This is a genomic window from Pseudomonas sp. PGPR N4, assembly GCF_059693665.1.
This window is the reverse complement of sequence record NZ_JCAUKV010000007.1, coordinates 1-107,927: the sequence shown is the minus strand read 5'-3', so window position 1 is coordinate 107,927 and position 107,927 is coordinate 1. Positions and strand designations below refer to the sequence as shown.

General features: G+C 62.1%; 126 protein-coding genes and 1 riboswitch (1 of these 127 running past the window's edge). Of the genes, 46 read left to right on the top strand and 80 right to left on the bottom strand.

Annotated features, from left to right (window positions below; all coding sequences use genetic code 11):
- The 4 genes in view from AC58X1_RS22485 to lnt are tightly spaced (at most 8 nt apart) and all read left to right on the top strand, a layout consistent with a single transcriptional unit that may run on beyond the window.
- Positions 1–761: the 3' portion of a PhoH family protein gene (locus AC58X1_RS22485; RefSeq protein WP_101322248.1), read on the top strand. Its footprint begins 232 nt before the window's first position; the window shows 761 of its 993 coding nt (coding positions 233–993); its start codon lies beyond the left edge, outside the window; the stop codon is at positions 759–761.
- Positions 754–1,242 carry an rRNA maturation RNase YbeY gene (gene ybeY, locus AC58X1_RS22480; RefSeq protein ID WP_101322249.1) on the top strand — a complete coding sequence of 163 codons (489 nt, stop codon included), beginning with the start codon at positions 754–756 and terminating at the stop codon, positions 1,240–1,242. The genes AC58X1_RS22485 and ybeY overlap by 8 nt, the downstream gene beginning before the upstream one ends.
- 5 nt (positions 1,243–1,247) lie before the next feature.
- A complete protein-coding gene (locus tag AC58X1_RS22475; RefSeq protein ID WP_101322250.1) occupies positions 1,248–2,087 on the top strand; it encodes a CorC family transporter in 840 nt (279 codons plus the stop codon).
- A gap of 8 nt (positions 2,088–2,095) precedes the next feature.
- The gene (gene lnt, locus AC58X1_RS22470) at positions 2,096–3,613 is read left to right on the top strand and encodes an apolipoprotein N-acyltransferase (RefSeq protein ID WP_312391693.1); all 1,518 of its coding nucleotides are present in this window, start codon (positions 2,096–2,098) and stop codon (positions 3,611–3,613) included.
- A gap of 182 nt (positions 3,614–3,795) precedes the next feature.
- On the opposite strand, the gene AC58X1_RS22465 is transcribed toward lnt, so the two are convergent.
- Together AC58X1_RS22465 and AC58X1_RS22460 are read right to left on the bottom strand one after the other, a co-directional pair.
- Positions 3,796–4,557 carry a YdcF family protein gene (locus tag AC58X1_RS22465; protein WP_101322252.1) on the bottom strand — a complete coding sequence of 254 codons (762 nt, stop codon included), beginning with the start codon at positions 4,555–4,557 and terminating at the stop codon, positions 3,796–3,798.
- 133 nt (positions 4,558–4,690) lie between these two features.
- Complete coding sequence (locus AC58X1_RS22460; RefSeq protein ID WP_101322253.1) at positions 4,691–5,005, bottom strand: hypothetical protein; 315 nt, start codon at positions 5,003–5,005, stop codon at positions 4,691–4,693.
- Positions 5,006–5,244: 239 nt separating this feature from the next.
- Between AC58X1_RS22460 and leuS the strand changes: the two genes are divergently transcribed.
- The 5 genes from leuS to AC58X1_RS22435 all read left to right on the top strand — a co-directional run bounded on the left by leuS (position 5,245) and on the right by AC58X1_RS22435 (position 11,338).
- A complete protein-coding gene (gene leuS / locus AC58X1_RS22455) occupies positions 5,245–7,851 on the top strand; it encodes a leucine--tRNA ligase (protein WP_150570970.1) in 2,607 nt (868 codons plus the stop codon).
- A 61-nt stretch (positions 7,852–7,912) separates the two neighbouring features.
- Entirely contained in the window at positions 7,913–8,518 is a 606-nt protein-coding gene (locus AC58X1_RS22450; protein WP_101322255.1) for an LPS-assembly lipoprotein LptE, read from the top strand.
- A 39-nt stretch (positions 8,519–8,557) separates the two neighbouring features.
- On the top strand, positions 8,558–9,595 hold the full coding sequence (gene holA / locus AC58X1_RS22445; RefSeq protein ID WP_101322256.1) for a DNA polymerase III subunit delta: 1,038 nt from the start codon (positions 8,558–8,560) through the stop codon (positions 9,593–9,595).
- 203 nt (positions 9,596–9,798) lie between these two features.
- Positions 9,799–9,963 (top strand): alternative ribosome rescue factor ArfA, encoded by a 165-nt coding sequence (arfA, locus tag AC58X1_RS22440; RefSeq protein WP_101322257.1) that lies wholly within the window; start codon positions 9,799–9,801, stop codon positions 9,961–9,963.
- A gap of 61 nt (positions 9,964–10,024) precedes the next feature.
- Positions 10,025–11,338 carry a lytic murein transglycosylase gene (locus tag AC58X1_RS22435; RefSeq protein WP_101322258.1) on the top strand — a complete coding sequence of 438 codons (1,314 nt, stop codon included), beginning with the start codon at positions 10,025–10,027 and terminating at the stop codon, positions 11,336–11,338.
- Between the two features lie 138 nt (positions 11,339–11,476).
- Here AC58X1_RS22435 and AC58X1_RS22430 read toward each other — a convergent pair whose 3' ends face one another.
- From AC58X1_RS22430 to AC58X1_RS22370, 13 genes are all read right to left on the bottom strand, one after another.
- Entirely contained in the window at positions 11,477–12,415 is a 939-nt protein-coding gene (locus AC58X1_RS22430) for a S66 peptidase family protein (RefSeq protein ID WP_497429477.1), read from the bottom strand.
- A gap of 144 nt (positions 12,416–12,559) precedes the next feature.
- Positions 12,560–13,576 carry a lipoyl synthase gene (gene lipA / locus AC58X1_RS22425; protein ID WP_101322260.1) on the bottom strand — a complete coding sequence of 339 codons (1,017 nt, stop codon included), beginning with the start codon at positions 13,574–13,576 and terminating at the stop codon, positions 12,560–12,562.
- Positions 13,577–13,578: 2 nt separating this feature from the next.
- Entirely contained in the window at positions 13,579–14,226 is a 648-nt protein-coding gene (lipB, locus tag AC58X1_RS22420) for a lipoyl(octanoyl) transferase LipB (RefSeq protein ID WP_497429476.1), read from the bottom strand.
- Positions 14,226–14,501, bottom strand: coding sequence for a DUF493 domain-containing protein (locus AC58X1_RS22415; protein ID WP_101322262.1), 276 nt, complete (start codon positions 14,499–14,501; stop codon positions 14,226–14,228). The genes lipB and AC58X1_RS22415 overlap by 1 nt, the downstream gene beginning before the upstream one ends.
- Before the next feature lie 74 nt (positions 14,502–14,575).
- The gene (locus AC58X1_RS22410; protein ID WP_101322263.1) at positions 14,576–15,736 is read right to left on the bottom strand and encodes a D-alanyl-D-alanine carboxypeptidase family protein; all 1,161 of its coding nucleotides are present in this window, start codon (positions 15,734–15,736) and stop codon (positions 14,576–14,578) included.
- 217 nt (positions 15,737–15,953) lie between these two features.
- Positions 15,954–16,961, bottom strand: coding sequence for a septal ring lytic transglycosylase RlpA family protein (locus tag AC58X1_RS22405; RefSeq protein ID WP_150573289.1), 1,008 nt, complete (start codon positions 16,959–16,961; stop codon positions 15,954–15,956).
- Positions 16,961–17,971, bottom strand: a complete 1,011-nt coding sequence (gene mltB / locus AC58X1_RS22400; protein ID WP_101323117.1) for a lytic murein transglycosylase B — start codon at positions 17,969–17,971, stop codon at positions 16,961–16,963. The genes AC58X1_RS22405 and mltB overlap by 1 nt, the downstream gene beginning before the upstream one ends.
- A gap of 17 nt (positions 17,972–17,988) precedes the next feature.
- Entirely contained in the window at positions 17,989–19,092 is a 1,104-nt protein-coding gene (rodA, locus tag AC58X1_RS22395) for a rod shape-determining protein RodA (RefSeq protein WP_178080848.1), read from the bottom strand.
- Between the two features lie 38 nt (positions 19,093–19,130).
- Positions 19,131–21,020: a penicillin-binding protein 2 gene (mrdA, locus tag AC58X1_RS22390; protein WP_150570975.1), complete on the bottom strand. Its 1,890-nt coding sequence runs from the start codon at positions 21,018–21,020 to the stop codon at positions 19,131–19,133.
- Positions 21,021–21,037: 17 nt separating this feature from the next.
- A complete protein-coding gene (gene rlmH / locus AC58X1_RS22385; protein ID WP_101322267.1) occupies positions 21,038–21,505 on the bottom strand; it encodes a 23S rRNA (pseudouridine(1915)-N(3))-methyltransferase RlmH in 468 nt (155 codons plus the stop codon).
- A gap of 9 nt (positions 21,506–21,514) precedes the next feature.
- Positions 21,515–21,937, bottom strand: coding sequence for a ribosome silencing factor (gene rsfS, locus AC58X1_RS22380; protein WP_101322268.1), 423 nt, complete (start codon positions 21,935–21,937; stop codon positions 21,515–21,517).
- 46 nt (positions 21,938–21,983) lie between these two features.
- Positions 21,984–22,676 (bottom strand): nicotinate-nucleotide adenylyltransferase, encoded by a 693-nt coding sequence (gene nadD / locus AC58X1_RS22375; protein ID WP_101322269.1) that lies wholly within the window; start codon positions 22,674–22,676, stop codon positions 21,984–21,986.
- Positions 22,645–23,916 carry a glutamate-5-semialdehyde dehydrogenase gene (locus tag AC58X1_RS22370; protein ID WP_497429475.1) on the bottom strand — a complete coding sequence of 424 codons (1,272 nt, stop codon included), beginning with the start codon at positions 23,914–23,916 and terminating at the stop codon, positions 22,645–22,647. The genes nadD and AC58X1_RS22370 overlap by 32 nt, the downstream gene beginning before the upstream one ends.
- A gap of 274 nt (positions 23,917–24,190) precedes the next feature.
- Here AC58X1_RS22370 and AC58X1_RS22365 point away from each other — a divergent pair, with 274 nt between their 5' ends.
- Together AC58X1_RS22365 and AC58X1_RS22360 are read left to right on the top strand one after the other, a co-directional pair.
- A complete protein-coding gene (locus AC58X1_RS22365) occupies positions 24,191–24,883 on the top strand; it encodes a DNA-3-methyladenine glycosylase (protein WP_259078805.1) in 693 nt (230 codons plus the stop codon).
- Between the two features lie 2 nt (positions 24,884–24,885).
- Positions 24,886–26,202, top strand: a complete 1,317-nt coding sequence (locus AC58X1_RS22360; protein WP_150570977.1) for a bifunctional DedA family/phosphatase PAP2 family protein — start codon at positions 24,886–24,888, stop codon at positions 26,200–26,202.
- A gap of 32 nt (positions 26,203–26,234) precedes the next feature.
- On the opposite strand, the gene AC58X1_RS22355 is transcribed toward AC58X1_RS22360, so the two are convergent.
- From AC58X1_RS22355 to AC58X1_RS22345, 3 genes are read right to left on the bottom strand one after another with little or no spacing between them, the layout of a single operon-like run.
- The gene (locus tag AC58X1_RS22355) at positions 26,235–26,822 is read right to left on the bottom strand and encodes an LON peptidase substrate-binding domain-containing protein (RefSeq protein WP_101322273.1); all 588 of its coding nucleotides are present in this window, start codon (positions 26,820–26,822) and stop codon (positions 26,235–26,237) included.
- 9 nt (positions 26,823–26,831) lie between these two features.
- Positions 26,832–27,548 (bottom strand): LrgB family protein, encoded by a 717-nt coding sequence (locus tag AC58X1_RS22350; protein WP_101322274.1) that lies wholly within the window; start codon positions 27,546–27,548, stop codon positions 26,832–26,834.
- Positions 27,545–27,907, bottom strand: a complete 363-nt coding sequence (locus tag AC58X1_RS22345) for a CidA/LrgA family protein (RefSeq protein WP_101322275.1) — start codon at positions 27,905–27,907, stop codon at positions 27,545–27,547. The genes AC58X1_RS22350 and AC58X1_RS22345 overlap by 4 nt, the downstream gene beginning before the upstream one ends.
- Positions 27,908–28,053: 146 nt before the next feature.
- Here AC58X1_RS22345 and AC58X1_RS22340 point away from each other — a divergent pair, with 146 nt between their 5' ends.
- The 3 genes from AC58X1_RS22340 (at position 28,054) to AC58X1_RS22330 (ending at position 31,017) form a co-directional block, all read left to right on the top strand.
- Positions 28,054–28,509 carry a MaoC family dehydratase gene (locus AC58X1_RS22340; RefSeq protein WP_101322276.1) on the top strand — a complete coding sequence of 152 codons (456 nt, stop codon included), beginning with the start codon at positions 28,054–28,056 and terminating at the stop codon, positions 28,507–28,509.
- Between the two features lie 103 nt (positions 28,510–28,612).
- Positions 28,613–30,346, top strand: a complete 1,734-nt coding sequence (locus tag AC58X1_RS22335) for a C13 family peptidase (RefSeq protein WP_497429474.1) — start codon at positions 28,613–28,615, stop codon at positions 30,344–30,346.
- Between the two features lie 26 nt (positions 30,347–30,372).
- The gene (locus tag AC58X1_RS22330; protein WP_101322278.1) at positions 30,373–31,017 is read left to right on the top strand and encodes an oxidoreductase; all 645 of its coding nucleotides are present in this window, start codon (positions 30,373–30,375) and stop codon (positions 31,015–31,017) included.
- Between the two features lie 28 nt (positions 31,018–31,045).
- Here the strand turns inward: AC58X1_RS22330 and AC58X1_RS22325 are convergent, their stop codons facing one another.
- From AC58X1_RS22325 to AC58X1_RS22310, 4 genes are all read right to left on the bottom strand, one after another.
- Positions 31,046–31,333 carry a YceK/YidQ family lipoprotein gene (locus AC58X1_RS22325; RefSeq protein WP_101322279.1) on the bottom strand — a complete coding sequence of 96 codons (288 nt, stop codon included), beginning with the start codon at positions 31,331–31,333 and terminating at the stop codon, positions 31,046–31,048.
- Positions 31,330–31,959 carry a flavin prenyltransferase UbiX gene (ubiX, locus tag AC58X1_RS22320; protein ID WP_101322280.1) on the bottom strand — a complete coding sequence of 210 codons (630 nt, stop codon included), beginning with the start codon at positions 31,957–31,959 and terminating at the stop codon, positions 31,330–31,332. Before ubiX ends, AC58X1_RS22325 begins: the two co-directional genes overlap by 4 nt.
- Positions 31,956–33,305 carry a UDP-N-acetylmuramate:L-alanyl-gamma-D-glutamyl-meso-diaminopimelate ligase gene (gene mpl, locus AC58X1_RS22315; RefSeq protein WP_101322281.1) on the bottom strand — a complete coding sequence of 450 codons (1,350 nt, stop codon included), beginning with the start codon at positions 33,303–33,305 and terminating at the stop codon, positions 31,956–31,958. The genes ubiX and mpl overlap by 4 nt, the downstream gene beginning before the upstream one ends.
- Before the next feature lie 68 nt (positions 33,306–33,373).
- Positions 33,374–35,278: a sigma-54-dependent Fis family transcriptional regulator gene (locus AC58X1_RS22310; protein WP_259078802.1), complete on the bottom strand. Its 1,905-nt coding sequence runs from the start codon at positions 35,276–35,278 to the stop codon at positions 33,374–33,376.
- Positions 35,279–35,546: 268 nt separating this feature from the next.
- On the opposite strand from AC58X1_RS22310, the gene exaC reads away from it, so the two are divergent.
- From exaC to AC58X1_RS22260, 10 genes are all read left to right on the top strand, one after another.
- The gene (gene exaC, locus AC58X1_RS22305; protein ID WP_101322283.1) at positions 35,547–37,067 is read left to right on the top strand and encodes an acetaldehyde dehydrogenase ExaC; all 1,521 of its coding nucleotides are present in this window, start codon (positions 35,547–35,549) and stop codon (positions 37,065–37,067) included.
- A gap of 210 nt (positions 37,068–37,277) precedes the next feature.
- Entirely contained in the window at positions 37,278–38,726 is a 1,449-nt protein-coding gene (gene eat / locus AC58X1_RS22300; protein WP_101322284.1) for an ethanolamine permease, read from the top strand.
- Positions 38,727–38,775: 49 nt separating this feature from the next.
- On the top strand, positions 38,776–40,170 hold the full coding sequence (locus AC58X1_RS22295) for an ethanolamine ammonia-lyase subunit EutB (protein WP_497429473.1): 1,395 nt from the start codon (positions 38,776–38,778) through the stop codon (positions 40,168–40,170).
- A gap of 8 nt (positions 40,171–40,178) precedes the next feature.
- Positions 40,179–40,997, top strand: coding sequence for an ethanolamine ammonia-lyase subunit EutC (gene eutC / locus AC58X1_RS22290; protein WP_150570983.1), 819 nt, complete (start codon positions 40,179–40,181; stop codon positions 40,995–40,997).
- Positions 40,998–41,105: 108 nt separating this feature from the next.
- Positions 41,106–41,570 (top strand): GNAT family N-acetyltransferase, encoded by a 465-nt coding sequence (locus tag AC58X1_RS22285; RefSeq protein WP_101322286.1) that lies wholly within the window; start codon positions 41,106–41,108, stop codon positions 41,568–41,570.
- A gap of 221 nt (positions 41,571–41,791) precedes the next feature.
- Positions 41,792–42,439 carry a DedA family protein gene (locus AC58X1_RS22280; RefSeq protein ID WP_101322287.1) on the top strand — a complete coding sequence of 216 codons (648 nt, stop codon included), beginning with the start codon at positions 41,792–41,794 and terminating at the stop codon, positions 42,437–42,439.
- 7 nt (positions 42,440–42,446) lie between these two features.
- Complete coding sequence (locus tag AC58X1_RS22275) at positions 42,447–43,262, top strand: M90 family metallopeptidase (RefSeq protein WP_497429472.1); 816 nt, start codon at positions 42,447–42,449, stop codon at positions 43,260–43,262.
- A gap of 93 nt (positions 43,263–43,355) precedes the next feature.
- Positions 43,356–43,883, top strand: coding sequence for an inorganic diphosphatase (gene ppa / locus AC58X1_RS22270; RefSeq protein ID WP_101322289.1), 528 nt, complete (start codon positions 43,356–43,358; stop codon positions 43,881–43,883).
- 204 nt (positions 43,884–44,087) lie between these two features.
- Positions 44,088–44,789 (top strand): LexA family transcriptional regulator, encoded by a 702-nt coding sequence (locus tag AC58X1_RS22265; RefSeq protein WP_101322290.1) that lies wholly within the window; start codon positions 44,088–44,090, stop codon positions 44,787–44,789.
- 268 nt (positions 44,790–45,057) lie between these two features.
- Complete coding sequence (locus tag AC58X1_RS22260) at positions 45,058–45,954, top strand: alpha/beta hydrolase (protein ID WP_497429530.1); 897 nt, start codon at positions 45,058–45,060, stop codon at positions 45,952–45,954.
- Between the two features lie 20 nt (positions 45,955–45,974).
- On the opposite strand, the gene AC58X1_RS22255 is transcribed toward AC58X1_RS22260, so the two are convergent.
- A complete protein-coding gene (locus AC58X1_RS22255; protein ID WP_497429529.1) occupies positions 45,975–46,964 on the bottom strand; it encodes a zeta toxin family protein in 990 nt (329 codons plus the stop codon).
- A gap of 156 nt (positions 46,965–47,120) precedes the next feature.
- A riboswitch (FMN riboswitch) is annotated at positions 47,121–47,262 on the top strand.
- A gap of 79 nt (positions 47,263–47,341) precedes the next feature.
- On the opposite strand from AC58X1_RS22255, the gene ribB reads away from it, so the two are divergent.
- Positions 47,342–47,992, top strand: coding sequence for a 3,4-dihydroxy-2-butanone-4-phosphate synthase (ribB, locus tag AC58X1_RS22250; protein WP_101322292.1), 651 nt, complete (start codon positions 47,342–47,344; stop codon positions 47,990–47,992).
- 60 nt (positions 47,993–48,052) lie between these two features.
- On the opposite strand, the gene AC58X1_RS22245 is transcribed toward ribB, so the two are convergent.
- From AC58X1_RS22245 to AC58X1_RS22235, 3 genes are read right to left on the bottom strand one after another with little or no spacing between them, the layout of a single operon-like run.
- On the bottom strand, positions 48,053–49,246 hold the full coding sequence (locus AC58X1_RS22245) for an SGNH/GDSL hydrolase family protein (protein WP_497429471.1): 1,194 nt from the start codon (positions 49,244–49,246) through the stop codon (positions 48,053–48,055).
- 1 nt (position 49,247) lies between these two features.
- Positions 49,248–50,348: an SGNH/GDSL hydrolase family protein gene (locus AC58X1_RS22240; RefSeq protein ID WP_497429470.1), complete on the bottom strand. Its 1,101-nt coding sequence runs from the start codon at positions 50,346–50,348 to the stop codon at positions 49,248–49,250.
- Positions 50,335–51,738 carry an MBOAT family O-acyltransferase gene (locus AC58X1_RS22235; protein ID WP_497429469.1) on the bottom strand — a complete coding sequence of 468 codons (1,404 nt, stop codon included), beginning with the start codon at positions 51,736–51,738 and terminating at the stop codon, positions 50,335–50,337. Before AC58X1_RS22235 ends, AC58X1_RS22240 begins: the two co-directional genes overlap by 14 nt.
- A 255-nt stretch (positions 51,739–51,993) precedes the next feature.
- Here AC58X1_RS22235 and AC58X1_RS22230 point away from each other — a divergent pair, with 255 nt between their 5' ends.
- From AC58X1_RS22230 to AC58X1_RS22215, 4 genes are all read left to right on the top strand, one after another.
- Complete coding sequence (locus tag AC58X1_RS22230) at positions 51,994–52,236, top strand: exodeoxyribonuclease VII small subunit (protein WP_101322296.1); 243 nt, start codon at positions 51,994–51,996, stop codon at positions 52,234–52,236.
- Positions 52,233–53,120, top strand: coding sequence for a (2E,6E)-farnesyl diphosphate synthase (gene ispA, locus AC58X1_RS22225; RefSeq protein WP_497429468.1), 888 nt, complete (start codon positions 52,233–52,235; stop codon positions 53,118–53,120). Before AC58X1_RS22230 ends, ispA begins: the two co-directional genes overlap by 4 nt.
- A gap of 121 nt (positions 53,121–53,241) precedes the next feature.
- Positions 53,242–55,137: a 1-deoxy-D-xylulose-5-phosphate synthase gene (dxs, locus tag AC58X1_RS22220; RefSeq protein ID WP_150570991.1), complete on the top strand. Its 1,896-nt coding sequence runs from the start codon at positions 53,242–53,244 to the stop codon at positions 55,135–55,137.
- Between the two features lie 45 nt (positions 55,138–55,182).
- On the top strand, positions 55,183–57,060 hold the full coding sequence (locus tag AC58X1_RS22215) for a TonB-dependent receptor domain-containing protein (protein ID WP_497429467.1): 1,878 nt from the start codon (positions 55,183–55,185) through the stop codon (positions 57,058–57,060).
- On the opposite strand, the gene AC58X1_RS22210 is transcribed toward AC58X1_RS22215, so the two are convergent.
- The 12 genes from AC58X1_RS22210 to nrdR all read right to left on the bottom strand — a co-directional run bounded on the left by AC58X1_RS22210 (position 57,032) and on the right by nrdR (position 65,733).
- Positions 57,032–57,847: a cobalamin-binding protein gene (locus AC58X1_RS22210; protein ID WP_497429466.1), complete on the bottom strand. Its 816-nt coding sequence runs from the start codon at positions 57,845–57,847 to the stop codon at positions 57,032–57,034. The genes AC58X1_RS22215 and AC58X1_RS22210 overlap by 29 nt on opposite strands.
- The gene (locus AC58X1_RS22205; protein ID WP_101322301.1) at positions 57,847–58,266 is read right to left on the bottom strand and encodes an MFS transporter; all 420 of its coding nucleotides are present in this window, start codon (positions 58,264–58,266) and stop codon (positions 57,847–57,849) included. The genes AC58X1_RS22210 and AC58X1_RS22205 overlap by 1 nt, the downstream gene beginning before the upstream one ends.
- Entirely contained in the window at positions 58,263–58,880 is a 618-nt protein-coding gene (ribA, locus tag AC58X1_RS22200) for a GTP cyclohydrolase II (RefSeq protein WP_101322302.1), read from the bottom strand. Before ribA ends, AC58X1_RS22205 begins: the two co-directional genes overlap by 4 nt.
- 124 nt (positions 58,881–59,004) lie before the next feature.
- Positions 59,005–59,754, bottom strand: coding sequence for a substrate-binding periplasmic protein (locus AC58X1_RS22195; protein ID WP_150570994.1), 750 nt, complete (start codon positions 59,752–59,754; stop codon positions 59,005–59,007).
- Positions 59,755–59,768: 14 nt separating this feature from the next.
- Positions 59,769–60,272 (bottom strand): phosphatidylglycerophosphatase A family protein, encoded by a 504-nt coding sequence (locus tag AC58X1_RS22190; protein ID WP_101322304.1) that lies wholly within the window; start codon positions 60,270–60,272, stop codon positions 59,769–59,771.
- Complete coding sequence (gene thiL, locus AC58X1_RS22185) at positions 60,269–61,234, bottom strand: thiamine-phosphate kinase (protein ID WP_150573818.1); 966 nt, start codon at positions 61,232–61,234, stop codon at positions 60,269–60,271. Before thiL ends, AC58X1_RS22190 begins: the two co-directional genes overlap by 4 nt.
- An 18-nt stretch (positions 61,235–61,252) precedes the next feature.
- Positions 61,253–61,753 carry a transcription antitermination factor NusB gene (gene nusB, locus AC58X1_RS22180; protein WP_101322306.1) on the bottom strand — a complete coding sequence of 167 codons (501 nt, stop codon included), beginning with the start codon at positions 61,751–61,753 and terminating at the stop codon, positions 61,253–61,255.
- Positions 61,750–62,226, bottom strand: coding sequence for a 6,7-dimethyl-8-ribityllumazine synthase (gene ribH, locus AC58X1_RS22175; RefSeq protein WP_237144493.1), 477 nt, complete (start codon positions 62,224–62,226; stop codon positions 61,750–61,752). Before ribH ends, nusB begins: the two co-directional genes overlap by 4 nt.
- Positions 62,227–62,316: 90 nt before the next feature.
- Complete coding sequence (gene ribBA, locus AC58X1_RS22170; RefSeq protein ID WP_101322307.1) at positions 62,317–63,408, bottom strand: bifunctional 3,4-dihydroxy-2-butanone-4-phosphate synthase/GTP cyclohydrolase II; 1,092 nt, start codon at positions 63,406–63,408, stop codon at positions 62,317–62,319.
- Positions 63,409–63,426: 18 nt separating this feature from the next.
- Positions 63,427–64,092 (bottom strand): riboflavin synthase, encoded by a 666-nt coding sequence (locus AC58X1_RS22165; protein WP_497429465.1) that lies wholly within the window; start codon positions 64,090–64,092, stop codon positions 63,427–63,429.
- A gap of 43 nt (positions 64,093–64,135) precedes the next feature.
- The gene (gene ribD, locus AC58X1_RS22160) at positions 64,136–65,266 is read right to left on the bottom strand and encodes a bifunctional diaminohydroxyphosphoribosylaminopyrimidine deaminase/5-amino-6-(5-phosphoribosylamino)uracil reductase RibD (protein ID WP_497429464.1); all 1,131 of its coding nucleotides are present in this window, start codon (positions 65,264–65,266) and stop codon (positions 64,136–64,138) included.
- A gap of 2 nt (positions 65,267–65,268) precedes the next feature.
- Positions 65,269–65,733 carry a transcriptional regulator NrdR gene (gene nrdR, locus AC58X1_RS22155; protein WP_101323120.1) on the bottom strand — a complete coding sequence of 155 codons (465 nt, stop codon included), beginning with the start codon at positions 65,731–65,733 and terminating at the stop codon, positions 65,269–65,271.
- A 105-nt stretch (positions 65,734–65,838) separates the two neighbouring features.
- Between nrdR and AC58X1_RS22150 the strand changes: the two genes are divergently transcribed.
- From AC58X1_RS22150 to trxA, 3 genes are read left to right on the top strand one after another with little or no spacing between them, the layout of a single operon-like run.
- Complete coding sequence (locus AC58X1_RS22150) at positions 65,839–66,291, top strand: YbaY family lipoprotein (RefSeq protein WP_103435141.1); 453 nt, start codon at positions 65,839–65,841, stop codon at positions 66,289–66,291.
- Positions 66,292–66,951: a class I SAM-dependent methyltransferase gene (locus AC58X1_RS22145; RefSeq protein ID WP_497429463.1), complete on the top strand. Its 660-nt coding sequence runs from the start codon at positions 66,292–66,294 to the stop codon at positions 66,949–66,951.
- 31 nt (positions 66,952–66,982) lie between these two features.
- A complete protein-coding gene (gene trxA / locus AC58X1_RS22140) occupies positions 66,983–67,870 on the top strand; it encodes a thioredoxin (protein ID WP_101322312.1) in 888 nt (295 codons plus the stop codon).
- 154 nt (positions 67,871–68,024) lie between these two features.
- On the opposite strand, the gene AC58X1_RS22135 is transcribed toward trxA, so the two are convergent.
- Positions 68,025–68,363, bottom strand: a complete 339-nt coding sequence (locus AC58X1_RS22135; protein ID WP_497429528.1) for a hypothetical protein — start codon at positions 68,361–68,363, stop codon at positions 68,025–68,027.
- Between the two features lie 132 nt (positions 68,364–68,495).
- Here AC58X1_RS22135 and AC58X1_RS22130 point away from each other — a divergent pair, with 132 nt between their 5' ends.
- From AC58X1_RS22130 to AC58X1_RS22110, 5 genes are all read left to right on the top strand, one after another.
- Positions 68,496–69,053 carry a DUF2796 domain-containing protein gene (locus tag AC58X1_RS22130; RefSeq protein ID WP_497429462.1) on the top strand — a complete coding sequence of 186 codons (558 nt, stop codon included), beginning with the start codon at positions 68,496–68,498 and terminating at the stop codon, positions 69,051–69,053.
- Positions 69,054–69,764 carry an ATP-binding cassette domain-containing protein gene (locus AC58X1_RS22125; RefSeq protein ID WP_101322314.1) on the top strand — a complete coding sequence of 237 codons (711 nt, stop codon included), beginning with the start codon at positions 69,054–69,056 and terminating at the stop codon, positions 69,762–69,764.
- Positions 69,764–71,029, top strand: coding sequence for an ABC transporter permease (locus AC58X1_RS22120; RefSeq protein ID WP_497429461.1), 1,266 nt, complete (start codon positions 69,764–69,766; stop codon positions 71,027–71,029). The genes AC58X1_RS22125 and AC58X1_RS22120 overlap by 1 nt, the downstream gene beginning before the upstream one ends.
- 9 nt (positions 71,030–71,038) lie before the next feature.
- Positions 71,039–71,581, top strand: coding sequence for a DUF3299 domain-containing protein (locus AC58X1_RS22115; RefSeq protein ID WP_150573706.1), 543 nt, complete (start codon positions 71,039–71,041; stop codon positions 71,579–71,581).
- A gap of 106 nt (positions 71,582–71,687) precedes the next feature.
- Positions 71,688–72,371, top strand: coding sequence for an OmpW family outer membrane protein (locus AC58X1_RS22110; protein WP_101322316.1), 684 nt, complete (start codon positions 71,688–71,690; stop codon positions 72,369–72,371).
- A 49-nt stretch (positions 72,372–72,420) separates the two neighbouring features.
- Here AC58X1_RS22110 and AC58X1_RS22105 read toward each other — a convergent pair whose 3' ends face one another.
- Positions 72,421–73,614 (bottom strand): MFS transporter, encoded by a 1,194-nt coding sequence (locus AC58X1_RS22105; protein WP_497429460.1) that lies wholly within the window; start codon positions 73,612–73,614, stop codon positions 72,421–72,423.
- 100 nt (positions 73,615–73,714) lie between these two features.
- Between AC58X1_RS22105 and AC58X1_RS22100 the strand changes: the two genes are divergently transcribed.
- Positions 73,715–74,176 carry a winged helix-turn-helix transcriptional regulator gene (locus tag AC58X1_RS22100; protein ID WP_188036756.1) on the top strand — a complete coding sequence of 154 codons (462 nt, stop codon included), beginning with the start codon at positions 73,715–73,717 and terminating at the stop codon, positions 74,174–74,176.
- Between the two features lie 134 nt (positions 74,177–74,310).
- Here AC58X1_RS22100 and AC58X1_RS22095 read toward each other — a convergent pair whose 3' ends face one another.
- From AC58X1_RS22095 to AC58X1_RS22080, 4 genes are all read right to left on the bottom strand, one after another.
- Positions 74,311–74,571 carry a DUF3077 domain-containing protein gene (locus AC58X1_RS22095; protein WP_150571006.1) on the bottom strand — a complete coding sequence of 87 codons (261 nt, stop codon included), beginning with the start codon at positions 74,569–74,571 and terminating at the stop codon, positions 74,311–74,313.
- Positions 74,568–74,807: a hypothetical protein gene (locus AC58X1_RS22090; RefSeq protein ID WP_497429459.1), complete on the bottom strand. Its 240-nt coding sequence runs from the start codon at positions 74,805–74,807 to the stop codon at positions 74,568–74,570. The genes AC58X1_RS22095 and AC58X1_RS22090 overlap by 4 nt, the downstream gene beginning before the upstream one ends.
- A 364-nt stretch (positions 74,808–75,171) precedes the next feature.
- Complete coding sequence (gene pgnE / locus AC58X1_RS22085; protein ID WP_497429458.1) at positions 75,172–76,104, bottom strand: UDP-N-acetylglucosamine epimerase PgnE; 933 nt, start codon at positions 76,102–76,104, stop codon at positions 75,172–75,174.
- Positions 76,097–76,981, bottom strand: a complete 885-nt coding sequence (locus AC58X1_RS22080; RefSeq protein WP_101322320.1) for a sugar nucleotide-binding protein — start codon at positions 76,979–76,981, stop codon at positions 76,097–76,099. The genes pgnE and AC58X1_RS22080 overlap by 8 nt, the downstream gene beginning before the upstream one ends.
- Positions 76,982–77,155: 174 nt before the next feature.
- Here AC58X1_RS22080 and AC58X1_RS22075 point away from each other — a divergent pair, with 174 nt between their 5' ends.
- Positions 77,156–77,995, top strand: coding sequence for an alpha/beta hydrolase (locus AC58X1_RS22075; protein WP_101322321.1), 840 nt, complete (start codon positions 77,156–77,158; stop codon positions 77,993–77,995).
- 6 nt (positions 77,996–78,001) lie between these two features.
- Here AC58X1_RS22075 and AC58X1_RS22070 read toward each other — a convergent pair whose 3' ends face one another.
- Positions 78,002–78,814, bottom strand: coding sequence for a helix-turn-helix domain-containing protein (locus tag AC58X1_RS22070; RefSeq protein ID WP_101322322.1), 813 nt, complete (start codon positions 78,812–78,814; stop codon positions 78,002–78,004).
- Between the two features lie 177 nt (positions 78,815–78,991).
- Between AC58X1_RS22070 and AC58X1_RS22065 the strand changes: the two genes are divergently transcribed.
- Both AC58X1_RS22065 and AC58X1_RS22060 read left to right on the top strand, forming a co-directional pair.
- Complete coding sequence (locus AC58X1_RS22065; protein ID WP_101322323.1) at positions 78,992–80,434, top strand: alanine/glycine:cation symporter family protein; 1,443 nt, start codon at positions 78,992–78,994, stop codon at positions 80,432–80,434.
- Between the two features lie 71 nt (positions 80,435–80,505).
- Positions 80,506–81,495 carry an asparaginase gene (locus tag AC58X1_RS22060; protein WP_150571011.1) on the top strand — a complete coding sequence of 330 codons (990 nt, stop codon included), beginning with the start codon at positions 80,506–80,508 and terminating at the stop codon, positions 81,493–81,495.
- Positions 81,496–81,552: 57 nt separating this feature from the next.
- On the opposite strand, the gene AC58X1_RS22055 is transcribed toward AC58X1_RS22060, so the two are convergent.
- Entirely contained in the window at positions 81,553–82,473 is a 921-nt protein-coding gene (locus AC58X1_RS22055; protein ID WP_101322325.1) for a LysR substrate-binding domain-containing protein, read from the bottom strand.
- 119 nt (positions 82,474–82,592) lie between these two features.
- Between AC58X1_RS22055 and AC58X1_RS22050 the strand changes: the two genes are divergently transcribed.
- Genes AC58X1_RS22050 through AC58X1_RS22035 form a run of 4 tightly spaced genes read left to right on the top strand, consistent with a single transcriptional unit; the run spans position 82,593 to position 85,933 of the window.
- Positions 82,593–83,486 carry a sugar phosphate isomerase/epimerase family protein gene (locus AC58X1_RS22050; protein WP_497429457.1) on the top strand — a complete coding sequence of 298 codons (894 nt, stop codon included), beginning with the start codon at positions 82,593–82,595 and terminating at the stop codon, positions 83,484–83,486.
- Positions 83,483–84,262, top strand: coding sequence for an SDR family NAD(P)-dependent oxidoreductase (locus AC58X1_RS22045; RefSeq protein ID WP_150571012.1), 780 nt, complete (start codon positions 83,483–83,485; stop codon positions 84,260–84,262). The genes AC58X1_RS22050 and AC58X1_RS22045 overlap by 4 nt, the downstream gene beginning before the upstream one ends.
- A gap of 45 nt (positions 84,263–84,307) precedes the next feature.
- On the top strand, positions 84,308–85,645 hold the full coding sequence (locus tag AC58X1_RS22040) for an MFS transporter (protein ID WP_497429456.1): 1,338 nt from the start codon (positions 84,308–84,310) through the stop codon (positions 85,643–85,645).
- Between the two features lie 3 nt (positions 85,646–85,648).
- Positions 85,649–85,933: a YciI family protein gene (locus AC58X1_RS22035; protein ID WP_101322328.1), complete on the top strand. Its 285-nt coding sequence runs from the start codon at positions 85,649–85,651 to the stop codon at positions 85,931–85,933.
- 124 nt (positions 85,934–86,057) lie between these two features.
- Here AC58X1_RS22035 and AC58X1_RS22030 read toward each other — a convergent pair whose 3' ends face one another.
- From AC58X1_RS22030 to AC58X1_RS22020, 3 genes are all read right to left on the bottom strand, one after another.
- Complete coding sequence (locus AC58X1_RS22030; RefSeq protein WP_497429455.1) at positions 86,058–86,507, bottom strand: hypothetical protein; 450 nt, start codon at positions 86,505–86,507, stop codon at positions 86,058–86,060.
- A gap of 209 nt (positions 86,508–86,716) precedes the next feature.
- Complete coding sequence (locus AC58X1_RS22025) at positions 86,717–87,283, bottom strand: single-stranded DNA-binding protein (RefSeq protein ID WP_101322330.1); 567 nt, start codon at positions 87,281–87,283, stop codon at positions 86,717–86,719.
- 9 nt (positions 87,284–87,292) lie between these two features.
- Positions 87,293–88,687, bottom strand: a complete 1,395-nt coding sequence (locus tag AC58X1_RS22020; RefSeq protein WP_430326686.1) for an MFS transporter — start codon at positions 88,685–88,687, stop codon at positions 87,293–87,295.
- Positions 88,688–88,816: 129 nt separating this feature from the next.
- Between AC58X1_RS22020 and uvrA the strand changes: the two genes are divergently transcribed.
- Positions 88,817–91,651, top strand: coding sequence for an excinuclease ABC subunit UvrA (gene uvrA / locus AC58X1_RS22015; protein ID WP_178080799.1), 2,835 nt, complete (start codon positions 88,817–88,819; stop codon positions 91,649–91,651).
- Positions 91,652–91,726: 75 nt separating this feature from the next.
- Here the strand turns inward: uvrA and bfr are convergent, their stop codons facing one another.
- The 31 genes from bfr to AC58X1_RS21860 all read right to left on the bottom strand — a co-directional run.
- Positions 91,727–92,191, bottom strand: a complete 465-nt coding sequence (gene bfr / locus AC58X1_RS22010; protein ID WP_101322333.1) for a bacterioferritin — start codon at positions 92,189–92,191, stop codon at positions 91,727–91,729.
- Positions 92,192–92,352: 161 nt separating this feature from the next.
- Positions 92,353–93,792: a catalase gene (locus AC58X1_RS22005; protein WP_150573346.1), complete on the bottom strand. Its 1,440-nt coding sequence runs from the start codon at positions 93,790–93,792 to the stop codon at positions 92,353–92,355.
- A 170-nt stretch (positions 93,793–93,962) separates the two neighbouring features.
- Complete coding sequence (gene rplQ, locus AC58X1_RS22000; RefSeq protein ID WP_003255451.1) at positions 93,963–94,349, bottom strand: 50S ribosomal protein L17; 387 nt, start codon at positions 94,347–94,349, stop codon at positions 93,963–93,965.
- 42 nt (positions 94,350–94,391) lie between these two features.
- Positions 94,392–95,393, bottom strand: a complete 1,002-nt coding sequence (locus AC58X1_RS21995; protein ID WP_003255452.1) for a DNA-directed RNA polymerase subunit alpha — start codon at positions 95,391–95,393, stop codon at positions 94,392–94,394.
- Between the two features lie 22 nt (positions 95,394–95,415).
- The gene (gene rpsD / locus AC58X1_RS21990) at positions 95,416–96,036 is read right to left on the bottom strand and encodes a 30S ribosomal protein S4 (protein ID WP_101322335.1); all 621 of its coding nucleotides are present in this window, start codon (positions 96,034–96,036) and stop codon (positions 95,416–95,418) included.
- Positions 96,037–96,051: 15 nt separating this feature from the next.
- Positions 96,052–96,441: a 30S ribosomal protein S11 gene (gene rpsK / locus AC58X1_RS21985; protein ID WP_012270237.1), complete on the bottom strand. Its 390-nt coding sequence runs from the start codon at positions 96,439–96,441 to the stop codon at positions 96,052–96,054.
- A gap of 30 nt (positions 96,442–96,471) precedes the next feature.
- Positions 96,472–96,828: a 30S ribosomal protein S13 gene (gene rpsM / locus AC58X1_RS21980; RefSeq protein WP_101322336.1), complete on the bottom strand. Its 357-nt coding sequence runs from the start codon at positions 96,826–96,828 to the stop codon at positions 96,472–96,474.
- Between the two features lie 131 nt (positions 96,829–96,959).
- The gene (gene rpmJ, locus AC58X1_RS21975) at positions 96,960–97,076 is read right to left on the bottom strand and encodes a 50S ribosomal protein L36 (protein ID WP_011531897.1); all 117 of its coding nucleotides are present in this window, start codon (positions 97,074–97,076) and stop codon (positions 96,960–96,962) included.
- A gap of 28 nt (positions 97,077–97,104) precedes the next feature.
- The gene (gene secY, locus AC58X1_RS21970) at positions 97,105–98,436 is read right to left on the bottom strand and encodes a preprotein translocase subunit SecY (RefSeq protein ID WP_101322337.1); all 1,332 of its coding nucleotides are present in this window, start codon (positions 98,434–98,436) and stop codon (positions 97,105–97,107) included.
- Positions 98,437–98,871: a 50S ribosomal protein L15 gene (gene rplO, locus AC58X1_RS21965; protein WP_010220318.1), complete on the bottom strand. Its 435-nt coding sequence runs from the start codon at positions 98,869–98,871 to the stop codon at positions 98,437–98,439.
- A gap of 3 nt (positions 98,872–98,874) precedes the next feature.
- A complete protein-coding gene (gene rpmD, locus AC58X1_RS21960) occupies positions 98,875–99,054 on the bottom strand; it encodes a 50S ribosomal protein L30 (RefSeq protein WP_101322338.1) in 180 nt (59 codons plus the stop codon).
- Complete coding sequence (gene rpsE, locus AC58X1_RS21955) at positions 99,054–99,554, bottom strand: 30S ribosomal protein S5 (RefSeq protein ID WP_003255465.1); 501 nt, start codon at positions 99,552–99,554, stop codon at positions 99,054–99,056. The genes rpmD and rpsE overlap by 1 nt, the downstream gene beginning before the upstream one ends.
- A 3-nt stretch (positions 99,555–99,557) precedes the next feature.
- The gene (gene rplR, locus AC58X1_RS21950) at positions 99,558–99,908 is read right to left on the bottom strand and encodes a 50S ribosomal protein L18 (RefSeq protein ID WP_029614571.1); all 351 of its coding nucleotides are present in this window, start codon (positions 99,906–99,908) and stop codon (positions 99,558–99,560) included.
- Between the two features lie 10 nt (positions 99,909–99,918).
- On the bottom strand, positions 99,919–100,452 hold the full coding sequence (gene rplF / locus AC58X1_RS21945) for a 50S ribosomal protein L6 (protein ID WP_003255469.1): 534 nt from the start codon (positions 100,450–100,452) through the stop codon (positions 99,919–99,921).
- 12 nt (positions 100,453–100,464) lie between these two features.
- The gene (rpsH, locus tag AC58X1_RS21940; protein WP_101322339.1) at positions 100,465–100,857 is read right to left on the bottom strand and encodes a 30S ribosomal protein S8; all 393 of its coding nucleotides are present in this window, start codon (positions 100,855–100,857) and stop codon (positions 100,465–100,467) included.
- A gap of 203 nt (positions 100,858–101,060) precedes the next feature.
- Positions 101,061–101,366 carry a 30S ribosomal protein S14 gene (rpsN, locus tag AC58X1_RS21935; RefSeq protein WP_101322340.1) on the bottom strand — a complete coding sequence of 102 codons (306 nt, stop codon included), beginning with the start codon at positions 101,364–101,366 and terminating at the stop codon, positions 101,061–101,063.
- 13 nt (positions 101,367–101,379) lie between these two features.
- Positions 101,380–101,919: a 50S ribosomal protein L5 gene (gene rplE, locus AC58X1_RS21930; RefSeq protein WP_101322341.1), complete on the bottom strand. Its 540-nt coding sequence runs from the start codon at positions 101,917–101,919 to the stop codon at positions 101,380–101,382.
- 20 nt (positions 101,920–101,939) lie between these two features.
- Positions 101,940–102,254, bottom strand: coding sequence for a 50S ribosomal protein L24 (gene rplX / locus AC58X1_RS21925; RefSeq protein ID WP_003255476.1), 315 nt, complete (start codon positions 102,252–102,254; stop codon positions 101,940–101,942).
- Positions 102,255–102,265: 11 nt separating this feature from the next.
- Positions 102,266–102,634 carry a 50S ribosomal protein L14 gene (rplN, locus tag AC58X1_RS21920; protein ID WP_011063774.1) on the bottom strand — a complete coding sequence of 123 codons (369 nt, stop codon included), beginning with the start codon at positions 102,632–102,634 and terminating at the stop codon, positions 102,266–102,268.
- Positions 102,635–102,657: 23 nt separating this feature from the next.
- Positions 102,658–102,924 (bottom strand): 30S ribosomal protein S17, encoded by a 267-nt coding sequence (gene rpsQ, locus AC58X1_RS21915; protein WP_101322342.1) that lies wholly within the window; start codon positions 102,922–102,924, stop codon positions 102,658–102,660.
- A gap of 2 nt (positions 102,925–102,926) precedes the next feature.
- Positions 102,927–103,118: a 50S ribosomal protein L29 gene (gene rpmC, locus AC58X1_RS21910; RefSeq protein ID WP_002555481.1), complete on the bottom strand. Its 192-nt coding sequence runs from the start codon at positions 103,116–103,118 to the stop codon at positions 102,927–102,929.
- The gene (gene rplP, locus AC58X1_RS21905) at positions 103,118–103,531 is read right to left on the bottom strand and encodes a 50S ribosomal protein L16 (protein ID WP_009397508.1); all 414 of its coding nucleotides are present in this window, start codon (positions 103,529–103,531) and stop codon (positions 103,118–103,120) included. The genes rpmC and rplP overlap by 1 nt, the downstream gene beginning before the upstream one ends.
- Positions 103,532–103,543: 12 nt before the next feature.
- Positions 103,544–104,230: a 30S ribosomal protein S3 gene (rpsC, locus tag AC58X1_RS21900; RefSeq protein WP_003255481.1), complete on the bottom strand. Its 687-nt coding sequence runs from the start codon at positions 104,228–104,230 to the stop codon at positions 103,544–103,546.
- Positions 104,231–104,243: 13 nt separating this feature from the next.
- Positions 104,244–104,576 (bottom strand): 50S ribosomal protein L22, encoded by a 333-nt coding sequence (gene rplV, locus AC58X1_RS21895; protein ID WP_003103908.1) that lies wholly within the window; start codon positions 104,574–104,576, stop codon positions 104,244–104,246.
- A gap of 11 nt (positions 104,577–104,587) precedes the next feature.
- Positions 104,588–104,863: a 30S ribosomal protein S19 gene (gene rpsS, locus AC58X1_RS21890; RefSeq protein ID WP_002555486.1), complete on the bottom strand. Its 276-nt coding sequence runs from the start codon at positions 104,861–104,863 to the stop codon at positions 104,588–104,590.
- A gap of 16 nt (positions 104,864–104,879) precedes the next feature.
- Positions 104,880–105,704 (bottom strand): 50S ribosomal protein L2, encoded by an 825-nt coding sequence (gene rplB, locus AC58X1_RS21885; protein WP_101322343.1) that lies wholly within the window; start codon positions 105,702–105,704, stop codon positions 104,880–104,882.
- A 14-nt stretch (positions 105,705–105,718) separates the two neighbouring features.
- The gene (gene rplW / locus AC58X1_RS21880; protein ID WP_010220306.1) at positions 105,719–106,018 is read right to left on the bottom strand and encodes a 50S ribosomal protein L23; all 300 of its coding nucleotides are present in this window, start codon (positions 106,016–106,018) and stop codon (positions 105,719–105,721) included.
- Complete coding sequence (rplD, locus tag AC58X1_RS21875) at positions 106,015–106,617, bottom strand: 50S ribosomal protein L4 (protein ID WP_101322344.1); 603 nt, start codon at positions 106,615–106,617, stop codon at positions 106,015–106,017. The genes rplW and rplD overlap by 4 nt, the downstream gene beginning before the upstream one ends.
- Positions 106,618–106,629: 12 nt before the next feature.
- Complete coding sequence (gene rplC, locus AC58X1_RS21870; protein WP_101322345.1) at positions 106,630–107,265, bottom strand: 50S ribosomal protein L3; 636 nt, start codon at positions 107,263–107,265, stop codon at positions 106,630–106,632.
- 81 nt (positions 107,266–107,346) lie between these two features.
- Positions 107,347–107,658, bottom strand: a complete 312-nt coding sequence (rpsJ, locus tag AC58X1_RS21865; RefSeq protein WP_003186070.1) for a 30S ribosomal protein S10 — start codon at positions 107,656–107,658, stop codon at positions 107,347–107,349.
- Positions 107,659–107,800: 142 nt separating this feature from the next.
- The coding region (locus AC58X1_RS21860) for an EF-Tu C-terminal domain-related protein (RefSeq protein WP_497429527.1) at positions 107,801–107,927 on the bottom strand (127 nt) is incomplete at its 5' end.

Below are 107,927 nucleotides of genomic sequence, written 5' to 3'. Positions count from 1 at the left end.
CGCCGGAAACGGTCCACCTGTATCTGCAGGAGTCGGCGGTCGAACACATCGCCAACCCGGCGGTCAACGAGGTCAGCGTTTCGCTGCGCACGCGCAAGGGCAAGATCACCCCGCGCGGTGCCAACCAGCAACGCTATGTCAAAGAGATCCTCGCCAACGACATCAACTTCGGTGTTGGCCCGGCCGGTACCGGCAAGACCTACCTGGCCGTAGCCTGCGCAGTCGATGCGCTGGAGCGCGAACAGGTGCGGCGCATCCTGCTGGTGCGTCCGGCGGTCGAAGCGGGCGAAAAGCTCGGTTTCCTGCCCGGCGACCTGTCGCAGAAGATCGACCCGTACCTGCGTCCGCTGTACGACGCTCTCTACGAAATGCTCGGTTTCGAGCATGTGGCCAAGCTGATCGAGCGTCAGGTCATCGAGATCGCGCCGCTGGCGTACATGCGCGGTCGCACCTTGAACAACAGCTTCATCATCCTCGACGAAAGCCAGAACACCACGCTCGAGCAGATGAAGATGTTCCTCACCCGGATCGGCTTCGGCTCGACCGCGGTGATCACCGGTGACATCACCCAGGTCGACCTGCCACGCGGCACCAAGTCGGGCCTGACCCATGTCATCGATGTGCTCAAGGACGTGCAGGGCATCAGCTTTACCCACTTCCAGTCCAAGGACGTCGTGCGTCATCCATTGGTGCAGCGCATCGTCGAGGCCTACGACCGTTTCGAGAGCCGCCAGGCCGAGGCACCCGCACGCGATGCTTGAACTCGACCTGCAACGGGCTACCGATGCGGCCAGCCCTGATGACGCCGACTTCCGCCGCTGGTGTGAGCTGGCCTTGCGCCAGCGCACTGCCGATTCGGAAATGACCATTCGCCTGGTCGATGAAAGCGAAGGCCGTGAGCTCAATCACACCTACCGTCATAAAGATTACGCAACCAATGTGTTGTCATTTCCTGCCGACGTCCCCGACGAACTGCTCGATATTCCCCTGCTGGGCGATCTGGTGATCTGCGTGGCCGTGGTCGAGCGCGAAGCGGCCGAACAGGGCAAGGCACTTGAAGCACATTGGGCACACCTGGTTATCCATGGTTGCCTGCATCTGCTTGGCTACGATCACATCGATGATGACGAAGCCGAAGAGATGGAAGCACTGGAACGAACATTGCTGGCAGAACTGGGTCACCCTGACCCGTATGCCGACGACCACCTCCCTACTACCGACATCAGCAAGGAACACGAGTAACCGCCATGAGCGAAGACCGATCGAGCAACGGGCAAAAGTCCTGGCTGGGCAAACTGACCCAGGCTTTTGCCCATGAGCCGAAAAACCGCCAGGAGCTCCTCGAGCTGCTGCGCGAAGCCCATCAGAACAAGCTGCTCGACAGCGAAGCGCTGACCATCGTCGAAGGTGCAATTCAGGTCGCCGACCTGCAGGTACGCGACATCATGGTGCCGCGCTCGCAGATGATCAGCATCAAGGCCAGCCAGACCCCGCGCGAGTTTCTGCCGTCGGTGATCGATGCCGCGCACTCGCGTTATCCGGTGGTCGGCGAAAGCCATGACGATGTGCTCGGGATCCTCCTGGCCAAGGATCTGCTGCCGCTGATCCTTCAGGAGAACGGCGACAGCTTCAACATCAAGGACCTGCTGCGCCCGGCCACCTTCGTGCCGGAGTCCAAGCGCCTGAATGTGCTGCTGCGCGAGTTTCGCGCCAACCACAACCACATGGCCGTGGTGATCGACGAATACGGCGGCGTCGCCGGCCTGGTCACCATCGAAGACGTGCTTGAGCAGATCGTCGGCGACATCGAAGACGAACACGATGTCGAAGAAGACAGCTACATCAAGCCGCTGCCAAGTGGCGACTTCCTGGTCAAGGCGCTGACGCCGATCGAGAACTTCAACGAGTTCTTCGACAGCGAGTTCTCCGATGACGAGTTCGACACCGTCGGCGGCCTGGTGATGAGTGCCTTCGGTCACCTGCCCAAGCGCAACGAAACCACCGAGATCGGCGCGTATCGCTTCCGCGTGCTCAACGCCGACAGCCGCCGCGTGCACTTGCTGCGCCTGACCCCGATTAGCCGTTAAGGAACACCATGCGTTGGATCACCCGCCCCGGCTGGCCCGGTAACCTGCTGGCCATGGCGGCCGGCGCGTCTACCCTGCTGGCCCTGTCGCCGTTCGACCTGTGGCCGCTGGCCCTGCTTGCCGTCGGCCTGTTCTACGCTGGCCTGCGCGAGCTGAGCCCACGCCAGGCCATGGGTCGCGGCTGGTGCTTCGGCTTCGGTCTGTACGGCGCCGGCACCAGCTGGATCTACATCAGCATGACCACCTACGGCGGTGCTTCGCCGCTGTTGGCGGTGCTGCTGCTGGTGGCATTCTTTGCCGCCATTGCCTGGTTCTTTGCCCTGCCCGCCTGGCTCTGGGCGCGCTGGTTGCGCCGGAACGAAGCGCCGCTAGCCGACGCCTTGTGCTTTGCCGCGCTGTGGCTGCTGCAAGAGGCCTTCCGCGGCTGGTTCCTGACCGGCTTCCCGTGGCTTTATTCGGGTTATAGCCAGCTGCATGGCCCGCTGGCCGGCCTCGCGCCGCTCGGCGGGGTGTGGCTGATCTCGTTTGCCCTGGCCCTCAGCGCTGCATTGCTGTGCAACCTGCACCGACTGCGCGCACGCCCGGCATTCATGGCAGTTGGCGCACTGTTGCTGGTGGCGCCATGGGGACTCGGCATGGCCCTCAAGGACCACGCCTGGACGCGCCCTGCCGGCGAGCCGCTGAGCGTCGCCGCCGTGCAAGGCAATGTCGAGCAGGATCTGAAGTGGGACCCGGCGCACATCGACGCGCAACTGGCGCTGTACCGCGACATGAGCTTTACCTCCAAGCGAGTGGATCTGCTGGTCTGGCCCGAGACGGCCGTGCCGGTCCTCAAGGATCAGGCCCAGGGCTACATCGACGTGATGGGACGCTTTGCCGCCGAGCGCAACTCGGCCTTGATTACCGGGGTACCGGTGCGCGAAGTGGTGCATCAGCAACGGCGCTACTTCAACGGCATCACCGTGACCGGTGAAGGCGATGGCACCTACCTCAAGCAGAAGCTGGTGCCGTTTGGCGAGTACGTGCCGCTGCAGGACATGCTGCGCGGGGTGATCGAATTCTTCAACCTGCCGATGTCGGACTTCGCCCGCGGCCCGGATGACCAGCCGCTGCTGCAGGCCAAGGGTTATCAGATCGCCCCGTACATCTGCTACGAAGTGGTCTACCCCGAGTTTGCCGCCAGCCTTGCGGCGCGCAGCGATCTGCTCCTGACCATCAGCAACGACACCTGGTTCGGCACCTCGATCGGCCCGCTGCAGCACCTGCAGATGGCGCAGATGCGTGCGCTTGAAGCGGGGCGCTGGATGATCCGTGCGACCAACAATGGCGTTACCGCGCTGATCGACCCGTTTGGCCGCATCACCACGCAGATCCCGCAGTTCCAGCAGGCGATCCTGTATGGCGAAGTGGTGCCGATGCAGCAACTGACGCCCTACCTGCAATGGCGCTCGTGGCCGCTGGCGATTGTTTGCCTGCTGCTGATGGGCTGGGCGTTGGCCGCCAGGCGCATAGCCAAAACCGTGTGAGCCAACCGCGCAACACCTGCCGGCGCGGTCCCCTGTAGGAGCGGCCTTGTGTCGCGAAAGGCCCGCAAAGCGGGCCCGGGGATCTCGGCGGCGAAGCTGAAATCTGGGGCCGCTACGCAGCCCCTTCGCGACACAAGGCCGCTCCTACAAGGGGCGGTGTAATGAGCGGAAGGCGCATTGCCTCAGTAGAACAGCCGATAACCGATCATACCCGCCACCTCATTGAGCAATTGCCCGCTCTGCCAGACTGCTCTGCTTTCAGGCAGCAGCCCGGCAAACGGCCGCGCATGATCCTGGCCGAGGAAGCCCACCGGCGCCGGCACTACCTCGAAGCCCGCCTGCTCGAAGCTCCAGCGCGAGCGCTGCATGTGCCAGGCCTGGGTCACTACCACCACCCGGCGAATGCCCAACGGCTGCAACAGTTGCGCACTCATCTGGGCGTTTTCCCAGGTGGTTCGGCTGGCCTGCTCCTGCCACTTCACCGTAACGCCAAAGTCATCGCGCAGCCGATCGGCCATCAACTGCGCCTCGCTGGGCGGGGTACCGTAGTGCAAGCCACCGCTGGTCAATACCGGCAAACCAGAGGCCTTGGCCAATTGCGCGGCATAGCGCATGCGCTCCAGCGCGTGCCCGGTAGGTTGATCCTGACCACCCCAGGCAGGATCGCCGCGCTCGCGGCCGGCGCCGAGTACCACGATCGCATCTGCCCGCTGGGCCAGCCCCGACCACTGCGCCAGGCTCAGCGGCGTCTCGGTTTCCAGCTGGCGCGCGACCTGCTCCACCACCAGCGGCAGACTCATCAGCCATAAACCGCCCAGCCCCAACGTAAAGCAGGCAAATGCCAGCCGCGGCCGGCGCTTGCGCAACCACCACGCGGCCAGCAGCAAGATGAACAGCAAGCCAGGCGGCATCAGCCACTGCTTGATAAAGAATCGAATAGGCATTGCCTGCACCTCCTGTGAAGGCGTGCAGACTAAGAGGATCGACACCGAGCGACAAGTAGCGCCCGGCGCCGATCATGCTATGTAGATGATTGAACCGGCGCGCGGCGTTTTGCGCGCCAGCAGGCCAGCACGGCTACCGATGCGGCAGCGTCCTGGATCTGACCGGGGCGACGGAGCGCTTCCTGTCCTTGAGCCAGATGATCTTGGCTGAGCTCGGCTCCGCTGGTTTGACCGCAGCGGCGCTGGCAATGCGGCTCTCTGGAAAGATCTCCAGATAGGCCTTGATCACTTCGAACTCTGCGGGGCTCAGGCCACGCAACTCAAGTTCCGCTGGCATCTCGTCGCGCAATCGCACCGCCGTGCGGGCAGCTTCCAAGGCCAGCCCAAGGCGGTCGATCAAGCGTTCATACAGCTCCGGTTTGCTTGCGGGTAACTGCGACTCTCCCATCCGTTCACCTCATTGAAGATAACGATATCTCCCCCCACACCTGAGCTTAGCGGCGTTGTGCAAAGCAGCAGAGCGCTGCGACCAACGGCCCCCGGCGCCGCTGCGGGCCAATTGGGTTTCCCACGATACACAGCGCTCATGTATGCTACGGCGTTCACTCTCACCGACACCGGAGTGCCGGATGCAGCGAGGTTCCGCTGCCGGGAACAAGGTCTTCTCTCTCTCAGCCAAAAGTAGCCATGCACGAACAATACACGCCCCGTGACATAGAAGCCGCCGCCCAGAAATCCTGGGACGAGCAACAATCGTTCGCTGTTACCGAACAGCCAGGCAAAGACACTTTCTATTGCCTATCGATGTTCCCGTACCCGAGCGGCAAGCTACACATGGGCCACGTGCGCAACTACACCATTGGTGACGTGATCGCGCGCTACCAGCGCATGCTCGGCAAGAACGTGCTGCAGCCGATGGGCTGGGACGCCTTCGGCATGCCGGCGGAAAACGCCGCGATGAAGAACAACGTCGCCCCGGCCAAGTGGACCTTTGAGAACATCGACTACATGAAGACCCAGCTCAAGAGCCTGGGTCTGGCCATCGACTGGTCGCGTGAAGTCACCACCTGCAAGCCGGACTACTACCGCTGGGAACAGTGGCTGTTCACTCGTCTGTTCGAAAAAGGCGTCATCTACCGCAAGAACGGTACGGTCAACTGGGACCCTGTCGATCAGACGGTACTGGCCAACGAACAGGTTATCGACGGCCGTGGCTGGCGTTCGGGCGCGCTGATCGAAAAGCGCGAAATCCCGATGTACTACTTCCGCATCACCGCATACGCAGACGAGCTGCTGGAAAGCCTCGACGAGTTGCCGGGCTGGCCTGAACAGGTCAAGACCATGCAGCGCAACTGGATCGGCAAGTCGCGCGGGATGGAAGTGCAGTTCCCCTATGACCAGGCAAGCATTGGTCATGCCGGCGCACTTAAAGTCTTCACCACCCGCCCCGACACGCTGATGGGCGCGACCTACGTCGCCGTCGCCGCCGAGCACCCGCTGGCTACCCAGGCTGCCCAAGGCAACCCGGCGCTGCAGGCGTTCATCGACGAATGCAAAGGCGGCAGCGTTGCCGAGGCCGACATGGCCACCCAGGAAAAGAAAGGCCTCGCCACGTCGCTGTTCGTCGAGCACCCACTGACCGGTGAGAAACTGCCGGTCTGGGTCGCCAACTATGTGCTGATGCACTACGGCGACGGCGCTGTCATGGCGGTGCCGGCCCACGACGAGCGTGACTTCGAGTTCGCCCAGAAGTACTCGCTGCCGATCAAGGCCGTGGTGCGCACCAGCGCTGGCGACGAAGTCGGCAGCACCTGGGAAGCCGCCTACGGCGAGCACGGCACCCTGATCAACTCCGGCGCCTTTGACGGCCTCGACTTCGCTGGCGCGTTCGACGCCATCGAAGCCGCGCTGATCAGCAAGGAGCTGGGCAAATCGCGCACGCAGTTCCGTCTGCGCGACTGGGGCATCAGCCGCCAGCGCTACTGGGGCTGCCCGATCCCGATCATCCACTGCCCATCGTGCGGCGACGTGCCGGTGCCGGAAGACCAACTGCCAGTCACCCTGCCAGAGAACGTCGTACCCGATGGCGCCGGCTCGCCACTGGCACGCCTGCCTGAGTTCTATGAATGCAGCTGCCCCAAGTGCGGCGCTGCGGCCAAGCGCGAAACCGACACCATGGACACCTTTGTCGAGTCGTCCTGGTACTTCGCCCGTTACGCCTCGCCGAACTACGAAGGTGGCATGGTCGACCCGAAAGCGGCCAACCACTGGCTGCCAGTCGATCAGTACATCGGTGGCATCGAGCACGCCATCCTGCACCTGCTGTATGCGCGCTTCTTCCACAAGCTGATGCGCGATGAAGGCCTGGTCACATCGAACGAGCCGTTCAAGAACCTGCTGACCCAGGGCATGGTTGTTGCCGAAACCTACTACCGCGTAGCCAGCAATGGCGGCAAGGACTGGTTCAACCCGGCTGATGTCGAGCTGGAGCGCGACAGCAAGGCCAAGGTCATCAGTGCTCGCCTCAAGACCGACGGCCTGCCGGTGGAAATCGGCGGCACCGAGAAGATGTCCAAGTCGAAGAACAACGGCGTCGACCCACAGTCGATGATCGACGTCTACGGCGCCGACACCTGCCGCCTGTTCATGATGTTCGCCTCGCCGCCGGACATGAGCCTGGAATGGTCCGATTCCGGCGTTGAAGGCGCAAGCCGCTTCCTGCGTCGCGTCTGGCGCCTGGCCCAGGCCCATGTGAGCCTCGGCTTGCCGGGCAAGCTGGACACTGCGGCACTGGATGACGGGCAAAAGGCGATCCGCCGCGCGATTCACGTGGCGATCAAGCAAGCCAGCAGCGATGTTGGCCTGCACCATAAATTCAACACTGCCATCGCCCAGGTGATGACCGTGATGAACGTACTGGAAAAAGCCCCGACCGCTACCGCCCAGGACCGTGCCCTGCTGCAGGAAGGCCTGGAAGCAGTCACCCTGCTGCTGGCACCGATCACCCCGCACATCAGCCATTCGCTGTGGCAGCACCTGGGCCACAGCGAGGCGGTGATCGACGCCACCTGGCCGAGCGTGGATGAAAGCGCCCTGGTGCAAGACAGCGTGACACTGGTGGTACAGGTCAACGGCAAGCTGCGTGGTCAGGTCGAAATGCCCGCCACTGCCAGCCGCGAAGAAGTCGAAGCTGCGGCGCGCGCCAACGAAAACGTGGTGCGCTTCACCGACGGCCTGACCATTCGCAAGGTCATCGTGGTTCCAGGCAAACTGGTCAACATCGTCGCCAACTGATGGCAACGCTCGCCCGCAGGCACTGCGGGCGAGCGGAATCGGCCCACAAGGGAGCTTCAACATGATCAAACGCAATCTGCTGGTAATGGGCCTGGCCGTCATGCTCAGCGCCTGCGGTTTCCAGCTGCGCGGCACCGGCACTACCGAGCTGACCATCAAGGAACTTGATGTCAGCGCGCGTGACGCCTACGGCCAGACCGTTACCCAACTGCGCCAGGTACTTGAGCGCAGCGGCGTCAGCCTGCGCAGCGGTGCGCCGTATCGCCTGTCGCTCGACAACGAGCAGCAGACCCAGCGCGCAGTCACCTACAGCAGCGGCAGTCGCTCGGCCGAGTACGAACTCACCACCGTGCTCAACTACAGCATCAACGGCCTGAACAACGTGCCGCTGCTAAGCGACAAGCTCGAAGTGCGCAAGATCTACGTGCGTGACGGCGACAACATCACCGGTTCCGACCAGGAAGGCACCCAGACCCGCGACGAGATGCGCCGTGATCTGGTCCAGGCCATGGTCGTACGCCTGCAGATGCTGACCCCAGCTCACCTCGACGAACTGCAGCAGCAAGCGGATCAACGTGCCAAGGCTGAAGCCGAAGCCGCCGCAGCCGCGCAGCGCTATCGTGACGAAACCCCGCAGCAGTCGCCACTGGAAATCCCGGGCACCTAAGCCCGTGCGGGGCACCGCCAGGTGCCCCGACCTCTGCTCATGAAGCTCGCCCCCGCCCAACTCAACAAGCATCTGCAAGGTACTCTTGCGCCTGTCTATATCGTCAGCGGCGATGACCCGCTGCTGTGCCAGGAGGCCGCCGACGCGATTCGCGCCGCCGCCCGCCAGCAGGGTTTTGACGAGCGCCAGGTGTTCAGTGCCGATGCCAACTTCGACTGGGGTACGCTGCTGCAAGCCGGTGCCAGCCTGTCGCTGTTCGCCCAGCGGCGCCTGCTCGAGTTGCGCCTGCCCTCGGGCAAGCCTGGTGACAAGGGCGCGGCGGCGCTGATCGAGTACTGCTCGCGGCCCGCTGAAGACACTTTGCTGTTGATCAGCCTGCCCAAGCTCGACGGCAGTGCGCAGAAAACCAAATGGGGCAAGGCGCTGGTCGAGGGCAGTCAGTGCCAGTTCATCCAGATCTGGCCGATCGATGCGCAGCAGTTGCCACAGTGGATCAATCAGCGCTTGGCCCAGGCCGGGCTGTCCGCCCAGCGGGATGCGGTCGATCTGATTGCGGCGCGGGTCGAGGGCAACCTGCTCGCAGCCGCCCAAGAGATCGAAAAGCTCAAGCTGCTCGCCGAAGGCAACCAGATCACCGTCGAAACCGTGCAGAGCGCGGTGGCAGACAGTGCTCGCTTCGATGTGTTTGGCCTGGTCGATGCCATTCTCAAAGGCGATGCGACCCATGCCCTGCGCATGCTTGAAGGCCTGCGCGGCGAGGGCGTCGAGCCCCCGGTGATTCTCTGGGCGCTGGCCCGCGAGCTGCGCCTGCTGGCGGGTATCGCCTTGCAGTTCAGCCAGGGCATCCCGCTCGACAAAGCCTTCAGCCAGGCGCGTCCGCCGGTATGGGACAAGCGCCGGCCACTGGTCAGCAAGGCCCTGCAACGGCTGTCGGCGCAGCGCTGGGCGCAGTTGCTGCAGGATGCTCAGCGTATCGATGCGCAGATCAAGGGCCAGGCGCCTGGTTCGCCTTGGACGGGGTTGACGCGGTTGGCGCTGTTGATGGCTGGGCAGCGATTGGTATTGCCTTCGGAATAGCCGGGGCCGCTTTGCGCCCCTTCGCGGGTGAACCCGCTCCCACAGGGTTTTGCAGCGCCGCCGTACCTGTGGGAGCGGGTTCACCCGCGAAGGGGCGCAAAGCGGCCCCAACAATCTCGACCATATACACAATCAATTGGCCCCACCCCGCGCCAAGCCCTAAAGTCCGCCCCGCACACCCACCCAAGCCGGGGAACCCCGCCATGAGCAAAAAGCCGCAAAAGCACCGCCCCAACAAAGCCAAGTCGATCATTGCCCAGCCGCTGTTTCGCAGCCGCCAGGAGCAACCAGACAAAGGCAAAGGCAGCTACCGCCGCGAAGCCTTCCAATCGAGAGATTGGGAGGTTTCTTACTTTTTGGCCGCATGAAAGCATCCAGCGCGCAGGCATGATATGGTCGCTACCTGACCTGTAATTCCTGGATCTGTGCATGTCCCTCAGTCTGTTCCCACGCTGGCAACCACGCCAGCTGATCGCGGCCTCCAGCCTTATCCTGCTGGTCGCCTGTGCGGAAAAACCTACCGCCGCCGACGCCGTGCCACTGGCTCCTGCCCAGCCCGCACCGGTGGTTACCCTGCCCACCAGCAACGCCGACATCAACGCTGAAATCCAGCCAGTGCAGAGCTTTGCCCAGTGGCAGGCCGGTTTCCGTCAACAAGCGTTGCAGGCCGGCATTGATGCCGGGCTGTTCGACCGCGTGTTTGCCGGTGTCACGCCGGACATGGACGTGATCAAGGCCGATCGCAGCCAGCCCGAGTTCAGCCGCCCGGTGTGGGAATACCTCGACGGCGCGCTGTCGCCGCTGCGGGTGCGCAACGGCAAGAAGCTGCTGGAACAGAACGCCGAGCTGCTCACGCGCCTGGAACAACGCTATGGCGTGGACCGCCAGGTGCTGGTGTCGGTGTGGGGCATGGAGAGCAACTTCGGCCAGTTCCAGGGCAGCAAATCGGTAATCCGCTCGCTGGCGACCTTGGCCTATGAGGGCCGCCGCCCACAGTTTGCCCAGGACCAGCTGATCGCGGCGTTGCAGATCCTGCAGAACGGCGACATTCAGCCTGAGGCCATGCGTGGCTCGTGGGCCGGGGCGATGGGCCAGACCCAGTTCATCCCGACCACCTACAACACCCATGCCGTCGACTTCGACGGCGACGGCCGCCGCGACATCTGGAACAGCACAGCCGATGCCCTCGCATCGACCGCGCATTACCTGCAGAGCTCGGGCTGGAAGCGTGGCCAACCGTGGGGCTTCGAAGTCCAGGTGCCGGCCGATTTCGACTTCTGGATCGCCGATGGCGCCCAGCGCAAGACCGTCAGTGAATGGCTGCAACTGGGCGTCAAGCTGCCCAATGGCACCCAGCTGCCAGCGGGCAGCAATCAACTCTCGGCGGCGCTGCTGCTGCCGGCCGGCGCACGTGGCCCGGCGTTCCTGGTGCTAGACAACTTCCGCGCCATTCTCAAGTACAACAACTCGTCGTCCTACGCGCTGGCGGTAAGTCTGCTGGGCGATCGTTTCTCCGGTTGGGGCTTCATTGCCGGCAGCTGGCCCAAGGATGACTTGCCATTGAGCCGCAGCGAGCGCATCGAGCTGCAGAACCTGCTCAATGCGCGCGGCTATGACGCGGGCAATGCCGACGGCATCATCGGCGCCAATACCCGCAAGGCCATCCGTACCGCTCAGCAGGCGCAGAACATGCCCGCTGACGGCTACCCGACGCACAAGCTGCTCGAGAGTTTGCGTCAGTAGTGAGATTGCCGGGGGCTGCTTCGCAGCCCTTTCGCGACACAAGGCCGCTCCTACAGGGACCGCGTAAAATTGACGTGCGCGGCCAACTGTAGGAGCGGCCTTGTGTCGCGATAGGGGCGCAAAGCGCCCCCGGCAATCTCAAGCCCTGAACAAATCCTGCTGCAGCACCAGTGTCTGCATGTCGCTGTCGAGCCGTACCTGAGCGCCCAGCGGCAGGCACAGGTTCGGATCGCAATGGCCACTGCGCCAACCGGCCAGTACCGGCACCCCCAGCGGCGCAAAAATGTCCTGCACCAGCGGCGTCATGGCGGCCACGGTAATCCCGGCAAAGTCACCCACCAATACCCCGCGCACGCCCTGCAGCTTGCCTGCCAGGTGCAGTTGCGTGAGCAGCCGGTCAACCCGGTACAACGGCTCGTTGACGTCTTCGATAAACAGGATGGCGCCGTCGGTGTCGATCTCCCCAAGCGTACTCAGCGTCGCGCCGAGCATCGACAGATTGCCGCCCAGCAGGCGCCCGCTGGCAACGCCTGGCAGCACTGAGGTCAAGGGATAAGCATGGGGATGGACGAGTGCATCGCCCTGCCCCACTTCACCGCGCAATTGCCGCAGCAGCGAGCTGACTGTCGGTTCAAGCTTGCCGCCCAGCAGGTCGGCGTTGAGCATGCCACCGTGAAAACTGACCAACCCGCAGTAGCGGTTGATCGCGGTGTGTAGCGCGGTGATGTCGCTGTAGCCAATCAAGGCTTTGGGGTTGCGGGCAATCAGCTCGAAATCGATCTGGTCGAGCAGGCGCATGCTGCCGTAGCCGCCGCGCATGCACAGAATGGCGTCCACCTGCGGATCGGCGAATGCAGCATGCAGGTCATCCAGCCTTTGCTGGTCAGTACCGGCCAGATAACCCTGGCTGCTGCTCACGCTGGGATATAGCCGGCACCGATAGCCACGCTCGTTGAACCACTGCTGGGCCTTGTCGGCATCCAGCCGCGCCGGCCCTGCCGGGGCAATCACCGCAAAACAGGCATTCGCTGCCAGCTTTCGCGGCAATAGTGAACCTAGGTGTTCAGCACAGTCCATCCAGCAACTCCTTGAAAGCATTTGCAGATCAATGGGCAGCAACAATGGGCCAGCCCGAGATCGTTGCCCACAGGGTACAGATCCCCCAACAAAAATGCCGATGGCACCTCCCGGCGCGCATCGGCATTGGCCCAGCGGATCAGCTTACAGCTTGATCTTGGCTTCGTGCGCCTGCTGGTCAGCGTGGTACGAGGAACGCACCAGCGGCCCGGAGGCGACGTTCTTGAAGCCCATCTTGTGGCCTTCTTCAGCGAACCAGGCAAAGGTGTCCGGGTGCACGAAACGCTGCACCGGCAAGTGGCTGCGCGATGGCTGCAGATACTGGCCGAGGGTCAGCATGTCGATGTCATGCTCGCGCATGCGCTGCATCACTTCGATCACTTCTTCGTCGGTTTCGCCCAGGCCGAGCATCAGGCCAGACTTGGTCGGTACGTGCGGCACCAGTTGCTTGAACTTCTGCAGCAGGTCCAGCGACCAGTCGTAGTCCGAACCCGGACGCGCGGCCTTGTACAGGCGCGGTACCGTTTCCAGGTTGTGGTTGAACACATCTGGCGGCTCTTGAGCGGTGATCGCCAGGGCCACGTCCATGCGCCCGCGGTAGTCCGGCACCAGGGTCTCGAGCTGCACGCCCGGGGACAGCTTGCGGATCTCGCGAATGCAGTCGGCGAAGTGCTGGGCACCGCCGTCACGCAGGTCGTCGCGGTCTACCGAGGTGATCACCACGTACTTCAGACGCAGGTCGGCGATGGCCACGGCAAGGTTCATCGGCTCGTCGGCATCCAGTGCTTTCGGCCGGCCATGGCCGACGTCGCAGAACGGGCAACGACGGGTGCAGATGTCACCCATGATCATGAAGGTGGCGGTACCACCCGAGAAGCACTCACCCAGGTTCGGGCACGAGGCTTCTTCGCAGACGCTGTGCAGCTTGTGCTTGCGCAGCAGTTGCTTGATACGGTCGACTTCCGGCGAAACCGGGATGCGCACGCGGATCCAGTCAGGCTTCTTCGGCAGCTCGTCGGTAGGGATGATCTTTACCGGGATGCGCGCGACCTTGTCGGCGCCACGCAGCTTGACCCCAGCTTCGACCTTCTTCGGCGCCGGGCGCGGGGTCACGTCATGGGTGGTGATCAGGTTCGGCACGGCTTCTTGCACAGTTGTCATATTCAGTCGATTCCGCCCGTAAGGGTCGTCTGCTCAGCATAGTCGAGGTGCTTGACCAGCTGTCCACGCAGCCTTGTCCTGACCTCGGTGAGTTCGATCGGACCTGCCAGATCACGCAGCTGGGTCATCGCCAGCCCCGCATAGCCGCAGGGATTGATTCGGCGGAATGGCGCAAGGTCCATGTCCACGTTCAGAGCAAGGCCGTGAAAGGTACGGCCGTTGCGGATTCGCAAGCCGAGCGAGGCGATCTTGGCCCCGTCAACATAGACTCCGGGCGCATCGGCCTTGGCCGCCGCCACAACGTCATAACTGGCCAGCAGATCGATCAGGCTGTTTTCGATCCGGGTAACCAGTTCACGCACGCCAAAACCAAGCCGGCGCACATCAAGCAACAGGTAAGCCACCAACTGCCCGGGGCCATGGTAGGTCACCTGGCCACCGCGGTCGCTCTGCACCACCGGGATATCACCCGGCACCAGCAGGTGCTCGGCCTTGCCAGCCTGGCCCTGGGTGAACACCGGCGGGTGCTCGACCAGCCAGACTTCGTCCAGGCTGTCGGCACAACGCTGCTCGGTAAAACGCCGCATGGCCTCCAGCACCGGTTCATAGGGCTGCAGGCCAAGCTCGCGGATACCGAGGCTGGCCGGCATCAGAGCACCATTTTCACAATGCCGGTAGCACGCAGGGCGCTGTTGATGTCGTGCAACTGGTCTTCGCTGGTCGCCACGATGTGCAATTGCACGGTGGTGTACTTGCCTTCCTTGCTCTGGCGCTCGGCCAGGGTCGACATGTCGACCTCAGCGTGTTTCTTCAAAATCTCGATGACCGTGTTCTTGAAATTGACCACGGTATCGCCGATCACCTTGATTGGGTAATCAGCGCAGGGGAATTCGATCTTGTGCGACTTGACGTCAGCTTCGCTCATGCGGAAACGGCCTCGTAAGCCGTGGCAACAACAACGCTCCCGCCGGATTGGCGGGAGCGTGGCAGGTCACGTTATCAGTTGAACAACCCGTAGAAGAATAGACGAATGCTATCCCACATACGGCGCAAGATACCACCTTCCTCAACGCCGTCGAGGGCGATCAGGTCGGCGCTGTGAACCACTTTCTCGTCAAGTTTGACTTCGACTTTACCGATCACGTCACCTTTGGCGATGGGCGCGGTCAGCTGTGGGTTCATGGTCATCGAGGCGGCCAGGCGCTTCAATTGGCCTTTGGGCATGGTCATGGTCAGGTCGTTGGCCAGACCGGCCTTGACCTGGTTGGTCGCGCCTTTCCATACCGGCGCCTGAGTCAGCTCGGTGCCCTTCTGGTAGAAGGTCTGGGTCTCGAAGAAGCGGAAGCCGTAGGTCAGCAGCTTTTGCGTTTCGGCGGCACGCGATTGCTCGCTGTTGGTACCGAACACCACGGCGATCAGGCGCTGGCCATCACGTACGGCGGAGGCGACCATGCAGTAGCCGGCTTCGTCGGTGTGGCCGGTTTTCAGGCCATCGACGGTCTTGTCACGCCACAGCAGCAGGTTGCGGTTGGGCTGCTTGATGTTGTTCCAGAAGAACTCTTTCTGCGAGTAGATCGCGTAGTGAGCCGGGTCTTCGTTGATGATCGCGCGAGCCAGCAGGGCCATGTCGTGGGCCGACGAGTAATGCTCGGGGTGCGGCAGACCGGTCGGGTTCATGAAGTGGCTGTTGCTCATGCCCAGATCGGCAGCAGTCTTGTTCATCATGTCGGCGAAGGCATCTTCGCTGCCGGCGATGTGTTCGGACAGAGCGACCGAGGCATCGTTGCCCGACTGGATGATGATGCCGTGCAGCAGGTCGCTAACGGTAACCTGGCTGCCTACCTTGATGAACATCCGCGAACCGCCGGTACGCCAGGCGTTTTCACTGACGGTAACCGGGTCGTTCTCGCCGATCTGGCCACGACGAATGTCGAGGGTGGCGATGTAGGCGGTCATCAGCTTGGTCAGGCTGGCTGGCGGCAGGCGCTCGTCACCGTTGTTTTCGACCAGCACGTTGCCGCTGGACGCGTCCATGAGTACGTAGGACTTGGCTGCCAGCTGTGGTGGGGCTGGCATCATCTGCTCTGCTGCAAAGGCAGCAGGGGTGATCATCAGCAGGACAGGCAGGCAAAGTCGTTTGGCAAGGTTGGTGATGTTCATCCGTCTCTCGAAAATCGCTAATGGTCTGATGTTCCGTGGGCTCGAAGCCCAACGCCCAGTCAGTCTAGTTATGTGAGCTGCGTGGCAGCCCAGGAGCCTGGCGCGGGGCCTGGCGGGGCAAAAACGGCCATTGTACATGGCCGCGCCGGGCAATTCATGACAAAACGGACAGCCCGACGCCCACTTCAGGCCGCAGCGGGCGCCGTGAGTTCCGCGTTCAGTCGGTGACCAGCTTGGCCTGGCCGAGATTGGCCAGGCGCACGCTGTCTTGAGTCTGCTGCACTTCACCCTGGCTGCTCATCGGCCCCAGGCGCACGCGGTGCAGGGTCTGCTGGTTACGCACGATCGAGCTGATGAACACCGGCGCGCTGACCATGGTGCTCAGTTTCGAGCGCAGCAGCTCGGCGGCATCCGGGTTGGCGAAGGCGCCGACCTGGAGGAACATGCCGCCGGTGTTGCTCGGCACGCTGTTGCTGGCGATCTGCACCGGCACCACGGCAGCGGCATGCTGCTGCGCTGGCGGTGTCCACTGCTCGACCTTGCCGGTGCTGGCGGGCAGCGGCTGCGTCTGCGCGACCTGCGGCTCTTTCAGCACCAACGGCGCCTGCTGGCCGCGCTGGGCCCACCACTGCTGCGGGTCGATGCCTTCAACGCGCACCCGCGCGGTGCCGGTTTCGGCGTAACCGAGCTTCTTGGCGGCGGCGTACGACAGGTCGATGATCCGGTCAGAATAGAACGGGCCGCGGTCGTTGACCCGCAGGATCACGCTGCGCTGGTTGTCGAGGTTGGTCACCTTGACGTAGGCCGGCAACGGCAGGGTCTTGTGCGCCGCGCTCATGCCGTACAGGTCATAGACCTCGCCGTTGGCGGTGTTCTGACCGTGGAACTTGGTGCCGTACCACGATGCAGTACCCTCGGCGCGGTAGTTGCGCGATTCCTGGATCGGGTAATAAGTCTTGCCCAGCACCGTGTACGGGTTGGCCTTGTAGTTGCCGGTGTGCACGGTCGGGGTGGCGTCGGGGATCTTGTTGACGTCGACATCCCACCATGGCGCGCCGTCTTTATGCGCGCGGTTGATATCCAGGCCCGGCTGCGAGCGGATGACGTTGCCACCCGCACCGCTGCTCTTGGGTGCAGGCCGGCTCGATGAGCAACTGACCAGGACCGCACTGATGGCGATGCAGGTCAGCAGTTTGAAGGAATGAGTAGTAAACAATCCGCGCATTACTTGACGCCCCGTGCAATGACCAGCTGTTGCGAAAGCTGATGCACGGCCATGGCGTACATCACACTGCGGTTGTAACGCGTGATCGCATAAAAGTTCTTCTGGCCCATCCAGTATTCAGGGCCGTTGTCGCCTTCCAGTTTGAAGGCGGTGACCGGCAGATCATCGCGCAGCGCATCATTGCTCGACCAGCCCAATGCGCGCAATTCGGCGACGGTCTTGACCGGCTCGATGCCGCTGGTCAGGCCTTCGTCGGCACGCTCGCCGCGCACCTGGGCGCGGCTGACCACGCCTTCCCCGGCAACCCAGCCGTGGCGCTTGAAGTAGCTGGCGACACTGCCGATGGCGTCATCCGGGTTGTTCCAGATATTGATATGGCCGTCACCGTCGAAGTCCACTGCGTAGGCGCGAAAGCTGCTCGGCATGAATTGCGGCAGGCCCATGGCGCCGGCGTACGAGCCTTTCAGGGTCAGCGGGTCGAGCTGCTCTTCACGGGCCAGCAGCAGGTACTCGCGCAGCTCCTTGCGGAAGAATTCAGCCCGCGGCGGGTAGTCGAAACCCAGCGTCGACAGGGCATCGATCACCCGGTAGTTGCCGGTGTTGCGACCAAAGAAGGTTTCCACGCCAATGATCGCCACGATCACCTGGGCCGGCACGCCGTATTCCTGCTCGGCACGCGCCAGGGTTGCCTCGTGCTGGCGCCAGAAGTCGACACCACGAGCGATGCGCGCATCGGTGAGGAACATCGGCCGGTATTCTTTCCACGGCTTGACCCGCTCCGCCGGACGCGAAATCGCGTCAAGAATCGACTGCTTGCGCTGCACCTCGCGGAACACGCCCATCAGCTGTTCGCCGGCAAAGCCGTGGTCGCGGGTCATTTCGCCGACAAACTCGGCCACCTGCGGCGAGCCGTCGTAGTCGCCGGCACTGGCCTGCTGGACTGCGCCGAGCAGGCCCATTGCGCCGATCCACGGCGCCCAACGGGCCGCCCAGCTACGCACTGCTTGCATGAAATTGTTCACCTTATTCAAACTTGCGCGATCCATTTGCGGTGGGTGTGGATCGACATCAGAACGCCAAACGCTGACAGCAGCGTCACCAACGAAGTTCCGCCATAGCTAATGAAGGGCAGCGGCACCCCCACCACCGGGAGCAAGCCACTGACCATACCAATATTGACGAACACATAAACAAAGAAGGTCATCGTCAGGCTGCCCGCGAGCAGCTTGCCGAACAGGGTCTGCGCCTGTGCGGTGATGACCAGGCCGCGGCCGATCAGCAGCAGATAAACGATCAGCAGCATGCAGATGCCGACCAGGCCGAATTCCTCGCCGAGCACGGCGATGATGAAGTCGGTGTGGCTCTCCGGCAAAAAGTCCAGGTGCGACTGCGTACCGAGCAACCAGCCCTTGCCGAATACCCCGCCGGAGCCGATCGCGGCCTTGGACTGGATGATGTTCCAGCCGGTGCCGAGCGGGTCGCTCTCAGGATCGAGGAAGGTCAGCACGCGCTGCTTCTGGTAGTCGTGCATTACAAAGAACCACATCGCCACCGCCACCGGCACTGCCGCGGCGATCACACTGATGATCCAGCGCCAGCGCAGGCCACCCATGAACAGCACGAACGCGCCGGAAGCCAGAATCAGCAGCGCAGTACCCAGGTCCGGCTGGCGCACGATAAGAATGAACGGCACGCCGATCAGCACCAGGCTGATCGCCACATGCTTGAGATCAGGCGGCAAGGTGCGCTTGGACAGGTACCAGGCCAGGGTTGCCGGCATGATGATCTTCATGAATTCCGAAGGCTGGAAGCGGATCACTCCGGGGATGTTGATCCAGCGCGTGGCGCCCATGGCGTTGTGACCCATGACGTCGACCACCACCAGCAGCAACACCCCGGTCAGGTACGCCAGCGGCACCCAGCGGGCCATGAAGCGTGGCTCGAGCTGGGCAATGATGAACATCGAGACCAGGCCGATGCCGAACGAGGTCGCCTGCTTGCTCAGCAGGTCCCAGTTCTTGCCGCTGGCCGAATACAGCACGAACAGGCTGCCGGCGGCGAGGGTCAGCAGAATGATCAGCAGCGGGCCGTCGATGTGGATGCGCTGAAGAAAGCTCGCGCGCCGACGCATGACGTCTTCGCTGGAGAGCATGCGATCAAAATTGTTAATCACTGGGCCTTTTCCTGAGCGACGGTGGCGGGAGCGAACTCGGTTTTCAACTGGCCGTTGGCGTCGAGCAGCCAGGCGTCCATGATCTGGCGCATCACCGGCGCCGCCACGCGGCCACCAGCCTCGCCGTTCTCGATCATCACCGAGACGACGATCTTCGGATCGTCAGCCGGGGCGAAACCGACGAACAGGGCGTGGTCACGGTGACGCTCCTGGACTTTGTTGCGGTCATACTTCTCGCCCTGCTTGATCGCCACCACCTGAGCAGTACCGCTCTTGCCGGCGATGCGGTACTGCGCGCCGGTGGCAGCCGCGCGGGCGGTGCCGCGGGCGTTGTGCATCACCTGCTCCATGCCGTGGGTGACCTTGGCCCAATCGGACGGGTCACGCAGGACGATGTCCTCGATCGGGTTTTCGTCGACCGGCGGCTGGCCCTCGATGGTCTTGGCCAGGTGCGGGCGGAACCACTTGCCCTTGCTGGCGATCAGCGCGGTAGCCTGGGCCATCTGCAACGGCGTGGTCTGCATGTAGCCCTGGCCGATGCCGAGGATCAGCGTTTCGCCCGGGAACCACGCCTGGCGGCGGGTGGCGCGCTTCCACTCACGGGTCGGCATCAACCCGGAGGATTCCTCGAACATGTCCAGCGACACGCGCTGGCCGAGGCCGAACTTGTTCATGTAGGTCGACAGGCGATCGATGCCCATCTTGTGCGCAAGATCGTAGAAGTAGGTGTCATTGGAACGCATGATCGCCAGGTCAAGATCAACCCAGCCGTCACCGCTGCGGTTCCAGTTACGGTATTTGTGGTCGTAGTTGGGCAACTGGTAATAGCCCGGGTCGAACACCCGGCTGCCGGCTGTCACTACACCGCTGTCGAGGCCGGCGATGGCCACTGCGGGCTTGATCGTCGAACCGGGTGGATACAGCCCGCGCAGGACACGGTTGAACAGCGGCCGGTCGATCGAATCGCGCAGGTCAGCATAGGCCTGAAAGCCAATGCCGGTGACGAACAGGTTGGGGTCGAAGCTTGGCTGGCTGACCATCGCCAGTACTTCACCCGAGCGTGGATCAAGCGCCACGATAGCGCCACGCCGACCACCCAGAGCCAGCTCGGCGGCTTCCTGCAGTTTGATGTCCAGGCCCAGCACGATGTCCTTGCCGGGGATCGGGTCGGTGCGCTTGAGCACGCGCAGCACGCGGCCGCGGGCGTTGGTCTCTACCTCCTCGTAACCGACCTGACCGTGCAGGGCATCTTCATAGAAGCGCTCGACGCCGGTCTTGCCGATATGGTGGGTGCCGCTGTAGTTGACCGGATCAAGGGTCTTCAGCTCTTTCTCGTTGATCCGCCCGACATAGCCGACCGAGTGGGCAAAGTGCGCACCTTGCGGGTAATGCCTGACCAACTGCGCAGCCACTTCCACGCCCGGCAACCGGAACTGGTTGACGGCGATCCGGGCGATCTGGTCTTCGCTGAGCTCGAACAGGATCGGCACGGGCTCGAACGGCCGCCGACCCTGCTTCATGCGCTTCTCGAAGAGGGCACGGTCGTCCGCTGTGAGCCCCAGCACCTCGACGATGGCGTCCAGCACCTCTGGCCATTTGCCGGCGCGTTCGCGGGTCATGGTCAGACTGAAGCTGGGCCGGTTGTCGGCGATGATCACCCCGTTGCGGTCGAAGATCAGCCCGCGGGTCGGCGGGATCGGCTGCACATGCACCCGGTTGTTCTCCGACAGCGTCGAGTGATAGTCGTACTGGATGATCTGCAGGTAGTACAGCCGAGCAATCAGCACGCACACCAACAACATGATCGCCACAGCGCCGACCACGACGCGGTTGCGCACCAGACGGGCGTCTTTCTCGTGGTCTTTGAGGCGGATCGGCTGCGACATCGGGCGGGCTTACAGGCTCATTTGTGGTAGGGATGCCCGGACAACACGGTCCAGGCGCGGTAGATCTGTTCGCCGATCAGTATCCTTACCAACGGGTGCGGCAAGGTCAGCGGCGACAGCGACCAGCGCTGTTCGCTGCGCGCGCACACCTCAGGCGCCAGGCCTTCCGGCCCACCCACCATCAAATTCACCGTCCGCGCATCCAGGCGCCAGCGATCCAGCTCGACCGCCAACTGCTCGGTGCTCCACGGCTTGCCGTGGACTTCGAGGGTGACGATGCGTTCGCCGGGCTGAACCTTGGCCAGCATGGCCTCCCCCTCCTGACGGATCAGGCGAGCCACGTCGGCGTTCTTGCCCCGGGTGTTCAGCGGGATTTCCACCAGCTCGAGCGGCAACTCAGCAGGGAGGCGCTTGGCATATTCATGCCAGCCTTCCTCGACCCACTTGGGCATGCGCGAGCCGACCGCGATCAATCGCAGACGCACGGCGCTTCCTTATTGCTTGTTGAGCTTGTCGAAGTACTCGTTGGCGCCGTTCTCGGAGCTGTGGTGCTTGCCATCGGCAGCACGGCTCTGCTCGGCACCCATCCACAGGCGCTCGAGGTCGTAGAACTGACGCGCAGCGGCGGTCATCATGTGCACGATGACGTCGTTCAGGTCGAGCAGCACCCAATCGCTTTCGCCTTTGCCTTCTTCGCCCAGCGGCATGACGCCCTTGGCTTTGACCAGCTCGCGAACCTTGTCCAGCATCGCGTTGATCTGGCGATTGGAGGTACCGGTGGCGATGATCATGTAGTCGGTCAGGCTGTGCTTGTCGCGCACGTCGATCACCTGGATATCCAGGGCCTTGACCTCTCCCAGCGCTTCCTTGGCCACTTCGACCAGTTCTTCGGCAGTGATGTCGTTTTGCTTCTTCATAGTTACTCGTTCAACTCGTTTTGAATGAGGCGCCCCAACGGCGCCCTCAGTTGGACCCACGATATAGATCGTGCGCCTCTATGTAGGCCAGTACTGCATCCGGCACCAGAAACCGTACCGACTTGCCGCTGGCCAGCAGCTGTCGGATTTGCGTGGCCGACACCGCAAGCGGGGTCTGCCAGACGAACGAAATGTGACCCGCCGGGCCGGACATGGCAGTGGGATCGCTTTGCGAGCGCGCAGCCAGCAGGTTGCGCAGCTCGTCTGGTGGTTCGACATCCGCATCCGGGCGTTGCAGCACCAGGATGTGGCAATGTTGGAGCAATTCTTCCCAGCGGTGCCAGCCCGGCAGGCCGCAGAACGCGTCCCAGCCCAGGACCAGAAACAACTGGTCATCGCCGCCCAGCTCGGCCCGGATCGATTCCAGGCTGTCGATGGTATACGACGGTTTGTCACGGCCCAGCTCGCGCGCATCGACGCTCAGGCAGTCGACCCCGCTGACCGCGCTCTGCACCATCGCCAGGCGCGCCTGAGCGTCTACCTGTGGCGTGTCGCGGTGCGGCGGGCGGGCGTTGGGGAGCAGGCGCAGCTCGTCCAGGCCCATCAGCTCGGTCACTTCCAGCGCACTGCGCAGGTGGCCAATATGAACCGGGTCGAAGGTACCGCCGAAAATGCCGACGCGCCGCACTGCAGGGGCCTGATTCAACTCAGCTCGGCTCCTGGCCGCGCAGCTGGCCATCGCCAAGCACTACGTATTTTTCGCAGGTCAGGCCTTCGAGGCCGACCGGACCACGCGCATGCAGCTTGTCGGTGGAAATACCGATCTCGGCACCCAGGCCATACTCGAAGCCGTCGGCAAAGCAGGTCGGGGTGTTGAGCATGACCGACGCCGAGTCGACCTCGGCGATGAAGCGCCGGGCCTGACCCTGGTGTTCGGTAATGATCGAGTCGGTGTGGTGCGAGCCGTAGTGATTGATGTGCTCGATGGCCTGCTCGAGGCCGTCGACCACGCGAATCGACAGGATCGCGTCGAGGTATTCGGTGTGCCAGTCGTCTTCGCTGGCAGGTGCTGCCTGGATGATCGCCCGGGCGCGCTCGCAGCCGCGCAGCTCGACGCCGTGTTCCTGGAAGCGCCGGGCCATTTCCGGCAGGAAGTCTGCAGCAATGGCCTGGTCGACCAGCAAGGTCTCCATGGCGCCGCAGATACCGTAGCGGTAAGTCTTGGCGTTGAAAGCAACGCGCCAGCCCTTGTCGAGGTCGGCGTGCGCGTCGATGTACACATGGCAGATGCCATCGAGGTGCTTGATCACCGGTACGCGGGCATCGCGGCTGATCCGCTCGATCAGGCCACGGCCGCCACGCGGGACGATTACGTCGACGTACTCGGGCATGCTGATCAGTGCACCGACCGCTTCACGGTCGGTAGTTTCCACAACCTGCACCACTGCCGCTGGCAAACCTGCGGCAGCCAGGCCGCGCTGGATGCAGGTGGCAATCGCGCGATTGGAATGAATCGCCTCGGAGCCGCCACGCAGAATGGTCGCGTTACCCGACTTCAGGCACAGGCTGGCAGCATCGATGGTCACGTTCGGCCGCGACTCGTAGATGATCCCGATCACGCCCAGCGGCACGCGCATCTTGCCGACCTGAATGCCCGACGGGCGGTAGCTCATGTCACGCACGGCGCCGACTGGATCGGGCAGGCTGGCCACCTGGCGCAGGCCGGTGATCATGCCGTCGATACGAGCAGGAGTCAGCGCCAAACGATCGAGCAGCGCCGCTTCCAGACCATTGCTGCGGCCATTGGCGAGGTCCTGCTCATTGGCGGCAGTGAGCTCGGCGCGGGCGGCGTCCAGCGCATCGGCAGCAGCCTGCAAGGCACGGTTCTTCTGTGCGGTGCTGGCGCGGGCGATCACGCGCGAGGCCTGGCGGGCAGCGCGACCCAGGCGGGTCATGTAGTCAAGAACGGACTCAGTCATGGGCTCGGTGTCTTGGCGAAAGGGGAAATCGGCTGATTATAACTGGCGGGCACCAGTACGCCCAGCGGCGGGAGGCGGATGGTAGAAGATGACGCGGTTAATGGACAGGAAAGATGTAACCTGGCTTAACCAAAATGCTACGTGCGAGGTCTGAAGGCCCCGTGGTTGCTGGGCGCCAGTGGTTTACGCCGGCAGGCAGCCATCTACAGCAGCGTTCAGCCTCGATTAAGCGATTAATTGCTATGATCGCGCCATTCAATCACGAACAGCCAGCATGCCAGACCCAGCACCCTGCCCGGCCCGCGCCCTGCCAGACAGCTTTTTCGACCGTGATGCCCAGACCCTGGCCAAGGCGCTGCTGGGCAAAGTCATTCGCCACCGTCAGGGCGACCTGTGGCTGGCTGCGCGGATCATCGAAACCGAAGCCTATTACCTGACCGACAAGGGCAGCCACGCCTCGCTGGGCTATACCGAAAAGCGCAAGGCGCTGTTTCTCGACGGCGGGCACATCTATATGTACTACGCCCGCGGCGGCGATTCGCTGAACTTCAGTGCCCACGGCCCGGGCAATGCGGTGCTGATCAAGTCAGCCTACCCGTTCATCGACGCGCTCTCGGACGCCAACAGCCTGGCCCGGATGCAACTGAACAACCCCGATGCCAGCGGCCAGTTGCGCCCACCCGAGCGCCTTTGCGCCGGGCAGACCCTGCTCTGCCGCGCGCTGGGCCTGAAGGTGCCGCACTGGGACGGCCAGCGCTTCGATCCGCAGGCGCTGTATGTCGAGGATTGTGCGCTGGCAGTGCCGCAGATCATCCAGTGCGCTCGCCTGGGCATTCCCCATGGCCGCGACGAGCACCTGCCGTACCGCTTCGTCGATGCTCAATTCGCCCGTTTCTGCACACGGAACCCGCTGCGTCGGGGCCAAGTCGAAGGCCGGGACTACTCAACTCTCGTACAAGGAAGCTGACCATGGGCCAATGGCTCGACAGCCTGACCGGCTGGCTCAGCGCCAATCCACAATGGCTTGGCGTGGCAATCTTCGTGGTGGCCTGTGTCGAATGCCTGGCGATTGCCGGGATCATCGTGCCGGGCACGGTATTGCTGTTTGCCGTTGCGGTGCTGGCCGGCAGTGGCGCATTCACCCTGGGCGAAACACTGCTGCTGGGCTTTGCCGGCGGCTTGCTCGGGGATGCGATGTCCTATGCCATCGGCAAGTATTTCCACCAGAACATCCGGCGCTTGCCGCTGATCCGCCATCACCCGGAGTGGATCGGCCGCGCCGAGACCTACTTCCAGCGCTATGGCATCGCCAGCCTGCTGGTGGGGCGCTTTATCGGGCCGTTGCGGCCGATGCTGCCAATGGTCGCCGGCATGTTCGACATGCCGTTGCCGCGCTTCATTGCGGTGAGCCTGGTGGCCGGCGCCGGCTGGTCGGTGGCTTATCTGCTGCCTGGCTGGGCGACCGGCGCGGCGATGCGCCTGCCGCTGCCGGAAGGCTTCTGGCTGGATGCAGGGATCATCGCCGGCACCTTGGCCGTGTTGATCGGCCTGAGCCTGAGCAGCAGCATTCGCGACCAGCGCCACGGCACCCGGCTGATCGCCGGGATGAGTTTTCTGGCGCTGGCCGGGGTGTTTCTCGGCTGGCCATTCCTGCATGAGTTCGATCAGGGCGTGATGACTCTGGTGCAGGAGCACCGCAGCCAGGCGTTCGACGGCATCGTGGTGATCGTCACCCGCTTGGGCGACTTCCGCACTCAACTGTTCCTCGGCGGCTTGCTGACCGGCCTGCTGTTGCTGGCCCGGCAATGGCGCCATGCGGTCTTCGCCGGCAGCGCCCTGATGGGCACCGCGATTGCCAATGGCACGCTGAAATGGCTGTTTGCCCGAGCCCGACCAGAAGTGCTCAGCGACCCGCTAACCACTTACAGCATGCCCAGCGGGCACAGTTCGGCCTCGTTTGCGTTCTTCCTGGTGATGGCGGTACTGGCCGGCCGCGGGCAACCGCCGCGGATGCGCCTGACCTGGATCATGCTCGGCTGCATCCCGGCGCTGTCCATCGCCCTGTCGCGGGTCTACCTGGGCGCGCACTGGCCGACCGATATCCTTGCCGGGGCCCTGCTGGCCTGCTGTATCTGCGCCCTCAGCCTGACCCTGGTGCAGTGGCGCCAGCCTTTGACGGCGCTACCGCTGCGGGTGTGGTGGCTGATCCTCCCGGCGTGCGTGGCATTGCTGGCGTTTTTTGCCCTGTACGCCCTGCCCCACGCACTACTGCGCTATCAGTACTGAGTGTGAAGGAGCGCCTGGCCAGGCGCTCCTGATCAGGCAAACAGCTCGCCTTGCATGCGCTCGAGCAGCGATTGAATCGCGGCCAGGCGCTGCTGCGGCGAGTCCATCGCCAGCAGCTCGAGCTTGTCTTCTTCGATAAACGGCAGCAGGTAGGCCAACTGGTTGGCCAACGCCTGGCGCCCCTCGGCGCGCGGCATATCCAGCGCCGCGACCATTGGATGCTCACCCAGGGCCAGCAGCAGCGCCACCAGGTCATCATCTTCCTCGCTCAAGGCGCTGTCGGCGCTGTCGGCCAGCCAGTTCACCTCGGCCAGCAGCAGTTGGTCTTTCTGCACGTTGGTCTGGCCGACCTCGAAGCGGCGCACGCCCTCGACGCGAATGCCCAGCAGGCCGTTGTCCTGCTGTTCGAAGTCGCGGATCAGCGCTTCGCAGCCAATCGGCGCAACGCCCATTGGCGCCTTGCCGACCTGCTCGCCCTCGAGGATGCACACCACGCCAAAGCCAGCGCCCTGCTTCATGCAGCGGCCGATCATGTCCAGGTAACGCGCCTCGAAGATCTGCAGATCGAGCATGCACCCGGGAAACAGCACGGTGTTGAGCGGAAACAGCGGTAGCGTCATGTTCAATCCTCAAGCCACCAGGCTAACCGCCAACGGCAGGAATACCGCCGTGGCCACACCCATCAAACTCATCGCCAGCGCCGCAAAGGCGCCGCATTCGTCACTTTCCTGCAGGGCCACCGAGGTGCCTACCGCATGTGCGGTAATCCCCAGCGACATCCCCCGCGCCTCGGCGCTGTGCACACCACAACGGCTGAGCAGCGCCGGGCCGAAAATCGCCCCGATCACCCCGGTGATCAACACGAACACCGCCGCCAGCGCGGCCACGCCGCCGATCTGCTCGGCCACCAGCATGGCAATCGGCGAGGTCACCGACTTGGGCGCCATGGTCATCAGGATCATGTGCTCGGCACCGAACCACCAACCCAGCAGCACACAGGCACCGGTGGCGAACACCCCTCCGATTACCAGCGTAGTAAAGGTCGGCCAGAACAACTGGCGAATCCGCCGCAGGTTCAGATACAGCGGCACCGCCAGCGCGACCGTGGCCGGGCCAAGCAGGATATTCATGATCTCGGTGCTCTTGCGGTACTCGCTGTAATCGATGCCGCACAGCAGCAGGATAGTAATCACCACCACCATCGAGACCAGCACCGGCTGCAAAAAGATCCAACGGGTCTTCTCGAAGGCCGCCAGCACCAACTGGTAAGCACCCAGGGTGATGCCGATGCCAAACAGCGGATGGTGCACTACGGCATCCAGTGCGCCTTGCCAATCGAGGATCATGGGTGCTCCTCCGGCTTGCTCTGGCGCTGGATCAGCTTCTGCATCAAGACGCCGACGAATACCAGGGTCAGCAGGCAAGACAGCACCAACGCGCCGACGATGGCCCAGAAGTCAGCAGCAATGTCTTTGGCATAGACCATCACCCCAACGGCAGGCGGCACCAGCAGCAACGGCAGGTAACGCAACAGGCTGGAGGCCGCTTCGTTCAACGGTTTGCCGACTTCGCCGCGGGCGATGAGAAATACCAGCAGCAGCAACAGGCCGATGATCGGCCCAGGCAGAATCGGCACCAGCAGGTGATTGAGTGCCGTACCCAGCAACTGAAACAACACCAGCCAGGTCAATCCACGCAACAGCATAAGCTTCTCCTTGGGGCATGGCGGCCATTATAAACACGCGTGGCCGGGCGCGTGGCCAGCACATGGTTGCTTGACCGCGCGCTGCCAACATGATGATCTTGCACGCGCGTACCACTTGAGCAGACACGACAACCTGGAGAGTCACGATGCCCTATGTACCTGTTGCAGCGCTTTCGCAGTATGTTGGTAAGGAACTGGGACGTTCCGCCTGGCTGACCATCGATCAGCAACGCATCAACCTGTTCGCCGAAGCCACTGGCGATTTCCAGTTCATCCACGTCGACCCGGAACAAGCCAGCAAGACTCCGTTCGGCAGCACCATCGCCCATGGCTTTCTGACCCTGTCGCTGATCCCCAAGCTGATGGAAGACATCCTCGTGCTGCCCGAGGGCATGAAGATGATCGTCAACTATGGTCTGGACAGCGTGCGCTTCATCCAGCCAGTCAAGGTCGACAGCAATGTGCGTCTCAAGGTCGAGCTGAAGGAAGCGACCGAGAAAAAGCCTGGCCAGTGGCTGCTGAAGATCCTCGCTACCCTGGAAATCGAAGGCGAAGACAAGCCGGCTTATATCGCCGAGCCGTTGACCCTGTGTTTCGTCTGAGCCACTGACGGGGCTGCCACGCGGCCCTGCGATTGCTGGCTGGGCACTGTCTCAGCCCACGCATTGTGCGGCATACTCGGCACATCTATCGCCGAGATCCGCCATGCGTGTACTGCTGCCCCTCGCCCTCACCGTTCTGCTTGCTGCCTGTGGCGACGGCGAACCACTGTCGCCGCCAGACGCCCGCCTGCCTGACGGTGGCCGCTACCGCGGCCAGGTGGTCAATGGCCTGCTGCAGGGCGAGGGCCGCATCGACTACCCCAATGGCAGTTGGTACGCCGGCACCTTCGCCAACGGCCAGTGGCATGGCCAGGGCGAATGGCATGGCAGCAACGGCGAGGTCTACCGCGGCCAGTTCGCCAGCGGCCTGTTCGAGGGCCTGGGCGAGCTGACCACGCCCGGCAGCCACTACTCAGGCACCTTCAAGCATGGCCGGCGCGACGGTGAAGGCACCCTCAAGCAGAACGATCAGGTCTACCGTGGCCAGTTCAAGGACGACCAGTACCATGGCGCCGGCGAGCTCAAGTTGACCGACGGCAGCCAGTACCAGGGCCTGTTCGCCAAGGGCCAGCCGAACGGCGCCGGGGTGCGCAGCGATGCCAGCGGCAATCAGTTCAGTGGCTACTTCGTCGATGGCCAGCTGCAAGGCAGCGGCACTTACGACAGCGCCGATGGCGAGCAGTACATCGGCGAATTCAAGGACAACCGCCTGCAAGGCCGCGGCCGCTTCGAAAACGCCGACGGCGACGTCTGGATCGGTGAGTTCAGCGATGGCTCGCTGGACGGCCAGGGGGAGCTGCTGGGCAGCGATGGCAGCCGCTACAAGGGCGGCTTTCGCAACTGGCGGTTCTCGGGCGAAGGCCGCCTGCACCTGGCGGACGGCAGCCAGTACATCGGCGGTTTTATCGACGACGCCTACCAGGGCCATGGCCGCCTGATCCACGCCGACGGCCGCATCGAGGGCGGCTACTGGGTCAAGGGCGTGCGTGTGCGCGACGAACAGAGCAAGCTGCTGCCCGACCCGCTCGACCTGGCCCTGCTCAATCAGGGCAAGCTGCTCAAGGATGCGCTGGCCCAGGTGCCGCCATCCAAGGCGCCGATCCAGCTGTACAGCCTGGTGCTGGCCGGTGATGGCCAGCAAAGTGTGTTCATGCGTGAAGCCGACTATGTCAGCAACATGCTCAAGGTGCGCTTTGGTGCCAGCGGCCAGATCACCCTGGTCAACCACCGCGATCACCTGGCCGATCGGCCAATGGCCACCCGCCAGAACCTCACCCGCGCCGCCACAACCCTGGCCGAGCGCAGCGGCCCGGAAGACCTGATCTTCATCTACCTGACCAGCCACGGCAGCGCCGATCACCAGCTGGTGCTCGACCAGCCGCGCCTGCAACTGGCCGATCTCTCCGCCGATGAGCTGGCCAGCGCCCTCGCGCCGCTCAAAGACCGCGACAAGGTGGTGGTGATCTCGGCCTGCTACTCCGGCGGTTATATCCCGCCACTGAAAGATGAGCGGACCCTGATCATGACCGCCGCGCGCCCGGACAGGGTGTCATTTGGCTGTTCGGAAGAGGCCGACTTCACCTATTTCGGCGACGCCCTGTTCGCTGAAGCCCTGAATCAGACCGACGACTTGAAACAGGCGTTTGAACTGGCGCGCGCCAGCGTTGCCGAACGGGAACGTAGGGAAGGTTTCGAGGCCTCTGAACCGCAGCTGTGGGCGCCGCCCGCAGTACTGGCACACTGGCAACGGCTGCGCCAGCAGCAGGCCGAAGAAGCCTTGCGCAATGAAGCTCAGACAGCCGTACCGCCGCAGGCAAAACCACCTGCCAGGCGCTAAGCTGTGTGTAACAAGGGAGAGACATCATGTACTTGACGCCTCAGCATGTCCTGATCGCCGGCGCAACTGGCCTGACAGGTGAACACCTGCTTGACCGGCTGCTCAATGAACCCACCATCAGCCGCGTGCTGGCGCCAACGCGCCGGCCGCTGGCAGAGCATCCACACCTGGAAAACCCGGTCGGCGACCCTGCGGTGTTTCTGCCGCAACTGGGCGGCCGAGTCGATATCGCCTTCTGCTGCCTGGGCACTACCATCAAGCAGGCGGGCTCGGAGTCGGCGTTTCGCGCTGTCGATCTGGACATGGTGGTGGCCTTCAGCAAACGTGCGCGGGAAATGGGTGCACGCCATCTGCTGGTGGTCAGCGCCATTGGCGCAGACCCCAAGTCGTCGGTGTTCTACAACCGGGTCAAAGGCGAAATGGAAGAGGCGCTGAAAGCGCAGGACTGGCCGCAGCTGACCATCGTGCGGCCATCGCTGTTGCTCGGTGAGCGGATTGAACCGCGCCTCGCCGAGCGCCTGGCCGCGCCGATTGCCCGGCTGCTGCCTGGCAAGTACGGTGGCATCGAGGCGTGTACCCTGGCCCGGGCATTGTGGCGCCTGGCGCTGGAAGAAGAAGACGGTATCCGCGTGATCGAGTCGGACGAACTGCGCAAACTGGGTAAAAACTAAGCAATTGCCGGGGGCTGCCCCGGCAATCTCACAGCCCACCTGATGCGTTGAAGCCCACGCCAAGTGCAGTCAGCAACGACAGCGGCAGCAACAGGGTATCGAGCAGCGCGCTGCCGGGCAGGTCCAGCGCCGGATAAGCCGGGGCTTGCGCTCCAAAGCGATCCGCAGGGCAGCAGCCACCCTTCATCACATACCAATCCAGACGGGTGCCGGCGTATACCACCGGCGCCCCAGGCTTGTTCGCATCCAGCGTACGCACGGTGGCGCAGCCGCCCAGCGAAGTAGCGACCAGCAAGGCCAGCAGAGCCCGCCTCAATCATCCACTCCGTAGTGATGCTCGCCCCAGCGCGGCAGCATGTCCTGAGGGATGTTCAGCAGGTTGAGAATCCGCGCTACGACAAAGTCGACCAGGTCATCGATGGTCTGCGGCTGATGGTAGAACCCAGGCGCGGCAGGCAGAATCACCGCGCCCATCTGCGACAGCTTGAGCATGTTCTCCAGGTGAATGGTCGAGAACGGCGCCTCACGCGGGACCAGAATCAGCTGGCGGCGCTCCTTCAAAGTGACGTCGGCGGCACGCTCGATAAGGTTGTTGCAGGCACCTGTGGCAATCGCCGACAAGCTCCCGGTCGAGCACGGCACCACGACCATGGCCGCAGGCGCGCCGGAGCCGGACGCAACCGGCGACATCCAGTCTTCCTTGCCGTACACGCGAATCTGCCCGGCGGCAGCGCCGGTGTATTCGGTGAGGAAGGTCTGCATCGCCTGCGCCTTGGGCGGCAGTTGCACATCGGTCTCGGTGGCCATTACCAGCTGGGCGGCCTTCGAGATCAGAAAATGCACCTCGCGGTCTTCCCGCACCAGGCAATCGAGCAGGCGCAGGCCGTATTGCGCGCCGGAGGCGCCGGTCATGGCCAGGGTAATGCGCTGCGGGCCGTTCACTTCAAGGCCTCGGCCAGCTTGCCGTGCAGGCCGCCAAAGCCGCCGTTGCTCATGATCACCACATGGGTCCCGGGGCGCGCCTGGCCCTTGACCCGCTCGATGATCGCCTCAAGGCTGTCGGCGACAATCGCCGGCACCTTGCACTGCGCGGCAGTCGCGGCGAGATCCCAACCGAGGTTGGCCGGGGCATACCAGATCACCTGGTCGGCATCATTGACGCTCTCGGGCAGGCCGTCGCGGTGCGCACCGAGCTTCATCGAATTGGAACGGGGCTCGATCACGGCGATCACCGGCGCCTCACCGACCTGCTTGCGCAGGCCATCGAGGGTGGTGGCAATCGCGGTCGGGTGATGAGCGAAGTCATCGTAGATGGTCACGCCCTGTACTTCAGCAACCTTCTCCATGCGCCGCTTGACGCTCTTGAAGGCATTCAGTCCGTCGATGGCCATCGCCGGGACGACGCCGACATGACGCGCCGCAGCCAGCGTCGCGAGGGCATTGGCAACGTTGTGCTGGCCAGTCATCGGCCAATTGACGGTGCCCTGCACCACGCCTTCGAACAGCACTTCAAACTGCGAGCCGTCGGCGCTGAGCAGGCGCGCCTGCCACTGCCCGCCAGCACCGGTGGTCTGCACCGGCGTCCAGCAGCCCATGCCGATCACCCGCTCCAGGGCTTGCTCGGTGGTCGGATGAATGACCAAGCCTTCACTCGGGATGGTCCGCACCAGGTGATGGAACTGACGCTCGATGGCGGCCAGGTCGGGGAAGATATCGGCGTGGTCGAACTCAAGGTTGTTGAGGATCGCGGTACGCGGGTGGTAATGGACGAACTTCGAGCGCTTGTCGAAGAAGGCGCTGTCGTATTCGTCGGCTTCGATCACGAAGAACGGCGTATCGCCGAGACGCGCCGACACCGAGAAGTTCTGCGGCACGCCACCAATGAGGAAGCCCGGGCTCATGCCCGCATGCTCCAGCACCCAGGCGAGCATGCTGCTGGTGGTGGTCTTGCCATGGGTGCCGGCGACAGCCAGGACCCAGCGGCCTTGCAGCACATGGTCGGCCAGCCACTGCGGGCCGGAAACATACGGCAGGCCTTTGTTCAGCACATATTCGACTGCCGGGTTGCCACGCGACATGGCGTTGCCGATCACCACCAGATCAGGGGCTGGCTCCAGCTGCGCCGGGTCATAGCCCTGGATCAGCTCGATGCCCTGGGCTTCGAGCTGGGTGCTCATCGGCGGATAGACATTGGCATCGGAGCCGGTGACCCGATGGCCGAGCTCTTTCGCCAGCACGGCCAGGGAGCCCATGAAAGTACCGCAAATACCGAGAATATGAATGTGCATGATCGACCTCGCAAAACGTCGAGGCAGGGTAGCCCAGGGCGCGCCAATTCGCACCCGCTGATTCAGCTTCAACTGACTCGGGTGATGCCGTGTTTGCGCAGTTTGCGGTACAGGGTGTTGCGGCTGATGCCCAGGTGGCTGGCGACATGGGTCAGGTGCCAGCGCAGTTGTTCAAGGGTGGCCAGCAGCGCTTCGCGCTCGGCATCGGCCAACGGCGCGGCCACGCTGGCATTAGCCGTTGCCGGAGCGGTGCGGGTGATGATCGCCGGCAGGTCAGCCAGACCGATGCGCCGATCGTCACACAGCGCCACCAGCGTACGCAGCACGTTGCGCAGCTGGCGCACGTTACCGGGCCAGGCGAAGGCCAGCAGCGCCTCGCGGGCCGCCGGCGCCAGCTCGAGCGGCTGGCCATCGGCCTCCTGCGCCAGGATGAAGTCGAGCAACTGGCCCTTGTCGCTACGCTCGCGTACTGCTGGCAAGGGCACTTCGAGGCCGTTGAGGCGGTAGTAGAGGTCTTCGCGAAAACTGCCCTGCTCGACCCGCTCGAGCAGATCGCGGTGGGTGGCGCTGATGATGCGCACATCAACGGCCTGCGCCTCGCCGCCGATGGGCACTACCTGGCGTTCTTCCAGCACGCGCAGCAGGCGCGTCTGCAAGGCCAGCGGCATGTCACCGATCTCGTCCAGCAGCAAGGTGCCGCCATCCGCCTGGAGCAGCTTGCCGCGCATGCCTTCCTTGCGCGCGCCGGTAAAGCTGCCGCCGCGATAACCGAACAGCTCGCTCTCGATCAGGCTCTCCGGGATCGACGCGCAGTTGATCGCCACAAACGGCTTGTGCCGGCGCTGGCTGGCCTGGTGCACCGCCTGGGCAAAGGCCTCCTTGCCGCAGCCGGTTTCACCACGCAGCAGCAATGGCACATCGCGCTCGAACACGCGCAGGGCGCGGCCAAAGTCGGTTTGCAGGGCCGGGTCGAGCAGGCAGATCTGCGCTGCTGGCGCCACCACCGGCAAGGGCTGCGCGGCGGGCACGGCCCAGGCCGCTACCGGTGCCTGCCCGCGCAGGCTGGCATAGACCTGACGGCCATCGCGGGTGTGCAGGGGCCAGGCGGTACTGCCCTGCGGCGTCGCGCGGCCGAGCAACTCGTCGAGGTTGCAGGCAAAGAACATATCGATCGGTTTGCCCAGCACGCCACTGCGAATGCTGCCCAGCAGGTTCAGCGCGCTCTGGTTGGCCGCGCTGATCCGGCCATCGCCATCAAAGGCAAGCAAGCCTTCACTGAACAGCCCGACCGACTCTGCCTGCAGGTGAAAACGCAGCAGCCATTGGTGCTGGTAGTGGCGCAGGAAGTAGCAACTCTCGATCATCTTCGCCGACAGGTTGACCAGCGCCATGGTGTGGAACTGGCTCTGACGCGACACGTCGGCCCGCGCCGAGGACACGTCGAGCACCGCCAGCAGTTCGCCGTGCGGGTCGAATACCGGGCTCGCCGAGCAGGTCAGGCCGGTGTGGCGGCCACGAAAGTGTTCATTCTGATGAATGGTCAGCGCCTGGCGCTCGACCAGGCAGGTGCCGATGCCGTTGGTGCCCTCGCTGGCTTCGCTCCAGTCCGCCCCCAGCCACAGCCCGGCGCGCTCGAAGATACGCCGCTCGGTGGGCGCCGTGACACAGTTGAGGATCACCCCGTGGGCATCGGTGAGCAGCACCGCATGGCCGGCGCCAGAGAGCTGCTGGTGCAGGCTGTTCATCTCGCCGTCGGCAATGTGCAGCACCTGGCGCAGGCGCTCGCGGGTCTCCAGCAGGCGCCCATGCTCAAGCACCACCGGCGCCTGGCTGCGCGCAGGATCAAGGTGGTAGTCCTCCAGGCAACGCAGCCACGAGCGGGCAATGGAAGGGTCGCTGGCCGGGCCGTTGCCTTCACCGCGGGCGGTGGTCAGGACCTGCTGGGCATGCTGGCTGAACGTGGTGTTCTGCATTTGTTGTTGGACTCCGCAGATACAGTCTGTGGCCAGCATCCTCCACCCGGGAAGCCTTTGCAATGGTGCGCTGACGTGGCCGACACAGGCTGTACCGCCGACGGTACAAAGTGTCACCCAGCGCGTGCCAGCCCTGGCACAACGCCTGGCCATGACGCACGCAGCACTGGGCCAAGCCCTTGATCTACAAGGCCTGGCAGGCGCTGGCCCGACCTTTGCGCTACGCTTGATAACTCCCTAACAAACATAACTAACCAGGAGAGACACCATGCGTTACGCACATCCCGGTACCGACGGCGCCAAGGTCAACTTCAAGCGTCAGTACGGCAACTTCATCGGTGGCGAGTTCGTAGCTCCGGTCAAAGGTCAATATTTCGAAAACACCTCGCCGGTCAACGGCAAGCTGATCGCTGAATTCCCGCGCTCGACTGCCGAAGACATCGACAAGGCGCTGGACGCCGCCCACGCTGCTGCCGATGCCTGGGGCCGCACTTCGGTACAGGATCGCTCCAACGTACTGCTGAAGATTGCCGACCGTATCGAGCAGAACCTCGAGCTGCTGGCCATCACCGAAACCTGGGACAACGGCAAGCCGATCCGCGAAACCCTCAACGCCGACATCCCGCTGGCGGTCGACCACTTCCGCTACTTCGCGGGCTGCATCCGTGCCCAGGAAGGCGGCGCTGCCGAAATCAATGAAAACACCGTGGCCTATCACATCCACGAACCGCTGGGCGTGGTCGGCCAGATCATCCCGTGGAACTTCCCGATCCTGATGGCCGCGTGGAAGCTCGCCCCGGCCCTGGCTGCCGGCAACTGCGTGGTGCTCAAGCCCGCCGAGCAAACCCCGCTGGGCATCACCGTGCTGGTCGAACTGATCGGCGACCTGCTGCCACCTGGCGTGCTCAACGTGGTGCAGGGCTATGGCCGTGAGGCTGGCGAAGCGCTGGCGACCAGCAAGCGCATTGCCAAGATCGCCTTCACCGGCTCGACCCCAGTCGGTTCGCACATCATGAAATGCGCTGCCGAGAACATCATCCCGTCCACCGTCGAACTGGGCGGCAAGTCGCCGAACATCTACTTCGAAGACGTCATGCAGGCCGAGCCGAGCTTTATCGACAAGGCCGCCGAGGGCATGGTGCTGGCATTCTTCAACCAGGGCGAAGTGTGCACCTGCCCATCGCGGGCGCTGGTCCAGGAATCGATCTATCCGCAGTTCATGGAAGCGGTGCTGAACAAGGTCAAGCAGATCAAGCGTGGCGACCCGCTGGACACCGAGACCATGATCGGCGCTCAGGCCTCGCAGCAGCAGTTCGAGAAGATTCTCTCCTACCTGGACATCGCCCAGGCCGAAGGCGCCGAGCTACTCAGCGGCGGCAAGGTGGAAAAACTAGAAGGCGCCCTGGCCACCGGCTATTACATCCAGCCGACCCTGCTCAAGGGCAACAACAAGATGCGCGTGTTCCAGGAAGAAATCTTCGGCCCGGTGGTCAGCGTCACCACCTTCAAGGACGAAGCTGAAGCACTGGCGATTGCCAACGACACCGAGTTCGGCCTCGGCGCCGGGGTCTGGACCCGCGACATCAACCGCGCCTACCGCATGGGCCGTGGCATCAAAGCCGGCCGGGTATGGACCAACTGCTATCACCTGTACCCGGCGCACGCCGCGTTTGGTGGCTACAAAAAGTCCGGGGTTGGCCGCGAAACGCACAAGATGATGCTCGATCATTATCAGCAGACCAAGAACCTGCTGGTGAGCTACGACATCAATCCGCTGGGCTTCTTCTAAATACGCCCGGGGGCTGCTTTGCAGCCCTTTCGCGACACAAGGCCGCTCCTACAGGCGACTGTGGGAGCGGGCTTGCCCGCGAAGGGCCGCAAAATGGCGATGACACACCACACCCCCAGAGCAGCAACCGCTCTGGCGCGCTTCATGCAAGACAAATCACCAAGTGGCCGCACTCCCTTCGGCCCCCAAAAAAAATAACTGGTGAATCCAATGCCAAGCGATCATCCCGCCGGTACGCCGGCTACTTCTTCCGTCGATTTCGAAAAGGTCGGCTCCGACTATTTCCAGCAACGCGAACTGAAAAAAGGCGCCGCCGGCTGGGTCCTGCTGGTCGGTCTCGGGGTCGCCTATGTGATCTCCGGTGACTACGCCGGCTGGAACTTCGGCCTGGCCCAAGGCGGCTGGGGCGGCATGTTCCTCGCCACCTTGCTGATGGCGACGATGTACCTGTGCATGTGCTTCTCGCTCGCCGAACTGTCTTCGATGATCCCTACCGCCGGCGGTGGCTACGGCTTTGCCCGCAGTGCGTTCGGACCGTGGGGCGGTTTTCTCACCGGCACCGCGATCCTGATCGAGTACGCCATTGCCCCCGCGGCGATTGCGGTGTTTATCGGCGCCTACTGCGAGTCGCTGTTCGGCATTGGCGGCTGGATGATCTACCTGGCCTTCTACATCATCTTCATCGGCATCCACATCTTTGGGGTCGGCGAGGCATTGAAGCTGATGTTCATCATCACCGCGGTGGCAGCGATTGCCCTGGTGGTGTTCCTGCTCGGCATGGTGCCCCATTTTGATGCGGCCAACCTGTTTGACATCGCTCCAACCAACGCCGCCGGCGCCAGCAGTTTCCTGCCGTTTGGCTACCTCGGTGTGTGGGCAGCAATCCCCTATGCGATCTGGTTCTTCCTCGCGGTCGAAGGCGTGCCGCTGGCTGCCGAAGAAACCAAGAACCCGAAACGTGACCTGCCGCGTGGCCTGATCGGCGCGATGCTAGTGCTGCTGGCGTTTGCCCTGCTGATTCTGGTGATCGGCCCGGGCGGTGCCGGCTCGGAAGCCCTGAAAGCCTCGGGTAACCCGTTGGTTGAAGCCCTGTCGAAAGCCTACGGCGGTTCGACCTGGATGGGCGGCTTCGTCAACCTGGTCGGCCTGGCCGGTTTGATCGCCAGCTTCTTCTCGATCATCTATGCCTACTCCCGGCAGATCTTCGCCCTGTCGCGCGCCGGCTACCTGCCGCGCAAGTTGTCGCAGACCAACAAGAGCAAGGCGCCGGTGCTGGCGCTGATCATCCCGGGCATCATCGGCTTCGCGCTGTCGCTGACCGGTCAAGGTGATTTGCTGATTCTGGTCGCGGTTTTCGGCGCGACGCTGTCGTATGTATTGATGATGGCGGCGCACATCACCCTGCGTATCCGCCGGCCGAAAATGGACCGCCCGTACCGCACCCCGGGCGGCATCTTCACCTCGGGCGTGGCGCTGGTGCTGGCCTGCGTGGCGGTGATTGCCGGGTTCCTGGTCGATCCGCGAGTGGTAATTGGCGCTGCGGTGATCTATGCAGTATTGATTGCCTACTTTGCGTTCTACAGCCGTCACCACCTGGTAGCGGGCACACCGGAAGAAGAGTTCGCTGCGATCCAGAAGGCCGAAGAGGCCTTGCACTGATTGCCGCTATGCGCCGCAGGCCCTGCCTGCGGCGCTCTGGAGAGTCTGTATGGCAAGTTTCGTACACACGGTAGGCCATCTGGTCTACCGCTTCGACAGCCTCAAGGAAGTCATGGCCAAGGCCAGCCCGGCCCGCTCCGGTGACTTCCTCGCCGGAGTCGCCGCCGAAAATGACGGCGAACGCGTCGCCGCGCAGATGGCCCTGGCCAATATCCCTCTCACGCACTTTTTAAGCGAAGCGCTGATCCCCTACGAAGAGGACGAAGTTACCCGACTGATCATCGACAGCCACGACGCTGAGGCCTTCGCCCCGGTAAGCCACCTGACCGTTGGCGGCTTGCGCGACTGGCTGCTCGGCGAGCAGGCCGATGAAGACAGCCTGCGCGCCCTCGCCCCTGGCCTGACCCCGGAAATGGCCGCGGCGGTGTCGAAGATCATGCGGGTACAGGACTTGATCCTGGTCGCGCAGAAGATCCGCGTAGTCACTCAGTTTCGCGGCACCATGGGTTTGCGCGGACGCCTGTCGACCCGCCTGCAGCCCAACCATCCGACCGATGAGCCAGCCGGGATCGCCGCGAGCATTCTCGACGGCCTGCTGTACGGCAACGGCGATGCGATGATCGGCATCAACCCGGCCACCGACAGCATTTCGTCGATCTGCGCCATGCTGGAAATGCTCGATGCGATCATCCAGCGCTACCAGATCCCGACCCAGGCCTGCGTGCTGACCCACGTCACCACCTCGATCGAGGCGATCAACCGCGGCGTGCCGCTGGACCTGGTGTTCCAGTCGATCGCGGGCAGCGAAACGGCCAACGCCAGCTTTGGCATCAACCTCAATGTCTTGCAGGAAGGCTATGACGCGGGCCTGTCGCTCAAGCGTGGCACCGTCGGGCAGAACCTGATGTATTTCGAGACCGGCCAGGGCAGCGCACTGTCGGCCAACGCCCACCATGGCGTCGACCAGCAAACCTGCGAAACCCGCGCCTACGCCGTGGCGCGCCACTTCAAGCCGTTTCTGGTCAATACCGTGGTCGGTTTCATCGGCCCGGAGTACTTGTACAACGGCAAGCAGATCATCCGTGCCGGCCTCGAAGACCACTTCTGCGGCAAGCTGCTCGGTGTGCCGATGGGTTGCGACATCTGCTACACCAACCACGCCGAAGCCGATCAGGACGACATGGACACCCTGTTGACCCTGCTGGGGGTCGCCGGGATCAACTTCATCATGGGCATCCCCGGTTCCGACGACATCATGCTCAACTACCAGACCACCTCGTTCCACGATGCCCTCTACGCGCGCCAGACCCTTGGCCTCAAGCCCGGGCCGGAATTCGAAGCCTGGCTGGAGCGCACCGGCATCTTCACCCAGGCCGATGGCCGCATTCGCTTTGGCGACAACCTGCCGCCCGCTTTCCGCCAGGCCTTGGCGCAGCTCGCATAGGGATGATCATGGATCAGCACACACCAACCACCGACAACCCCTGGCTGGCCCTGCGCAGCCTGACTCCGGCGCGCATCGCCCTAGGCCGCAGCGGCATCAGCCTGCCGACCAGCGCCCAGCTGGATTTCCAGTTCGCCCACGCCCAGGCCCGCGATGCCGTGCACCTGCCGTTCGACCACGCCGGGCTGCGCAGTCAGCTCAGCGACCGCGGCCGCGAAAGCCTGCTGCTGCACAGCGCCGCCAGTGATCGCGACCAGTACCTGCAGCGCCCTGACCTGGGTCGACGGTTGAATGAAGCCTCGGTCGAACAACTGCGCGAGCACGTAAAGGCCAACCCCGGCGGGGTCGATCTGGCTATCGTCGTGGCCGATGGCCTTTCTGCGCTGGCGGTGCATCGGCATACCCTGCCGTTTCTCAGCCGCTTTGAAGAGCAGGCCGCAGCCGATGGCTGGAGCAGCGCACCGGTGGTGCTGGTCGAACAAGGCCGCGTCGCGGTCGCCGACGAGGTCGGCCAGCTGCTCGGTGCACGCATGACGGTCATGCTGATCGGCGAACGACCGGGGCTGAGCTCGCCCGACAGCCTGGGCCTGTACTTCACCTTCGCGCCCAAGGTCGGCCTGACCGATGCTTATCGCAACTGCATCTCCAACGTGCGTTTAGAGGGGTTGAGCTACGGCATGGCCGCGCATCGCCTGTTGTATCTGATGCGCGAAGCGTGTCGGCGCCAGCTGTCGGGCGTGAACCTCAAAGACGAAGCCGAGGTACTGAGCCTCGACTCGTCAGACCCCAGCGCAAAACGCGGTAACTTTTTGCTCGGCGAACAGTAGTTATCACTGCTGGCGGCTGGATTGCGCTTCGCGCCTGCTTTGGGGCAGCATGGGCGCGAACGTTGTCGGCAACCTGTCGTTTGCCTAAATGGACTCTGAGGGCCGTACATGCGCATCATCAAGGCAACCCTGGCACATCTCGACCTGCTCAACCCATTGTTCGTCAAATACCGCGAGTACTACGGGCAACTGCCCTACCCGGACAGCTCACGCAGCTTTCTCGAAAAGCGCCTGCGGCTGGAGGAGTCGGTGATCTATCTGGCCTTCGCCGATGACGATGTCGACGACAGCAAGCTGCTGGGCTTCTGCCAGCTGTATCCAAGCTTCTCGTCGCTGTCGCTCAAGCGTGTGTGGATCCTCAATGACATCTATGTCGCCGAAGATGCCCGGCGAATGCTGGTAGCCGACCACCTGATGCGTGAAGCAAAGAAGATGGCCAAGGAAACCAACGCCGTGCGCATGCGCGTATCGACCAGCACCGACAATCAGGTCGCCATGAAAACCTACGAGTCGATGGGCTTTCGCGAGGACACCGAGTTCAAGAACTACACCCTGCCGATCAACTCGGATTGATCGCGCTGTGGCAGCGGCGTGCAGCCGCTGCTGCAGACACCAGCGCCACCACCTTTGCCGCCGGCCGGTAATCCGCCGCTACAATCTCCCCGGGCACGATCCCAGCTTGTCCGTATAATCCCTTTTTTACATGTGTGAAAGTTTACCTACGCTCACACATGCGTAGCCGATTTCCGTCTTTGCGCGCCCGTTGTCGCGGGTCAAGAACACAGGTGCTGTACATGGATTTCAACCCGCTTGACCTCATCCTGCATCTCGATGCCTACCTTGATCTGCTGGTGAACAACTACGGCCCGTGGATCTACGCCATTCTCTTCGCGGTGATCTTCTGCGAAACCGGGCTGGTGGTGATGCCATTCCTGCCGGGCGACTCGCTGCTGTTCATTGCCGGTGCAGTGGCGGCCGGTGGTGGCATGGACCCGGTGCTGCTGGCCGGCCTGTTGATGGCCGCAGCGATCCTCGGCGACAGCACCAACTACGTGATAGGCCGCACGGCCGGTGAACGCTTGTTCAACAAGCCCAACTCGAAGATCTTCCGCCGCGACTACCTGCAGCGGACCCATGATTTCTACGACAAGCATGGCGGCAAGACCGTGACCCTGGCGCGCTTCCTGCCGATCCTGCGCACCTTTGCGCCGTTTGTAGCCGGCATTGCCCATATGCACTACCCGCGTTTCCTGACTTTCAGCGTGGCCGGTTCGCTGCTCTGGGTCGGCGGCTTGGTCACCCTGGGCTACTTCTTCGGCAACGTGCCGTTCATCAAGCAGCACCTGTCGCTGATGGTGGTGGTGATCATCGTCCTGTCGCTGGTGCCGATGCTGCTCGGCCTGCTGCGTGGCCGCTTCGGTCGCGCGGCCAAGGCGCACTGATCGGCACATGTGGTCGTTACGCGCCTGGCGGCGCCGGCGCACCCTGGCGCGCTACCCAATCGACGCGCAGTTGTGGCAGGCCGTGCGCCAGCGCCTGCCGGTGCTCGATGGCATAACCGCCGAGGAAGACCACTGGCTGCGTGAGGCCTGCGTGCTGTTTCTGCATGCCAAACACCTGACCTGCCTGCCCGGGGTCGAACTGGATGACGAGCAGCGCCTGCTGCTCGCCGCCCAGGCGCAACTGCCGTTGCTGCACCTGGGGGATCTTGACTGGTATCAGGGTTTTCACGAGATCATCCTCTACCCCGACGACTTCAAAAGCCCCCAGCGCCACCGCGATGCCAGCGGCGTCGAGCACGTCTATGACGGCGAGCACAGCGGCGAAGCCTGGCAACAGGGGCCGGTCATTCTGGCAATGGACGGGGTACTCGCCGGTGGCGGCTGGGAGGCCTACAACCTGGTGATCCACGAGCTGGCGCACAAACTCGACATGCTCAATGGCGATGCCAACGGCCTGCCGCCGCTGCACCACGGCATGCACGTCGGCGACTGGTCGGCTGCGATGCAGAGCGCCTACGACGACCTCAACCGCCAGCTTGATGCCAACCCGGATGCCGAGACCGCAATTGACCCCTATGCCGCGGAGAATCCTGCAGAGTTTTTCGCCGTCACCAGCGAATACTTCTTTAGTGGGCCTGACCTGCTACAACAGGCATATCCGCAGGTCTATCAGCAATTGGTCCAGTTCTACCGGCAGGACCCGCTGGCCCGCCTGACCCGGCTGCAGGCCGAAGATCCGCAGTATTGCGCCAGTCAGCCCTGAGCTGGCCACACATCAGGCAGGGCGTGGCGTGCACTGGCGGAATATGCCTATAATCGCCGCCAATTTTCTGAACAGACACGGGGGCCCTGCCCAATGAGCTACAGCAAGATTCCGGCTGGCAAAGACCTGCCGAACGACATCTACGTCGCCATCGAAATCCCGGCTAACCACGCCCCGATCAAATACGAGATCGACAAGGACAGCGACACCCTGTTCGTCGACCGTTTCATGGCCACCCCGATGTTCTACCCGGCCAACTACGGCTTCATCCCCAACACCCTGGCCGACGACGGTGATCCGCTCGACGTGCTGGTCGTGACTCCGTACCCGGTAGCGCCAGGCTCGGTCATCCGCGCCCGTCCGGTCGGCGTGCTGAACATGACCGACGATGGCGGCGGCGACGCCAAGGTCATCGCTGTCCCGCACGACAAGCTGTCGCAGCTGTACGTCGACGTCAAAGAGTACACCGACCTGCCAGCGCTGCTGATCCAGCAGATCGAGCACTTCTTCGCGAACTACAAAGATCTCGAGAAGGGCAAATGGGTCAAGATCGAAGGCTGGGCCGGCGCCGATGCCGCTCGTGAAGCGATCACCAAATCGGTTGCTGCCTACAAGGGCTGAGCCGAACAAGTCTGAGCGGTGATGCCGTTCAGACCATGTGTCTAGGGGCGCTCTGCGCCCCTTTTCATGCCTACTCTTCCCTGCTGCAGATTCCCTCGCACAAAATCCGTCCTAGGATCCTTCCTACAAACCCTCTGTTTTCCCACAACAAAATCAAACCCTCAGTTCATTTTCCTGCCGCTCTGCCCCCGTTAAACTTCGCCCATGACGACATCCGGCGACCGCCTCAAGGCACTCCTGCAAGAATGCGACCTGACCCCTTCCGATTTCGCCGCCCAGCGTTGCGTTACCCCCCAACACGTCAACAATTGGTTCAAACGCGGTGTGCCTCTGGCACGCATGGACGAAATGGCCGATCTGTTCTGCGTGCACCGGCGCTGGCTGATGAACGGCGTAGGGCCCAAATACCACAGTGCCATCCTGCGCCAGAGCGGCGTCTGCGCCGAGGCAGTGCACCAACCCACCTCGCTGCTCGACCTGGACGGCCGGCTGCTGCGGATCTCCCTGTACCGGCTGCACGGCAACCAGCTGTCACCTGACATGCAGGGCCACCTGACCCTGCCGGCACAATCTCTGGAAACCCTCGGCGTGTTCCCTCAGCGAGCGATCTGCATGCTCATGCCCGCCGGCAACATGGCGCCGATGATCCCGCAGGACGCGATCATTGCCATCGACCGCGGCAGCACCCATGTAGTCGATGGCCAAACCTATGCCCTGCTGCACAACGGCCAGCTCAAGGTGCACAGTCTCAGCCTCGAGCACGACGACACCCTATGCCTGCACAGCCATGACCAGCGTAACTACGCGGTCGAGCGCTACACCTTCGCGCAACGTCAGGAGCAAGGGCTGGAAATCATCGGCTGGGTATTCCACTGGTCATATTTCAACCAGCGGGCCAGCTCCTGAAATACCCCGTGCAATTTTTTGCTGGGCATCGGCTGCCAGCCCTAGTATGCTTCGGCCCACATTACGCCCCACACCGGCCCAGGCCGCGTTGCAGAGGGCTCGGCGACGCCTGACACAGCCGTCTGCCTTCTTTTCATGGCCCTTGAGGTCATACCGTTTAAGGCGGTTGCGGCTTACCAAAAATGAGCCAAGATCGTCCCCGAGAAGCCGGCCACAAGCCGGCTTTTTAATGCCCGCAATTCACCCGCCCTCCCGCAGGTAGCCCATGATGAAAATCGTCCCGCTGCTGATTACCCTCCTGTTCGGCTCCGTCGTCATTGGCCAGACGCTTGCAGCGCCTCCTGCCCGCGAGCAGACGGTCGATTCGAGCGGGCTGCAAAGCGATAGTCAGGCCTATCGCTTCAGCACCTTCAGGCTGGACTCCGACGATGGCAAGCGCCACTACCAATTGTGGGTCGGCCAACCCGACAGCCCGGCCCCGGCTGCCGGCTACCCGGTGCTTTGGATGCTCGACGGCAATGCAGCGATGGCTGTGCTGCAACCGGGGCTGTTGGAGAAACTCGCCAACGGACAAGCCCCACTGCTGGTAGCCGTGGGTTATCAGGGTGAGCAACGCATTGACCGAAACGCGCGCAGCTTCGATTACACGCCTACCGTTACTGGCTTGACCGAACAGCTCGACCCGCTAACGGGCCTGCCCAGCGGTGGTGTCGACGCGTTTCTGGACCTGCTCAGCCAGCGCATGCGCCCGCTGGTCGCCAGTGTCGCGCCAATCGACACCAACCGGCAGACGCTGTGGGGCCACTCCTACGGCGGCCTGGCGGTCCTGCATGCGCTGTTCACCCGCCCAGGCGAGTTCAGCCACTACGCAGCCGCCAGCCCCTCGCTGTGGTGGCATGACGGTGCGATTGGGCGTGAAGCGCATGGCCTGCAGCAGCGTCTTGGTCAGGCTCGACCGTCCCTGCTGCTGATGCGTGGCACAGCCGAACCAGCCAGCCCGCGCGGACAGCAGCAGGCGGATGCCGAGCGGCCGATGCGTGAGCTGGCGACCGAGCTTGGCCAGGTAAACGGCCTGCACGTCTCTTACCAACGCTTCGATGACCTGAGCCACGGAGCAATGCTGCCTGCATCGCTGGCGCATCTGCTGGAAACGCTTTCAAAGTAATCAGCAGGCGGTGTGCTGCGTTATGGATGGACGTACTTGAGCACATACATGGACAAGGCGCGGAACACCTCAGCCGGAATCGCGGGCATCAGCGGGTGGGCTTTGGCCAATGTAGCGCAACACTTCTGAACCATTTTCTGGCGCACCTCTTCGCTTATCAGCCCAGCGTGAACGACTTGCGCATACTGCAGATAAGCGCATGGGGAGTTGGCCTGAGCATTGCGCAGGATGCCAAACTTAACGCCCAGCTGTGGCACCTGAGCGAACGGCCGGCCCTTGAAGTCCGCCTGCGGCGTGAGCTCTGCATAGCTGTCGCAGGTACTGTGGCAGAGCACTTGGCGCTCCATGTTGGTCGGCAGGTCGCGCTGGTAGAGCGTGATTTCCGAGCCGGGCACTTGAGTGCAGGCATTCTCGAAGGCATCCAGAATCGCCTTGGCGTTGAACTGCGCCTCCTCGATCTGGGTCAATGACACCACTCGTTCAAGCTCGCTGCTTTCAATGCTTTTGACCACTCGATCAAGCGTTGCCCAATGGCTGAGTTCCTTCTGGCAGGCGATCATATGGACCTCGAAACGGTAGCCCGCTGCCGTTGCCGCCGGTGGAAATCTGGCAAATTCGATGTTATCCAGCGCCGACTCCATGATGATGTTGTACTTGTTGGCAAAGGCGTAAGCGAACACTTTTTCGCCCAGTGCCCAGATGAACTTTTCGGTGTGCTCGTACACATGGAGCACACCCTGCGCCTGCATCTGCGCGTAACTGGGGTGCAACTCACGAAACGCCGGCAGGTATAGGCGTACGTAGTTCTCATAGGACCCACTGGGTAGCAGGGTTTTTTCCAGCAGGAAGGTTTTGCCCGAGCCCTGCGCACCGGCGACGATCAGTATTTTCGGGCTCGGCAACTGGTGGTCGTCAGGGTCGAAATCACGTTGTACGTCGAACAGCGTCACGCTGAGTTGATCGAACGCTTTCTGCACATCGTCATCGCTGAATGGGTATTGACTGGTCATGCGCGTGCGCTCCTTGAGGATCAGCCCGATGTCGGGCGGGTCGATAGGCTGCAGCACGCTCGCCAGGCTGAGGCGGTAAATAATTGCCACCGCCGACTACGGCGAAAGTCGCAGAGCCGGCGCTTGCCAGCCCGGTGCCTCGGTGCTGTATGCTGAGCCGGTCTTCAGGGCGGGGTGCAAGTCCCCACCGGCGGTAAATCGAAAGATGAGCCCGCGAGCGCCCCGACCCGGTCGGGGGACAGCAGATCTGGTGAGATTCCAGGGCCGACGGTCATAGTCCGGATGAAAGAAGGCGTTTGGCAGGGGCCATCAGGTGCCCCTGTGCGCGCGTTTTGTTCGCCCCGAGACGTTCATCGATTTTTCACGAGGAGCGTTTCATGTCACCCAAGCACCAACAGCAATTCCCCAATGTTGCCGCCGCACTGGCTGCATTCCAGGCAGGCCGTCCAGTCCTGTTGCTCGACGACAATGACCGCGAGGACGAAGCGGACATCATTGCCGCCGCCGAAAACATCTCGCTGCAAACCATGGCCATGATGATCCGCGATTGCAGCGGTATCGTTTGCCTGTGCCTGGACGAAGCCACGGTCGACGCGCTCGAGCTGGCGCCGATGGTGAAGAACAACCAGGCCCGCCATGGCACCGGTTTCACCGTCACCATCGAGGCGGCCGAGGGCATCACCACTGGTGTTTCTGCGCATGATCGGATCACCACCATTCAGGCGGCTTTGAGCTCGAGCGCCGAACAGCGCCATATCGTCAGCCCGGGCCATGTGTTCCCGCTGCGGGCGCGCAATGGCGGCGTGCTGACCCGCCGTGGTCACACCGAAGGCACGGTCGACCTGGCGCGCCTGGCCGGGCTGCGGCCGGCCGGCGTGCTGTGCGAACTGATGAACCCGGATGGCAGCATGGCCCGCGGCGAGCAGGTGGCCTTGTATGCGCGTGAAAACAGCATGCCGATGCTGACCATCGAGGAGTTGGCCCAGTACCGCGTGGCGCTGACCCAGCTGGAAGCCGTCGCCGTCTGATCGCAACCTGACGCGGGGCGAGCCGGTATCTGCGGCCTGCCCCGTGCCAGCCTGAGCGCGCTAGCGCAAGCCTAGCGGACCTTTCAGGAACTGGTACAACCCCGCCGCACTCTTGCGATAGCCATCTGCGGTCAGGTGCACCAGATCACCCCGCGCCAGCCCCTGTGCCTGCCAGGTTGCAATCGAGCACGGCCCACCCATGTAGCCCTGCCAATCCCAGAACAACGACTTGTGCTTCTGCGCCAGCTGACGCTGGATGCGCACAACTGCGGCCAATGGCTGCGGCTGCCGTGCTGCACAGCTGCGCGCCTTGCGCTGCTTGATCGAGTCCGGCGGGCCGACCAGCAAGATCGCGCTGCGCGGCATGTCCTGCCGCAAGCGCGTCAGGGTGGTGTCCAGTTGCGTCTGGTACAGCGCCAGATCAAGGGTGTCGTCAAACGCCTCGTTGGTGCCGTAGGCGAGGATCACCAGGTCGGGGCGCAGCGCCTTGAGGCTGTCTTGCCAACCTGGCTGCCACTTGTCGACCACCTCCAGGCGGGCGCCGTTGATACCCAACGCCGACAAGGTCACCCCGCTGTTCTTCTGCCCTTGGATGTACCAGCCACCGAGCACTACGCCCTGGCTGGGCTGCAAGCTCATCTGCACGGGCAAGCCGAGGTTGGGGAAGGCCGGGCTCAGTTGCCACTTGCCGGCGGTGGCCGGGAGCATGCGCCGCTGCGTGCGATTGGCCACCAGCGTGCTGTTGCTGGCTGCCTGGTACAACGCAGAGATGCGATAGCGCTGGTGGTCATCATCACGCGCTTTGAGGGTGACCAACGGCTGCGCCGCTTGCGGGATGGACAAGTAACCACCCAACGGAAACTGGCTGCTCTGCTGGTTGCGCGCCGACACCAGCGTCCACTGCCGCGGCTCGCTGTTGATGATCACCCGGTCATGGCGGATGCCGGGCACGGCGGTGGCCGGCACCAGGCCAATGCCACCGTCACCGTAACGCGCCTGCAGCAACCGGCGCAGCTCGCCGCTGAACAAGTCTGCAGCGGTATGCGAGTCGCCCAGCTGGACAATCGCCACCGGCGCTCGGCCGGCGTTGCGCAGCTTGCCCGCGAGCAGGCTGACGTTGCCGTCCCGGGTCGGGCTGGGGTTTTTTGCCTGTTTGACCGGCTGCGGCTGTGGCGGCGTGGTTACGCCAGCGCTGCAGCCTTGCATGCTGCTGATCAACAGGGCCAGGCCCAGCAAGTGACGCCATGGGCGCATATCAGTGTCCTGTAACGGTCAGGCCAGCAAAACTGATCAGCGACAGTACCTGTGCAGCGATCATTTTCTGGCCGGTAATGGTGAAGTGCACACCGTCGTCGTAGCGCACCTTGACCCGCTTGCCTTCCGGCGTTTGCACGGTGAAGGAGAACTGTTCGTCGGGGTAACCCAGAAACGGGTTGGCGGACACGAAGTGCTGGCCGAACAGCGCCGTCTGTTGTTGGTACAAGCCACTCAGGTAAGCCATTGCAGCAGACAGCCGCGGCTGGTTCATGTTCGGTGGCCCGACCCAGATTACCTGCACATTTCGCGCACGGGCCTGTTCGAGGATAGCGTCGATCCGGGCACGGTAGGCCAGCTCCCATTCCGCTGACTTGAAGCGCAGGAACGGCTTGCCCTTGCCTTGCGGCATGTCCCAAGGATCGTTGGGGCCGAGGAACACCACCATCAGGCGGATGTTCGGCTCCCGCGCCAGCGTGTCGGCGACGGTTTGCGGCCAGTTGAAAAAGCCCGGATAAGCCAGGCCGGTACTCTGCCGGCTGAGGTTGACGGTGTTGATCTGGTAACGCTTGCGCAGGCTGTTGGCCAGGTGAGGGGCGACCCCTTGCATCAACGAGTCACCGACCAGAAACACCTGGTCACCGGCGGCCAGAACCACGCTGCTAGCAGTTTGCGCCAAAGGCACTGGCGCCTGCTGGATAACCGGCAGCGGCGCACTTGCGCCAGGCTCGGCCACCCTGTGCAAAGGCTCGGGCCTGCCCACAGGCAGCGGTTGTTCAAGATCGACTGTCACCACCGGCATGCTCGGCGCCAGCACGGTTGTGGCTGGCGCCGCGACCCCCTGCTTGTCGCCCTCCAGGCTGGCGATGAAACTGTCGCGCGCCGCGCCCAACGCTGTGGTCAGGCTGGCCCCGAAGCGCCAGGCCGGCGCTTGCCCAACCAGCGGCAGCTCGCAGCTCTGGTGATATTTTTGTTGGCAGTAGAGCTTGATCGAGTCCTGGTTGAGCCAGAACAAGATGCCCATCACCACCACGATCGCGTAAAGCGCCTTGGCCGCGTCCAGCTGCACGCGCAGCAATTGCCCTGAATTAGAAGCTGGCATAGATGAACCCCGGTACGCCCGACTGCGAGGCGAAGATGATCAACGACACGAACAGCGCCAACGGCACCGGGTACAACTGCCACGGCAGGCGTTGGCTGGCCGCCAGGCTGCGCTCGAGCAGCTTGAGCAACTGCGGATAAATGGCCAGATACAGCACGCAGGCAAGGATCAGCACGCCGCTGGACGAGTTCAGCCCGGCCAGGCTGACATGGGCGATATCCGCCAGCATCTCCAGGGCGCCGTCGAGGGTCGGGCTGCGGAAGAAGATCCAGGCAAAGGCCACGTAGTGGAAGGTCAGCAAGCGCGCCAGCAGGCCCGCCCCGGGCACCTTGGCGAAGCCCGGCGCCGATTGTGCGAACAGCTTGTAGATCGCCAGGCCAATGCCGTGCAGCGCGCCCCAGATGAGGAAGTTGGCGCTGGCGCCGTGCCACAAGCCGGACACCAGCATGGCCAGCAACATGTTCAGGTTGCCGCGCCAGGCGCCGTGGCGGTTGCCGCCGAGCGGGATATAGACATAGTCACGTATGAACCGCGACAGGCTGATATGCCAACGTCCCCAGAATTCCTTGAGATTGTGCGCAGCGTAGGGTGCTGCGAAGTTGTCCGGCAGGCGGAAGCCCAGCAGCAGGGCAATGCCGGTGACCAGATTGGTGTAGCCGCTGAAGTTGAAGTAGATCAGCAGGCTGTAGCCATACACGCTCAGCAACACCTGTTCGGGGCTGGCACTGCCCGGAGTGTCGAACACCGGATCGACCCACTCGCTGCCAAGCCAGGCGCTGAGGAAGAACAGCTTGACCACCGCCATGGCGATCAGCCCCAGCGCCCGTTGCGGCTCCAGCACCTGACGCATCGCCTCGGGGCGAATCTGCGGCAGCATGTGCAGGGCCCGATTGACCGGGCCGGCCACCAGGCTTGGGAAAAACGCCAGATACAGGGCAAGGTCCAACGGCGCCGCCGTGCTCAGCTCGCGACGGTTGATCGAGACCAGGTAACTGACCGAGTGAAAGGCATAGAACGACAGCCCGATCGGCACCAGCAGTTCGACGATGGGCAACGACACATCAAGGCCCAGCGCAGCCAGGGCGTTTTGTGCGCCGCTGACGAAGAACTCCTGATACTTGAATAGATAGAAGCAGCCCAACACCAACGTCAGCAGCAAACCGCTGATGAACCAGCGCCCGGGATAGCGCGCTGCGAGCAGCCCGAGGGCGTACACCAGCACGCTGTAACCGAGCAGGATATACAGCGACTGCAGGCTGAAGCTGGCCACCAGGCCATAGCTCGCCGCCAACAGCAGTGCGTTCTGCAGACGCAGGCTCCAACACAGGCTCCAGTAGAGCAGGAAGAACAACGCAAAGCAGAGGCCAAATTCGATCGAAAGGAAGCTCACAACGTAGTCCGTTACGTGACGTGGAGAGAGGGGCGGTAAAGCACCGGAATAGAGCGCGCGGGATTATGTCAGAGGGACCAGAGGGCGACAATTGGACAAGTCTGTAAAACGCAAGATGAGCACACCAAGGTAAATGCTACAAAATGCGACAGCATTTATTGCATGCCAGTAGGTCCGCTCACGCCCGTCGAATTTGCTCCGCATGCCTGCCTCTGCTAGTGTCGCGCCGTTAAGATCGCCACCGAGACCGTCGCCATGGCCCGCAAAAAAACCTCCATCGATTTCGAGCAGTCCCTCGCCGACCTGCAAACCCTGGTCGAGCGCCTGGAGAACGGTGAACTGTCGCTGGAAGAGTCGCTGGCCGCCTTCGAGCAAGGCATCGCCCTGACCCGTGACTGCCAGGGCGCGCTCGCCCAGGCCGAACAAAAGGTGCAGATTCTGCTCGAGCGCGACGGCGAACTTGCCGCGCAGCCGTTCGACGCCGAGCCCGAAGCATGATCAAAGCCTATCAGGCCAGCTGCCAGGCCCGCGTCGACGCCGCCCTCGAACCGCTGCTGCAAGCGCCTGCCGAACAATTGCAGCGCCTGTATGCGGCCATGCGCTACAGCGTGATGAACGGTGGCAAGCGCGTGCGGCCATTGCTCGCCTATGCCGCCTGCGAAGCCTTCGGCACGCCGGCCGAGCAAGCCAACGGCGCAGCCTGTGCGGTCGAGCTGATCCACGCTTATTCGCTGGTTCATGATGACCTGCCGGCGATGGACGATGACGACCTGCGCCGCGGTCAGCCGACCACCCACAAGGCGTTTGACGAAGCCTGTGCGATTCTCGCCGGCGACGGTTTGCAGAGCCTGGCCTTCACCGCCCTGCTCGACCCGGGCCTGAGCCCGCAAGCCGACTCGATCCGCCTGGCCATGGTGCAAACCCTGGCCAACGCTGCCGGCCCTGCCGGCATGGTCGGCGGCCAGGCCATCGACCTCGGCTCGGTCGGGATCAAGCTGGATCAGCAGGCGCTGGAATACATGCACCGGCACAAAACCGGTGCCTTGATCGAAGCCAGCGTGCGCCTTGGCGCCCTGGCCAGCGCCCGCGCCGATCAAGCACAGCTGGATGCATTGCAGGTGTATGCACGCGCGGTTGGCCTGGCCTTCCAGGTGCAGGACGACATTCTCGATGTCGAGAGCGATACCGCGACCCTGGGCAAACGCCAGGGTGCTGACATAGCTCGTGACAAACCAACATACCCGGCCCTGCTGGGGCTGGACGCAGCCAAAGCCTATGCCGGCGAACTGCGTGACCAGGCCCTGGCGGCGCTGAGCGGCTTTGGCGAGCACGCCGAACCCCTGCGTGCGCTGGCCCGCTATATCGTCGAGCGCCGCCACTGACAGTACTGGCAGTACCCGCTCGCGTTGCATTGGCAGCGCGGCGGCTGAACCTGTGTGAATGGGCAGTTTGCCGAACAATGGGGTAAACTGCCGGGTCTTCAAACCTATAACGACTCGCCTGATGCCCACGACGTTTCAAGAGATCCCCCGCGAACGCCCGGCCACTCCGCTGCTGGACCGCGCCGACACGCCCGCCGGCCTGCGCCGGCTGGCCGAAGCCGACCTGGAGAACCTGGCCGACGAGTTGCGCCAGGAGTTGCTCTATACCGTAGGCCAGACCGGCGGGCACTTTGGTGCCGGCCTCGGTGTGATCGAGCTGACCGTAGCCCTGCACTACGTGTTCGATACCCCCGATGATCGTCTGGTCTGGGACGTCGGCCATCAGGCCTATCCGCACAAGATCCTAACCGGCCGTCGCCAGCGCATGCTCAGCCTGCGCCAGAAGGACGGCATCGCCGCCTTCCCGCGTCGCTCCGAGAGCGAGTACGACACCTTTGGCGTGGGCCATTCCAGCACCTCGATCAGCGCTGCGCTGGGCATGGCCATCGCCGCCCGCCTGCAAAACAGCGCGCGCAAGTCGATTGCGGTGATCGGTGACGGCGCACTGACCGCCGGCATGGCCTTCGAGGCGTTGAACCACGCCCAGGAAGTCAACGCCGACATGCTGGTGATCCTCAACGACAACGACATGTCGATCTCGCGCAACGTCGGTGGCTTGTCCAACTACCTGGCCAAGATCCTCTCCAGCCGCACCTATGCGAGCATGCGCGAAGGCAGCAAGAAGGTCCTCTCGCGCCTGCCCGGCGCCTGGGAAATCGCCCGCCGTACCGAAGAGTACGCCAAGGGCATGCTGGTCCCTGGCACCCTGTTCGAAGAGCTCGGCTGGAACTACATCGGCCCGATCGATGGCCACGACCTGCCGACCCTGATCGCCACCTTGCGCAACATGCGTGACCTCAAGGGCCCGCAGTTCCTGCACGTGGTGACCAAGAAGGGCAAGGGTTTCGCTCCGGCCGAGGTCGACCCGATCGTCTATCACGCCATCACCAAGCTCGAACCCGCCGACAAGCCAGTAGTGCCGCAGCAAGCCAGCGGGCCGAAGTACTCGGCAGTGTTCGGCCAGTGGTTGTGCGACATGGCGGCTGCCGACCCGCGCCTGGTGGGTATCACCCCGGCGATGAAAGAAGGCTCCGACCTGGTTGCGTTCAGCGAGCGTTACCCCGAGCGCTATTTCGACGTAGCTATCGCCGAACAGCACGCGGTGACGCTGGCTGCCGGCATGGCCTGTGAAGGCGCCAAGCCGGTGGTGGCGATCTACTCGACGTTCCTCCAGCGTGGCTACGATCAGCTGATTCACGACGTGGCCGTGCAAAACCTCGATGTGCTGTTCGCCATCGACCGCGCCGGCCTGGTCGGCGAAGACGGCCCGACCCACGCTGGCGCTTACGATCTGTCGTACCTGCGCTGCATCCCCGGCATGCTGGTGATGACCCCGAGCGACGAGAACGAGCTGCGCAAGATGCTCAGCACCGGCCACCGTTACAACGGCCCGGCTGCCGTGCGTTACCCTCGCGGGACCGGCCCGAACACGCCGATCAGTGCCGACCTCGAGCCCATCGAGATCGGTAAAGGCGTGGTTCGCCGCCAGGGCAAAACCGTGGCCTTGCTGGTGTTCGGCGTGCAACTGAGCGAAGCCCTGCAAGTGGCTGAAAAGCTCGATGCGACCGTGGTCGACATGCGTTTCGTCAAACCACTGGACGAGGCCCTGGTGCTGGAACTGGCGGCCAACCACGAGCTGCTGGTGACCATCGAGGAAAACGCCATCATGGGCGGCGCTGGCGCTGCGGTTGGCGAATTCCTCAGCCGCGAAGCGGTGCTCAAGCAATTGTTGCACCTGGGCCTGCCAGATACCTACGTCGAGCACGCCAAACCTGCGCAGATGCTGGCTGAATGTGGGCTGGACGCAGCTGGCATCGAAGCTTCGGTGCGGGCCCGGATGGTCAAGCTCGGCTTGTGATTGCTGGGGCCGCTTTGCGGCCCCAAAGCGCCGTACGGAACCGTCATGAAACTCGCAACCCTGGCCACCCTCCTCTCCCTCCCCAGCACCCTGCTCGCCGCCGAACCCAGCCGCGATGACGCCCTGAAGCTGCCAGACGTACTGATCAGCGCCAGCCGCCAGGTCGAATCGCGCACCAGCACCGCTGCCGCCAATACCGTGTTCACTCGCAGCGACATCGACCGCCTGCAACCCTCCAGCGTGACTGACCTGCTGACCCGCGTGCCCGGGGTGCAGGTTGCCCCCACCGGCGGACGCGGCAGCCTGCCCGGGATATTCATCCGCGGCACCAAGGCCGCCCAGAGCCTGGTACTGGTCGATGGCGTGCGTATCGCCAATGCCACCTCCGGCGACAGCGGCCTACAGTTTCTCGACATCGATCAGATCGAGCGCATCGAAGTGCTGCGCGGCTCTCGTTCGGCGGTGTACGGCAGCGATGCCATCGGCGGAGTCATTCAGATCTTCACCCGGCGCAGCGGCGGCCCCGGCCTGCAGCCACGTCTGCGCGTTGCGGCCGGCAGCAACCAGACCTGGCAGCGCAGTCTGGGCTTGTCTGGGGGCAGCGACGCGACCCGTTTCAACCTCGGTGCCAGCCTCGACGAAACCGCCGGCATCGACTCGACCGGGCCGTCGCTGGCCAGCGATAGCGACCATGATGCCTACCGTAACCGTTCGCTCAACCTGAGCCTCAGCCACACGTTCAACGAGCGCTTCGAGGCGGGCCTGAACCTGCTCGACAGCAAAGGCCGCAGTGAATACGACAACCCGTTCGGCCGCTATGACTTCGCCAGCGGCCAGACCTTCGGCCAGCAGCCCTACACCGACTTCAACGTCAGCAGCCTGGGCAGCTATTTCGATGCACAACTGAGCGATGTTTGGCATTCGCGCCTTGAGCTGGCACACAGCGAGAACCGCGACGACAAACGCGACAAGTTCAGTGACGAGCGCTTTGTGTTCAACACCTACCGCGACCAACTGACCTGGCAGAACGACCTGACCCTGAGCGAGCAGCACGCGCTGCTGCTGGGTGGTGACTGGTATCAGGACCGCGTGCACGCCAACACCGAGCTGGATCAGGACAGCCGCTGGAACCGTGCCGCATTTGTGCAGCATCGCTATCAGGGTGAGCACTTCTCCAGCGAGCTTGGCGTGCGCCGTGATCAGAACCAGCAGTTCGGCGGCCAAACAACCTGGAGCGCCAGCCTGACGTTACCGGTCAATCAGGCCAACGATCTGCTGCTGTCCTACAGCGAAGGCTTCCGCGCGCCGACCTTCAATGACCTGTATTACCCGTCGTACAGCAATCCCGACCTCAAGCCGGAGCATTCCAAGACCGTCGAGCTGCAGTGGCGCAGCCAGCTCGGCAGCGACAGCCAACTGGAGGCGTCGCTGTACCGCACCGAATTGAGCGATGCGATCATCTTTGGCCAGGGCTCGATCCCGCGCAACGTTGCCAGCGCTCGGATCAACGGTGCCGAACTCGCCCTCAAACAGACGTGGGGTGCCTGGCACAGCCAGCTCGGCCTGGCCATGATCGACCCGCGTGACCGCGACAGCGGCCACACCCTCGCCCGCCGCGCGCGCCGCACGCTGAGCCTGGATCTGGACCGCCAGTACGAGCGCTTCGGCGTGGGCGCCAGCTGGCAAGCCGTCAGCAGCAGCTTTGATGACGAAGCCAACCGCAACAGATTGGCCGGCTATGGCTTGCTCGGCCTGCGCAGTAGCTGGGCCGCGAGTGATGAACTAAAGCTGGAGCTGAAGCTGGATAACCTGTTCGACAAAGGCTACAGCCGCGCGCTCTACAGCTACGACAACAGCGCCTACGCCTACCGCGAAGAAGGCCGCCGCTGGCTGTTCAGCGCGACCTGGACGCCGGCATTGTAGCGTCGAGCAAGGCGCACAGCTTGGCGGTGGCTTCGATCATCTGCCCGCTTGGGCGCTCCAAACCGTTGTCCGGCAGCACCAGCAGGTGACCGCCAGCCGTGGCCCTGAGCTGCGGCCAGGCCCGCCAGCTCGCCAGTTGGGCCTGTTCGCCCGCGACAATCACATCAGGGTTGCGCGCCAGCACCGACTCCACACTAACCAACGGCGCCGGCTGCGGCAGGTCGGCGAACACGTTGCGCGCGCCACATACACTCAGCGCATCGCTGACGATCTGCTTGCCGCCCAAGGTATACAGCGGCTTGTCCCAGACCTGATAGAACACGGTCAGCGGCTGCTCGCGATGGTAGCGTTGCCGCAGCTCTTGCAGGCGCTGGCGCAAGCCCGCCGCGTAGCGCTGGCCCTGTTCGGCCCGGCCGATACGGCTGGCGATGGCTTCGATGTGGCTGAGCAACTGCTCGAGCGTGGACACTTCGCCATCGTAGCTGGCGATGCCCAGCCGGCGCAGTTGCTCGCGCTGGGCGGGGGCCACGGCGCCGGGCCACAACAACAGCAAGTCCGGCCGCAGGCTGAGTAGGCGCTCCATGTCCAGTTGGCCCTGGCGACCCACCGACGGCAGCTGACGCAGCGCCGCTGGCCGCTCGCCGCCGTCGAGCACGCCCACCAGCAGGTCATCGGCGTGCAGTTCGAGCATGATTTCGCTCATCGACGGCGCCAGGCTGACCACCCGCAGTGGCTCGGCGGCAACGGTGCTGCCGAGCATCAGCAGCAGGCAGCAGAGCAGCCGCATCAACCCAGCTGACGCGGGATGCGATAGAGGTACAGGATCACCACGGTGGACAACGCCAGCAGCACCTGGGGCACTGCCTCCAGCCCGACCAGCACCGACAGTGCGGCGACCCAGGCGGGGATGCAGGCGTACAGCATGGCCAGGCGGCGTACCCGCGCCAGCTCGATCCAGGCCGCGGGCTCTTCGACGCTGCCGAGCACCTTGCTGGTGTGGATCAACGCGCGCTTGTACGCGGCAAACCGAGCGAGGCTAAGAAACATGGTCGCGGCGCCGGCGATGAACAGCGGCATCGCCAGCACCGGAATCAGGCCGTCACCGCCGCCAAACGCCCAGGCCATGATCGGCAGCGGCAGCAAGCCCAGCGCCAGGTACTGCCACCAGGTCAGGGCCAGCCGTCGCTTGACCTCGCTGCGGGTCACGCCTGCGGCACCTCACCCTGGTGCTCGGTGCCCATCATGTGGCCGAGCTTGCCGGCCTTGGTCGCCAGGTAATGGCTGTTGTGCGGGTTGTGACCGGTATGCAGCGGCACGCGCTCGGCAACGTTGATGGCCATGGCGGTCAGCGCCTTGACCTTGCGCGGATTGTTGGTCATCAGGCGCAGCGACTTGACGCCCAGGTGCTCGAGCATCGGCAGGCAGATGCCATAGTCGCGCTGGTCGGCGGCAAAGCCCAGGCGCTCGTTGGCCTCGACCGTGTCGGCGCCGCCATCCTGCAGTTCGTAGGCGCGAATCTTGTTCAACAGGCCGATACCGCGGCCTTCCTGACGCAGGTACAACAGCACGCCGCGGCCTTCGCGGGCAATCGCCTGCAGCGCAGCTTCAAGCTGCGAACCGCAGTCGCAACGCTGGCTGAACAGCGCATCCCCAGTCAGGCACTCGGAGTGCAGACGCCCGAGCACCGGCTCGCCATCAGCGATATCACCCAGGCTGAGCACGACGTGCTCGCGGCCCGTGGCTTCATCAAGAAAGCCATGCATGGTGAAGGTCGCAAAAGGAGTCGGAAGTTTCGAGGCGGCAACAAAGACGACGGGCACGTTGTGCTCCTGATTAGTAACTTGGAATTTCACGTGGGCCGATTGTATCAGCAGGCTGACAAGCGTGCGCACGGTGAATACCGTCGGTTAAGATCGAAAGGTTCGATGCTTAGCGAAGATGTGCTCAGCGAGGCTGGCTGTCGGCAGTGAACGGATAGGGCTGCTTCCACTTCTTGAAGACCGCTTCCAGCTCGCCGCTGCGCACCAGTTGCTGCATGCGTTGGTCAAACAGCGCACTCAGCGCCTTGCCTTGCTCATTGTGAGCAAAGGCAAGATAGAGCGGCAATTCTGCTACATGAGTGCGGCGAAAGCTGTCCGGCTTGGGCGCCTGGGCCTGGACGTACTCGACTTCTGTGAGTGAATCGACATAGAAGTCGACCCGGTTATGCTCGAGCATCGGCAGAATCCCTTCGCGGCGCTGGATTTCCCTGAACTCATGAACATTCGGCAAGTAACTGCCGTAGTCGTAGCCGCGCACCCAGGCCAAGCGATAGTCGCCGATATTGGCGGGGGTCGGCACGGGCTTGCTGGTCAGGCCCAGCGCATAGATATGATCGACATCGAAGTGCCAGCGCGGGTAGAGGTTGTCGTCGCTCTCCTGCTTGTAGGAGCCGACCCAGGCATCCGCCTCGCCACGTTTGACCAGGCCAATGGCACGGCTGTAAGGCGCGCTCTGGATGGACACCTTGACCCCGGCGGGCTCGAACACCTGGCGCAACACATCCCACGCCAGGCCAGTGCCGTCGGCGTTGGTGTAGTCGAGCCAGTCTTCACTGACCAGATGGATCTGGCCCAACTGAGGCTTGTCGCTGGCGTTGGCAACAGCGCCGCCAAGCAGCATCAGCAACAGCAGCACCGTCGTCCTTAACCCCATCTGCCACTCCCGTATCAGGCTACCGCCCAAACTAGAACCTGCATGCCCAGCCAGGCGAACACACCGGCGAGGATATCGTCGAGCATGATGCCGAATCCACCATGCACATGTTTGTCGATCCAGCGAATCGGCCACGGCTTGAGGATGTCGAAGAAGCGGAACATGAGGAACCCGGCCAGCAACCACTGCCAACCCTCCGGCACCAGCCACAGGGTGATCCACATACCGACCATTTCGTCCCAGACAATGCCTTCATGGTCGTGAACGCGCAAGTCGGTGGCGACCTTGCCGCACAGCCAGAAGCCGAACAGCATGGTCATACCCAGCAGCAGCCAGTAGCCCCAGTCGGGCAACATCTGCCACAGCGGAATGAACGGCAGCGCCACCAGCGAGCCCCAGGTGCCGGGGGCCTTGGGCAAAGTGCCGGAACCGAAGCCAAAGGCGATGAAGTGCCACGGGTTGCGCCAGACCGAAGGCGGAACGAACTCCGCAGGCACCTGATTGGGGTGGTCGGTCACGGTGTCTCCCTAAAATGTTGATAGCCGCGTTGTCGCGGGGTGATGTCCTGGCCGTGTTCGTCGCGCAAAATCACGCCTTCGCCAGCCACTGCCCGGCCGATGACATGCACCGCCAGGCCAGCGTCGCGCAGCGCGGGCAGTTGCTGCGCGGGCAAGGTGAACACCAGGACATAATCGTCGCCACCGGTCAGCGCCGCCTGGCGGGCTGCCGCTGGCCCTGAAAAAGCCACTAGAGCAGGTGACACTGGCACCTGGGCCAGGTTCACCTCGAGCGCCAGCCGGGATGCCTTGGCGATATGGCCGCAGTCGGCCAACAAGCCATCGGAGATATCCAGCGCCGCGGTGGCCTTGCCGCGCAGGGCCTGGCCCAAGGCAAACTGCGGCGAAGGTGACCAGTACTGTGCCAGCAGCGGCGCACTGATCTCGACCGCCGCTTCGCGCTCGCCCAGCACCAACGGCAAGGCGCCGGCGGCATTGCCCAGCTCGCCGCCCACACAGAGCAAGTCACCCACCTGCGCGCCCGAGCGCAGCAGGGCCTGCCCGGCCGGAACCCGGCCAAACACAGTCATGGTGATACTCAGTGGGCCGCGGGTGGTGTCGCCGCCAATCAGGCTCAGGCGGCAATGTCGCGCCATGCGATCGAGGCCTTCGGCATACGCCTTGAGCCACTGTTCGCTGACCTCGGGCAAGGTCAGCGCCAGGGTAAAGCCGACGGGCGTGGCACCCATGGCTGCCAGGTCACTGGCCGCTACGGCCAGCGAGCGCTGGCCCAGTAGCGAGGGGTCGCAGGCGTGCGGAAAATGCACGCCGGCGACCAAGGTATCGGTAGACACTGCCAACTGTGCGGCAGCCGGCAGGTCAAGCAGGGCACAGTCGTCGCCGATCCCCAACGCAACACCTTCGCCGCCCTGCGCACAGGGCGCGGCGGCGAAGTAATGACGGATCAGCTCGAACTCACCCATGGCTGGTCAGCGCCGCAATCAGCGCTTGAACGCCTTGACTTCCGCTTCACGGACCTGCGGCGCCAGCTTGTCGAGTACACCGTTGACGAACTTGTGGCCGTCGGTGGCGCCGAAGATCTTGGCCAGCTCGACGCCTTCGTTGATCACGACCCGGTAAGGTACGTCAACGCGCATCAGGAACTCCCAGGTGGACAGGCGCAGAACCGCCAGTTCAACCGGGTCGAGCTCTTCAAGCGGGGTGTCCAGGCAAGGCTTGAGCGCGGCATCGATGTCGTCTTTCTTCGCTGGAACCCCGTGCAGGATCTCGCGGAAATAAGCGCCGTCGATGTCAGAGAAATCGTTGTCGACGCGGAACTGCGCCTCGATTTCATTCAGCGATTGCTTGGCCATGTGCCACTGATAAAGCGCCTGGGTCGCGAGCTTGCGTGCTTCGCGACGCTTGGCGCTTTTCGATGGTTTGCCAGCATCCGCAGGTTTTGGATCGCGCGGGTTGAAACGATCGCTTTCGTCGCTAATCACTTGGCCTCCAACTGCGCCAGCAGGCTGACCATTTCCAGTGCGGACAGGGCAGCTTCAGCGCCTTTGTTGCCGGCTTTGGTGCCGGAACGTTCGATGGCCTGCTCGATCGAGTCGACGGTCAGTACGCCGAACGCGACTGGCACACCGAACTCCATCGACACCTGGGCCAGGCCCTTGGTGCATTCGCCCGCAACGTATTCGAAGTGCGGAGTACCACCACGGATCACGGCGCCCAGGGCGATGATTGCGTCGTAAGCGCCCTGCTGGGCGACTTTCTGTGCAACCAGCGGGATTTCGAAGGCGCCAGGAGCACGGATGATGGTGATGTCGCTTTCGCTGACGCCATGGCGTACCAGCGCATCAACGGCACCGCTCACCAGGCTTTCGACGACGAAGCTGTTGAAGCGGCCAACCACCAAAGCATAGCGACCTTTGGGGGCGATGAAGGTACCTTCGATGGTCTTCAGGATCATTGCGGTGTTCTCATTTTAAAGAGCGAGGCCGCCCTAGGCGGCCTGCAGGAGGGTTTGGACACGAGCGCCAGGGCGATTGGCGCGCCTGTGTCACTCAGAGGGCACGTATTCTACAACTTCCAGATCGAATCCGGATATCGCATTGAACTTCATCGGCGAGCTCATCAGGCGCATCTTGCGCACACCGAGGTCACGCAGGATCTGCGAACCGGCGCCAACCGTGCTGTAGGTGCTCGGCGTCTTGACCTGGGTTTCGCCGGCGCTTTCGCGGATATGCGCCAGCACCACGTCGCCATCGAGCGGGTGACCGAGCAGCAGCACTACGCCGCTGCCGGCCTCTGCCACGGCGCTCATGGCGGCGCGCAGGCTCCAGCGGCCGGGCTGTTTGACCATCAAGAGGTCGCGCAGCGGGTCCATGTTGTGCACCCGCACCAGGGTCGGTTCTTCGGCGCAGATCTTGCCCAGGGTCAGTGCCATGTGCACATCGCCTTCGACCGAATCACGGTAGGTGACGAGGTTGAACTGGCCCAGTTCGCTGTCCAGTGGCTGCTCGGTGACCCGCTGAACGGTACGTTCGTGGATCATGCGGTAGTGGATCAGGTCGGCGATGGTGCCGATCTTCAGGCCGTGCTCGGCGGCGAACACTTCCAGCTCGGCGCGACGCGACATGGTGCCGTCGTCGTTCATCACTTCGCAGATCACCCCGCTCGGCTCGAACCCGGCCATGCGCGCCAGGTCACAGGCCGCTTCGGTGTGGCCAGCGCGGGCCAGGGTGCCGCCAGGCTGGGCCATCAGCGGGAAGATGTGGCCAGGGCTGACGATATCGTCTGCCTTGGCATCCTTGGCTGCCGCGGCCTGCACGGTGCGCGCACGGTCGGCTGCGGAGATCCCGGTGGTGACGCCTTCGGCGGCTTCGATCGAGACGGTGAACTTGGTGCCGAAGCCCGAGCCATTGCGTGGCGCCATCAGCGGCAGCTTGAGGGTCTCGCAGCGCTCGCGGCTCATCGGCATACAGATCAGGCCACGGGCGTGCTTGGCCATGAAGTTGATGTGCTCGGGCTGGCAGCACTCGGCGGCCATGATGATGTCGCCTTCGTTCTCGCGGTCTTCGTCATCCATGAGGATGACCATCTTGCCTTGGCGGATGTCTTCGACCAGCTCTTCAATACTGTTGAGCGCCACGCGGCACCCCCTTCTCGATCAGGATTTCAGGTAGCCGTTGGCGGCCAGGAAGCTTTCGGTGATGCTACTGCCCTTGCTCGGTGCGGCAGCCTTGTCACCCAGCAGCAGACGCTCCAGGTAACGGGCCAGCAGGTCGACCTCAAGGTTCACCCGACGCCCGCTGCGGTAGTCGGCCATGATGGTTTCGGACAGGGTATGCGGCACGATGGTCAGCTCGAATTCGGCGCCATCGACCTCATTGACCGTCAGGCTGGTGCCGTCGACGGTGATCGAGCCCTTGTGGGCAATGTACTTGGCCAGCTCCTTGGGTGCGCGCACGCGGAACTGGATCGCGCGGGCGTTATCGCTGCGCGAGATGATTTCGCCGACGCCGTCGACGTGGCCGCTGACCAGGTGGCCGCCCAGGCGGGTGGTCGGGGTCAGGGCTTTTTCCAGGTTGACCGGGCTGCCGCTTTTCAGGTCGTTGAATGCGGTGCAGTCGAGGGTTTCGCGGCTGACGTCAGCCCAGAAGCCGTCGCCAGGCAGTTCCACCGCAGTCAGGCAGACGCCATTGACGGCAATGCTGTCGCCCATTTTGACGTCACCCAGGTCGAGCTTGCCGGTCTGGACGTAGACGCGCACGTCGCCGCCCTTGGGGGTCAGGCTGCGGATGGTGCCGATCGATTCGATGATGCCGGTGAACATTGGGTTCTCCTCGGAAACTGGGCGGCGTTGGGCCAGCCGGGCATTATACGCCGGCGGCCGGCTGGGGGATGGCTGTGACTCGCCAGTCATCGCCCACCGCGCGCATTTCGGTGATTTTCAGTCGCGGCGCTTCGCTCATCTTCGCCAGCGGCCAGTCCAGTAATGGCCGGGCCTGGGAGCCAAGGAAGGTGCCGGCAACAAACAATTGGTATTCGTCGATCAAACCGAGCTGGGCAAACGCGCCGACCAAACCGGCGCCCGCCTCCAGCAGAATCTCGTTGGTCCCGCGCGCCGCCAGGGCGCTGAGCAGGGCTGGCAGATCCACCCGGCCATCGGCGCCGGGCAACTGCAGCAGCTCATGGCCGGCCTCGGCATAGCGTGGGTCAGCGGCGGCGCCGGTGACCACCAGTACCGGCCCGGCCTGGAACAAAGGCGCAGTCAGCGGCAGGCGCAGGCGGCTGTCGATCAGCACCCGCAGCGGTGGCCGTGACAAGGCCAGGGCGGTGGTATCAGGGTCCAGGCCCAGCTCGCCGCCGCGCACGGTCATCCGCGCATTGTCGGCCAGCACACTGCTGGCGCTGGTCAGCACCACGCTGGAGCGCGCACGCAGGCGTTGTACCGCTGCGCGGGCGGCAGCGCCGGTAATCCACTGGCTTTCACCACTGGCCATGGCGGTGCGTCCGTCCAGGCTCATCGCCAGCTTGGCGCGGACGAACGGCAGGCCGTGCTCCATGCGTTTCAGGAAGCCGGGATTGAGCGCACGCGCTTCTTGCTCGAGCACGCCACTGACAACCTCGATACCGGCCTCGGCCAGGCGCCGCAGACCTCGCCCGGCGACTTGCGGGTTAGGGTCCTGCATGGCGGCGACCACCCGGGCCACCCCGGCCTTGACCAGCGCTTCGGCACACGGCGGGGTGCGCCCGTGGTGGCTGCACGGTTCAAGGGTGACATAGGCGCAGGCGCCCTGGGCGCGCTCGCCGGCCTGGCGCAGGGCATGCACTTCGGCGTGCGGCTCGCCGGCGCGCACATGCCAGCCCTCGCCGACCACCTCGCCATCACGCACGATGACGCAGCCAACGCGCGGATTGGGATGGGTGCTGTACTGGCCTTTGCGGGCCAGTTGCACGGCCAGGGCCATGTAGTGGGCGTCGAGAATTGCGGTCGGGCTGGGCATGTTTACTCTTTGCCCGGCTGGCGCGCCAGGCGGTCGATTTCTTCGCGGAATTCGTCAAGGTCCTGGAAACGCCGGTAGACCGAGGCAAACCGAATGTAGGCGACTTCGTCGAGTTGACGCAGCGCCTCCATGACCAGCTCTCCGACCACCAGCGACTTGACCTCGCGCTCGCCGGTGGCGCGCAGCTTGTGCTTGATCTGCGCCAGCGCTGCTTCCAGGCGCTCGACGCTGACCGGGCGCTTTTCCAGCGCGCGCTGCATGCCGGCTCGCAGCTTGTCTTCGTCGAATGGCTGGCGGGTGCCGTCTTGCTTGATCAGCCGCGGCAGTACCAGTTCGGCGGTTTCGAAGGTGGTGAAGCGCTCGCCGCAGGCGACGCATTCGCGCCGGCGACGCACTTGTTCGCCCTCGGCGACCAGGCGCGAGTCGATGACCTTGGTGTCGTTGGCACCGCAAAAGGGACAGTGCATGGTGGCAGGCAACAAAAAAAGGGAGGGCCATGGTAGCGCATCCGACTGGCAAGACAAGCCAAAGGGGTTACCATCCACTCAAATCTGCCCCTGAAGGACTTCTCCATGCACTTTCGAGCGCTCGTCGTGCTCTGCCTCGCTGGCCTGATGACGGCCTGCAGCAGCGATAAACCTAAAAACGAACCGGTGCCCGCAACGCCGGCGCCGAAAACGGTGAAAAAGGCCCCGGCGCTCGGCCCGCTGCCGGCTTATCAACGGGAAATCAGCGGCAGCCTGCAAGACGTGCCAGCGGGTGCCGAGGTCGAACTGGCATTGCTGGTGATCGACGAACGTGATCGCCCGCAGCGGCTGCTGGCCAGCAGCACCCTGACCGGTACCGGTCAGGACCTGCCCTACCAACTGCGCTTCAACCCGGAAGCATTCCCGGCCGGTGCCCGCGTCGAGTTGCGCGGTCGCGCCAGCCGCTCGGGTCAGTTGATCATGCACCTGCCGCCACAGCGCATCGTCCAGGCTACGAGCCAGGCCACCGGCCCGCTGCGCTTCGAGAAAGCCCCGTAAATGGCGCCAGTGCAGTTGCAGCATGCGCTCAGCGGTCTGATCGGCGAAGCGCAGCTGGTTGCCACTGCGCTGCCGGAGTGCGCGCTGAAACTGTGGCTGCTCGGCGCCGACAACATGCACCGCGCATTCACCCGCGAAGAGACCCAGCGCATCCTCGAAGAGCCGCCGTACTGGAGCTTCTGCTGGGCCAGCGGCCTGGCCATGGCCCGCTACCTGGCGGCCAATCCACAGTGGGTCGAGGGCATGCGCGTGCTCGACTTTGGCGCCGGTTCGGGCATTGCCGGGATCGCCGCAGCGCGGGCGGGTGCTGTCGAGGTGGTTGCCTGTGACCTTGATCCGCTGGCCTTGGCCGCGTGCCGAGCCAATGCTGCGCTGAACCAGGTCGAGCTCGGCTACAGCAGTGATTTTTTTGCCGAGGCCGACCGCTTCGATCTGATTCTGGTGGCTGATGTGTTGTACGACCCGGCCAACCTGCCGTTGCTCGATGGTTTTCTCAGCCGTGGCCGCCAGGTGCTGGTGGCCGACTCGCGGGTGCGCAATTTCAGCCACCCGCTGTACCGTCAGTTGGACGTGCTAGAAGGCTTGACCCTGCCCGACCTGGCCGAACCGCACGAATTCCGCCGGGTCAGCCTGTACCACGCCAGCCGCGAGCCTTTATAGTGGTGTCATTCAGAGATTTGCGAGAGTTGCGATGAGCCAAGCCCCCGATACCAACGCCCTGCCGTACATTTTCGATGCTACCGACGCCAACTTTCAGCAGTTGGTCATCGAGAACTCCTTCCACAAACCGGTGCTGGTGGATTTCTGGGCCGAGTGGTGTGCGCCATGCAAGGCGCTGATGCCGTTGCTGGCCAAGATAGCCGAGGGTTATCAGGGCGAGCTGTTGCTGGCCAAGATCAACTGCGACGTCGAGCAACAGGTGGTTGCCCAGTTCGGTATCCGCAGCCTGCCAACCGTGGTGCTGTTCAAGGACGGTCAGCCGGTCGACGGCTTTGCCGGTGCGCAGCCCGAATCGGCGATTCGCGCCCTGCTCGAGCCGCACGTGCAGATGCCTGCCGCGCCGACTGCCTCGCCACTGGAAGAAGCCAAGGCGCTGTTTGCCGAAAGCCGCTTTGCCGAGGCCGAAGCGACCCTCAAGCTGTTGCTGGGCGAAGACAACAGCAATGCCGAGGCGTTGATCCTGTACGGCCGTTGCCTGGCCGAGCGTGGCGACCTGAGTGAAGCTGAGGCCGTGCTGGGTGCGGTCAAGAGCGACGAGCACAAGGCAGCGTTGGCCGGCGCCAAGGCGCAGCTGACCTTCTTGCGCCAGGCCGCCAGCCTGCCGGAAGCCGCCGAGTTGAAGAGCCGTCTGGCGCAGAACCCTGAGGACGACGAAGCCGCTTATCAGCTGTGCATTCAGCAGTTGGCGCGCCAGCAGTACGAAGCGGCGCTGGATGGGTTGCTCAAGCTGTTCCAGCGTAATCGGGGTTATGAAAGCGGATTGCCGCACAAGGCGCTGTTGCAGGTGTTCGAGCTGCTCGGCAATGAGCACCCGCTGGTTACCGCGTATCGGCGCAAGTTGTTTGCCTTGATGTATTGAGGCGCATATCGGCCCGACGGTCTGCGGGGCCGCTGCGCGGCCCTTTCGCGACACAAGGCCGCTCCTACAGGCCGGCGGTGAGCCATGAGCAACTCGGTCGCCTGTAGGAGCGGCCTTGTGTCGCGAAAGGCCAGCGTAGCTGGCCCACTATGCTTCAACCGATCCAGTGATAAACAGGCGCATCCCCCGCGCTTTCCACCCTCACCTCAGCACTGTGACGCAAACGCACCAGCAGCCGCTTGCCCGCCGCCGTGCTGCCGGTCAACTGCTCCAGTTGCTCAAGTAATTCTGGCCCAGTCATCTGTCCGGCCACGCGCAAGGCTTCGCGCGCAGCTTGCCACTGGTCATCGTTCTGCCGCACCGCCGGTGCCGGCGTTGCCTTTTCCGCCGGCGCAGCCAACTCCCCCTGACGCCCAAGCTGCGCCCATTCCGCCGGCTCCAGCTCGATGGTCAGGTCCACCGGCCACTCGCCGATCGTTCCTCGTATTCTCACCTTGGCTTCCTCGCTCACAATTGCCTGGTGCCCATGCTCCCACGACATGAAACCTTCGCCAAGCGGCTGGCAGTCGCCAGAAAAATTGTTATAACATTACCAAATCATTCGCCCTGCTCTCTGGAGTTGTCCATGCGCCGTCTGTTGCTTGCACTGCCCTTCGCCCTGCTGCCCCTGGCCGTGGCGCATGCCCACGATGAGCATGATCACGACCACACCGCGCTGGGCGCCCATGAACACGGCGTGGCCAAACTCGACGTAGTACTGGATGGCAACACCCTCGAGCTTGGCCTGGACAGCCCGGCGATGAACCTGGTGGGTTTTGAACACGCCGCCAGCAGAGATGCCGACAAGGCCAAGGTAGCCAGCGTACGCCAGCAACTGGAGCAGCCGCTGCAGCTGTTGGGTCTGGCCAAGGACGCTGGCTGCAGCATCGACGCGCAGGAGCTGCAAAGCCCGCTGTTCGACGCACCAGCAGCCGCTGCCGGCAAAACCGAGAAACACGCCCACAGCGATATCGAAGCGCACTATCAGTTCACCTGCAGCAACCCGAGCAAACTCGCCAGCATCGACCTCGCGCCGCTGTTCAAGGCTTACCCGGCGATGCAGAAGATCAACGTGCAGTTGATTGGCCCTAATGGCCAAAAAGGCCTTGAAGCAACGCCGACCACTGCGACGGTCGCGTTCTGAATGAGCCAGGCGTTGATCGAACTGCGTGATCTGCTGTTCGCCTGGCCCGGCCAGGCGCCGCTGCTGGATATCCCGCAGTTTCGCCTGGAAGCGGGCGAAGCGCTGTTTCTCAAGGGCCCCAGCGGCAGCGGCAAGACCACCCTGCTCGGCCTGCTTGGCGGTGTGAACCTGCCGGCGCAGGGCAGCGTGCGCCTGCTCGGTCAGACCTTGGCCGAGCTGGGCCAGGGCGCGCGCGATCGCTTCCGCGTCGATCACACCGGCTACATTTTTCAGCAGTTCAACCTGCTGCCGTTTCTGTCGGTGCGGGAAAACGTCGAACTGCCTTGTCGTTTTTCTGCCAGCCGCGCCGAGCGTGCCCGCCAGCGCCATGGCAGCGTCGATCAGGCCGCCACGCAACTGCTCGCGCACCTGGGCCTGACTGACCCGGCAATGCTCGCGCGGCGCGCCGATAGCCTGTCGATCGGCCAGCAGCAACGAGTAGCCGCGGCCCGGGCGCTGATCGGCCAGCCGGAGCTGGTGATCGCCGACGAGCCAACCTCGGCGCTCGATGCCGACACCCGCGAGGCCTTTATCCGGCTGCTGTTCGACGAATGCCGCGCTGCCGGCTCCAGCCTGTTGTTCGTCAGCCACGACCAGAGCCTGGCGCCGCTGTTCGATCGACACCTGTCACTGGCCGAACTCAATCGCGCCGCCGCGCCCCGGGAGGCCTGATGTACCTGCTCCGCCTTGCTCTGGCCAGCCTCGCCAACCGGCGCTTCACGGCCTTTCTTACCGCCTTCGCGATTGCCCTGTCGGTCTGCCTGCTGTTGGCCGTGGAACGGGTCCGCACCGAAGCCCGCGCCAGCTTTGCCAGCACCATCAGTGGCACCGACCTGATCGTCGGCGCCCGCTCGGGCTCAGTCAACCTGCTGCTGTACTCGGTGTTTCGCATCGGCAACGCCACCAACAACATCCGCTGGGACAGCTATCAACACTACGCCAGCGACCCGCGGGTGAAGTGGGCGATCCCGATTTCGCTGGGCGACTCGCATCGCGGCTATCGGGTGATGGGCACCAGTACCGATTACTTCAGCCACTACCAGTATGGCCGGCGCCAGCACCTGGAACTCAGCCAGGGCCGGCCGTTTGCCGATAACCCGTTCGACGTGGTGCTGGGCGCCGAAGTCGCCGAGGCACTGCACTACAAACTCGGCGACAAGCTGGTGCTGGCCCATGGCGTAGCGGCGATCAGCCTGGTCAAACACGATGACAAACCGTTCACTGTGGTCGGCGTGCTCAAACGCACCGGCACCCCGGTTGACCGCACCCTGCACATCAGCCTGGCCGGCATGGAGGCCATTCACGTCGACTGGCACAATGGCGTACCGGCTCGCGGCGCCGGCCGCATCAGTGCCGAGCAAGCGCGCGGCATGGACCTGCAACCGACTGCGATCACCGCCTTCATGCTTGGCCTGAACAACAAGATCGCCACTTTCAGCGTGCAGCGCGAGATCAATCAGTACGCCAACGAGCCGTTGCTGGCGATTCTCCCGGGCGTGGCCCTGCAGGAGTTGTGGAGCCTGATGGGGACCGCCGAGCAAGCCCTGTTCGTGGTTTCGTTGTTTGTCGTGCTGACCGGCTTGATCGGCATGCTCACGGCGATTCTGACCAGCCTCAACGAGCGCCGCCGGGAGATGGCCATTCTGCGCTCGGTGGGTGCTCGGCCCTGGCATATTGCCGGCCTGCTGGTCCTCGAGGCGCTGGCGTTGGCGGTAGCCGGTATCGTCGCCGGGCTTGGCCTGCTGTATGCCGGCATCGCTCTGGCTCAGGGCTACGTGCAGGCCAACTATGGCATGTACCTGCCACTGGCCTGGCCGAGTAGCCATGAATGGACGCTGCTGGCTATCATCCTCGGCGCAGCGTTGCTGATGGGCAGCGTGCCGGCCTGGCGTGCCTATCGGCAGTCATTGGCTGATGGTCTGTCGATTCATTTGTGAGTGATTACCATGCGTCTGCCCCGCCTTAGCGCTCAGTTCCCGCGCTGCCTCATGCTACTGGTGCTGCTCTTCAGCTCGCCGGTGTGGGCGGCTGAGCCGCGCGAGCTGGATTGGCCGGCATTGATCCCCGAAGGCGCGCCAGTGCAAGCCCCGCAGCTGGCGCCGCTGCACGACCTGTCGCAGATCGGCAACGCGCTGGCGGCCGAGTCCGCGCCGCCAGCACCCCAGCAATCGGCCAATGCTCCGGTGGTGCAGGCGCTGGACAATCAGCAGGTCAAGCTGCCGGGCTATATCGTGCCGCTGGAAGTCAGTGAAGAAGGCCGTACCACCGAGTTTTTGCTGGTACCGTATTACGGCGCCTGCATTCACGTGCCGCCACCGCCGTCGAATCAGATCGTGCATATTTTCAGCGAGATGGGCGTACGCGTCGAAGACCTGTACCAACCGTACTGGATCGAAGGGCGTATGCAGGTCAAAGCCAGCAGCAGCGAGCTGGCTGACGCCGGATACCAGATGGAAGCCGAAAAAATCTACGCCTACGAACTGAAATAAGCCCGCAGGACGGCTATGCCGCGCTTCGTTGAGCTGGGTCAAACATTTGGTTTAAGCGCCTCCGTACCATTAGGCCATTGATTACCAATGTCCTTTCGGAGCTTCCATGAACAAGTCCTTGCTCGGCGCCTCGCTCGTCGCCCTGGCCCTCGTTGCGCCTGCTGCCCACGCTCACCAGCCGGGTGATTTCATTGTCCGCGCCGGCGCCATCACCACCGCGCCCAACGAAAGCAGCGGCGACTTGCGCTTCGACGGCAACAAGGTAGCCGGCACCAAGGCAACCCTGACCAGCGACACGCAGCTGGGCCTGACCTTCGCTTACATGCTCAGCGATCACATCGGCGTCGAGCTGCTGGCGGCCACGCCGTTCCAGCACACCGTTGGTGTCAAGGGCCTGGGCGGCGGCCTGGATGGCAAGCTGGCCGACATCAAGCAACTGCCACCGACCCTGTCGCTGCAGTACTTCCCGATGGACCCAGCCTCCAAGTTCCAGCCGTACGTAGGCGTGGGCATCAACTACACCCTGTTCTTCGATGAAGACCTGAGCAGCGCGCGCAAGCAGCAAGGCTTCAGCAACTTGAAAATGCAGGACTCGATCGGCATCGCCGGCCAGGTCGGCATGGACTACATGATCACCGACAACGTGCTGGTCAACGCCTCGGTCTGGTACGTCGACATCGACACCAAAGCCACCGTCGACGGCCCTGCCGCACTGGGCTACAGCAAGACCAAGGTCGACGTTGAAGTCGATCCATGGGTGTACATGGTCGGTATTGGCTACAAGTTCTGATCGTTGCTGCATGACAAAGCCGTTGCCATCAGGCAGCGGCTTTTTGCTGTCAGCGCTGGCCATTGCCTGTTTGCCAGCGCAGATACAGCCAATAAATCAAGGCCAGTGCGCTGAACCCCGCGCCCACTGCGCACACGGCCATCCAGCCCCAGCGCGCATAGACCCAGCTCGCCGCTACCGCCCCCACCCCGCTGCCCAGCGAATAACAGCACATGTAGGCCCCGATCAGGCGGCTGGCCATCTCACTGCGCCCTTTCAGCAGCAATGTCTGGTTGGTGACGTGCACCGCCTGAACGGCAAAATCGAGCACTACTACGCCCAGCACCAGCGCCAGCAATGAGTATTCAAGAAAGGCCGTGGCTACCCACGACAGCAGCAACAGCAGCAAGGCCACGCCTGTGGTTCGCTGCGCGTGGCCCTGGTCAGCCAGACGCCCGGCACGTGACGCTGCCATCGCACCGGCGATTCCGGCCAGGCCAAACAGGCCGATCTGGGTATGGCTCAGCGCCAGCGCTGGTGCGCTCAGCGGCAGTACCATTGCACTCCACAGCACGCTGAAAGCGGCGAAGGTCAGCAAGGCCAACAGCCCACGCTGGCGCAACAGCCGATCGTGTCGATACAGACCGACAACCGACGCCAGCAATTGCCAATAGCTGGCGCTGCGGGCGCCTGGCTGCGCGCTCGGCAACTTGCGCCAGAGCAGCAAAGCCATCAACAGCGCCAACCCGGCAGCAACAAAATAGACACTGCGCCAGCCGGCAACGTCGGCGAACCCACCAGCCACCAGCCGCGCCAGCAAGATGCCCAGCACCACGCCGCTGGTGACCTGGCCGACCACGCGCCCCTGCTCCTGCGCTGTCGCCAAGGTCGCGGCATGCGCCACCACCACCTGCACCACAACCGCCAGCAGCCCGACCAGGCTCATCGCCAGCAGCAATACGGCCCAGTCCTGCGCCAGCCCGACCGCCAGCAGCGCCGCGGCCGAGAGCAGCAGTTGACAGACGATCAAGCGCTTGCGCTCGAACACATCGCCCAATGGCACGACCAGCAACAGGCCAACCGCATAGCCGGCCTGAGTCGCGCCGACGACCAGCCCGACCTTGCCCGTTGCCACCCCCAGGCTGGTCGCCATCGACTCGAGCAACGGTTGAGCGAAATACACCGAGGCCACAGCCAGTGCACAGGTCACGGCAAGCAACAGAGTGAGTGAGCGGGTAAGTGGCGCAGGGCTGAACGCGGTCATGGCAGGCACTCGAAAACTGGTTTCATATTGAAACCACTTACTGGCCTTCTAGCAAATGTGGTTTTAATCTGCAACCAGATAAACAAGCGAGGTTGTCGCCATGCTGGACCCGATCAACAACCAATGCCCCGTGGCACGCGCGCTGCTGGTGCTCGGTGATCGCTGGGCGCTGATGATTCTGCGTGATGCGTTCGATGGCCTGCGCCGCTTCAGTGAGCTGCAGAAGAGCCTCGGGCTGGCGAAGAACATCCTCTCCTCGCGCCTCAAGCTGCTGGTAGAAACCGGCCTGCTGACCCTGCAACCCGCCTCGGATGGCAGCGCGTACAAGGAGTACGTGCTGACCGACAAGGGCCGCGCGGTGTTTCCCATCGTGATTGGCCTGCGCCAGTGGGGCGAGCAATTTCTATTCGAAGCCGGCGAAACCCGCTCGCAACTGCTCGACAGTGCCCACGGCCAACCTTTGCAGACACTGCAGGTGCAAGCCAGGGATGGCCGCGTGGTGGGGCCGGACGATTGCCTGCGGCGGGTGGTGCGGCATGGGGTGAAGCCAGGTCGCGGCTAATTACGTAGCCAGGGAGCCGGGAATTATCCGCGAGCAGTCGGGTCGTTAGCGCGGTGTCGAGTGCGCTGGGGCCGCTGCGGGCGCCAGCGATCTCAAGCCAGAGATAAACACAGAGACCTTGAAGCGGATGGGTTTCAGTGCGAAACCAGTGCTCTGCTGACACCCAGCTCCATATCATCGATCAGGGCCTTGGCGAGCTCACTCAATATTCGTACAGCGCTCCCTGCTTGCCGATCATTCTCCATCTCCGCCTCTGTAGCGAGATGGCGGATACAGCCCAGGAGTACGGATAGCTCCGAGAACGCCTGATCAAGTGGCACATCACGCTGTACGCAGAAAAGGTTCTGGCAAGGTGTCTGGCCTTGAGTTTTGCGGTGCTTGATATCGGTTTTCATGACACCGCCTCCTTGTCCCTGGCATGCGCAACCAACGCAAGTATCAACTGGTTGAGCACCTCTATGACCTCCAGCAAGTACATGTGGATGCCAATAGGCTCACCGAAAAGATTGGCTTTGATTGTTCCGTTCAAGCAGTCGAGCAGCTTGTCGACCTGGGCGAGCGCATCTTCCACGCTGAGTTCGGCGTTAATCAGGAAATAGGGTACTGGCGGATCCGGGACGAGCTTTTTCATGGTCAGGTCTCTTGTGTGTTCACAGAAAACCACCACCGTCGCTCTTCTCACGGATTGAGGGTGGCAGCCGTGCACAGGGTGAGAAACCGAGACACAAGAGAAACCCGGCCAGACCGAAGTCTGCCCGCGCACGGCTGCCATAAACTGGCCGTAATTTGTGTTGTCGGGTTCTCACACCCGGTCACCACTTCTGGCGACCCTGTGACATTAGGACTGAGGTGATTCCCCGACAACTGAGCTGCTTCCGAAAGACGCGTAGGATAATTCCTAGACGGGCTTTTGCAGAAGCATTTGGATTTGATTTCAGAAAGGTCTGACGCGCAGATGGGTTTCCCGCAGGCCTGAGCGACCTGCAGAACGGTGCTTAGCCCCTGCCCAACAGCTTGGCCAAACCTTCGACCATCGGCGTTGGTTGAGGGAAGTTGAAGCGTGCCAGCAAGCGCGCGTTGTCGGCACGGGAGTGGCGGATGTCGCCCGAGCGGGCTTCGCCGTAGCTGATTTCCGGCAGGCTGCCAATGACGTCGCGCAGCGCGGCCAGTAGCTGATTCAGCGAGGTGGCCTGGTTCAGGCCGATGTTCACTGCGCCCTCTTCCACCTGCGGTTGCTCGAGGGCCTGGACCATGACCTGGACCAGATCACCAACATAGAGGAAGTCGCGGGTCTGCTCGCCGTCGCCAAATACCTTGATCGGCAAGCCTTGGGTAGCGCGCTCGCTGAAGATGCTGATCACCCCGGAATACGGCGAGGACGGATCCTGGCGCGGGCCGAAAATGTTGAAGAAGCGGAAGATCACCGGCTCCAGGCCATGCTGGCGGCGGTAGAAATCCAGGTACTGCTCGCTGGCAAGTTTGTCCACTGCGTAAGGTGTCAGCGGCGCCTTGGGGGTATCTTCGGCAATCGATTGGCCTTCGCCATTGTTGCCATACACCGCGGCGCTGGACGCAAACAGCACCCGACGCACGCCATTCAGGCGCATGGCTTCGCAGACATTCAGCGTGCCGATGAAATTGCTCTGGTGGGTTTTCACCGGGTCATCCACCGAGGCCTGCACCGAGGCCACGGCAGCCAGATGCACAACGGCGCGGCAGCCAGCGGCAGCACGGGCGACCAGAGCGGCGTCGGCGACATCGCCTTCGATCAGCTCCAGGCCGGGATGCTGCAACTGCAGGTTGGCGCGCTTGCCGGTGGACAGGTCGTCAAGGATACGCACCGCATAGCCTTTGCCCAGCAAGGCGTCGGACAGGTGCGAGCCGATGAAGCCCGCGCCGCCGGTGATCAGAATAGGGGCGTCAGCCATGTCGGTAGAATCGGTCCAGTAAAGGCGCCAGGCCCGAGCGCCAGGCGCGCGGCTTGATGCCGAAGGTATGAAGGATCTTCTTGCAGGCCAACACCGCATTTTGCGGCTCTTCGCTGGCATCCGGCCGTGCCGCATGGGCCTGGGCGGTCGGTGCCTGCACTGCGAGCTGGCGCCATTGCTGTGCTTCGGCAAGGATCGCCTGGCCCAGCGCCAGCGGCGTGGTCGCCTCGTTGCCGGCGTAGTGATAGGTGCCCCACAGCGGCGCGGCGCAGTCGAGTTGCTTGAGTACCGAGAGGATGACCCGGGCCGCATCGTCCACTGGCGTCGGATTGCCGCGGCGATCGTCCGCCAGGAGCAATTCCTGCGGCTGCTCGGCGCGGGTCAGGAAGCGCCCGAGGGTGCCATCGATGCTCTCGTCCAGCACCCAGCCAAAGCGCAGCAGCACATGCTGCGGGCAAGTTGCGCGCACGCTCTGCTCGACCCGCCACAGCGCCTGGCCGCGGCTGCCCAGGGGCACCGGCTCGTCCTTTTCGCTGTAGGCAGTGGCCCGCGAGCCATCGAACACGCGATAGCTGGAAGGTTGCACGAGGATCATTTCGTGGTGCTGGCACAGCTCGGCCAGACGCTCGACTGCGCGCTCTTGCTGGGCGAGGCGCTGTTCGCTGACCGCCTCGGCCTGGAACCAGTCGAAGTAATAGGCGAGGTTGATCACCACGTTGGGGCGGTGTTCGTCCAGCAGCAGGGTCAGGCTGGCCGGATCCCAGCCGTTGTCCGGCGGACGCGGCGCCAGGAATCCGATGTCTTCCTCGGCCCCGAGACGAATCAGCGCTTGCCCGAGGGCATTGCCACCACCCAACAGCATCAGGCGCATACGCATAGGGTAAAAAAGTCCGCTCAGATCGTTGGAAGAAAAAGCATTTTGCGGTTTCCGACAGGGGAAGTCCAACGCCTGCTGGATTGCGGCGTTGCTCGGCACTGCAGTGGCGCACTTCGCAAGGCTGTTATCGACCTATACTGAGCGCGCCATCCCCTGCTCAGCGCGAAGGTCCAAATGCCCACCGAATCCATCGCTGCACACCGTTCGACCTGGCAGTACGACGAGGCAGCGCCCGGCGCAGAGCGGTTCATCGAACAGTCGTTCGACGGCTATCGGCAGCAGGCACGACTGCTGGTGCCCGATGTTGCACACGCCCCGCCCGCCTTTATCGTCGGTGGCGCACGCTCGGACTTCACCCGCCTCAACCCGTTGCTGTATCGCCTGCAGGCGCAGGGCATCGGCTCGCTCAGCGGTAACCTGTCCGGCCACAGCCTGGCCAGCCAACCGGGCGCCGCCGCGCCGTCGCTGCACACCAATCTGCACGAGGCACTGAGCTTTCATCAGCATATCGCCGAGCAGTGCCATACCCTGATCGGCCATAGCCTTGGTGCAGCCATTGCGCTGAAGATGGCCGCGCAGTTGCCAAGCATCTCCAAACTGGTGCTGATCTGCCCGGCGGTTTACCCGGACGCGGCGCACCAGGCGCCGTTCGGCCCGGCGTTCACCGCAGCGATTCGCCAGCCGTTCGCCTTTCTGCAATGTGATAGCTATGAATTCTTGCGCACCTTTACCGGCCAGGTATTGCTGGTGATCGGTGAGTACGACGGGCTTAATTCGCGTGCTTATGGCCAAGGCGCGGGGACCTCGGCGGGGACGCGCTGGGTGTCTGGCGTGCAGCGCTACAGCCCGATCCCGGAAGAAGTCACCCATACCCTGCTGCGCTCAGTGCCGGCGCCACATGTCGAGTGCCTGCTGCTGACCGACTGCGACCACGGCATCGCCGCTCACCTGCGAGACAATCCGCAAGTCGCCGACCAGGTGGCAGAGGTGACCGCAGCGTTCATTCGCGGTTGAGGCGGCCTACTCGATCTCGAACAGGCCGTTGCTCAGCGGGCCGACGCTGAGGCGCTCGCGCACGTCATCGTCGATGCGCGGATCATCCGGGCGGTACAGCTTGACCTGCCGGTAGGCATTGATGCGGTTGATCTCCTCGCCGAGAAACTCCCAGACCACGCGGGTACAGGCCGGGTTGCGCCGGTCGCCGCTGGAGACTCCGGTCTTGAGCCCGTTCAAGCGGGTAATGCGGCTCTTGAAGCTGGGGATGAGGATGGTCTGACTCATCTCGTTGAGGGTCAGTGATTCGTAGTCGATCAGGAACATGCGGTCCTGCAGCTGGAAGGCCGCACCAAGGTAGCGGCAGCGCACTTCGGCATGCAGGTCGGTGGCGCTGCTGCGCTCCTGGCGTTCCTGGCGCTCGAACAGAAAGCTGCCGCGCTCCTCCCGCAAATGCACCAGCGACACCAGAATGGTACCCGGCACCGACATGCAGTTGGAGTATTCGAAGTAGTAGCCGCAATAGCGCGAGAGATTGCCGGCATGCGCATGCAAAGGCTTGAACAGCTCACTGATGGGGTCGTTCAACGGCCCGTTCTGCTCCGAAGGAATGCGCGCACCTATCAGCCGGGCAAACTGCTCGGGCGGCAAATTCAGCTCGTAATCCTCGACCCCGAAGAAATCGCCGATGCGCTTGAGGTTGTAGGCCGTCGGACGGCTCTGCCCGCTCAAATACTTGTTGAACTGGGCGCGGTTGATCGACAGCTGCCGGCAAACCTCGGAGATAGAGCGGTAGTGGCTACAGGCCAATTTCAGGTTGCTAGCGAAATGATCGCTCATGTACGAGGTCCAGCTGATGCGAGTGATGCAAGCATAGCATCAAGTCGCGCCAACTGAGAGCAACCCGCGAAATTGTAACGACTCTTGTCATGGCCAACCATGCGCCCAACGAAAAGCGGCGCGTCGTTGCCGCCGCTGGTCATTCCACGCGAAGAATAAGAATCGAGGTCATTTGCCATGCTCGAAGTACTCAACGATTTCCTTTCGGGGAAGCTGCTCATCGTCCTTATCGTCGGACTTGGTAGCTACTTCACCCTCCGCTCGCGGTTCGTCCAGTTCCGTCACTTCGGCCACATGTTCGGTGTGTTCAAAGAATCCCTGCGTGGCCAGGCTGGCCAGCTGAGCTCGTTCCAGGCACTGATGCTGAGCCTGGCCGGCCGCGTTGGCGCCGGTAACATCGCCGGTGTCGGCATCGCTGTGACCCTCGGCGGCCCAGGCGCTGTGTTCTGGATGTGGGTGACCGCGCTGGTTGGCATGTCCAGCAGCTTCTTCGAATGTACCCTGGCCCAGGTGTACAAGCGCGCCGATGGCGATGGCCTGTACCGTGGCGGCCCGGCGTACTACATCTTGCATGGCTTGAAATTCAAGCGCATGGCGGTGGTGTTCTCGCTGCTGTTGCTGGTGACCTACGGCTTCGCCTTCAACGGCCTGCAGTCGTACACCGTGACCCACTCGCTGCAAAATGCCTTCGGCTTCCCGCCGCAGCAGACCGGTATTGCCCTGGCAGTGCTGCTGGCGATCGTCTTCCTTGGTGGTATCAAGCGTATTGCTTCGGTGTCCGACCTGCTGGTACCGGTCAAGACTCTGGCCTACATCGGCGTCACCCTGTATGTGATCGGCAGCCAGATCGAGCACGTGCCAGCGATGCTGGAAACCATCTTCAAAAGCGCCTTCGGCCTTGACCCTGCGTTCGGCGGCCTGCTCGGCAGCGCGATCGTGATGGGCGTGAAACGTGGCGTGTTCGCCAACGAAGCGGGCCTGGGCAGTGCGCCCAACGTTGCTGCCGTGGCCGCGGTCAAGCACCCCGGCGCACAGGGCGTGGTGCAGGCGTTCAGCGTGTTCCTCGACACCTTCGTGATCTGCACCTGCACCGCACTGCTGATCCTGCTGTCGGGCTTCTACACCCCAGGCTTCGAAGGTGACGGCATCGTCCTGACCCAGAACTCGCTGGCCGCTGTAGTCGGTGACTGGGGTCGTCTGTTCGTCAGCGTCGCGCTGTCGCTGTTCGTCTTCACCTGCATCCTCTACAACTACTACCTGGGCGAAACCAGCCTGCAGTTCCTGACCCGCAAGCGTTCGGTGCTGATGGGCTACCGCGGCCTGGTCCTGGCGCTGATCGTATGGGGTTCGGCGCAAGACCTTTCGACCGTGTTCGCCTTCGCCGACATCACCATGACCTGTCTGGCCTTCGTCAACCTGATCGCCCTGACCCTGCTGTTCAACATCGGCCTGCGGGTCATGCGTGACTACGATGTGCAGCGCAAGGCTGGCATCAAGCAGCCAGTGTTCGATTCGAGCAAGTTCCCTGACCTGGACCTGGACCGCAACGCCTGGCCAGTTCCGGCAGCCGCTGAAACAACCGCTGACAACACCGTCGGTCAGGTTCAGACCCAGCGCTGATATCCTCCCCTGCCAGCCGCCCCGTTCGCGGGCGGCTGCTTCTCTCTCCGCTCATCGTTACGGAATGCGCCATGCGTGCAGTCAAGAATCTTCTCGTCCTCTATACCGGTGGCACCATCGGCATGCTCGAAACACCCCAGGGCCTCGCCCCGGCGGGCGGCTTCGACGTGCGCATGCGCGAGCATCTGGCGCAACTTGACGATGCTCCGCAGATACAGTGGACACTGCGTGAAATGAACCCACTGCTGGACAGCGCCAACATGCAGCAAGCCAACTGGCTGGCCATGCGTGACGCGATTGTCGAAGCGGTGGAACGTGACGGCCACGACGGCGTGCTGGTGCTGCACGGTACCGATACGCTGGCCTACACCGGTGCAGCCTTGTCGTTCGTGCTGCTCGGTTTGCCGGTGCCGGTGCTGCTGACCGGTTCGATGCTGCCCGCCGGCGCGCCAGACAGCGACGCCTGGGACAACCTGATCGGCGCCCTGCGCCTGCTCGAAAGCGGCATCGAGGACGGCGTGCAGCTGTACTTCCACGAGCAGTTGCTGCACGGCTGCCGCGCCTCCAAGCTGCGCAGCGAGGCATTCGACGCCTTCGCCGCCCTGCCCCGTCATCGCGACAGCGAGCGCGCGCCAGCCATCCCGGCTGTGCTTGACTACCGTCAGCTGCGCCAGCCGGTAAAGCTGGCGGTATTGCCGGTGTTCCCCGGCCTGCAGGCAGAACACCTGCGCGGCCTGCTCGACAGCGGCGTGCAAGGGTTGGTGCTGGAGTGCTACGGCAGCGGCACCGGGCCGTCCGACGACCAGGCCCTGCTGGATGTGCTGCATGACGCCCACCAAGGCGGCGTGGTGATCGTTGCGATCAGCCAGTGCCCGGTCGGCTCGGTGGTATTTGACACCTATGCCGCCGGTAGCCGGCTGCGTGACACTGGCCTGATCAGCGGCGGCGGCATGACCCGCGAAGCGGCGCTGGGCAAGTTGTTTGGCTTGCTTGGGGCGGGGCTGGATGCGCAGGCGACGGAGCATTGGTTTGCGCTGGATCTGTGTGGGGAGCGGGCTTGAAGGCCTGATTGCCTAAAGAAAGCATCGGCAGCTTCAGATTCGCCGCCGATGCCCGCTCTAGCGCTGAGCAGAGCGGGCGGTACACCACTGCCGAAGCATCCCGGCAAACATCTGCGCTACGTCAGACAGCGGCCGATCAGTCGCTGAAGTAAGGCCAATCGGTGCGCGCAGCAGGGAACTGCTGAAAGGCAATTGCTGCACCAGCCCCAAGCGCAGATCCAGGTCGATCACCCCGCGTTGCACAAACCACACGGCGTCATAGTCGTGGACGTATACCCGAGAAAATGTCTCGCTCAGCGATTCCTGAATCTGAAAGCGTTGAACGCCACCACTGCTGAGCAGGAAGTTGTCGATGCTGGTTCGCACCAAGGTACCTTGCGGGGATGCCAGCAGTACGTGCGCGCGCAAATCATCCAACTGCAGTTGCTCGCGCTGGGCCAGCGGGTGTCCCGTGCGCACCACCAGCAGCAAATCCTCTTCATATAACGCCTCGAACATCACTCCGAGCATGTCTCGACCGATCAGCCGTCCGACGATCAGATCGAGTTCGCGGGTGCGCAGCTTGCCCACCAGGTAGTCATACATACCGGATTCCACGCGAACCTGTACATGCGGGTAGCGCTCGCGCATCTGCGCCACCACGGGTGCGAGCATGTAGCCCGCAGCTGTCGGCAACGCTCCAACCTTGAGGATCTGCGGTGCCGGCGCAGCCGTCTGGCCTTCGTCCATGGCCAACCGAAAGCTGGCCATGGTCTGCGCTGCGTGTTTGTTGAAGGCCTCACCGGCCTGGGTCAACTGCACACCCTTACGCCCGCGCAGCAGCAACTGCACATCCAGCTCTTGCTCTAGCTCCTTGAGGCTTTTCGATACGGCTGAAACAGTGATGTGCAGCAGCTTGGCGGCAGTGACCAGGCTGCCAGCGCTGACCACGGCAAGAAACACCCGAAAGTGGCGCAGGTTGATGGCATTAAGGTGCATGACTGGCTCCTTGTTCAACCCACAAGTTAACCAAGCGCTGATTTTATATCAATTTATTCAACAAAAAGTTTGCTCTAGCATCGACCTATCCACACGGAACCGATAACCAGGGCAATCATATGATTTCAACCTCACCGCCACGGCTCGGCGCGTCCAGCGCATCTTTGCCAAGCCTGGCTCCCGAAGCCTTGGTTGAGCAACTGGCCGAGCACGGCTATCAAGGCGTTGAGTGGCGCGTTGCCGATACCTCTGGCCTGGACTTTGCTCGCGCCTGGGATGCCCGCAGCAACAATCGCTGCACCATCGCCCCGACAGTACACGCGGTCGAGGACATCTACCGGCGCTGCCAGGCCGCCGGCCTGGAAATCTTCTGCCTGAGCCCTTACCTGGCGGTTGGCGACACTGACCAGGCGCAGCACATGATCGACCTCGCCGCTCGGGCAGGTCAGGCTCGCTTGCGCTTATGGGCACCTGGCTACGTGGATGAGCGCTATCCGGCGGCCTATGCGCGCATGCGCCGCTTCCTTGACCAGATCCTGCCACTGGCCGAACAGGCCGGCGTGCGTCTGGCGCTCGAGGTGCATCAACGCACCATCTGTTCCAGCCCTTCGCTGGCCATGCGCGTGGCGGAACATTACCCCGCCGAGCGGTTAGGCATCATTTATGACCTCGGCAACCTGGCCATCGAAGGCCGCGAGGATGTGCAGATGTCGCTCGACCTGATGGGTGCGCATCTGGCCCATGTGCAGGTCAAGAACGTCGCGTACCAACCACTCGGCCCCGGCCAAGGCTGGCAGTGGCAATGGTGCCCTCCCGATGAAGGCGTACTGCCGCTGCCGGCAATGCTCGCCACCCTGCGTGCCAACGGCTTTGCCGACTGGATTTCGGTAGAAGATTTCGATGCCCGCCACAGTGACCTGCACAAGCTGCGGCGTAACCGCGACCTGATCGGCCGCTACCTGAACCTGACACCTTTCGTCCATGCTGCCAGCCAAGAGGTACCTTGCCAATGAACACTTCCACCGACCCGCGTCGGGTTGCCTTGGTCACCGGCGCCGCTGGCGAACTGGGCCGGGCCATCTGCGCTCGCTTGAGCCAGGACGGCCTGGACCTGGTCGCGGCGGACCTCGACCTTGAGGCAGCGCAGAGCCTGGTCGCGCAACTGCCGTTGTCCCCGGGCCAGAGAGCGTTGGCAGTGCACGCCGATCTCGGCGATCCGGCCTCCATCGCTACCTTGGTGGAGCATGTTGGGGCTGCCTTTGGCCGCATCGATGTCGTGGTGAACAACGCAGCGGTCAATCACCGCGGCTCGATCTACGATTTCGACGTCGCCAAGTGGGATCACATGATGGCTGTCAACCTACGCGGTCCGGCCCTGCTGTGTCAGCAGGTTGCACCCTACTGGCAGCGGCAGAACAGCGGCCGAGTGATCAATATGGTCTCGCGCTGCTGGGTGGCCGGCGGCCCACCGGCCTATGTCGCCTGTAAGGCGGGCCTGGTCGGGTTGACCCGCTCGATGGCGCGCGAGCTGGCGCCACACAACGTCACCGTCAACGCCATCGCGCCTGGACTATTGCCCTCGGCTTTCACGCTCGATGGACGTGATGCCGATAGCTTCGAGCAGATGGCCCAGGGTTCGATCAACAGCACACCCTTGAAGCGCCTGACCACGCCCGAAGACATTGCGGGCACCACTTCATTCCTGGCCTCGAGAGATGCCGCTTTTATCACTGCCGAGGTGATTCACGTCTGTGGAGGCAGCCAATTGGCGCCGTTCGGCAGCCGCTGACCTGTTGCAAGACCCGTCCACCACAATTACAAGAAAGGCTAACCCATGCAAACTCACGCGACCGACAATCGGCGCATGGCCCGCAGAGCTGCATTCGGCAGTTTTCTGGGCAGTGTCGTCGAGTATTACGACTTTTTTATCTACGGCTCTGCTGCCGCGCTGGTCTTCAGCACGCTGTTCTTTCCCTCGTCTGACCCGATGGCGGGGACGTTGGCAGCCCTGGCCACGTTCGGCGTCGGTTACCTGGCCCGGCCCGTAGGCGCGCTGGTCTGCGGCCACCTTGGCGACCGCTTCGGGCGTAAACAGGTACTGATGATGACCCTGATGCTGATGGGCATCGCCACGTTCACCATCGGCCTGCTGCCCACCTACGCCAGCATCGGCGCATGGGCGCCAGCGTTGCTGGTGCTGTGCCGCCTGCTGCAGGGCTTTTCTGCTGGCGGCGAGCAGGTCGGCGCCAGCCTGCTGACCATGGAGCACGCTCCGGGCAAGAGCAAATCGTTCTACACCAGCTGGCTGATCAATGGCGCATCGATGGGCTCGATCCTCGCCACGTCAGTATTCATCCCACTAACGATGCTGAGTGAGGAACAGTTGCTGAGCTGGGGCTGGCGGATCCCGTTCCTGCTCAGTGCAGTAATGGTCATCATCACCTGGATAATCCGCCGCGGCGTCGAAGAAAGCCCGGAATTCAAAGCCAGTAAAGCCAAGCCAGAACACTTGCCTGTCGCTGATCTGTTCCGCCATGAAGGGCGCGCCTTCATCATTGTGTTCTGCTGCGCCCTGATCTGCTCGGTGTCGTCGCTGGTGATGATCTTTGGCTTATCCTGGGCGACCAACAATCAGGGGGTCGAGCGCGCGTCGATGCTCACGGCCATTGCCGCGAGTCAGGCCGTCGCCCTCCTCTGCCAACCACTGTTCGGCCTGCTGGCTGACCGCATCGGCCGCAAGCGTATCTTCACCCTGGGCGCGTTCGCCTGCAGCGCTGGAGTGTTCTTGTTCCTGTGGTCGATCACCACCGGGAACATCGGCCTGATCATGTTTAGCACCGTGCTGCTCAAATCTGTGCTCTACAGTGCGCCGAATGCACTATGGCCATCCTTCTATGCCGAGATGTTCAGCATCCGTGTGCGCTACACCGGGGTTGGCCTGGCGACCCAACTGAGCTTCATCATCGCCGGCTTCTCACCAAGCATTTGCTATGCGCTGATGGCTGATAACCACGACTGGTTGCCGGTAGCCTGCTTCATTGGTGGCCTTGCACTGATTGCGGCAATTGCTGCGCTGGTATCGCGGCCAGCGGGCGAAGCCGCTCCTGCGACGCATCAGCCGATGCAGCAACACGCGCGGCACTGTGCCGAAAACCCAACCTTCAGGAACTGAACCATGCAATTTGCGCTTATCGCCTACGATTACGACGATGCCCTTGAACGCCGCCTGCAGTGCCGTGAAGAGCATGTGGCGCGCTTGCACGCGCTGGCCGCCAGTGGCAATTTCCTTGGCGGCGGAGCACTGCTCAACACCGAGGGCAAGATGATCGGCTCCAACGTGCATGTCGCTTTTGAGTCCCGCGCCGCACTCGATATCTGGCTGCAGAGTGAACCCTACCTTGAGCAGAAGGTGTGGGAAAAGGTCGAAGTGCTGGAAATCAAGCGACTGCAGATTGGTTGAAGCTGATCGGCAGCGTGTTTGAAGTCTAAATTGCATGATCCCAAAAGGCCCTCGGCGCGTTGCAGCGCTGGGGGCCTTCGCTACTCCAGACAAGCGCGGGATTCCAAGACGCTCAGCAAGCGAATCATTGATTCAATGTAATCTCAAATTTATCTTCACCCAGGTGAGTGATCTTGACGGTATTAGACACATCCTGACCGTCTTCAGACTTTAACTGATAGTTGGCCTGCAAATAGGACTCGCAGGTCATGATTTCCTTCGAACCCAACTTGCTGCCCACAGCCATGCACACACTACCAATCGTTGCGATAGGCCCCGGATAGATCTGTATATACTCGAATAACGTCGGCCCAGCCATGCTGTTATACGTTATGGTTTCCGGGCCGAAGATCATGGTGATGACACCGATGGCTGTCACGAGAAAGCCCACGCCTACCAACAGCCAGTAGGCATACACTGCGCCGCCCTCCTCAGCGTTGACGTATGCCTGATAGGCATCGACAAAGCCGGCAACGCAATACTCGCTTTGCGAGTCTTTGACTGTAATTCGACTTGAAGAAATGATGTCCTGCATGGGCCCGCTCCTTGAAAAAGCGGATTGTACTTAATAAATTCGGGCATTGATTACCAAGCAAGCAACCTCAGAAACTTCCTACACTAAAAGTTATCTTTGAAGCACACCTGCAACTTCCACTAACAAACCATCGAAACATTGACATCGAGTCAATAAAAAAGCCCGCAGCATAAGATGCTGCGGGCTTTTTATTACGACAAGACTATTGATTAAAACGGAATATCGTCATCAAAGCTGTCGAAGTCAGCTGCCGGCTGTGGCGCTGGCTGTTGCGGCGCCGGGCGCTGCTGAGCCTGCTGCGGGCGTGGTGCCTGCTGACGCGGTGCCTGCTGCTGTGGCTGCTGGTTGTACTGCTGTGGCTGACCACCGCCCTGGTTGTAGTTGTTACCACCACCCTGGTTGTACTGATCACCGCCGCCTTGTTGGTTCTGCGGGCGGCCGCCGAGCAGCTGCATGGTGCCTTGCATGTCGACGATGATTTCAGTGGTGTAGCGCTTGATGCCGTCTTTTTCCCACTCGCGGGTCTGCAGCTTGCCCTCGATGTAGACCTGGGAACCCTTGCGCAAGTACTCACCGGCGATTTCGGCAACTTTGCCGAACATCGACACACGGTGCCACTCGGTACGCTCGACCTTCTGACCGGACTGCTTGTCGGTCCACTGCTCGCTGGTGGCCAGGCTCAGGTTGGTCACGGCGTTACCGTTGGGCAGGTAGCGGACTTCGGGATCCTGACCACAGGTACCGACCAGAATGACTTTGTTAACCCCACGGGCCATAACGTTCTCCTAGGCTTCGCACGCCGATGAGGCTGGATTTACCAGACGCTCGAGGGTCGCACGGTCCAAAATTTTCGTATCCAGTTTGATATAGATGGCGGCTTCTTCTGCCACCACCACGGCGTCGGTCACACCCGGCACGGCCATCAGGCGTTCGGTCAACCCGGCTTCCCGGACCGCCTCAGGCGTCAGTGGCATGCGCAGGCTGGTCACATAGGGCGGCTCGTTCATGCTCAAGGCGACGACCAACCACACAGCACACAGCAGCGCACAACCGACGAACACCATGCCCAGACCACCATGCTGGAACAACCAGCCACCGATGATTCCTCCCAGCGCGGCACCGAGGAACTGGCTAGTGGAATAAACCCCCATGGCCGTTCCCTTGCCGCCGGCGGGCGACACCTTGCTGACCAGCGAAGGCAAGGATGCCTCCAGCAGGTTGAAGGCAGTAAAGAATATCACGGTGCCGATCACCAGTCCGTGCAAGTTGTCAGCCCACTGCCAGAAGAACACCTCGACCAGCAGCAGGACGCTCACCGCGCCGAGCAACACACGCTTCATCTTGCGCTTTTTTTCGCCGTAGATAATGAACGGCACCATTGCAAAAAATGAGACGAACAACGCGGTCAGGTATACCCACCAGTGTTCTTCCTTGGGCAGGCCGCCGCGCTCGACAAAGGCCAAGGGCAGCGCAACGAAGCTGGCCATGAGGATCGCATGCAGGACGAAAATACCCACGTCCAGGCGCAGAAGGTCCGGATGACGCAGGGTTGGGCCGATGGCCTTGCGCGCCACCCCCGACTCGCGGTGCTGCAGGGTGCTGTGCGCATGCGGCACGAGGAAGGCCACCAGCAGGATGCCGACCAGGGCAAGTCCTGCAGTCGCGAGGAACAATCCCGACAAGCCAAAGGCGCGCGTCAACAATGGCCCCACAACCATTGCCACGGCAAACGACAAACCGATGCTCATGCCGATCATGGCCATGGCCTTGGTCCGGTGCTGTTCTCGGGTCAGGTCGGAGAGCAGCGCCATGACCGCTGCCGAGATCGCCCCGGCGCCCTGCAGAATGCGCCCGGCGATCACGCCCCAGATCGAGTCGGCCTGGGCTGCCAGCACACTGCCGAGGGCGAAGATGATCAGCCCAAGGTAGATCACCGGGCGCCGGCCGATGCGGTCGGAGATCATCCCGAACGGGATCTGCAGCACCGCCTGGGTCAGGCCGTAGGCACCGATGGCCAGGCCGATCAGCGCAGGCGTGGCGCCGGCCAGGTCCATGCCGTAGGTGGCAAGTACCGGCAGCACCATGAACATGCCCAGCATACGAAAGGCAAAGACCAGGGCCAGGCCACCGGCGGCGCGAGTCTCGCTACCACTCATGCGCTCGTTGTGGGTGTCGTGCATGGATAAACCTCGTGTGAACCGGCGGCGATTCTATCAGTCCCACGCCTTGACGGCATATACGCGACGCTTTGCCGCGTAATGGCAGCGCGCCGTATACTTCTATGTTTATGCCCGCCAAGCGAGGCCGCAGTGGACAAGATTCTGATTCGTGGGGCACGTACCCACAACCTGAAGAACATCGACCTGACCCTGCCCCGGGACAAGTTGATCGTGATCACCGGTTTGTCCGGTTCCGGCAAGTCATCGCTGGCTTTCGACACCCTCTACGCCGAGGGTCAACGCCGTTATGTCGAGTCGTTGTCGGCTTACGCCCGGCAATTCCTGTCGATGATGGAAAAGCCCGACGTCGACACCATCGAGGGCCTTTCGCCGGCAATTTCGATCGAGCAGAAATCGACCTCGCACAACCCGCGCTCGACGGTCGGCACCATTACCGAAATCTACGACTACCTGCGTCTGCTGTATGCACGGGTAGGTACCCCGCGCTGCCCGGACCACGACATTCCGCTGGAAGCGCAAACCGTGAGCCAGATGGTCGACCTGGTGCTCGAACAGCCAGAGGGCAGCAAGTTGATGCTGCTGGCGCCGGTCATCCGCGAGCGCAAGGGCGAGCACCTGGCGGTGTTCGACGAGCTGCGCGCGCAGGGCTTTGTGCGCGTGCGGGTCAACGGCAAGCTGTACGAGATGGACGAGCTGCCGACCCTCGAGAAACAGAAAAAACACAGCATCGATGTCGTGGTCGACCGTTTCAAGGTCCGCAGCGACCTGCAGCAGCGCCTGGCCGAGTCGTTCGAGACAGCGCTGAAGCTGGCTGACGGCATTGCCCTGGTCGCGCCGATGGACGACGAGCCCGGCGAAGAAATCATCTTCTCTGCGCGCTTTGCCTGCCCGGTCTGCGGCCATGCCATCAGCGAGCTGGAACCCAAGTTGTTCTCCTTCAACAACCCGGCTGGCGCGTGCCCGACCTGCGATGGCCTGGGCGTGAAGCAGTACTTCGACACCAAGCGCCTGGTCAATACCGAGCTGACCCTGGCCGAGGGCGCGATCCGTGGCTGGGACCGGCGCAACGTGTACTACTTCCAGATGCTTGGCTCGCTTGCCGCGCATTTTGGCTTCAGCCTGGAACAACCGTTCGCTGAACTGGCAGCAGAGGATCAAAAGATCATTCTGCAGGGCAGCGGCAAGCAGAACGTCGACTTCAAATACCTGAATGACCGTGGCGATATCGTCAAGCGCTCGCACCCGTTTGAAGGCATCGTGCCGAATCTGGAGCGACGTTACCGCGAGACCGAGTCGGCCACGGTGCGTGAAGAGCTGGCCAAGTTCCTCGGTACGCAGCCATGCCCGGACTGTCGCGGCACGCGCCTGCGCCGTGAGTCGCGGCATGTATGGGTTGGCGAGAAAACCCTGCCAGCGGTGACCAACCTGCCGATTGGCGATGCCAGCACCTACTTCAGCGAGCTGACCCTGACCGGTCGCCGCGGCGAGATCGCTTCGAAGATCCTCAAGGAGATTTGCGAGCGTCTGCAGTTTCTGGTCAACGTCGGCCTTGATTACCTGACCCTGGATCGCAGTGCCGACACCCTCTCCGGTGGCGAAGCGCAGCGTATTCGCCTGGCCAGCCAGATCGGCGCGGGCCTGGTCGGCGTCATGTATATCCTCGACGAGCCTTCGATTGGCTTGCATCAGCGCGATAACGACCGCTTGCTCGGCACGCTCAATCACTTGCGCGACCTGGGCAACACGGTGATTGTGGTGGAGCACGACGAGGACGCCATTCGCCTGGCTGACTACGTTGTCGACATCGGCCCGGGCGCTGGTGTACACGGTGGCCAGATCGTTGCAGAGGGCACGCCACAGGAGGTCATGGACCACCCTGATTCGCTGACCGGTGCCTACCTGTCCGGGCGCAAGAAGATCGCTGTGCCGGCCAAGCGCACTCCCCGTGACAAGAAGCTGTCGCTCAAGCTCAAAGGCGCGCGTGGCAACAACCTGCAGAACGTCGATCTGGAAATCCCGATAGGCTTGCTGACTTGCGTGACCGGTGTCTCCGGGTCGGGCAAGTCGACGCTGATCAACAACACGCTGTTCCCGCTGGCGGCGACTGCGCTGAACGGCGCTACCAGCCATGAGGCCGCCGCACACAGCAGCATGGACGGCCTGCAGCATCTGGACAAAGTGGTCGACATCGACCAGAGCCCGATTGGCCGCACCCCACGCTCCAACCCGGCGACCTATACCGGCATCTTCACGCCGGTGCGCGAGCTGTTTGCAGGGGTGCCCGAGTCGCGTGCGCGCGGTTATGGTCCGGGACGGTTCTCGTTCAACGTCAAGGGCGGCCGCTGCGAAGCGTGTCAGGGCGATGGCCTGATCAAGGTCGAGATGCACTTCCTGCCGGACATCTACGTGCCCTGCGACGTGTGCAAGAGCAAGCGCTACAACCGCGAGACGCTGGAGATCAAGTACAAAGGAAAGAACATCCACGAGGTGCTGGAAATGACCATCGAGGATGCCCGCGCATTCTTCGATGCAGTGCCGGCGCTGGCGCGCAAGCTGCAGACGCTGGTGGATGTCGGCCTGTCGTACATCAAGCTTGGTCAGTCGGCCACGACCCTCTCCGGGGGCGAGGCGCAGCGGGTCAAGCTATCCCGTGAGCTGTCCAAGCGCGATACCGGCAAGACGCTGTACATCCTCGATGAACCGACTACCGGCCTGCACTTCGCCGATATCCAGCAGTTGCTCGATGTACTGCACCGCTTGCGCGATCACGGCAACACCGTAGTGGTGATCGAACACAATCTGGACGTGATCAAGACCGCCGACTGGCTGGTCGACCTCGGCCCGGAGGGCGGCTCCAAGGGCGGCCAGATCATCGCGGTGGGTACGCCTGAAGAGGTGACCAAGATGAAGCAGTCGTATACCGGCCACTACCTCAAGCCGTTGCTGGAGCGTGACCGGGCGTAAGCCTACAAAAAAAGCCCCCGGTAGCGAGCTACCGGGGGCTTTTTTACAACCATGCAGCCCGTTACGGCAAGCTGATTACATCTGCGATTGCAGGTAGTTCTGCAGGCCGATGACCTTGATCAGACCCTGCTGCTTTTCCAGCCAATAAGTGTGATCTTCTTCGGTATCAGCCAACTGCTGACGCAGGATGTCGCGGCTGATGTAATCCTTGTGCGTTTCGCACAATTCAATGCCTTTGCACAACGCTGCGCGCACCTTGTACTCGAGGCGCAAGTCGGCTGCGAGCATTTCCGGCACAGTGGTGCCCACGTCCAGATCATCCGGACGCATGCGCGGGGTGCCTTCCAGCATGAGAATGCGGCGCATCAGGGCGTCGGCGTGTTGCGCCTCTTCTTCCATTTCATGGTTGATGCGCTCGTAGAGCTTGGACAAGCCCCAGTCTTCGTACATGCGCGAATGAATGAAATACTGATCACGTGCTGCCAGCTCGCCGGTGAGCAACGTGTTGAGGTAATCGATTACGTCCGGGTGACCTTGCATCGCCCTGGTTCTCCATGTGAAAGCGCTATGTGCATAGTGTGAACCAGGACTGCTGCAAGGTCACTGAAAAACGCGCAATAACATGCAAAAAAACGCCTAAACAGTAGTGATATTCATTGAAAAACCGCCCAAATGAGGGCGGTTCTACTTATCATTCCGACTCAGGCGAGATTCAGCCCCAACGCCTTGGCAATTCCTTCGCCGTAGGCTGGATCTGCCTTGGAGAAGTGCTGCAACTGGCGCATCACCACAACTGCGCTGACACCTGCCATGGTGCCGGCAATGTTGTTGATCAGCAGTGTTTGTTGCTCAGGGCTCATCAAGCGGAACAAGGCGCCGGCGTGGCTGTAGTAATCGCCGTCCTCACGGTGGTCGTGACGATCGGCTGCGCCGTTCAGGGCAAGCGCCGGTTCGGCATGCTGCGGCGACTGCTTGGGCGCGTCGCTGTAGCTGTTCGGCTCGTAGTTGGGCGCACTGCCATAGCTACCGGAAGCCATCGCGCCATCGCGCTGGTAGCTGTGCACCGGGCTGCGAGCGGCGTTTACCGGCAGATGCTGGTGATTGGTGCCTACGCGGTAGCGGTGCGCATCGGCATAGGCAAACACACGCCCCTGCAGCATCCGGTCTGGCGACAGGCCGACACCTGGAACCATGTTGCTCGGGCCGAAGGTGGCTTGCTCGACTTCGGCAAAGTAGTTGAGCGGGTTGCGGTTGAGCTCAAGCACGCCAACCTCGATCAACGGGAATTCCTTCTGCGACCAGGTCTTGGTCACATCGAAAGGATTCTCCGCTCGATTGGCTGCCTGCTCCTCGCTCATGACCTGAATGCACACAGTCCAGCGCGGATAGTCACCGCGTTCAATCGCCTCGAACAGGTCACGCTGGGCGTAATCAGGGTCAGTACCCGCCAGACGCGCTGCTTCGGCCGGTGCCAGGTTCTTGATGCCCTGCTGAGTCTTGTAGTGCCATTTGACCCAGGTGCGCTCACCGCTCGCGCTGATCAGGCTGTAGGTATGGCTGCCGAAGCCGTGCATGTGACGGTAGCCGTCCGGGATACCCCGATCAGAGAACAGGATCGTGACCTGGTGCAGCGCCTCAGGCGAATGCGACCAGAAGTCCCACATCATCTGGGCGTTCTTCAGGTTGCTCTGCGGATGGCGCTTCTGCGTGTGGATGAAGTCAGGAAACTTCAGGGGGTCGCGGATGAAGAACACCGGGGTGTTGTTGCCCACGATGTCCCAATTGCCTTCCTCGGTGTAGAACTTGAGCGCGAAGCCACGCGGGTCACGTTCGGTGTCAGCCGAGCCGCGCTCGCCACCTACAGTGGAGAAGCGCAAAAAGGTCTCGGTTTGCTTGCCAACCTTGTCGAACAATTTGGCGCAGGTGTAGCGGGTGATATCGCGGGTTACGGTGAAGGTACCGTAGGCGCCCGAGCCCTTGGCGTGTACACGGCGCTCAGGGATGTTCTCGCGGTTGAAGTGGGCGAGTTTTTCCAGCAGGTGGAAGTCGTCGAGCAGCAGCGGGCCGCGAGGGCCGGCCGAACGGGAATTCTGGTTGTCAGCTACAGGTGCACCGCTGGCGGTGGTAAGAATCTTGCTCATGGGCTCTCCTTGACGGTCTTGATCTGCCGTTTGTCGGCTTGCGGACAGTATCGGGGAGCGGCATGCCAAGAGCTAATTCATTGATCGAGTTGAGGCGATAGGAATTAACAATAATTACAGAAACAAAAAACCGGGCACTAGGCCCGGTTTTTTGTAGCAGACAGAACGTCTTACTCGGCAGCTTCTACAGCACCACCGACTGGACGATCAACCAGCTCGACGTACGCCATAGGCGCGTTGTCGCCAGCGCGGAAACCGCACTTCAGGATACGCAGGTAGCCGCCCTGACGGGTGGCGTAGCGCTTGCCCAGATCGTTGAAGAGCTTGCCAACAGCGGATTTCGAACGGGTACGGTCGAAAGCCAGACGACGGTTGGCTACGCTATCTTCCTTGGCCAGGGTGATCAGCGGCTCGGCAACGCGGCGCAGTTCCTTGGCTTTTGGCAGAGTAGTTTTGATCAGCTCGTGCTCGATCAACGACACTGCCATGTTCTGGAACATAGCCTTGCGGTGAGAGCTGGTACGGCTCAGGTGACGTCCACTTTTACGATGACGCATGATTCATTCCTTACCAAACACTACGTTCGGTGATTACGACGATCAGGCAGTCGCCTTGTCGTCCTTCTTAAGACTTGCAGGCGGCCAGTTGTCGAGGCGCATGCCGAGGGACAGACCACGGGAAGCCAAAACGTCCTTGATTTCAGTCAGGGACTTCTTGCCCAGGTTAGGAGTTTTCAACAGCTCTACTTCGGTGCGCTGAATCAGGTCGCCGATGTAGTAGATGTTCTCCGCCTTGAGGCAGTTGGCAGACCGTACGGTCAGTTCCAGGTCGTCAACCGGACGCAGCAGGATCGGATCGATCTCGTCTTCCTGCTCGACCACTACCGGCTCACTGTCACCTTTGAGATCCACGAACGCGGCCAGCTGCTGTTGCAGGATGGTCGCGGCACGACGGATTGCCTCTTCTGGGTCCAGAGTACCGTTGGTTTCCAGATCAATGACCAGCTTGTCCAGGTTGGTACGCTGCTCAACACGGGCGTTTTCGACCACATAGGCGATACGACGCACCGGGCTGAACGAAGCGTCCAGCTGAAGACGGCCAATGCTGCGGCTTTCATCTTCGTCAGTCTGACGAGAGTCGGCCGGCTCGTAACCGCGACCACGAGCTACAGTGAGCTTCATGTTCAGGGCGCCGTTGGACGCCAGGTTCGCGATTACGTGATCGGGGTTGACGATCTCGACATCGTGATCCAGCTGAATATCGGCAGCGGTAACCACCCCCGAACCCTTTTTCGACAAGGTCAGCGTAACTTCGTCACGACCGTGCAGTTTGATAGCCAGGCCTTTCAGGTTCAACAGGATTTCAATTACGTCTTCCTGTACACCTTCGATCGCGGAGTACTCATGGAGTACGCCATCGATCTCGGCCTCGACTACTGCACAGCCAGGCATGGAGGACAACAGGATGCGGCGCAGCGCGTTGCCCAGGGTATGGCCGAAACCACGCTCGAGAGGCTCGAGCGTAATCTTGGCGCGGGTCGGACTGACTACCTGCACATCAATGTGGCGGGGAGTCAGGAACTCATTTACCGAAATCTGCATGGATGCACCTATTTTCTAGCCCTTACTTGGAGTAGAGCTCGACAATCAGGTTTTCGTTGATGTCGGCAGACAGGTCGCTGCGAGCAGGAACGTTCTTGAAAACGCCCGACTTTTTAGCAGCATCCACGTCTACCCACTCAACGCGGCCGCGCTGAGAGCACAGTTCAAGGGCTTGAACAATGCGCAGCTGGTTCAGCGATTTCTCACGAACCGAGACCACGTCACCCGGACGAACTTGGTAAGATGGAATGTTTACAGTCTTACCGTTGACGCTGATCGCTTTGTGCGAAACCAGCTGACGCGACTCGGAACGAGTCGAGCCGAAGCCCATACGGTAAACGACGTTATCCAGACGGCACTCGAGCAGTTGCAGCAGGTTCTCACCAGTTGCGCCTTTTTTCGAGGCTGCAGCTTGGTAGTAACCGCGGAACTGACGCTCCAGAACACCGTAGATACGACGGACTTTTTGTTTCTCGCGCAGCTGGGTACCGTAGTCGGACTGACGGCCACGGCGCTGGCCGTGGATACCTGGGGCTGCTTCGATGTTGCACTTCGATTCCAGAGCGCGAACGCCGCTCTTCAGGAAAAGGTCAGTGCCTTCACGGCGAGACAGTTTGCATTTTGGACCAATGTAACGTGCCATTTATCTGTCTCCTGATTACACGCGACGCTTCTTCGGCGGACGGCACCCGTTATGCGGGATTGGCGTCACGTCGGTGATGCTGGCGATCTTGTAGCCGCAGCTGTTCAAAGCACGAACGGCGGACTCACGACCTGGACCTGGACCCTTGACGTTTACGTCGAGGTTTTTCAGACCGTATTCCAGCGCAGCTTGACCAGCTCGTTCAGCAGCAATCTGAGCTGCAAACGGGGTGGATTTGCGCGAACCACGGAAACCCGAACCACCGGACGTTGCCCAGGACAAAGCATTGCCCTGACGGTCGGTGATGGTCACGATGGTGTTGTTGAAAGACGCGTGGATGTGGGCGATGCCATCAACCACTGTCTTTTTGATTTTTTTACGAGGACGAGCAGCAGGTTTTGCCATGTCTATTTTCCTGTCGATTCGCTGGTGCGATTACTTGCGGATCGGCTTACGCGGGCCCTTACGGGTGCGTGCATTGGTCTTGGTGCGCTGACCGCGAACCGGCAGACCTTTACGATGGCGCAGACCGCGGTAGCAGCCCAGGTCCATCAAGCGTTTGATCTTCATGTTGATGTCACGGCGCAGATCACCTTCAGTGGTGAACTTGGCGACTTCGCTACGCAGCGTTTCAATCTGCTCGTCGCTCAGATCCTTGATCTTTGCGGCTGGGTTAACCCCAGTGTCTGCACAAATCTTCTGTGCAGTTGTGCGACCGACACCATAGATGTAGGTCAGCGAGATAACAGTGTGCTTGTTATCTGGAATGTTGACGCCTGCAATACGGGCCATTCAGTGGGACTCCAATTGACAGCTACCTACGCCCCGGAAGCCAAGAAATAGGGCGCGAGATAATATCGCTGTAGAAACAATTAATCAACCCAGCAGCGCACTAGCTGCTGGGCTTGTAGCGCGGATCACACTCAGCCTTGGCGCTGCTTGTGACGCGGTTCCGCGCTGCAAATTACTCGCACGATACCTTCGCGGCGAATAATCTTGCAGTTACGGCACAGCTTTTTCACCGATGCACGAACTTTCATGACCAACTCCTCGAACCTTAGGGGCCTGTCAGCGCAGCAAGCTGCTGCCGCCATAGCCTTTCAGGTTGGCTTTCTTCATCAGGGATTCGTACTGGTGCGAAACGAGGTGGGATTGTACTTGGGACATGAAGTCCATCACAACCACTACCACGATCAACAACGACGTCCCGCCGAGATAGAACGGCACGTTTGCAGCCACCACAAGGAACTGGGGCAGAAGGCATACGGCCATCATGTAAAGAGCACCGAACATGGTCAGACGAGTCAGAACGCCATCAATGTAGCGCGCCGACTGCTCACCAGGACGGATACCCGGAATAAAGGCACCGGACTTCTTCAGGTTTTCCGCTACGTCTTTCGGGTTGAACATCAACGCTGTGTAGAAGAAGCAGAAGAAAATGATCCCTGCACTAAACAGCAAAATGTTCAACGGCTGACCAGGAGCGATCGACTGCGAGATGTCTTGTAGCCAGCCCATACCTTCGGACTGACCGAACCAGGCACCCAGCGAAGCCGGGAACAGCAGAATGCTGCTGGCGAAAATAGCCGGGATTACCCCTGCCATGTTCACCTTGAGCGGCAAGTGGCTGGTCTGCGCAGCAAAGACCTTGCGGCCCTGCTGACGCTTGGCGTAGTGAACGGCGATTCGACGCTGACCACGCTCAATGAACACCACAAAACCGATAATCGCTACTGCCAGCAAACCGATAGCGACCAGGGCGAAAATGTTGATATCGCCTGTGCGCGCAGACTCGAAAGACTGCCCGATTGCTCTCGGAAGACCGGCAACGATACCCGCGAAAATCAACATCGAGATACCGTTGCCCACACCGCGCTCGGTAATCTGCTCACCCAGCCACATCATGAACATTGCGCCTGCCACGAAGGTGGAGACGGCAACCACATGGAAGCCAAGGCTTGCAGAGAACGCCACGCCCTGGTTGGCCAAGCCAATGGACATGCCAATCGCTTGAACCAATGCCAGGATTACAGTGAGGTAGCGGGTGTACTGGCTGATCTTGCGACGGCCAGCTTCACCTTCCTTCTTCAACTGCTCCAGCTGTGGGCTGACAGCGGTCATGAGCTGCATGATGATCGATGCCGAGATGTACGGCATGATCCCCAGTGCAAAGATGCTCATACGCTCCAGCGCACCACCGGAAAACATGTTGAACAAGCTAAGAATGGTCCCCTCATTCTGTCGAAACAGATCCGCCAGACGGTCCGGGTTGATGCCAGGCACCGGGATATGCGCACCTATCCGATAGACGATGATCGCCATGAACAGAAAGCGCAGACGAGCCCAGAGTTCCGACATCCCGCCCTTACCGAGCGAAGAGAGAGCACCTTGCTTAGCCATTTATTCCTCGAATTTGCCGCCAGCTGCTTCGATAGCCGCACGCGCACCTTTGGTGGCTGCGATGCCCTTGATGGTAACTGCGCGAGTGACTTCGCCAGACAGCATGATTTTCACACGCTGTACGTTCTGGTTGATCACGTTGGCATCCTTCAAGGATTGCACGGTGACAACATCGCCTTCCACTTTGGCCAGCTCGGACAGACGCACTTCTGCGCGGTCCATGGCTTTCAGCGAAACGAAGCCGAATTTCGGCAGACGACGGTGCAGCGGCTGTTGACCGCCTTCGAAGCCCGGAGCGATGGTGCCACCGGAACGGGAGGTCTGACCTTTGTGGCCGCGGCCACCAGTCTTACCCAAACCGCTACCGATACCACGACCCGGACGATGCTTCTCGCGACGGGAACCCGGCGCTGGACTCAGATCATTGAGTTTCATCGATTAACCCTCGACGCGCAGCATGTAGTAAGCCTTGTTGATCATCCCGCGATTCTCGGGAGTATCAAGTACTTCTACGGTGTGACCAATGCGACGCAGACCCAGGCCTTTAACACACAGTTTGTGGTTAGGCAGACGGCCGGCGGTGCTTTTGATCAGCGTGACTTTAACGGTGGCAGCCATTAGAAGATCTCCTCAACGCTCTTGCCGCGCTTGGCAGCAATGGATTCAGGAGATTGCATGGCCTTCAGACCCTTGAAGGTGGCGTAAACCACGTTCACTGGGTTGGTCGAACCGTAGCACTTGGCCAGAACGTTCTGGACACCAGCAACTTCCAGGACAGCACGCATAGCGCCGCCAGCGATGATACCGGTACCTTCGGAGGCAGGCTGCATGTAAACCTTCGAGGCGCCGTGGGCGGCCTTGGTGGCGTACTGCAGAGTGGTGCCTTTCAGGTCAACCTGAATCATGTTGCGACGGGCAGCTTCCATGGCTTTCTGAATCGCGGCTGGTACTTCGCGCGATTTGCCACGGCCGAAGCCTACACGGCCCTTACCATCACCAACCACGGTCAACGCGGTGAAGGTGAAGATACGGCCGCCTTTGACGGTTTTGGCTACGCGGTTAACTTGAACCAGCTTCTCGATGTAGCCTTCGTCGCGCTTTTGATCGTTATTTGCCATAACTTAGAACTCCAGCCCGCCTTCACGAGCAGCATCAGCCAGCGCTTTGACGCGGCCATGGTACTTGAAGCCGGAACGGTCAAAGGCAACTTGAGATACACCGGCGGCTTTCGCGCGCTCAGCTACCAGCTTGCCAACCTTAGTGGCCGCGTCGATGTTGCCGGTGGCGCCATCACGCAGGTCTTTGTCCAAGGTAGAGGCGCTTGCCAGAACCTTGCTGCCGTCGGCCGAGATGACTTGGGCATAAATGTGCTGCGAGGAGCGGAACACGCACAAACGCACGGCTTCGAGCTCGTGCATTTTCAGGCGTGCTTTGCGAGCGCGACGCAGTCGAGTAACTTTTTTGTCGGTCATTTGCTAGGCCCTACTTCTTCTTGGCTTCTTTACGACGGACGACTTCGTCCGCGTAACGCACACCTTTGCCTTTGTACGGCTCTGGTGGACGGAAGTCGCGGATTTCAGCGGCCACCTGACCTACCAGCTGCTTGTCGATGCCCTTGATCAGGATATCGGTCTGGCTAGGCGTTTCAGCGGTGATGCCGGCTGGAAGCTCGTAGTCTACTGGGTGAGAGAAGCCCAGAGCCAGGTTCAGGACGGTGCCCTTGGCCTGAGCCTTGTAACCAACACCGACCAGCTGGAGCTTGCGCTCGAAGCCTTGGCTTACGCCTTGGACCATGTTGTTCACCAGAGCGCGGGTAGTACCGGCCATGGCGCGAGCTTGCTGGTCACCATTGCGAGCGACAAAACGCAGCTCACCAGACTCTTCGGTAACTTCAACAGACGAATGAACGTTCAGTTCGAGAGTGCCCTTGGCACCCTTCACCGAAAGCTGTTGGCCGGCGAATTTGACTTCGACACCGGACGGCAGCTTTACGGGGTTCTTAGCGACGCGAGACATGCTTATCCCCCCTTAGAACACTGTGCACAGAACTTCGCCACCAACACCGGCGGCACGTGCAGCACGATCCGTCATCACACCTTTGTTGGTGGAGACGATAGACACGCCCAGACCGCCACGAACTTTCGGCAGATCTGTAACGGCCTTGTACTGACGCAGGCCTGGTCGGCTGGCGCGCTTCAGCTCTTCGATGACCGGACGGCCTTCGAAGTACTTCAGCTCGATCGACAGGGAGGGTTTGACTTCGCTGCTTACCTGGTAACCAGCGATGTAACCTTCGTCCTTCAGAACTTGGGCAACCGCAACCTTCAGAGTCGAAGAAGGCATGCTTACGACGGACTTTTCAGCCATCTGGGCATTACGGATGCGAGTTAGCATGTCCGCTAACGGGTCCTGCATACTCATGGGCTAGATGCTCCTGATACAAGAATTATTAGCCTCTCGGCTATCACAACCACCCAAGCACCCAGGACAAAAGACCCGGGCTCGGGTGAGCCGATCATTCTAGACACAACCTAGAAACGAAACAAGCCCCATATAGGGGCTTGTTTAGAAGCGAGGTCACCGGCGGTCGGAAGATTGCTCCCCTCCCGCCAGAACCCTGGTGCTTACCAGCTGGCTTTAACCAGACCTGGTACGTCACCACGCATTGCAGCTTGACGCAGCATGTTACGGCCCAGACCGAACTTACGGTATACACCGTGAGGACGGCCGGTCAGGCGGCAACGGTTGCGCAGACGAGCGGCGCTGGCGTCACGCGGCTGCTTTTGCAGTGCGACGACGGCGGCATAACGCTCTTCTGGCGATGCGTTCAGGTTGACGATGGTCGCTTTCAGCTCGGCACGCTTTTTGGCGTACTTGGCTACCGTGAGCTGACGCTTCAGCTCGCGGTTTTTCATGCTCTTCTTGGCCATTTTCCTACTCCAATCAGTTGCGGAACGGGAATTTGAATGCACGCAGCAGAGCGCGGCCTTCGTCATCCGAACGAGCAGTGGTGGTCAGGGTAATGTCCAGACCGCGCAGAGCATCGATCTTGTCGTAGTCGATTTCCGGGAAGATGATCTGCTCTTTCACGCCCATGCTGTAGTTGCCACGACCATCGAAGGACTTGGCATTCAGGCCGCGGAAGTCGCGAACCCGAGGCAGGGAGATCGCCAGCAGGCGATCCAGGAACTCGTACATACGGTCACGGCGCAGAGTAACTTTAACGCCGATCGGCCAACCTTCACGAACCTTGAAACCCGCAATCGACTTGCGAGCGAAAGTCACGACCGGCTTTTGACCAGTGATCTTTTCCAGGTCGGCTACAGCGTTTTCGATGACTTTTTTGTCACCGACAGCTTCGCCCAGACCCATGTTCAGGGTGATCTTGGTTACGCGTGGAACTTCCATCACGTTCGCGAGCTTAAGTTCTTCCTTAAGCTTGGGAGCGATTTCGTTCCGGTAAATCTCTTTGAGTCGTGCCATTGTCTTCTACCTAGCAGTGTTCAAGCATCAACCGCTTTCTGGGTCGACTTGAAGACACGAATTTTCTTGCCGTCTTCAACCTTGAAGCCAACGCGGTCAGCCTTGTTGGTTTCACCATTGAAAATGGCAACGTTGGAAGCGTGCAGAGGCGCTTCTTTTTCGACGATACCGCCCTGTACGCCCGCCATCGGGTTAGGCTTGGTATGGCGCTTGACCAGGTTTACACCACCGATGACCAGACGGTCGTCAGCGAGAACCTTCAGCACCTTACCGCGCTTACCTTTGTCTTTGCCGGCGATCACGATGATCTCGTCGTCACGACGAATCTTTTGCATGTCGGATCTCCTTAGAGCACTTCAGGGGCGAGCGAGACGATCTTCATGAACTTCTCGTTGCGAAGTTCACGGGTCACTGGCCCGAAGATGCGAGTGCCGATCGGCTCTTGCTTGTTGTTCAGCAGAACAGCAGCGTTACCGTCGAAACGAATGATGGAACCGTCAGCGCGACGTACACCATGACGGGTACGTACGACTACGGCGGTCATCACCTGGCCTTTTTTGACCTTACCGCGCGGAATTGCTTCCTTGACGGTTACTTTGATGATGTCACCGATGCCGGCGTAACGACGGTGGGAACCGCCGAGAACCTTGATGCACATGACGCGACGAGCGCCGCTGTTATCGGCCACATCGAGCATGGATTGAGTCTGAATCATAAAATTTCTCCGACCCCTAGCCCTTAGACTTCAACAGCGCGTTCGAGGACTTCAACCAGTGCCCAAGACTTGGTCTTGGCCAGCGGACGAGTTTCGCTAATGGAAACCTTGTCGCCGATTTTGCACTGATTGGTTTCGTCGTGCGCGTGCAGCTTAGTCGAACGCTTAACGTATTTACCGTAGATCGGGTGCTTTACGCGACGCTCGATCAGAACGGTGATGGTCTTGTCCATTTTGTCGCTGACGACACGGCCAGTCAGCGTACGGACGGTTTTTTCAGCTTCAGCCATGATCACTTACCTGCCTGCTGGTTGAGCACAGTTTTCACGCGAGCGATGTCACGCTTAACTTGCGAGAGCAGGTGCGACTGCCCCAACTGGCCAGTTGCTTTCTGCATACGCAGATTGAACTGGTCGCGCAGCAGGCCGAGCAGTTGCTCGTTCAGCTGCTGTGCCGATTTTTCACGAAGTTCATTCGCTTTCATCACATCACCGTCCGCTTAACAAAGGAGGTGGCGAGTGGCAGCTTTGCAGCAGCCAAGGCGAATGCTTCGCGCGCCAGCTCTTCAGAAACACCCTCGATCTCATACAGGACTTTGCCTGGCTGGATCTGGGCAACCCAGTATTCCACGGAACCCTTACCTTTACCCATCCGCACTTCAAGAGGCTTCTTGGTAACCGGCTTGTCCGGGAACACACGGATCCAGATCTTGCCGCCACGCTTAACGTGACGAGTCAGAGCACGACGTGCAGACTCGATCTGGCGAGCGGTGAGGCGACCGCGGGCGACAGCTTTCAAGGCGAACTCGCCGAAGCTGACTTTGCTACCGCGCAGTGCCAGACCACGGTTGTGGCCGGTCATCTGCTTGCGGAATTTTGTACGCTTAGGTTGCAACATTTGGCGTACCCCTTACTTAGCAGCTTTTTTACGAGGCGCTGGTGCTTGTGGTTTCAGCTCTTCTTGGCGACCACCAATTACTTCGCCTTTGAAGATCCAAACCTTCACACCGATCACACCATAAGTGGTGTGAGCTTCGTAGGTGTTGTAGTCGATATCAGCACGCAGGGTGTGCAACGGCACACGACCTTCGCGATACCACTCGGTACGAGCAATCTCGGCACCGCCGAGACGACCGCTCACCTGGATCTTGATGCCCTTGGCACCAATACGCATGGCGTTCTGCACGGCGCGCTTCATAGCACGACGGAACATTACGCGGCGCTCCAGCTGCTGAGCTACGCTTTGCGCAACCAGCATGGCGTCGAGTTCCGGCTTGCGGATCTCTTCGATGTTGATGTGCACAGGCACACCCATCTGCTTGGTCAGGTCCTGACGCAGCTTCTCAACATCTTCACCTTTCTTCCCGATAACGATACCTGGACGAGCGGTGTGGATGGTGATGCGTGCAGTTTGGGCCGGACGATGGATATCGATACGGCTTACGGACGCGCTTTTTAGTTTGTCTTGGAGGTACTCACGAGTTTTCAGATCCTTCAACAGGTAATCTGCGTAAGTCGCGCCATCTGCATACCAGACGGACGTGTGCTCCTTGACGATTCCCAGGCGAATGCCAGTGGGATGTACTTTCTGACCCATCTGATCGACTCCGTTACTTGTCCGCAACCTTGACAGTGATATGGCAAGACCGCTTGACGATGCGATCAGCGCGGCCTTTGGCACGCGGCATGATGCGCTTCAGCGAACGCCCTTCGTTGACGAAAACGGTGGAGACCTTCAGGTCATCAACGTCTGCGCCTTCGTTGTGTTCGGCGTTGGCAACGGCCGACTCGAGGACTTTCTTCATGATTTCAGCGGCTTTTTTGCTGCTGAAGGCCAACAGGTTGAGCGCTTCGCCCACCTTCTTCCCGCGGATCTGGTCGGCGACCAAGCGGGCTTTCTGGGCGGAGATTCGAGCGCCCGACAACTTAGCGGCTACTTCCATTTCCTAACCCCTTAACGCTTGGCTTTCTTGTCAGCCACGTGCCCGCGATAAGTGCGGGTACCGGCGAACTCGCCCAGTTTGTGGCCGACCATGTCTTCGTTCACGAGAACTGGGACATGTTGACGACCGTTATGTACCGCGATGGTCAGACCGACCATTTGTGGCAGGATCATCGAACGACGCGACCAGGTTTTCACCGGTTTGCGATCATTCTTTTCCGCCGCCACTTCGATCTTCTTCAGTAGGTGAAGATCGATAAAAGGACCTTTTTTCAGAGAACGTGGCACTGTCGTATCCCTCTATTTACTTGCGACGACGGACGATCATTTTGTCGGTACGCTTATTACCACGAGTCTTCGCACCCTTGGTTGGGAAGCCCCATGGCGATACCGGATGACGACCACCGGAGGTACGACCTTCACCACCACCATGTGGGTGGTCAACCGGGTTCATGGCAACACCACGAACGGTTGGGCGAACGCCACGCCAGCGTTTGGCACCAGCTTTACCCAGCGAACGCAGGCTGTGCTCGGAGTTCGAGACTTCGCCCAGGGTCGCACGGCACTCAGCCAGGACTTTACGCATTTCACCAGAGCGCAGACGCAGGGTCACGTAGACACCTTCGCGGGCGATCAGCTGAGCCGAAGCACCAGCGGAACGAGCGATCTGTGCACCTTTACCCGGCTTCAGTTCGATGCCGTGAATGGTGCTACCTACTGGGATGTTGCGCAGCTGCAGGGAGTTACCGGCCTTGATTGGGGCCAGCGAACCTGCGATCAGCTGATCGCCAGCGCTCACGCCTTTAGGGGCGATGATGTAGCGACGCTCACCGTCTGCGTAGCACAGCAGGGCGATGTGAGCAGTACGGTTCGGATCGTATTCGATACGCTCGACAGTGGCTGGAATGCCATCTTTGTCGTTGCGACGGAAGTCGACCAGACGGTAATGCTGCTTATGACCACCACCCACGTGACGTGTAGTGATACGGCCATTGTTGTTACGACCACCAGACTTCGATTTCTTCTCGAGCAGCGGTGCGTGAGGAGCGCCTTTGTGCAGCTCCTTGTTGACCACCTTGACCACGAAACGGCGGCCAGGGGAAGTCGGTTTGCATTTAACGATTGCCATGATGCACCCCTTCCTTACTCAGCACTGCTGCTGAAATCGAGATCTTGGCCTGGCTGAAGGGAGACGATCGCCTTCTTCCAGTCATTACGCTTGCCCAGACCACGTGCGGTACGCTTGGTTTTACCCAATACGTTAACAGTCGACACGTTTTCGACTTTTACGCCGAACAGGCCTTCGACAGCTTTCTTGATTTCCAGCTTGGTTGCATCGGTAGCAACCTTGAATACGAACTGGCCTTTCTTCTCAGCCAGAACGGTAGCCTTCTCGGAAACGTGCGGGCCAAGGAGGACTTTAAATACGCGTTCCTGGTTCATCCCAGCAGCTCCTCGAATTTCTTCACGGCCGACACAGTGATCAACACTTTGTCATAGGCGATCAGACTGACCGGATCGGAACCTTGTACGTCACGAACGTCGACGTGCGGCAGGTTACGAGCAGCCAGGTACAGGTTCTGATCAACAGCGTCCGATACGATCAGGACGTCAGTCAGGCCCATGCCATTCAGCTTGTTCAGCAGATCTTTGGTCTTTGGCGCTTCAACAGCGAAGTCCTGGACAACGACCAGACGGTCGGTGCGCACCAGCTCAGCGAGGATGGAACGCATTGCTGCGCGATACATCTTCTTGTTGAGCTTCTGCGAGTGGTCCTGAGGACGAGCTGCGAAGGTGGTGCCACCGCCGCGCCAGATCGGGCTACGGATGGTACCAGCACGAGCACGACCAGTGCCCTTCTGACGCCATGGGCGCTTACCGCCACCGGATACGTCGGAACGAGTCTTCTGCTGCTTGGTGCCCTGACGGCCGCCGGCCATGTAGGCCACGACTGCTTGGTGAACCAGCGTCTCGTTGAATTCGCCACCGAAGGTCAGTTCGGAAACTTCGATCGCCTGAGCGTCATTTACGTTAAGTTGCATGTCAGTTTCCCCTTAACCGCGAGCCTTGACAGCTGGACGTACAACCACGTCGCCGCCAGTAGCGCCAGGAACGGCACCCTTGATCAGCAGCAGGTTGCGTTCAGCGTCTACGCGAACTACTTCCAGGGACTGCACAGTAACGCGCTCGGCGCCCATGTGACCGGACATTTTCTTGCCCTTGAACACACGACCAGGAGTCTGGCACTGGCCGATGGAACCCGGAACACGGTGCGATACGGAGTTACCGTGGGTGTTATCTTGGCCACGGAAATTCCAGCGCTTGATGGTACCGGCGAAGCCTTTACCTTTCGACTGACCGGTGACGTCTACCAGCTGGCCTGCAGTAAAGAGTTCAGCTTTGATCAGATCGCCAGCCTGGAAATCGCCTTCTTCAAGACGGAACTCCCAAACACCGCGACCAGCGGCAACGTTCGCCTTAGCGAAGTGACCTGCTTGAGCAGCAGTCACACGCGAAGCACGACGCTCGCCTACAGTGATTTGCACTGCACGGTAGCCATCAGTTTCTTCGGTTTTGAACTGGGTGACGCGATTCGGCTCGATCTCAACGACCGTGACCGGAATGGAGACACCTTCTTCGGTGAAAATACGGGTCATACCGCATTTACGACCGACTACACCAATAGTCATGTTGTAAACCTCATGAGTGTACGGGGCTTTCACCCGCTATGGCCGCCCATTTCAGAGCGTTACACGGTTAAGACCGAAGTCTTAGCCGAGGCTGATCTGTACTTCCACACCTGCCGCAAGGTCCAGCTTCATCAGCGCATCAACGGTTTTATCCGTTGGCTGGACGATGTCCAGAACGCGCTTATGAGTGCGGATCTCGTACTGGTCACGCGCGTCTTTGTTGACGTGCGGGGAGACCAGAACGGTGAAACGCTCTTTGCGAGTAGGCAGTGGAATTGGACCACGCACTTGTGCACCAGTACGTTTCGCGGTTTCCACGATTTCCTGGGTGGATTGGTCGATCAGGCGATGGTCGAAAGCCTTCAACCTGATACGGATTTGCTGATTTTGCATTGGATTTCAGACTCCAGGCTGTTCCCAACGGACGCACTACGCCCGCTAAAAGGAGGCGTGATTCTATAGACGGTCCGATTTTGTGTCAACCCAATAAAAAAGGCCCCCGCTGAGCGGAGGCCTTTTTTAACCGATCGAGTGATTACTCGATGATTTTGGCTACGACGCCGGCGCCGACGGTACGACCGCCTTCACGGATAGCGAAGCGCAGACCGTCTTCCATTGCGATGGTCTTGATCAGAGTGACTTCCATCTGGATGTTGTCACCT

What these genes read in the sequence shown, in the direction of transcription:
- ybeY (WP_101322249.1), top strand. Translation starts at nt 754, where the DNA reads ATGCTTGAACTCGACCTGCAACGGGCTACCGATGCGGCCAGCCCTGAT.
- AC58X1_RS22475 (WP_101322250.1), top strand. Translation starts at nt 1,248, where the DNA reads ATGAGCGAAGACCGATCGAGCAACGGGCAAAAGTCCTGGCTGGGCAAA.
- lnt (WP_312391693.1), top strand. Translation starts at nt 2,096, where the DNA reads ATGCGTTGGATCACCCGCCCCGGCTGGCCCGGTAACCTGCTGGCCATG.
- AC58X1_RS22465 (WP_101322252.1), bottom strand. Translation starts at nt 4,557, where the DNA reads ATGCCTATTCGATTCTTTATCAAGCAGTGGCTGATGCCGCCTGGCTTG.
- AC58X1_RS22460 (WP_101322253.1), bottom strand. Translation starts at nt 5,005, where the DNA reads ATGGGAGAGTCGCAGTTACCCGCAAGCAAACCGGAGCTGTATGAACGC.
- leuS (WP_150570970.1), top strand. Translation starts at nt 5,245, where the DNA reads ATGCACGAACAATACACGCCCCGTGACATAGAAGCCGCCGCCCAGAAA.
- AC58X1_RS22450 (WP_101322255.1), top strand. Translation starts at nt 7,913, where the DNA reads ATGATCAAACGCAATCTGCTGGTAATGGGCCTGGCCGTCATGCTCAGC.
- holA (WP_101322256.1), top strand. Translation starts at nt 8,558, where the DNA reads ATGAAGCTCGCCCCCGCCCAACTCAACAAGCATCTGCAAGGTACTCTT.
- arfA (WP_101322257.1), top strand. Translation starts at nt 9,799, where the DNA reads ATGAGCAAAAAGCCGCAAAAGCACCGCCCCAACAAAGCCAAGTCGATC.
- AC58X1_RS22435 (WP_101322258.1), top strand. Translation starts at nt 10,025, where the DNA reads ATGTCCCTCAGTCTGTTCCCACGCTGGCAACCACGCCAGCTGATCGCG.
- AC58X1_RS22430 (WP_497429477.1), bottom strand. Translation starts at nt 12,415, where the DNA reads ATGGACTGTGCTGAACACCTAGGTTCACTATTGCCGCGAAAGCTGGCA.
- lipA (WP_101322260.1), bottom strand. Translation starts at nt 13,576, where the DNA reads ATGACAACTGTGCAAGAAGCCGTGCCGAACCTGATCACCACCCATGAC.
- lipB (WP_497429476.1), bottom strand. Translation starts at nt 14,226, where the DNA reads ATGCCGGCCAGCCTCGGTATCCGCGAGCTTGGCCTGCAGCCCTATGAA.
- AC58X1_RS22415 (WP_101322262.1), bottom strand. Translation starts at nt 14,501, where the DNA reads ATGAGCGAAGCTGACGTCAAGTCGCACAAGATCGAATTCCCCTGCGCT.
- AC58X1_RS22410 (WP_101322263.1), bottom strand. Translation starts at nt 15,736, where the DNA reads ATGAACATCACCAACCTTGCCAAACGACTTTGCCTGCCTGTCCTGCTG.
- AC58X1_RS22405 (WP_150573289.1), bottom strand. Translation starts at nt 16,961, where the DNA reads ATGCGCGGATTGTTTACTACTCATTCCTTCAAACTGCTGACCTGCATC.
- mltB (WP_101323117.1), bottom strand. Translation starts at nt 17,971, where the DNA reads ATGCAAGCAGTGCGTAGCTGGGCGGCCCGTTGGGCGCCGTGGATCGGC.
- rodA (WP_178080848.1), bottom strand. Translation starts at nt 19,092, where the DNA reads ATGCGTCGGCGCGCGAGCTTTCTTCAGCGCATCCACATCGACGGCCCG.
- mrdA (WP_150570975.1), bottom strand. Translation starts at nt 21,020, where the DNA reads ATGTCGCAGCCGATCCGCCTCAAAGACCACGAGAAAGACGCCCGTCTG.
- rsfS (WP_101322268.1), bottom strand. Translation starts at nt 21,937, where the DNA reads ATGAAGAAGCAAAACGACATCACTGCCGAAGAACTGGTCGAAGTGGCC.
- nadD (WP_101322269.1), bottom strand. Translation starts at nt 22,676, where the DNA reads ATGGCCAGCTGCGCGGCCAGGAGCCGAGCTGAGTTGAATCAGGCCCCT.
- AC58X1_RS22370 (WP_497429475.1), bottom strand. Translation starts at nt 23,916, where the DNA reads ATGACTGAGTCCGTTCTTGACTACATGACCCGCCTGGGTCGCGCTGCC.
- AC58X1_RS22365 (WP_259078805.1), top strand. Translation starts at nt 24,191, where the DNA reads ATGCCAGACCCAGCACCCTGCCCGGCCCGCGCCCTGCCAGACAGCTTT.
- AC58X1_RS22360 (WP_150570977.1), top strand. Translation starts at nt 24,886, where the DNA reads ATGGGCCAATGGCTCGACAGCCTGACCGGCTGGCTCAGCGCCAATCCA.
- AC58X1_RS22355 (WP_101322273.1), bottom strand. Translation starts at nt 26,822, where the DNA reads ATGACGCTACCGCTGTTTCCGCTCAACACCGTGCTGTTTCCCGGGTGC.
- AC58X1_RS22350 (WP_101322274.1), bottom strand. Translation starts at nt 27,548, where the DNA reads ATGATCCTCGATTGGCAAGGCGCACTGGATGCCGTAGTGCACCATCCG.
- AC58X1_RS22345 (WP_101322275.1), bottom strand. Translation starts at nt 27,907, where the DNA reads ATGCTGTTGCGTGGATTGACCTGGCTGGTGTTGTTTCAGTTGCTGGGT.
- AC58X1_RS22340 (WP_101322276.1), top strand. Translation starts at nt 28,054, where the DNA reads ATGCCCTATGTACCTGTTGCAGCGCTTTCGCAGTATGTTGGTAAGGAA.
- AC58X1_RS22335 (WP_497429474.1), top strand. Translation starts at nt 28,613, where the DNA reads ATGCGTGTACTGCTGCCCCTCGCCCTCACCGTTCTGCTTGCTGCCTGT.
- AC58X1_RS22330 (WP_101322278.1), top strand. Translation starts at nt 30,373, where the DNA reads ATGTACTTGACGCCTCAGCATGTCCTGATCGCCGGCGCAACTGGCCTG.
- mpl (WP_101322281.1), bottom strand. Translation starts at nt 33,305, where the DNA reads ATGCACATTCATATTCTCGGTATTTGCGGTACTTTCATGGGCTCCCTG.
- AC58X1_RS22310 (WP_259078802.1), bottom strand. Translation starts at nt 35,278, where the DNA reads ATGCAGAACACCACGTTCAGCCAGCATGCCCAGCAGGTCCTGACCACC.
- exaC (WP_101322283.1), top strand. Translation starts at nt 35,547, where the DNA reads ATGCGTTACGCACATCCCGGTACCGACGGCGCCAAGGTCAACTTCAAG.
- eat (WP_101322284.1), top strand. Translation starts at nt 37,278, where the DNA reads ATGCCAAGCGATCATCCCGCCGGTACGCCGGCTACTTCTTCCGTCGAT.
- AC58X1_RS22295 (WP_497429473.1), top strand. Translation starts at nt 38,776, where the DNA reads ATGGCAAGTTTCGTACACACGGTAGGCCATCTGGTCTACCGCTTCGAC.
- eutC (WP_150570983.1), top strand. Translation starts at nt 40,179, where the DNA reads ATGGATCAGCACACACCAACCACCGACAACCCCTGGCTGGCCCTGCGC.
- AC58X1_RS22285 (WP_101322286.1), top strand. Translation starts at nt 41,106, where the DNA reads ATGCGCATCATCAAGGCAACCCTGGCACATCTCGACCTGCTCAACCCA.
- AC58X1_RS22280 (WP_101322287.1), top strand. Translation starts at nt 41,792, where the DNA reads ATGGATTTCAACCCGCTTGACCTCATCCTGCATCTCGATGCCTACCTT.
- AC58X1_RS22275 (WP_497429472.1), top strand. Translation starts at nt 42,447, where the DNA reads ATGTGGTCGTTACGCGCCTGGCGGCGCCGGCGCACCCTGGCGCGCTAC.
- ppa (WP_101322289.1), top strand. Translation starts at nt 43,356, where the DNA reads ATGAGCTACAGCAAGATTCCGGCTGGCAAAGACCTGCCGAACGACATC.
- AC58X1_RS22265 (WP_101322290.1), top strand. Translation starts at nt 44,088, where the DNA reads ATGACGACATCCGGCGACCGCCTCAAGGCACTCCTGCAAGAATGCGAC.
- AC58X1_RS22260 (WP_497429530.1), top strand. Translation starts at nt 45,058, where the DNA reads ATGAAAATCGTCCCGCTGCTGATTACCCTCCTGTTCGGCTCCGTCGTC.
- AC58X1_RS22255 (WP_497429529.1), bottom strand. Translation starts at nt 46,964, where the DNA reads ATGACCAGTCAATACCCATTCAGCGATGACGATGTGCAGAAAGCGTTC.
- ribB (WP_101322292.1), top strand. Translation starts at nt 47,342, where the DNA reads ATGTCACCCAAGCACCAACAGCAATTCCCCAATGTTGCCGCCGCACTG.
- AC58X1_RS22245 (WP_497429471.1), bottom strand. Translation starts at nt 49,246, where the DNA reads ATGCGCCCATGGCGTCACTTGCTGGGCCTGGCCCTGTTGATCAGCAGC.
- AC58X1_RS22240 (WP_497429470.1), bottom strand. Translation starts at nt 50,348, where the DNA reads ATGCCAGCTTCTAATTCAGGGCAATTGCTGCGCGTGCAGCTGGACGCG.
- AC58X1_RS22230 (WP_101322296.1), top strand. Translation starts at nt 51,994, where the DNA reads ATGGCCCGCAAAAAAACCTCCATCGATTTCGAGCAGTCCCTCGCCGAC.
- ispA (WP_497429468.1), top strand. Translation starts at nt 52,233, where the DNA reads ATGATCAAAGCCTATCAGGCCAGCTGCCAGGCCCGCGTCGACGCCGCC.
- dxs (WP_150570991.1), top strand. Translation starts at nt 53,242, where the DNA reads ATGCCCACGACGTTTCAAGAGATCCCCCGCGAACGCCCGGCCACTCCG.
- AC58X1_RS22215 (WP_497429467.1), top strand. Translation starts at nt 55,183, where the DNA reads ATGAAACTCGCAACCCTGGCCACCCTCCTCTCCCTCCCCAGCACCCTG.
- AC58X1_RS22210 (WP_497429466.1), bottom strand. Translation starts at nt 57,847, where the DNA reads ATGCGGCTGCTCTGCTGCCTGCTGCTGATGCTCGGCAGCACCGTTGCC.
- AC58X1_RS22195 (WP_150570994.1), bottom strand. Translation starts at nt 59,754, where the DNA reads ATGGGGTTAAGGACGACGGTGCTGCTGTTGCTGATGCTGCTTGGCGGC.
- thiL (WP_150573818.1), bottom strand. Translation starts at nt 61,234, where the DNA reads ATGGGTGAGTTCGAGCTGATCCGTCATTACTTCGCCGCCGCGCCCTGT.
- ribH (WP_237144493.1), bottom strand. Translation starts at nt 62,226, where the DNA reads ATGATCCTGAAGACCATCGAAGGTACCTTCATCGCCCCCAAAGGTCGC.
- AC58X1_RS22165 (WP_497429465.1), bottom strand. Translation starts at nt 64,092, where the DNA reads ATGTTCACCGGCATCATCGAATCGATCGGCACCATCCGCAGCCTGACC.
- ribD (WP_497429464.1), bottom strand. Translation starts at nt 65,266, where the DNA reads ATGCCCAGCCCGACCGCAATTCTCGACGCCCACTACATGGCCCTGGCC.
- nrdR (WP_101323120.1), bottom strand. Translation starts at nt 65,733, where the DNA reads ATGCACTGTCCCTTTTGCGGTGCCAACGACACCAAGGTCATCGACTCG.
- AC58X1_RS22150 (WP_103435141.1), top strand. Translation starts at nt 65,839, where the DNA reads ATGCACTTTCGAGCGCTCGTCGTGCTCTGCCTCGCTGGCCTGATGACG.
- AC58X1_RS22145 (WP_497429463.1), top strand. Translation starts at nt 66,292, where the DNA reads ATGGCGCCAGTGCAGTTGCAGCATGCGCTCAGCGGTCTGATCGGCGAA.
- trxA (WP_101322312.1), top strand. Translation starts at nt 66,983, where the DNA reads ATGAGCCAAGCCCCCGATACCAACGCCCTGCCGTACATTTTCGATGCT.
- AC58X1_RS22130 (WP_497429462.1), top strand. Translation starts at nt 68,496, where the DNA reads ATGCGCCGTCTGTTGCTTGCACTGCCCTTCGCCCTGCTGCCCCTGGCC.
- AC58X1_RS22125 (WP_101322314.1), top strand. Translation starts at nt 69,054, where the DNA reads ATGAGCCAGGCGTTGATCGAACTGCGTGATCTGCTGTTCGCCTGGCCC.
- AC58X1_RS22120 (WP_497429461.1), top strand. Translation starts at nt 69,764, where the DNA reads ATGTACCTGCTCCGCCTTGCTCTGGCCAGCCTCGCCAACCGGCGCTTC.
- AC58X1_RS22115 (WP_150573706.1), top strand. Translation starts at nt 71,039, where the DNA reads ATGCGTCTGCCCCGCCTTAGCGCTCAGTTCCCGCGCTGCCTCATGCTA.
- AC58X1_RS22110 (WP_101322316.1), top strand. Translation starts at nt 71,688, where the DNA reads ATGAACAAGTCCTTGCTCGGCGCCTCGCTCGTCGCCCTGGCCCTCGTT.
- AC58X1_RS22105 (WP_497429460.1), bottom strand. Translation starts at nt 73,614, where the DNA reads ATGACCGCGTTCAGCCCTGCGCCACTTACCCGCTCACTCACTCTGTTG.
- AC58X1_RS22100 (WP_188036756.1), top strand. Translation starts at nt 73,715, where the DNA reads ATGCTGGACCCGATCAACAACCAATGCCCCGTGGCACGCGCGCTGCTG.
- AC58X1_RS22095 (WP_150571006.1), bottom strand. Translation starts at nt 74,571, where the DNA reads ATGAAAACCGATATCAAGCACCGCAAAACTCAAGGCCAGACACCTTGC.
- AC58X1_RS22090 (WP_497429459.1), bottom strand. Translation starts at nt 74,807, where the DNA reads ATGAAAAAGCTCGTCCCGGATCCGCCAGTACCCTATTTCCTGATTAAC.
- pgnE (WP_497429458.1), bottom strand. Translation starts at nt 76,104, where the DNA reads ATGGCTGACGCCCCTATTCTGATCACCGGCGGCGCGGGCTTCATCGGC.
- AC58X1_RS22080 (WP_101322320.1), bottom strand. Translation starts at nt 76,981, where the DNA reads ATGCGTATGCGCCTGATGCTGTTGGGTGGTGGCAATGCCCTCGGGCAA.
- AC58X1_RS22075 (WP_101322321.1), top strand. Translation starts at nt 77,156, where the DNA reads ATGCCCACCGAATCCATCGCTGCACACCGTTCGACCTGGCAGTACGAC.
- AC58X1_RS22070 (WP_101322322.1), bottom strand. Translation starts at nt 78,814, where the DNA reads ATGAGCGATCATTTCGCTAGCAACCTGAAATTGGCCTGTAGCCACTAC.
- AC58X1_RS22065 (WP_101322323.1), top strand. Translation starts at nt 78,992, where the DNA reads ATGCTCGAAGTACTCAACGATTTCCTTTCGGGGAAGCTGCTCATCGTC.
- AC58X1_RS22060 (WP_150571011.1), top strand. Translation starts at nt 80,506, where the DNA reads ATGCGTGCAGTCAAGAATCTTCTCGTCCTCTATACCGGTGGCACCATC.
- AC58X1_RS22055 (WP_101322325.1), bottom strand. Translation starts at nt 82,473, where the DNA reads ATGCACCTTAATGCCATCAACCTGCGCCACTTTCGGGTGTTTCTTGCC.
- AC58X1_RS22050 (WP_497429457.1), top strand. Translation starts at nt 82,593, where the DNA reads ATGATTTCAACCTCACCGCCACGGCTCGGCGCGTCCAGCGCATCTTTG.
- AC58X1_RS22045 (WP_150571012.1), top strand. Translation starts at nt 83,483, where the DNA reads ATGAACACTTCCACCGACCCGCGTCGGGTTGCCTTGGTCACCGGCGCC.
- AC58X1_RS22040 (WP_497429456.1), top strand. Translation starts at nt 84,308, where the DNA reads ATGCAAACTCACGCGACCGACAATCGGCGCATGGCCCGCAGAGCTGCA.
- AC58X1_RS22035 (WP_101322328.1), top strand. Translation starts at nt 85,649, where the DNA reads ATGCAATTTGCGCTTATCGCCTACGATTACGACGATGCCCTTGAACGC.
- AC58X1_RS22030 (WP_497429455.1), bottom strand. Translation starts at nt 86,507, where the DNA reads ATGCAGGACATCATTTCTTCAAGTCGAATTACAGTCAAAGACTCGCAA.
- AC58X1_RS22025 (WP_101322330.1), bottom strand. Translation starts at nt 87,283, where the DNA reads ATGGCCCGTGGGGTTAACAAAGTCATTCTGGTCGGTACCTGTGGTCAG.
- AC58X1_RS22020 (WP_430326686.1), bottom strand. Translation starts at nt 88,687, where the DNA reads ATGCACGACACCCACAACGAGCGCATGAGTGGTAGCGAGACTCGCGCC.
- bfr (WP_101322333.1), bottom strand. Translation starts at nt 92,191, where the DNA reads ATGCAAGGTCACCCGGACGTAATCGATTACCTCAACACGTTGCTCACC.
- AC58X1_RS22005 (WP_150573346.1), bottom strand. Translation starts at nt 93,792, where the DNA reads ATGAGCAAGATTCTTACCACCGCCAGCGGTGCACCTGTAGCTGACAAC.
- rplQ (WP_003255451.1), bottom strand. Translation starts at nt 94,349, where the DNA reads ATGCGTCATCGTAAAAGTGGACGTCACCTGAGCCGTACCAGCTCTCAC.
- AC58X1_RS21995 (WP_003255452.1), bottom strand. Translation starts at nt 95,393, where the DNA reads ATGCAGATTTCGGTAAATGAGTTCCTGACTCCCCGCCACATTGATGTG.
- rpsD (WP_101322335.1), bottom strand. Translation starts at nt 96,036, where the DNA reads ATGGCACGTTACATTGGTCCAAAATGCAAACTGTCTCGCCGTGAAGGC.
- rpsK (WP_012270237.1), bottom strand. Translation starts at nt 96,441, where the DNA reads ATGGCAAAACCTGCTGCTCGTCCTCGTAAAAAAATCAAAAAGACAGTG.
- rpsM (WP_101322336.1), bottom strand. Translation starts at nt 96,828, where the DNA reads ATGGCCCGTATTGCAGGCGTCAACATTCCAGATAACAAGCACACTGTT.
- rpmJ (WP_011531897.1), bottom strand. Translation starts at nt 97,076, where the DNA reads ATGAAAGTTCGTGCATCGGTGAAAAAGCTGTGCCGTAACTGCAAGATT.
- secY (WP_101322337.1), bottom strand. Translation starts at nt 98,436, where the DNA reads ATGGCTAAGCAAGGTGCTCTCTCTTCGCTCGGTAAGGGCGGGATGTCG.
- rplO (WP_010220318.1), bottom strand. Translation starts at nt 98,871, where the DNA reads ATGAAACTCAATGATCTGAGTCCAGCGCCGGGTTCCCGTCGCGAGAAG.
- rpmD (WP_101322338.1), bottom strand. Translation starts at nt 99,054, where the DNA reads ATGGCTGCCACCGTTAAAGTCACGCTGATCAAAAGCACCGCCGGCCGT.
- rpsE (WP_003255465.1), bottom strand. Translation starts at nt 99,554, where the DNA reads ATGGCAAATAACGATCAAAAGCGCGACGAAGGCTACATCGAGAAGCTG.
- rplR (WP_029614571.1), bottom strand. Translation starts at nt 99,908, where the DNA reads ATGACCGACAAAAAAGTTACTCGACTGCGTCGCGCTCGCAAAGCACGC.
- rplF (WP_003255469.1), bottom strand. Translation starts at nt 100,452, where the DNA reads ATGTCTCGCGTCGCTAAGAACCCCGTAAAGCTGCCGTCCGGTGTCGAA.
- rpsH (WP_101322339.1), bottom strand. Translation starts at nt 100,857, where the DNA reads ATGAGTATGCAGGACCCGTTAGCGGACATGCTAACTCGCATCCGTAAT.
- rpsN (WP_101322340.1), bottom strand. Translation starts at nt 101,366, where the DNA reads ATGGCCAAGAAGAGCATGAAAAACCGCGAGCTGAAGCGTCAGCTCACG.
- rplE (WP_101322341.1), bottom strand. Translation starts at nt 101,919, where the DNA reads ATGGCACGACTCAAAGAGATTTACCGGAACGAAATCGCTCCCAAGCTT.
- rplX (WP_003255476.1), bottom strand. Translation starts at nt 102,254, where the DNA reads ATGCAAAAGATTCGTCGTGACGACGAGATCATCGTGATCGCCGGCAAA.
- rplN (WP_011063774.1), bottom strand. Translation starts at nt 102,634, where the DNA reads ATGATTCAGACTCAATCCATGCTCGATGTGGCCGATAACAGCGGCGCT.
- rpsQ (WP_101322342.1), bottom strand. Translation starts at nt 102,924, where the DNA reads ATGGCTGAAGCTGAAAAAACCGTCCGTACGCTGACTGGCCGTGTCGTC.
- rpmC (WP_002555481.1), bottom strand. Translation starts at nt 103,118, where the DNA reads ATGAAAGCGAATGAACTTCGTGAAAAATCGGCACAGCAGCTGAACGAG.
- rplP (WP_009397508.1), bottom strand. Translation starts at nt 103,531, where the DNA reads ATGTTGCAACCTAAGCGTACAAAATTCCGCAAGCAGATGACCGGCCAC.
- rpsC (WP_003255481.1), bottom strand. Translation starts at nt 104,230, where the DNA reads ATGGGTCAGAAAGTACATCCCACTGGCATTCGCCTGGGAATCGTCAAG.
- rplV (WP_003103908.1), bottom strand. Translation starts at nt 104,576, where the DNA reads ATGGAAGTAGCCGCTAAGTTGTCGGGCGCTCGAATCTCCGCCCAGAAA.
- rplB (WP_101322343.1), bottom strand. Translation starts at nt 105,704, where the DNA reads ATGGCAATCGTTAAATGCAAACCGACTTCCCCTGGCCGCCGTTTCGTG.
- rplW (WP_010220306.1), bottom strand. Translation starts at nt 106,018, where the DNA reads ATGAACCAGGAACGCGTATTTAAAGTCCTCCTTGGCCCGCACGTTTCC.
- rplD (WP_101322344.1), bottom strand. Translation starts at nt 106,617, where the DNA reads ATGCAACTTAACGTAAATGACGCTCAGGCGATCGAAGTTTCCGAACTG.
- rplC (WP_101322345.1), bottom strand. Translation starts at nt 107,265, where the DNA reads ATGACTATTGGTGTAGTCGGTCGTAAATGCGGTATGACCCGTATTTTC.
- rpsJ (WP_003186070.1), bottom strand. Translation starts at nt 107,658, where the DNA reads ATGCAAAATCAGCAAATCCGTATCAGGTTGAAGGCTTTCGACCATCGC.